This window comes from Microbulbifer sediminum (genome assembly GCF_021729035.1).
In the GTDB taxonomy this organism is placed as follows: Bacteria; Pseudomonadota; Gammaproteobacteria; order Pseudomonadales; family Cellvibrionaceae; genus Microbulbifer; species Microbulbifer sediminum.
Window position 1 is genome coordinate 56,939 of sequence record NZ_JAJSAP010000001.1, and the last position, 115,343, is coordinate 172,281.

The 115,343-nt window shown below is 61.7% G+C and carries 90 protein-coding genes and 1 tRNA gene (2 of these 91 running past the window's edge); 39 read left to right on the forward strand and 52 right to left on the reverse strand.

Annotation, left to right across the window (positions count from 1 at the left end; all coding sequences use genetic code 11):
- Positions 1 to 891, reverse strand: the 5' portion of a protein-coding gene (gene lptF / locus LVD11_RS00265) for an LPS export ABC transporter permease LptF (protein WP_237054772.1). It extends 237 nt beyond the left edge of the window; the window shows 891 of its 1,128 coding nt (coding positions 1-891); it begins with the start codon at positions 889 to 891; its stop codon lies off the left edge, out of view.
- 185 nt (positions 892 to 1,076) lie between these two features.
- Here lptF and LVD11_RS00270 point away from each other — a divergent pair, with 185 nt between their 5' ends.
- The 18 genes from LVD11_RS00270 (at position 1,077) to LVD11_RS00355 (ending at position 23,380) form a co-directional block, all read left to right on the forward strand.
- Positions 1,077 to 2,543 (forward strand): leucyl aminopeptidase, encoded by a 1,467-nt coding sequence (locus LVD11_RS00270; protein WP_237055756.1) that lies wholly within the window; start codon positions 1,077 to 1,079, stop codon positions 2,541 to 2,543.
- A gap of 104 nt (positions 2,544 to 2,647) precedes the next feature.
- A complete protein-coding gene (locus LVD11_RS00275; RefSeq protein ID WP_237054775.1) occupies positions 2,648 to 3,076 on the forward strand; it encodes a DNA polymerase III subunit chi in 429 nt (142 codons plus the stop codon).
- A 21-nt stretch (positions 3,077 to 3,097) separates the two neighbouring features.
- Positions 3,098 to 3,949: a hypothetical protein gene (locus tag LVD11_RS00280; RefSeq protein WP_237054777.1), complete on the forward strand. Its 852-nt coding sequence runs from the start codon at positions 3,098 to 3,100 to the stop codon at positions 3,947 to 3,949.
- A 221-nt stretch (positions 3,950 to 4,170) separates the two neighbouring features.
- Complete coding sequence (locus LVD11_RS00285; RefSeq protein ID WP_237054779.1) at positions 4,171 to 6,942, forward strand: valine--tRNA ligase; 2,772 nt, start codon at positions 4,171 to 4,173, stop codon at positions 6,940 to 6,942.
- Positions 6,943 to 7,665: 723 nt separating this feature from the next.
- The gene (locus LVD11_RS00290; protein ID WP_237054781.1) at positions 7,666 to 8,097 is read left to right on the forward strand and encodes an NADH-quinone oxidoreductase subunit A; all 432 of its coding nucleotides are present in this window, start codon (positions 7,666 to 7,668) and stop codon (positions 8,095 to 8,097) included.
- A gap of 9 nt (positions 8,098 to 8,106) precedes the next feature.
- The gene (locus LVD11_RS00295; protein WP_237054783.1) at positions 8,107 to 8,763 is read left to right on the forward strand and encodes an NADH-quinone oxidoreductase subunit B; all 657 of its coding nucleotides are present in this window, start codon (positions 8,107 to 8,109) and stop codon (positions 8,761 to 8,763) included.
- 89 nt (positions 8,764 to 8,852) lie between these two features.
- On the forward strand, positions 8,853 to 10,658 hold the full coding sequence (nuoC, locus tag LVD11_RS00300; protein WP_237054785.1) for an NADH-quinone oxidoreductase subunit C/D: 1,806 nt from the start codon (positions 8,853 to 8,855) through the stop codon (positions 10,656 to 10,658).
- Between the two features lie 20 nt (positions 10,659 to 10,678).
- Entirely contained in the window at positions 10,679 to 11,245 is a 567-nt protein-coding gene (nuoE, locus tag LVD11_RS00305) for an NADH-quinone oxidoreductase subunit NuoE (RefSeq protein WP_237054787.1), read from the forward strand.
- Positions 11,223 to 12,527 (forward strand): NADH-quinone oxidoreductase subunit NuoF, encoded by a 1,305-nt coding sequence (gene nuoF / locus LVD11_RS00310; protein ID WP_237054789.1) that lies wholly within the window; start codon positions 11,223 to 11,225, stop codon positions 12,525 to 12,527. Before nuoE ends, nuoF begins: the two co-directional genes overlap by 23 nt.
- 24 nt (positions 12,528 to 12,551) lie before the next feature.
- Positions 12,552 to 15,434 (forward strand): NADH-quinone oxidoreductase subunit NuoG, encoded by a 2,883-nt coding sequence (gene nuoG, locus LVD11_RS00315; protein WP_237054791.1) that lies wholly within the window; start codon positions 12,552 to 12,554, stop codon positions 15,432 to 15,434.
- Complete coding sequence (gene nuoH / locus LVD11_RS00320; protein ID WP_237054793.1) at positions 15,431 to 16,387, forward strand: NADH-quinone oxidoreductase subunit NuoH; 957 nt, start codon at positions 15,431 to 15,433, stop codon at positions 16,385 to 16,387. The genes nuoG and nuoH overlap by 4 nt, the downstream gene beginning before the upstream one ends.
- A gap of 49 nt (positions 16,388 to 16,436) precedes the next feature.
- On the forward strand, positions 16,437 to 16,955 hold the full coding sequence (nuoI, locus tag LVD11_RS00325; protein ID WP_237054796.1) for an NADH-quinone oxidoreductase subunit NuoI: 519 nt from the start codon (positions 16,437 to 16,439) through the stop codon (positions 16,953 to 16,955).
- 68 nt (positions 16,956 to 17,023) lie between these two features.
- The gene (gene nuoJ, locus LVD11_RS00330; RefSeq protein ID WP_237054798.1) at positions 17,024 to 17,569 is read left to right on the forward strand and encodes an NADH-quinone oxidoreductase subunit J; all 546 of its coding nucleotides are present in this window, start codon (positions 17,024 to 17,026) and stop codon (positions 17,567 to 17,569) included.
- A complete protein-coding gene (gene nuoK, locus LVD11_RS00335) occupies positions 17,559 to 17,882 on the forward strand; it encodes an NADH-quinone oxidoreductase subunit NuoK (protein ID WP_439651248.1) in 324 nt (107 codons plus the stop codon). Before nuoJ ends, nuoK begins: the two co-directional genes overlap by 11 nt.
- 2 nt (positions 17,883 to 17,884) lie before the next feature.
- Complete coding sequence (nuoL, locus tag LVD11_RS00340) at positions 17,885 to 19,720, forward strand: NADH-quinone oxidoreductase subunit L (RefSeq protein WP_237054800.1); 1,836 nt, start codon at positions 17,885 to 17,887, stop codon at positions 19,718 to 19,720.
- Positions 19,717 to 21,291, forward strand: coding sequence for an NADH-quinone oxidoreductase subunit M (nuoM, locus tag LVD11_RS00345; RefSeq protein WP_237054802.1), 1,575 nt, complete (start codon positions 19,717 to 19,719; stop codon positions 21,289 to 21,291). Before nuoL ends, nuoM begins: the two co-directional genes overlap by 4 nt.
- A complete protein-coding gene (locus tag LVD11_RS00350) occupies positions 21,288 to 22,817 on the forward strand; it encodes an NADH-quinone oxidoreductase subunit N (protein WP_237054804.1) in 1,530 nt (509 codons plus the stop codon). The genes nuoM and LVD11_RS00350 overlap by 4 nt, the downstream gene beginning before the upstream one ends.
- A gap of 104 nt (positions 22,818 to 22,921) precedes the next feature.
- A complete protein-coding gene (locus LVD11_RS00355; RefSeq protein ID WP_237054806.1) occupies positions 22,922 to 23,380 on the forward strand; it encodes a hypothetical protein in 459 nt (152 codons plus the stop codon).
- Positions 23,381 to 23,445: 65 nt separating this feature from the next.
- On the opposite strand, the gene LVD11_RS00360 is transcribed toward LVD11_RS00355, so the two are convergent.
- Positions 23,446 to 25,923: a TonB-dependent receptor plug domain-containing protein gene (locus tag LVD11_RS00360; RefSeq protein WP_237054808.1), complete on the reverse strand. Its 2,478-nt coding sequence runs from the start codon at positions 25,921 to 25,923 to the stop codon at positions 23,446 to 23,448.
- A gap of 369 nt (positions 25,924 to 26,292) precedes the next feature.
- On the opposite strand from LVD11_RS00360, the gene LVD11_RS00365 reads away from it, so the two are divergent.
- The 4 genes from LVD11_RS00365 (at position 26,293) to nagX (ending at position 32,264) form a co-directional block, all read left to right on the forward strand.
- Positions 26,293 to 26,541, forward strand: coding sequence for a hypothetical protein (locus tag LVD11_RS00365; RefSeq protein ID WP_237054810.1), 249 nt, complete (start codon positions 26,293 to 26,295; stop codon positions 26,539 to 26,541).
- A gap of 5 nt (positions 26,542 to 26,546) precedes the next feature.
- A complete protein-coding gene (locus LVD11_RS00370) occupies positions 26,547 to 29,909 on the forward strand; it encodes a chitinase C-terminal domain-containing protein (protein ID WP_237054812.1) in 3,363 nt (1,120 codons plus the stop codon).
- Between the two features lie 274 nt (positions 29,910 to 30,183).
- Positions 30,184 to 31,086, forward strand: coding sequence for a glycoside hydrolase family 16 protein (locus tag LVD11_RS00375; protein ID WP_237054815.1), 903 nt, complete (start codon positions 30,184 to 30,186; stop codon positions 31,084 to 31,086).
- A gap of 80 nt (positions 31,087 to 31,166) precedes the next feature.
- Positions 31,167 to 32,264, forward strand: coding sequence for a transmembrane glucosamine N-acetyltransferase NagX (nagX, locus tag LVD11_RS00380; protein ID WP_237054817.1), 1,098 nt, complete (start codon positions 31,167 to 31,169; stop codon positions 32,262 to 32,264).
- A gap of 103 nt (positions 32,265 to 32,367) precedes the next feature.
- Here the strand turns inward: nagX and LVD11_RS00385 are convergent, their stop codons facing one another.
- The 24 genes from LVD11_RS00385 to trmJ all read right to left on the reverse strand — a co-directional run bounded on the left by LVD11_RS00385 (position 32,368) and on the right by trmJ (position 55,900).
- Complete coding sequence (locus tag LVD11_RS00385; RefSeq protein ID WP_237054819.1) at positions 32,368 to 33,183, reverse strand: MBL fold metallo-hydrolase; 816 nt, start codon at positions 33,181 to 33,183, stop codon at positions 32,368 to 32,370.
- Positions 33,184 to 33,389: 206 nt separating this feature from the next.
- Positions 33,390 to 33,902, reverse strand: a complete 513-nt coding sequence (locus tag LVD11_RS00390; protein ID WP_237054821.1) for a protein disulfide oxidoreductase — start codon at positions 33,900 to 33,902, stop codon at positions 33,390 to 33,392.
- A gap of 34 nt (positions 33,903 to 33,936) precedes the next feature.
- A complete protein-coding gene (locus LVD11_RS00395; protein ID WP_237054823.1) occupies positions 33,937 to 34,563 on the reverse strand; it encodes a thioredoxin family protein in 627 nt (208 codons plus the stop codon).
- Positions 34,560 to 36,668, reverse strand: a complete 2,109-nt coding sequence (locus tag LVD11_RS00400) for a protein-disulfide reductase DsbD family protein (protein ID WP_237054825.1) — start codon at positions 36,666 to 36,668, stop codon at positions 34,560 to 34,562. The genes LVD11_RS00395 and LVD11_RS00400 overlap by 4 nt, the downstream gene beginning before the upstream one ends.
- Before the next feature lie 52 nt (positions 36,669 to 36,720).
- On the reverse strand, positions 36,721 to 37,533 hold the full coding sequence (gene tsaA, locus LVD11_RS00405; protein ID WP_439651257.1) for a tRNA (N6-threonylcarbamoyladenosine(37)-N6)-methyltransferase TrmO: 813 nt from the start codon (positions 37,531 to 37,533) through the stop codon (positions 36,721 to 36,723).
- Positions 37,533 to 38,996, reverse strand: coding sequence for an NAD-dependent succinate-semialdehyde dehydrogenase (locus LVD11_RS00410; RefSeq protein WP_237054829.1), 1,464 nt, complete (start codon positions 38,994 to 38,996; stop codon positions 37,533 to 37,535). The genes tsaA and LVD11_RS00410 overlap by 1 nt, the downstream gene beginning before the upstream one ends.
- Before the next feature lie 75 nt (positions 38,997 to 39,071).
- Entirely contained in the window at positions 39,072 to 40,466 is a 1,395-nt protein-coding gene (gene der / locus LVD11_RS00415) for a ribosome biogenesis GTPase Der (RefSeq protein WP_237054831.1), read from the reverse strand.
- A gap of 131 nt (positions 40,467 to 40,597) precedes the next feature.
- A complete protein-coding gene (gene bamB, locus LVD11_RS00420; RefSeq protein ID WP_237054833.1) occupies positions 40,598 to 41,761 on the reverse strand; it encodes an outer membrane protein assembly factor BamB in 1,164 nt (387 codons plus the stop codon).
- Positions 41,758 to 42,486: a YfgM family protein gene (locus tag LVD11_RS00425; RefSeq protein ID WP_237054835.1), complete on the reverse strand. Its 729-nt coding sequence runs from the start codon at positions 42,484 to 42,486 to the stop codon at positions 41,758 to 41,760. Before LVD11_RS00425 ends, bamB begins: the two co-directional genes overlap by 4 nt.
- 109 nt (positions 42,487 to 42,595) lie before the next feature.
- Positions 42,596 to 43,858 carry a histidine--tRNA ligase gene (hisS, locus tag LVD11_RS00430; RefSeq protein ID WP_237054837.1) on the reverse strand — a complete coding sequence of 421 codons (1,263 nt, stop codon included), beginning with the start codon at positions 43,856 to 43,858 and terminating at the stop codon, positions 42,596 to 42,598.
- 84 nt (positions 43,859 to 43,942) lie between these two features.
- Positions 43,943 to 45,055, reverse strand: a complete 1,113-nt coding sequence (gene ispG / locus LVD11_RS00435) for a flavodoxin-dependent (E)-4-hydroxy-3-methylbut-2-enyl-diphosphate synthase (RefSeq protein ID WP_237054839.1) — start codon at positions 45,053 to 45,055, stop codon at positions 43,943 to 43,945.
- 184 nt (positions 45,056 to 45,239) lie between these two features.
- Complete coding sequence (locus LVD11_RS00440; RefSeq protein WP_237054841.1) at positions 45,240 to 46,397, reverse strand: RodZ domain-containing protein; 1,158 nt, start codon at positions 46,395 to 46,397, stop codon at positions 45,240 to 45,242.
- Positions 46,387 to 47,166: a type IV pilus biogenesis/stability protein PilW gene (pilW, locus tag LVD11_RS00445; protein WP_237054843.1), complete on the reverse strand. Its 780-nt coding sequence runs from the start codon at positions 47,164 to 47,166 to the stop codon at positions 46,387 to 46,389. Before pilW ends, LVD11_RS00440 begins: the two co-directional genes overlap by 11 nt.
- Before the next feature lie 75 nt (positions 47,167 to 47,241).
- On the reverse strand, positions 47,242 to 48,369 hold the full coding sequence (rlmN, locus tag LVD11_RS00450; protein WP_237054845.1) for a dual-specificity RNA methyltransferase RlmN: 1,128 nt from the start codon (positions 48,367 to 48,369) through the stop codon (positions 47,242 to 47,244).
- Between the two features lie 57 nt (positions 48,370 to 48,426).
- Positions 48,427 to 48,855 carry a nucleoside-diphosphate kinase gene (ndk, locus tag LVD11_RS00455; RefSeq protein WP_237054847.1) on the reverse strand — a complete coding sequence of 143 codons (429 nt, stop codon included), beginning with the start codon at positions 48,853 to 48,855 and terminating at the stop codon, positions 48,427 to 48,429.
- Positions 48,856 to 49,075: 220 nt separating this feature from the next.
- Positions 49,076 to 49,270 (reverse strand): Fe-S cluster assembly protein IscX, encoded by a 195-nt coding sequence (gene iscX, locus LVD11_RS00460; protein WP_237054849.1) that lies wholly within the window; start codon positions 49,268 to 49,270, stop codon positions 49,076 to 49,078.
- Between the two features lie 42 nt (positions 49,271 to 49,312).
- Complete coding sequence (gene fdx / locus LVD11_RS00465; RefSeq protein WP_091509122.1) at positions 49,313 to 49,651, reverse strand: ISC system 2Fe-2S type ferredoxin; 339 nt, start codon at positions 49,649 to 49,651, stop codon at positions 49,313 to 49,315.
- Positions 49,652 to 49,736: 85 nt separating this feature from the next.
- Positions 49,737 to 51,614: a Fe-S protein assembly chaperone HscA gene (gene hscA / locus LVD11_RS00470; RefSeq protein ID WP_237054851.1), complete on the reverse strand. Its 1,878-nt coding sequence runs from the start codon at positions 51,612 to 51,614 to the stop codon at positions 49,737 to 49,739.
- A 133-nt stretch (positions 51,615 to 51,747) separates the two neighbouring features.
- Complete coding sequence (gene hscB, locus LVD11_RS00475) at positions 51,748 to 52,278, reverse strand: co-chaperone HscB (protein ID WP_237054854.1); 531 nt, start codon at positions 52,276 to 52,278, stop codon at positions 51,748 to 51,750.
- Positions 52,279 to 52,390: 112 nt separating this feature from the next.
- Entirely contained in the window at positions 52,391 to 52,714 is a 324-nt protein-coding gene (gene iscA, locus LVD11_RS00480; RefSeq protein WP_237054856.1) for an iron-sulfur cluster assembly protein IscA, read from the reverse strand.
- Positions 52,715 to 52,735: 21 nt separating this feature from the next.
- Positions 52,736 to 53,143, reverse strand: a complete 408-nt coding sequence (iscU, locus tag LVD11_RS00485) for a Fe-S cluster assembly scaffold IscU (protein WP_237054858.1) — start codon at positions 53,141 to 53,143, stop codon at positions 52,736 to 52,738.
- A 28-nt stretch (positions 53,144 to 53,171) separates the two neighbouring features.
- On the reverse strand, positions 53,172 to 54,386 hold the full coding sequence (locus LVD11_RS00490) for an IscS subfamily cysteine desulfurase (RefSeq protein WP_237054860.1): 1,215 nt from the start codon (positions 54,384 to 54,386) through the stop codon (positions 53,172 to 53,174).
- Positions 54,387 to 54,465: 79 nt separating this feature from the next.
- On the reverse strand, positions 54,466 to 54,948 hold the full coding sequence (iscR, locus tag LVD11_RS00495; protein WP_237054862.1) for a Fe-S cluster assembly transcriptional regulator IscR: 483 nt from the start codon (positions 54,946 to 54,948) through the stop codon (positions 54,466 to 54,468).
- A 130-nt stretch (positions 54,949 to 55,078) separates the two neighbouring features.
- Entirely contained in the window at positions 55,079 to 55,900 is an 822-nt protein-coding gene (gene trmJ / locus LVD11_RS00500; protein WP_237054864.1) for a tRNA (cytosine(32)/uridine(32)-2'-O)-methyltransferase TrmJ, read from the reverse strand.
- 166 nt (positions 55,901 to 56,066) lie between these two features.
- Between trmJ and LVD11_RS00505 the strand changes: the two genes are divergently transcribed.
- Positions 56,067 to 56,867: an inositol monophosphatase family protein gene (locus tag LVD11_RS00505; RefSeq protein WP_237054866.1), complete on the forward strand. Its 801-nt coding sequence runs from the start codon at positions 56,067 to 56,069 to the stop codon at positions 56,865 to 56,867.
- A gap of 77 nt (positions 56,868 to 56,944) precedes the next feature.
- On the opposite strand, the gene LVD11_RS00510 is transcribed toward LVD11_RS00505, so the two are convergent.
- Together LVD11_RS00510 and LVD11_RS00515 are read right to left on the reverse strand one after the other, a co-directional pair.
- Positions 56,945 to 60,013 (reverse strand): EAL domain-containing protein, encoded by a 3,069-nt coding sequence (locus tag LVD11_RS00510; protein WP_237054868.1) that lies wholly within the window; start codon positions 60,011 to 60,013, stop codon positions 56,945 to 56,947.
- A gap of 54 nt (positions 60,014 to 60,067) precedes the next feature.
- Entirely contained in the window at positions 60,068 to 62,053 is a 1,986-nt protein-coding gene (locus LVD11_RS00515) for an ATP-binding protein (RefSeq protein ID WP_237054870.1), read from the reverse strand.
- A 639-nt stretch (positions 62,054 to 62,692) separates the two neighbouring features.
- On the opposite strand from LVD11_RS00515, the gene LVD11_RS00520 reads away from it, so the two are divergent.
- Positions 62,693 to 63,835: an acyl-CoA desaturase gene (locus LVD11_RS00520; RefSeq protein WP_237054872.1), complete on the forward strand. Its 1,143-nt coding sequence runs from the start codon at positions 62,693 to 62,695 to the stop codon at positions 63,833 to 63,835.
- Positions 63,836 to 63,960: 125 nt separating this feature from the next.
- Here LVD11_RS00520 and LVD11_RS00525 read toward each other — a convergent pair whose 3' ends face one another.
- From LVD11_RS00525 to LVD11_RS00550, 6 genes are all read right to left on the reverse strand, one after another.
- The gene (locus LVD11_RS00525) at positions 63,961 to 64,956 is read right to left on the reverse strand and encodes an alpha-L-glutamate ligase-like protein (protein WP_237054874.1); all 996 of its coding nucleotides are present in this window, start codon (positions 64,954 to 64,956) and stop codon (positions 63,961 to 63,963) included.
- Positions 64,957 to 66,489, reverse strand: coding sequence for an inactive transglutaminase family protein (locus LVD11_RS00530; protein ID WP_237054877.1), 1,533 nt, complete (start codon positions 66,487 to 66,489; stop codon positions 64,957 to 64,959).
- Between the two features lie 72 nt (positions 66,490 to 66,561).
- The gene (locus tag LVD11_RS00535) at positions 66,562 to 67,260 is read right to left on the reverse strand and encodes an ATP-dependent zinc protease family protein (RefSeq protein WP_237054879.1); all 699 of its coding nucleotides are present in this window, start codon (positions 67,258 to 67,260) and stop codon (positions 66,562 to 66,564) included.
- Positions 67,261 to 67,469: 209 nt separating this feature from the next.
- Positions 67,470 to 67,793 (reverse strand): YqcC family protein, encoded by a 324-nt coding sequence (locus LVD11_RS00540; protein ID WP_237054881.1) that lies wholly within the window; start codon positions 67,791 to 67,793, stop codon positions 67,470 to 67,472.
- Between the two features lie 45 nt (positions 67,794 to 67,838).
- Complete coding sequence (dinG, locus tag LVD11_RS00545) at positions 67,839 to 69,977, reverse strand: ATP-dependent DNA helicase DinG (protein WP_237054882.1); 2,139 nt, start codon at positions 69,975 to 69,977, stop codon at positions 67,839 to 67,841.
- A gap of 87 nt (positions 69,978 to 70,064) precedes the next feature.
- The gene (locus tag LVD11_RS00550; RefSeq protein WP_237054883.1) at positions 70,065 to 71,234 is read right to left on the reverse strand and encodes a 1-acyl-sn-glycerol-3-phosphate acyltransferase; all 1,170 of its coding nucleotides are present in this window, start codon (positions 71,232 to 71,234) and stop codon (positions 70,065 to 70,067) included.
- Between the two features lie 297 nt (positions 71,235 to 71,531).
- On the opposite strand from LVD11_RS00550, the gene nhaC reads away from it, so the two are divergent.
- From nhaC to pgi, 3 genes are all read left to right on the forward strand, one after another.
- A complete protein-coding gene (gene nhaC / locus LVD11_RS00555) occupies positions 71,532 to 73,001 on the forward strand; it encodes a Na+/H+ antiporter NhaC (RefSeq protein WP_237054885.1) in 1,470 nt (489 codons plus the stop codon).
- 28 nt (positions 73,002 to 73,029) lie between these two features.
- Complete coding sequence (locus tag LVD11_RS00560) at positions 73,030 to 74,082, forward strand: DUF3549 family protein (RefSeq protein WP_237054888.1); 1,053 nt, start codon at positions 73,030 to 73,032, stop codon at positions 74,080 to 74,082.
- Between the two features lie 963 nt (positions 74,083 to 75,045).
- Positions 75,046 to 76,668: a glucose-6-phosphate isomerase gene (pgi, locus tag LVD11_RS00565; RefSeq protein ID WP_237054890.1), complete on the forward strand. Its 1,623-nt coding sequence runs from the start codon at positions 75,046 to 75,048 to the stop codon at positions 76,666 to 76,668.
- Between the two features lie 39 nt (positions 76,669 to 76,707).
- Here pgi and LVD11_RS00570 read toward each other — a convergent pair whose 3' ends face one another.
- The 5 genes from LVD11_RS00570 to sbcB all read right to left on the reverse strand — a co-directional run bounded on the left by LVD11_RS00570 (position 76,708) and on the right by sbcB (position 82,487).
- Complete coding sequence (locus LVD11_RS00570) at positions 76,708 to 77,334, reverse strand: MarC family protein (protein WP_237054892.1); 627 nt, start codon at positions 77,332 to 77,334, stop codon at positions 76,708 to 76,710.
- 80 nt (positions 77,335 to 77,414) lie between these two features.
- Positions 77,415 to 78,188 (reverse strand): slipin family protein, encoded by a 774-nt coding sequence (locus LVD11_RS00575; protein WP_237054894.1) that lies wholly within the window; start codon positions 78,186 to 78,188, stop codon positions 77,415 to 77,417.
- A gap of 31 nt (positions 78,189 to 78,219) precedes the next feature.
- A complete protein-coding gene (locus tag LVD11_RS00580; RefSeq protein WP_237054896.1) occupies positions 78,220 to 79,674 on the reverse strand; it encodes an NfeD family protein in 1,455 nt (484 codons plus the stop codon).
- 227 nt (positions 79,675 to 79,901) lie between these two features.
- The gene (locus LVD11_RS00585; RefSeq protein ID WP_237054898.1) at positions 79,902 to 80,918 is read right to left on the reverse strand and encodes an aspartate carbamoyltransferase; all 1,017 of its coding nucleotides are present in this window, start codon (positions 80,916 to 80,918) and stop codon (positions 79,902 to 79,904) included.
- 141 nt (positions 80,919 to 81,059) lie between these two features.
- Entirely contained in the window at positions 81,060 to 82,487 is a 1,428-nt protein-coding gene (sbcB, locus tag LVD11_RS00590) for an exodeoxyribonuclease I (protein WP_237054899.1), read from the reverse strand.
- A 180-nt stretch (positions 82,488 to 82,667) separates the two neighbouring features.
- On the opposite strand from sbcB, the gene argS reads away from it, so the two are divergent.
- Positions 82,668 to 84,404: an arginine--tRNA ligase gene (gene argS / locus LVD11_RS00595; RefSeq protein WP_237054901.1), complete on the forward strand. Its 1,737-nt coding sequence runs from the start codon at positions 82,668 to 82,670 to the stop codon at positions 84,402 to 84,404.
- Between the two features lie 102 nt (positions 84,405 to 84,506).
- Positions 84,507 to 85,406, forward strand: coding sequence for a dTDP-4-dehydrorhamnose reductase family protein (locus tag LVD11_RS00600; protein ID WP_237054903.1), 900 nt, complete (start codon positions 84,507 to 84,509; stop codon positions 85,404 to 85,406).
- Between the two features lie 48 nt (positions 85,407 to 85,454).
- Here LVD11_RS00600 and LVD11_RS00605 read toward each other — a convergent pair whose 3' ends face one another.
- Together LVD11_RS00605 and LVD11_RS00610 are read right to left on the reverse strand one after the other, a co-directional pair.
- Positions 85,455 to 85,769, reverse strand: coding sequence for a hypothetical protein (locus LVD11_RS00605; RefSeq protein WP_237054905.1), 315 nt, complete (start codon positions 85,767 to 85,769; stop codon positions 85,455 to 85,457).
- 233 nt (positions 85,770 to 86,002) lie between these two features.
- Positions 86,003 to 87,724 (reverse strand): diguanylate cyclase domain-containing protein, encoded by a 1,722-nt coding sequence (locus LVD11_RS00610; protein ID WP_237054907.1) that lies wholly within the window; start codon positions 87,722 to 87,724, stop codon positions 86,003 to 86,005.
- A 536-nt stretch (positions 87,725 to 88,260) separates the two neighbouring features.
- Here LVD11_RS00610 and gcvP point away from each other — a divergent pair.
- Positions 88,261 to 91,152: an aminomethyl-transferring glycine dehydrogenase gene (gcvP, locus tag LVD11_RS00615; RefSeq protein WP_237054909.1), complete on the forward strand. Its 2,892-nt coding sequence runs from the start codon at positions 88,261 to 88,263 to the stop codon at positions 91,150 to 91,152.
- Positions 91,153 to 91,300: 148 nt separating this feature from the next.
- On the opposite strand, the gene LVD11_RS00620 is transcribed toward gcvP, so the two are convergent.
- The 7 genes from LVD11_RS00620 to LVD11_RS00650 all read right to left on the reverse strand — a co-directional run bounded on the left by LVD11_RS00620 (position 91,301) and on the right by LVD11_RS00650 (position 101,684).
- Complete coding sequence (locus LVD11_RS00620; protein ID WP_237054911.1) at positions 91,301 to 92,035, reverse strand: hypothetical protein; 735 nt, start codon at positions 92,033 to 92,035, stop codon at positions 91,301 to 91,303.
- A gap of 634 nt (positions 92,036 to 92,669) precedes the next feature.
- Entirely contained in the window at positions 92,670 to 93,311 is a 642-nt protein-coding gene (locus LVD11_RS00625; protein WP_237054913.1) for a DUF1294 domain-containing protein, read from the reverse strand.
- A gap of 59 nt (positions 93,312 to 93,370) precedes the next feature.
- Positions 93,371 to 95,929, reverse strand: a complete 2,559-nt coding sequence (hrpB, locus tag LVD11_RS00630) for an ATP-dependent helicase HrpB (protein WP_237054915.1) — start codon at positions 95,927 to 95,929, stop codon at positions 93,371 to 93,373.
- Between the two features lie 82 nt (positions 95,930 to 96,011).
- A complete protein-coding gene (locus tag LVD11_RS00635) occupies positions 96,012 to 98,024 on the reverse strand; it encodes an acyltransferase family protein (protein WP_237054917.1) in 2,013 nt (670 codons plus the stop codon).
- Positions 98,025 to 98,102: 78 nt separating this feature from the next.
- Positions 98,103 to 99,251, reverse strand: coding sequence for a hypothetical protein (locus tag LVD11_RS00640; RefSeq protein WP_237054919.1), 1,149 nt, complete (start codon positions 99,249 to 99,251; stop codon positions 98,103 to 98,105).
- A 149-nt stretch (positions 99,252 to 99,400) separates the two neighbouring features.
- A complete protein-coding gene (gene rhlB, locus LVD11_RS00645) occupies positions 99,401 to 100,978 on the reverse strand; it encodes an ATP-dependent RNA helicase RhlB (RefSeq protein ID WP_237054921.1) in 1,578 nt (525 codons plus the stop codon).
- Between the two features lie 82 nt (positions 100,979 to 101,060).
- A complete protein-coding gene (locus tag LVD11_RS00650) occupies positions 101,061 to 101,684 on the reverse strand; it encodes an HvfX family Cu-binding RiPP maturation protein (protein ID WP_237054923.1) in 624 nt (207 codons plus the stop codon).
- Between the two features lie 92 nt (positions 101,685 to 101,776).
- Between LVD11_RS00650 and LVD11_RS00655 the strand changes: the two genes are divergently transcribed.
- Together LVD11_RS00655 and LVD11_RS00660 are read left to right on the forward strand one after the other, a co-directional pair.
- Positions 101,777 to 103,165 (forward strand): MATE family efflux transporter, encoded by a 1,389-nt coding sequence (locus tag LVD11_RS00655; protein WP_237054925.1) that lies wholly within the window; start codon positions 101,777 to 101,779, stop codon positions 103,163 to 103,165.
- An 87-nt stretch (positions 103,166 to 103,252) separates the two neighbouring features.
- Positions 103,253 to 104,719, forward strand: a complete 1,467-nt coding sequence (locus LVD11_RS00660; RefSeq protein ID WP_237054928.1) for a succinylglutamate desuccinylase/aspartoacylase family protein — start codon at positions 103,253 to 103,255, stop codon at positions 104,717 to 104,719.
- A 34-nt stretch (positions 104,720 to 104,753) separates the two neighbouring features.
- Here the strand turns inward: LVD11_RS00660 and LVD11_RS00665 are convergent, their stop codons facing one another.
- The 4 genes from LVD11_RS00665 to hemA form a co-directional block, all read right to left on the reverse strand.
- The gene (locus LVD11_RS00665) at positions 104,754 to 105,665 is read right to left on the reverse strand and encodes a cation diffusion facilitator family transporter (protein ID WP_237054930.1); all 912 of its coding nucleotides are present in this window, start codon (positions 105,663 to 105,665) and stop codon (positions 104,754 to 104,756) included.
- A 57-nt stretch (positions 105,666 to 105,722) separates the two neighbouring features.
- Complete coding sequence (gene prmC, locus LVD11_RS00670; protein WP_237054932.1) at positions 105,723 to 106,550, reverse strand: peptide chain release factor N(5)-glutamine methyltransferase; 828 nt, start codon at positions 106,548 to 106,550, stop codon at positions 105,723 to 105,725.
- 86 nt (positions 106,551 to 106,636) lie between these two features.
- Positions 106,637 to 107,719, reverse strand: coding sequence for a peptide chain release factor 1 (gene prfA, locus LVD11_RS00675; protein ID WP_237054934.1), 1,083 nt, complete (start codon positions 107,717 to 107,719; stop codon positions 106,637 to 106,639).
- The gene (gene hemA / locus LVD11_RS00680; RefSeq protein ID WP_237054936.1) at positions 107,716 to 109,011 is read right to left on the reverse strand and encodes a glutamyl-tRNA reductase; all 1,296 of its coding nucleotides are present in this window, start codon (positions 109,009 to 109,011) and stop codon (positions 107,716 to 107,718) included. Before hemA ends, prfA begins: the two co-directional genes overlap by 4 nt.
- 264 nt (positions 109,012 to 109,275) lie before the next feature.
- Here hemA and LVD11_RS00685 point away from each other — a divergent pair, with 264 nt between their 5' ends.
- The 7 genes from LVD11_RS00685 to pth form a co-directional block, all read left to right on the forward strand.
- On the forward strand, positions 109,276 to 111,081 hold the full coding sequence (locus LVD11_RS00685) for a tetratricopeptide repeat protein (RefSeq protein ID WP_237054938.1): 1,806 nt from the start codon (positions 109,276 to 109,278) through the stop codon (positions 111,079 to 111,081).
- Positions 111,065 to 111,688, forward strand: a complete 624-nt coding sequence (gene lolB, locus LVD11_RS00690; protein ID WP_237054941.1) for a lipoprotein insertase outer membrane protein LolB — start codon at positions 111,065 to 111,067, stop codon at positions 111,686 to 111,688. The genes LVD11_RS00685 and lolB overlap by 17 nt, the downstream gene beginning before the upstream one ends.
- 74 nt (positions 111,689 to 111,762) lie before the next feature.
- Positions 111,763 to 112,680 (forward strand): 4-(cytidine 5'-diphospho)-2-C-methyl-D-erythritol kinase, encoded by a 918-nt coding sequence (ispE, locus tag LVD11_RS00695; protein ID WP_237054943.1) that lies wholly within the window; start codon positions 111,763 to 111,765, stop codon positions 112,678 to 112,680.
- Positions 112,681 to 112,698: 18 nt separating this feature from the next.
- Positions 112,699 to 112,773: transfer RNA gene (locus tag LVD11_RS00700), tRNA-Gln, on the forward strand.
- A gap of 441 nt (positions 112,774 to 113,214) precedes the next feature.
- Positions 113,215 to 114,147: a ribose-phosphate pyrophosphokinase gene (locus LVD11_RS00705; RefSeq protein WP_255775242.1), complete on the forward strand. Its 933-nt coding sequence runs from the start codon at positions 113,215 to 113,217 to the stop codon at positions 114,145 to 114,147.
- A 213-nt stretch (positions 114,148 to 114,360) separates the two neighbouring features.
- Positions 114,361 to 115,005, forward strand: a complete 645-nt coding sequence (locus LVD11_RS00710; protein WP_237054948.1) for a 50S ribosomal protein L25/general stress protein Ctc — start codon at positions 114,361 to 114,363, stop codon at positions 115,003 to 115,005.
- A 5-nt stretch (positions 115,006 to 115,010) separates the two neighbouring features.
- Positions 115,011 to 115,343: the 5' portion of an aminoacyl-tRNA hydrolase gene (gene pth / locus LVD11_RS00715; protein WP_237054950.1), read on the forward strand. Its footprint extends 276 nt past the window's final position; 333 of the gene's 609 nt are visible here — the first part of the coding sequence; the start codon lies at positions 115,011 to 115,013; its stop codon lies off the right edge, out of view.

Consider the following 115,343-nt stretch of genomic DNA (forward strand, 5'->3'; position numbering starts at 1 on the left):
GGTACGACTCAGGGGGACCGCCAGAACTGCCACCACCAGGACCAGCACCGGCAGGCTGAAACGCCAGTGCAGGTTGGCCCGCTCCTCCGGCTTATCACTGCGCCACAGGTCCAGGGTGGCAGCGCTTTCGATACGGTCGCTCTCGCGCTCACGAAGGCGGGGCATTTCCAGTAGGGTCTCGTAGCTGGAAAACTTCATCAGCCGATAGTCGCGCTGCCCCGGCACCCCTTCGTAGCGGTAGCCGTCGCGCAGTACCAGGTAGCGTAACCCGGTCTCCGGGTCGATCTGCTGCACCCCCTCACGGGCAAGGATCACCACCTGGTAATCGGATTCTGTCTGCGCCCTGGCTGAGCCCAGCTCGGCCAGGAATACCTCGTTCATGGTGGAGCGATCATCGCTCAGTGAGTCGGCATAGTAGACCGCCCTGCCCCCTTCTGTGGCAACAAACTTACGCGGCACCAGGTGATCGAACTCGTTGCGGGACTTGTCGGCAGTGAGCAGGCCGGAGGAACGCTCCAGCCCGGTGGGCGTCAGGTACAGGCTCATGGAGGCCACCACCAGCGCCACCAGCAACGCCGGGGCCAGGGTATAGGTGAGCAGGCGCCGCTCGCTGAACCCGCAGGCGTGCAGCACCGTCATTTCACTCTCGATATACAGTCGCCCGTAGGCGAGCAGGATGCCGAGGAAGAACCCCATCGGCAGCAGGACTTCGAGGAAACCCGGCAGGCGGTAGCCCATCACCGGGAAAAGGATACCGGCGGACAGGTCCCCGGCGGCCGCTTCCGCCAGGTACTTTACAAAGCGACCACTCATCACCATCAGCAGCAGAACAGCGCTGACTGCCAGCGTGGCAAAAAGCAGCTCGCGGCAGAGATAGCGGAAAATAATCACAGGGCGAATGGTTTCCTTGGTAACAGCAGTGCGTACGGCCGGACAAAATTTAAACAAGTGCCAAACCCAGTTAAGCATTACGAGCGCTACCGGGTTAAACTTGAGCGGCGCATTATCACCAAAATCGCAAGCAATGTCTCGGTTCGGGGACATTGATCCAGTTTTCAGTAAAAAGGAAAGGAATGATGCAGTTCACCGCCAAGGTCTCTGATATCACCAAGCAGCGCAGCGCCTGCGCAATTCTCGCCGCAGACAGCAAGAACCGGCTGACCGCCAGCGGCAGCAGTCTCGATGGTGAGACCGGTGGTTTTATCGGCCGGATCCTCAAGCGCGGGGACCTCGACAGCAAGCCCGGCAGCACCCTGCTGCTCACTCCGGGAGAAGGCAAGGCGGACCGGGTCCTGCTGGTGCGCACCGGCGACGGCGTGCTGGACCAGGCGAAATTCCGCAAAATCGCGCGCACCAGTGCCGAGGCCGTCAAGGGTTTCAAGGATGCCACCAGCTATCTCACCGAAGTAGAAGTTACCGACGCCGATATCGGCTGGCAGGCTCAACAACTGGCACTGGCCGCAGGGCTGGCTGCCTATAAGTTCACCCGCTGCCTGAGTGAGGCCAAGCCCAATCCGCTGGCCAAGTTCCAGGTCCACGCGCCGGACCGCAAGGCGCTGAAAGCAGCGCAGCAGGGCGTGGCCCTCGGTGGTGCGCAGGCTTCCGGCAGCAACGTCGCGCGGGAACTCGGCAACCTGCCGGGCAACATCTGTACACCAATGTACCTGGCCGGCCAGGCAAAAGAGCTGGCGAAAAAACACACAAAAATCACCACTAGTGTTGTTGATGCCAAGAAGATGCAGTCACTGGGCATGGGTGCATTCATGAGCGTCGCCAAGGGCAGTGATGAGCCACCGGCCCTGATCGCCATGAACTACAAAGGTGGCAAGGCCAGCGACAAGCCCGTGGTGCTGGTGGGCAAAGGCATCACTTTCGATACCGGCGGCATCAGCCTCAAGCCCGGCATGGCCATGGATGAAATGAAGTTCGACATGTGTGGCGCGGCAAGTGTGTTCGGCGTAATGAATGCCCTTGCGGAACTGCAGCCGGCAATCAACGTGGTGGGCCTGGTAGCCGCGGCAGAGAATATGCCCAGCGGCCGCGCCAGCAAGCCCGGCGACGTGGTTACCTCCATGTCCGGCAAGACCATCGAGATCCTCAATACCGACGCCGAGGGACGCCTGGTACTGTGCGATGCGCTGACCTATGCGGCCAAGTTCAAGCCCGACGTGGTCATCGACATCGCCACCCTGACCGGTGCCTGTGTCATCGCCCTGGGCAACCATGCCACTGGCCTGTATGCCAACAAGGAGGAGCTGGCAGACGCCCTGGTCGCCGCCGGCGAGCGGGCTGGCGATCGTGCCTGGCAGATGCCCCTGTGGGATGAGTACCAGTCGGCGCTGGATTCCAACTTCGCCGACATGCAGAATATTGGCGGCCGCGAGGCCGGCTCGGTCACCGCCGCCTGTTTCCTGTCCCGTTTCGCCGAGGATTACACCTGGGCGCACCTGGATATCGCCGGCAGTGCCTGGAACTCCGGCGCCAGCAAAGGAGCCACCGGTCGCCCGGTGCCACTGCTGCTGGAATACCTGCTGGGCAAATAAGACCTCGCCGGGCCTGGCCCGGCGATATTCGATCAGGGCACCCGACGCCGGGGCCCTTTATCCACCAATAGCCCCTGGTCCCAGAACCCGATCACCGGAAAGCAATGACCCGTATCGATTTTTATGTCCTCTCCTCAGACCAGCCCCACCAGGGCGATGTCTTTGCGTGCCGCCTGGCAGAAAAGGCCTTCAGGGCCGGCATGCGGGTCCTGCTGGCCGTCGATGACCGCACCCGGGCCGGGCAACTGGACGAGCTGCTCTGGACCTTCCGTGAAGACAGCTTCCTGCCCCACGCCCCGCAGGCCGGTGAGCAGCATGCCGCGGTGGAGATCAATTGCGGTGAGGACCCGGGCCTTCACCACGGACTGCTGATCAACCTGTGCACAGAAATCCCCGCCTGGTTCAGCCGCTTCGAGCGCCTGGCGGAAATCGTGGTGCAGCAGCCGGAATCACTCGCACGCTCACGATCCCGATTCAGTCACTTTCGCGACCGGGGATATCCGTTACAATCCCACCGTATCGGCAGCAACTAACCACAGCAACAGCGCCACACCATGTCCGGTCGAAAGAACAAAAACAGGCAGCGCGGGCAGCGGCATCAGCAGCAGCGCAGGCAAGCCGGCTCCGGTGAGCCTAGGGAACTGCTGGACGAGCTGAACTCGATCCGCGACCTGCTGGGCAGCGAAGAGCTCGGCGATATCCCGCTGCTTGACCAGGTGGCGGAACCGCCTCCCAGTGCTCCGCCGGCCTCCCCCGACCGGCCGGGACCCTCCCGCCCCCGGCTGCAGCCCCTGGAAGACGCCGACCTGCCCACACTGTTCTCCCCCGAGGACGAGGATCCTGTGGAAGAGGAGCTGGCGGCCGACCCTGTCGCGCCGCCACCGGCAGCACCCGGAATCTCGACCGAGCTCAGCGCCGCCGAGCGGGCCCTGTTGCGCCCCCTCGAGGCATTGCCCGGAGAAATGGGAGCCCACCCGGCCAGGGCCGGATCAACGGGCGGCGAGCAGCAACAGGAATTGTTCGGTGACCCCGATTCCGACACCGCCGGAATGGAAAACCCCTTTCTGCCCGCGCACATCCGTGCCCGCCTGACCGGGGGGCGGGTACCCCGCTCGCAAGAGACCGAGACCATGCCGGGCCCGGCCGCGGATGCCCCCTCTCCGGAAGCTGACAGCCCAATCAGCGCCGGGGACCCCGACGGACCCGCGGACCTGGAGGTCGAGCAAAGTGAGGCAGCTACCGGGGATGCTGTACCGGCGCCCGGACCAGGGAATGAGCGCCCCTCCAGGGCAATGCAGCGCCAGCAGCTGATCGAAAAGCTGGTGGCCCGCCAGCTGCCGGAACTGGAACGCCAGTTGCGTGCACGTATCGAGGTCATGGTCGACGAGCTGATGCGCCGGCGCTGACTGCCGCAGCTGGCCATCGCCCCTCCCGGGCCCACACCACCCCCTTCCCGCCATTTTCCACAATCGGGGCCGCCCATAACTTTGCCGGCCCCCGCCCCGGCGGTATAATTCCCGCCTTTTTGGCGCCGCGTCTACGTCTGCCACAATAATCACCGGGAACGGGTGTTTCCCGGCCCGGCACCGGCGCCCGCCGTCAGTCAACAGAAGGTTTCCCCTCGCGCATGGACAAGACATACCAGCCCAACGCCATCGAACAGCAGTGGTACCAGACTTGGGAGGAGAACGGCTACTTCAAGCCCTCCGGCGACACCAGCGCCGATCCCTACTGCATCATGATCCCGCCGCCCAATGTCACCGGCAGCCTGCACATGGGCCATGGCTTCCAGGAATCCATCATGGATGCTCTGATCCGCTATCACCGCATGCAGGGCGACAACACCCTCTGGCAGGTGGGCACCGACCATGCCGGCATCGCCACCCAGATGGTCGTGGAGCGCCTGCTGGCAGCAGAGGGCAAGGATCGCCACGAGCTGGGCCGTGACAAGTTCATCGAGAAGGTGTGGGAATGGAAGGAGCAGTCTGGCGGCAACATCACCCGCCAGTTGCGCCGCCTGGGCGCCAGCCCTGACTGGTCGCGCGAACGCTTCACCATGGACGATGGCTTCTACAAGGCAGTGCAGGAAGTGTTCGTTCGCCTGTACGAGGACGACCTCATCTACCGTGGCAAGCGCCTGGTGAACTGGGACCCTAAGCTGCACACCGCAATTTCCGACCTCGAAGTGCTCAACGAGGAGGAGCAGGGTCACCTGTGGCACTTCCGCTACCCGCTGGCAGACGGATCCGGCCACCTGGTGGTTGCCACCACCCGCCCCGAAACCATGCTGGGCGATACTGCGGTGGCGGTACACCCGGAGGACGAGCGCTACCAGCACCTGATTGGCAAAAGTATCAAACTGCCCCTGGCGAATCGAGAAATCCCGATCATCGGCGACGACTATGTCGACCGCGAGTTCGGTACCGGCTGCGTGAAGATTACCCCGGCCCATGATTTCAATGACTACGAGATGGGCCAGCGCCATAACCTCGAGATGATCAACATTCTCGATGCGGACGCCAATCTCAACGACAATGTGCCGGAAGGATATCGCGGCATGGAACGCTTCGCGGCACGCCACCAGGTGGTAGACGACCTGGATGAGCTGGGCCTGCTGGAAAAAGTGGAGCCGCACACGCTGAAAGTGCCGCGCGGCGACCGTTCCGGCGTGGTGATCGAACCCTGGCTCACCGACCAGTGGTATGTGCGCACCCAGCCCCTGGCCGATGAGGCCATCAAGGCAGTGGAAGACAACCGTGTCAACTTTGTCCCTAAAAATTACGAGAACATGTATTTTTCGTGGATGCGGGACATTCAGGACTGGTGCATTTCCCGCCAACTGTGGTGGGGTCACCGTATCCCGGCCTGGTATGACAACGACGGCAACGTCTACGTGGGCCGCAATGAAAAGGAGGTTCGTGAAAAGCACGAGCTGGGCGATATCGAGTTGCGCCAGGATGACGACGTGCTCGACACCTGGTTCTCCTCCGGCCTGTGGACTTTCGGCACACTGGGCTGGCCTGAGGACACCGAGGAGTTGAAAACCTTCCACCCCACCTCGGTACTGGTAACCGGCTTTGACATCATCTTCTTCTGGGTAGCCCGGATGATGATGCTGACCCTCTATTTCAAAAAGGAGGTCCCTTTCCATACCGTGTATGTACACGGCCTGGTGCGGGACAGCCACGGCCAGAAGATGTCCAAGTCCAAGGGTAATGTGCTTGACCCCATCGACCTGATCGACGGCATCGACCTGGAAAGCCTGGTGCAGAAACGTACTACCGGCATGATGCAGCCACACCTGCGCGACAAAATCGAGAAGCAGACCCGCAAGGAATTCCCGGAGGGTATCGCCGCTTACGGTACCGACGCGCTGCGTTACACCTACTATTCCCTGGCCTCCACCGGCCGCGACATCAAGTTTGATGTGGGCCGTATCGAGGGCTTCCGGAACTTCTGCAACAAGATCTGGAACGCATCCCGTTATGTGTTGCAGAACTGCGAAGGCTATGACTGCGGCCAGGACAACAGCGGTGACTTTGAACTGTCACTGGCCGATCGCTGGATCATTTCGCAGCTGCAGCGCACCGAGCGGACCGTGCGCGAGGCACTGGATGCCTACCGGCTCGACCTTGCGTCCCAGGCGCTGTATGACTTCACCTGGGGCGAATACTGCAGCTGGTACCTGGAGCTGTCGAAGCCGGTGCTCTGGGACGATTCCGCTTCCGGGGCGGTGAAGAAAGGCACGCGCCGCACACTGATCCGTGTGTTGGAGACCATCCTGCGCCTCGCGCACCCGCTGATGCCGTTTATCACTGAGGAAATCTGGCAGCGGGTGAAGGGCCTGGCGGGCAAAAGCGGCGAAACCATCATGCTCCAGCCCTACCCCGAAGCGGATGAAAACCGTATCGACAGTGAGGCTGAAGCGGCCATCGCTGCCCTCAAGCAGGTAATCGAGGGTGTGCGCAATATCCGCGGCGAGATGAATATCTCCCCGGCCAAGAAAGTCCCGCTCATCCTCCGCGGCGGTACGGAGGCGGACCGGGAACGCCTGGACAGGGCCCATGCACTCCTGTCAAAGCTGGCCAGCCTGGAATCCATCAGCTGGATCAATACTGGCGAGGCGGCACCGGCATCCGCCACCGCCCTGGCCGGCGACATCGAGCTGCTTGTCCCCATGGCGGGCCTGATTGATGTGGCAGCGGAGAGCGCACGCCTGCAAAAGGAAATCGACAAGCTTGTGAAGGAACTCCAGCGCGTTGAGGGCAAACTGAACAATCCCAAGTTTGTCGACAAGGCTCCGGCAGCTGTGGTCGACAAGGAGCGCGGCAAGCTTGAGGAAATGCAGGGCGCACGCCGGCGCCTGGAGCAACAGCTTGAGGAAATCAGCAAGCTCTGACCCACACCAGAATAACGGCGCCACCTGGCGCCGTTTTCTTTTCTGCCGGTCTCCTTCCCCTACCGACGCATCCAGGAACCTGCTGGTCATGTTCCGTTGTAGCCCAGCGCTGCCCCGCCCGGTCCGGCCCGGCCCGGCCCGGCACCTGACAATTACCTTTTTTCCGGTCGGAACATATTTCCTGTAACGCCCTGCAGGAACAGGGTAGCCATCGTCTTTTTTCTTTCCCGCACCCCGGACCCGGAAACCGGCTGCGTGCCGTCGGCAACGATGTAATATCACCGCCAACAGAGGGCCACGAATAGCGTACTTGCGCGCATTGCCTGAGATGGATACCGGCTCATTTGATCGCTCTTGTAAGGCCGGAGTTGGTACGGGGAAATTCAGGGATTGGGCGAGGGGGCGAGAGATGTCACCTAAATTTACAGAATACAAATGTATAAGAAACAAAAACCTGATAATCAATCGTTCCAGCCATTTACTGGCGCTCTTCCTCTCCAGCATTTATATAACTGGCAGCGCTGAAAAAAAACGGCGACGACTGGCGCCGTATCAGTTGGAGACCCCGGAAACAAACAATAATGGGCCCCGGAATCCGGCACCGAATTGCCGCACGCAGCGTACTTTTCCACTTGTCTCCGAGGTTGCGCAGTAGTCACCAGGTGGTTTCAGCGATGAACCGCGGGCGAGTTTGTGCCCGCACGAGTAACGGGGAGAATTCAGTTGAACCCTGCAGAGCAGACCGACCCACAAATCTGGACACTATTCGTTTACGGCCTGGCCGTTGTTGCCCTGATCGGCGTCATGCTCGGTCTTTCCCATGTCCTCGGGCAGAGACGCCGGGACAACGCCACCGACGAGCCCTATGAATCCGGTATCGTCTCTCAGGGCAGCGCGCGCCTGCGTATTTCCGTGTCCTACTACATGGTTGCCATCCTTTTCATCGTGTTCGACCTGGAAGCCATTTACCTGTTCAGCTGGGCCATCGCCTTCCGGGAAACCGGTATTACCGGTTTTATCGAAGCTGCGATATTCATCCTGATCCTTGCCGTGGGCCTGCTATACCTCTGGCGACTGGGCGCACTGGACTGGGGCGGTAAACAACTGAGCCTCCAGCAGCGGGAACTACCGGAAGAGCCCACAACCAACGGCTGAGGAAAGGCTATGCGTTGGAAGCTGACCCAAGCACAACAGAACAGTGACCTGATCGCCGCGGATACCGGCCGTACCGAGAGCGAGCTGCTGTCAGAGGAGATCAACAGAAATGTTCTCCTCACCCGCCTTGAGGACCTGGTGGCCTGGGGCCGCGCCAACTCCCTGTGGCCATTTAATTTCGGACTCTCCTGCTGTTATGTGGAGATGGCCACAGCCTTTACCAGCCGCCACGATATTTCCCGCTTTGGTTCCGAGGTGATCCGTGCAACTCCGCGCCAGGCCGACCTGATCGTGATATCCGGTACCGTGTTCATCAAGATGGCACCGGTAATCCAGCGCCTTTACGAGCAGATGATGGAACCCCGCTGGGTAATTTCCATGGGCTCCTGTGCCAACTCCGGCGGCATGTACGACATTTACAGTGTCGTGCAGGGTGTCGACCGCTTCCTTCCGGTGGACGTCTATGTGCCCGGCTGCCCACCGCGGCCGGAAGCACTGATGCAGGGGCTGACACTGTTGCAGGAATCCATCAAGACACAGCGGCGCTCGGTCAGCTGGCTGATTGATGAACAGGGACCGCGCCCCGCCCCAAGGCCCAGCCAGCGGGATATCCATCGCGAAGAGCGCATGCGCGCGGAAAAGCTGAGGTCACCGGATACCGTCTGAACCGCCTGCAGCGCCACCGGGTTCAACTGGTCGGGGAAAGAAGCTCCTTGCCACGAGGGCACGGAAAACGATAACAACAGAGAGACCGTATGGACGGCGTAATAGCAAAAAGCGTTCACCGGGCCAGCCCTTATCGGGAGGCGGCGAAGGCATTTGTCGCCGACCTGGAGCGTGAACACCGCCTGCACAGCTATTGGCTGCAACCGGACTGCCCCGACCTGCCCACACTCTGGGTGGGCCAGGAAAACCTGTTACCGTTCCTGCGTTTCCTGAAGCAGGAAATCTCCCGCCCCTTCAGTATGCTCTACGATCTCAGCGCGATCGACGAGCGCCAGCGCCGCCATCGCGGTGACGGTGGAAGCCGGCAGCCGGAAAGTGATTTCACCGTCGTCTACCACCTGCTCTCTTTCTCTCGTGACCTGTTTATCCGGGTAAAGCTCGCACTACCCGAATCGCGGCTGTCCGCCCCGTCGGTTTCATCAATCTGGGCCAATGCCAACTGGTATGAACGCGAGGCCTGGGACCTGTTCGGGATTGAGTTTGCCGGCCACCCCAACCTGCGGCGCATCATGATGCCGCAAACCTGGGAAGGGCATCCATTGCGCAAGGACCACCACGCGCGAGCCACCGAAGTGGAACCCTTTGCCCTGTCTGCAGAGAAGCAGCGCCGTGAGCAGGAAGCGTTGCTTTTCAAGCCCGAGGAGTGGGGCATGGCCCGGGCCAGCGACAGTTCAGAATTCATGTTCCTTAACCTCGGGCCCAACCACCCGAGCGTTCACGGTGTTTTCCGCGTGGCCCTGCAACTCGATGGGGAAAAGATCATCGATGCGGTACCGGATATCGGTTACCACCACCGCGGTGCCGAGAAAATGGCCGAGCGCCAGGCGTGGCATACCTATGTTCCCTATACCGACCGCATCGACTACCTCGGCGGGGTGATGAATAACCTGCCCTATGTGCTGGCACTGGAGCAGCTCGCCGGTATCGAGGTCCCGCCACGGGCGCAGGTAATACGGGTGATGATGTGCGAACTGTTCCGCATCGCCAGTCACCTGGTGTTCTACGGCACCTTTGCCCAGGACGTTGGGCAGATGTCCCCGGTGTTCTACATGTTTGTCGATCGGGAAAAGCTGTTTGGCATCGTCGAGGCGATCACCGGTGGACGCATGCACCCCGCCTGGTTCCGCATCGGCGGCGTGGCCCAGGACCTGCCCGAGGGCTGGGACAAAATGATCCGCGAGTTTCTCGATTACATGCCCGCCCGCCTGCGCGAGTATGACGGCATGGTGATCGACAACAAGCTGTTGCAGAAGCGCACCCGGGGTATCGGCGTCTATGACCGCGCAGAGGCATTGGAATGGGGCATTACCGGTCCGGGACTGCGTGCCACAGGATACGAGTGGGACCTGCGCAAGCAGCGGCCCTACTGCGGCTATGACCAGTTTGAATTCGACATCCCCACCTTCGACGGCGGTGACTGCTTCGACCGTTGCCGCGTGCGCGTGGAGGAGATACGCCAGAGCCTGCGCATCATCCGGCAGTGCCTCGACAACATGCCCGGCGGCGCCTACAAGTCCGATCACCGGCTCACCACGCCGCCGGTCAAGGGGCGGACCATGCAGGATATCGAGACCCTGATCCAGCATTTTGTGAATAACAGCTGGGGCCCGGTGATGCCGGTCGGGGAAACCTGCTTCCCGGTGGAAGCCACCAAGGGGATTAACAGTTACCAGATTATCAGCGACGGTGGCACCAATGCCTACCGTACGAGAATAAGAACGCCCTCGTTTCCGCACCTGCAGATGATTCCGCTGATATCCCGTGGGCTGCTGGTAGCGGACCTGATTGCCATTATCGCCAGCATCGATTTTGTGATGGCGGATGTCGATCGTTAGCGACCGGTAGAGGAAACACCATGTCGAGCACCATCGCAGCGGACACAATTGAAGTAATGGAGCAACAAGATACCGACCCTCGCTCTGCAGGGCGCAGCCTTACCGCAGAAGAAAAGCGTGATATCGATCGCGAGTTCTCTCATTACGAGGACCGGGACTCGGTGGCCCTTGAGGCCCTGCGGGTGGTACAGAAGCACCGCGGCTGGATTTCCGACGACACCCTGTACGCAATCGCAGATTACCTCGCGGTCTCCCCTACGCAACTGGAGAGTATTGCCACCTGCTACCAGTTGATATTTCGGCAACCGGTGGGCAAAGAAGTGATTTTCCTCTGCAAAAGTTCCAGCTGCTGGATCATGGGGTGTGAAAAACTACAACGGCACCTGGAAGAACAACTCGGCATCCGCCCGGGGCAAACGACTCCGGACGGGATCTTTACCCTGCTGGAAACACCCTGCCTCGGCGATTGCGACAAGGCCCCGGTAATGATGGTGGGTGAGGAGATGCACCGCCACATGTCCGCTGACAAGCTGGACGAGTTCATCCTGGAAAAGAAAAAACACCATGCTGACCAATCCGCTGACTAAGAATATCGGCACCGAGGGGATCGCCACCACGCTCGAGCGCTATCTCGAGAACGGTGGTTATCGAGGCTGGCGCAAGGCATTGCAGATGTCGCCGGACGATATCATCAAGACGGTCCAGGATGCCGGGGTCCGGGGGCGCGGTGGTGCCGGTTTCAATACCGGGCTGAAATGGAGCTTTGTTCCCCGCGACGAAAAAGCCCCACCGACCCGCTACCTAGTGTGCAATGCCGATGAGATGGAACCGGGTACCTTCAAGGACCGGCTGTTGATGGAGAACGACCCTCACCTGCTGTTGGAGGGCATGGCCATTGCCGCCTTCGCCATCGGTGCCCGCCGGGCGTATATATTTATCCGCGGTGAATACCACCTGGCTGCTGCTCGCCTGGAGACGGCGATAGAAGAAGCGCGCGCGAGGAAGCTTGTTGGTACAGAGATTACGAGTACGGACTTCCAGCTGGAATTTCACGTCCATCGCAGTGCCGGCAACTACATCTGCGGTGAGGAAACTGCCCTGATCAACGCCCTGGAGGGCCAGCGTGCGATACCCCGTGCCAAACCCCCGTTTCCCCAGGTAAGCGGCCTGTGGGGGAAACCTACGGTGGTGAACAATGTCGAGACGCTCTGCAATATCCCCCACCTGATCGAACTGGGCGTGGACTGGTACAAAGGCCTGGGGCGCGGCGAGGATGGCGGCACCAAGATCTTCGGGGCCAGTGGCCGGGTGAAAAATCCTGGTGCCTGGGAGCTGCCGATGGGCACACCAATCCGGGAAATCATCGAGCAGCACGCCGGTGGTATGCAGGACGGGCTCAAGCTGCGTGGATTCCTGCCAGGTGGGGGCTCGACAGATTTCCTCGGCCCCGACCAGCTGGACCTGCCCATGGACTACGATACCGTGGGCAAGGCAGGCAGCCGCATGGGCACCGGGACAATCACCGTGCTTGATGATCAGACCTGCCCGGTGGGGCTGGTGCTCAACCTGACCCGCTTCTTTGCCCGCGAGTCCTGCGGCTGGTGCACGCCGTGCCGGGATGGACTGCCCTGGGCGGTCAAGCTACTGGCGCGGATCGAGTGCGGTGAAGCGCAGCCCGAAGACCTGGAACTGCTACGGGAGCAGGCGCAGAGAATGGGCCCGGGCAATACCTTCTGTGCGCTGGCACCCGGCGCTGCGGCACCGATCCTGAGCGCACTGAAGCTCTTTGAGCAGGACTTTAATGACCATATTAGCCGCGGCTGCTGCCCCTACGACCTGGAGCGGCAAAACATTCCGCTGGCCGTGTAGGCCCAAACCGGGGAACTGCAATCCATGCCAACCATAACCATAGACGGCAGGCAGTATGAGGTGGAAGAGGGCCAGAACCTGCTGGCCAGTTGCCTGTCACTGGGGCTGAACCTGCCTTATTTCTGCTGGCACCCGGCCATGGGGTCGGTCGGCGCCTGCCGCCAGTGCGCGATCATCGAGTACAAGGATAGCGATGATGCGCAGGGCAAGCTGGTGATGGGCTGTATGACGCAGGTTCGCGACGGCGGAATCTACAGTCTCGACGCCGAGCCGGCACGGGAATTCCGCGGCGCAGTCATCGAGGACCTGATGACCAACCACCCCCACGACTGCCCCGTCTGTGAGGAGGGGGGAGAATGTCACCTGCAGGACATGACCGAGATGTCCGGGCATACGTATCGGCGCTTTCGCGGCCTGAAGCGTACCCATCGCAACCAGTACCTGGGCCCATTCATCAACCACGAAATGAACCGTTGCATAGCCTGTTACCGCTGTGTGCGCTTTTACCGGGATTATGCCGGCGGCGATGACCTGGAGGCGCTTGGACGCAATAACCAGGTCTATTTCGGGCGCCAGTGTGACGGTAAACTGGAAAGCGGCTTCAGTGGCAACCTGGTCGAAGTGTGCCCCACCGGTGTTTTTACCGACCAGACCTTCAGTCGCCACTTCGTGCGCAAGTGGGACCTGCAGACAGCGCCGTCGGTATGTGAACACTGCGGTGTGGGCTGTAATACCGCGCCCGGGGCCCGCATGGATTTCAGCGGTCGCGATGAGAACCTGCGGCGGGTCGTCAACCTCTACAACCGCGACACCAACGGTTACTTTATCTGTGATCGCGGGCGCTTTGGCTACGAGTATGCCAACAGCGACCTCCGGATCAAGAACGTGCTGATCGCCCGCCGCGAACAGGTCATCGAATCCACCGGCAGGCGCAATGACAAGCTGCACCGGGAAATAGAACCGCCGGCGGCCCTGGAGCACCTGGCCACAGTCATCACCGACAGCCAGCGAGGACGTCGCCGCCTGGTCGGTATCGGTTCACCGCGCACCTCGCTGGAAAACAATTTTGCCCTGCGCCAGCTGGTGGGACCCGGTAATTTCTTTGCCGGCCTGAGCGCCCGAGACCTGGAATTGCTGCATACCCTGGACCACATCCAGCGTGACCCGAGAATCTCCATTCCGACCATCCCCGAGATCGAGGACGCCGACGTAATACTGGTACTCGATGAGGATATCGGCCGCACTGCACCACGGGTCGCACTCGCCCTGCGCCAGGCTGCGCGCAACAACCAGCGCGATCACGCACGGCAACTCGAGATTCCGCTGTGGCAGGACGCCTGCGTGCGGCAGTTGCGCGGTGAAAACAACCCGATCTTTGTGCTCGCCTCGAGCGCGCCCGCATCGCTGGAGGATATCGCCCGTGCACAGCGCCTGGCATCGCCCGCCGCAATCGTAAGCTTTGCCGAACAACTTGCGGCGCGAATCAGCGCCACTGACCAACCCACAACCACAGACGGGGTAGATAGCAGTAGTACACCGCTTCCGGACGCACTGGAGCACCTGCTTGAGGAGGTGGCGGAGACCCTGCTCTCGGCCAGGCGCCCTCTGGTCATTTCCGGCTGTGGCAGCCAGGAACCGGATATCCTGGCCGCGGCCGGGCAAGTAGCGGCGGCGCTTGCCGACAGGCACGGGGCCCCCTGTGCCACTTACCTCACCTGCCCGGAAACCAACAGCCTCGGGCTGGCACAGTTCTTCGGGCCCGGCGAGGGTGGCCTGGAACAATTACTGGAGGAACTGCGCCAGCGCGACTCCGTGGATCCGCCGGTAACGCTGTTGCTACTGGAGAACGACCTCTACCGGCGCCTGCCGGCCGCGGACGTGGAGTCGCTGTTCGACCGCGCTGCAGAAGTCGTACTGTTCGACTCACTACTGCAACCCTGCAGCCGTCGCGCCGACCTGGTATTCCCCGCCTCCGCCACGCCCGAATCCCAGGGAACCCTGGTCAATAGCTCGGGCATGTTGCAACGCCACTATATGGTCTACGAGGGCAGTGGCTATATCCAGGAGAGCTGGCGCTGGTTGGTGGACGCGGTCAATGATCCGGCCTGCAGCGATGTGGGGATGGACAGTCCTGCCGCGCTGTTGCGCCAATGGAAGCACTGCCACGACGTCACCGCGGCGATTGCCGCTGCAGTGTCGTGTTTCCGGGACCTGCCGGAGACCGGCCCCGACGAGAATTTCCGCATCGAGGGTATGAAGCTCGCCCGGCAGAGCCATCGCGCCAGCGGCCGAACCGCCAACCGCGCCCACTGGCAGGTCGCCGAACAGGCGCCACTGACAGACCCCGACTCCCCCTTCAGTTTCACCATGGAGGGCGTGCAGTACGCGGGCGCCACGCCGCTGCAGGCCAATATCTGGTCGCCGGGCTGGAACTCCAACCAGGCCATCCACAAGTTCCAGCAGGGTGTCGGCGGGCCGCGCCGGGGGCGCGAACCTATCCCACGCCTGCGGCGTGAGCCGACAGCTATACCGGTGCTGCTGGCGAAACAAAGGGCTGGACAAAAGCCCGGCCAATTCTGTCTGGTCCCCACGTGGCAACTGTTCGGCTCAGGGGAATTGAGCAATTACAGCGATGCCATTGCCGGGCTTGCCGATGGCCCCTGTGCACAACTCAATACCGCGGATGCCGGCGCGCTGGGCCTGGAACCGGGCGGGCGATTGCAGCTGCGCATGTCCGGTGCCGAGATCACCCTGCCCGCGTCAGTCTCGGACCGTATCGCCCCGGGGGTAATCGGCATCCCGGTGGGATTGCGGGCGGCACCGGACCTGGGTGCCATGCTACCAGCAGCGGCTGAAATCGTGCGCATCGAAAACCCTGAGCCGGTCGAACCGGGAGAGAGCCTATGAGCACCACTGTCTGGGTTTCGCTGGCAAATATCTTCGGAGTGCTGGGCGCAGCGGTATTACTCGCTGCATTGCTGACCTGGGGCGAACGGCGCCTGCTGGGGTTCTGGCAGGACCGTCCGGGCCCCAATCGGGTGGGCCCGTTCGGACTGTTCCAGGTCGTGGCGGATATGATCAAGCTTTTTTTCAAGGAGGATTTCATTCCGCGTTTCGCCGACCGGCCGGTGTTTATCCTCGCCCCCACGATCGTCATGGCGTCGATGCTGCTGGGCTTCGCCGTCATTCCCGTAGCGCCAATGGTGGGCGTGATCGACCTGAATGTCGGCCTGTTGTTCTTCCTGGCCATGTCTTCGATGGCGGTCTACAGCGTGATCCTGGGCGCCTACGCCTCCAACAACAAGTATGCCCTGTTGGGTGGGTTGCGGGCGGCGGCGCAGACAGTTTCCTATGAAGTGTTTATGGGCCTCTCCCTGATGGGCGTGGTGATGATGGCGGGCAGTTTCAACCTGCGTGAGATCGTGCTGGCCCAGCAGGGTGGCTGGTTTATCCTGCCCCAGGCCATTGGTTTCCTCGTGTTCTTTATCGCCGGTATCGCCGAGAGCCATCGCCTGCCATTCGACCTGCCCGAGGCCGAGCACGAACTGACGGCAGGTTTCCACACCGAGTACTCCAGCATGAAGTTCGGCATGTTTTTCGTGGGGGAATACCTTTCGGTAATCCTGATTTCCGCGCTGGTCACTACCCTGTTCCTGGGTGGGTGGCTCGGTCCGTGGCTGCCACCAGTTGTCTGGTTCTTCCTCAAGACCGGCTTCCTGGTCATGATTTTTGTCCTTCTGCGTGCCGCCATACCGCGGCCGCGCTACGACCAGTTGATGCAGTTCGGCTGGAAAATCATGCTGCCACTGGCACTGGCAAACCTGCTGGCTACCGGGGGGGTATTGCTATGGCTCGGATAATTCACCGCCGAGACACTCTGCCGCAGGGCGCGAAAAGGAGGCAAGAGCGATGATTGCAAGTCAATTGCGCAGTATGTGGCTGGTTTTCCGTCACCTGTTCAGTCGCAATGCCACTGTCGAATACCCGGATGAAAAGCCCTACCTGGCTCCGCGCTACCGGGGGCGGATTGTTCTCACCCGGGATCCGGACGGTGACGAGCGCTGCGTAGCTTGTAACCTCTGCGCCGTCGCCTGCCCGCCGGACTGCATCTCACTGCAGAAGACCGAGGACGAGGACGGACGCTGGCGACCAGAGTATTTCCGCATCAATTTTTCCCGCTGCATCATGTGCGGGCTCTGCGAAGATGCCTGTCCCACTTACGCGATCCAGCTGACGCCGGATTTCGAGATGTGCGAGTACGACCGCCAGAATATGGTTTATGAGAAAGAGGACCTGCTGATCAGCGGGCCGGGCAAGTATCACGATTACAGCTTTTATCGCGTCGCGGGCATGTCAATTTCCGGCAAGGACAAGGGCGAGGCTGTCAATGAGGCAGAGCCCGTCGATGTGCGCAGCCTCAACCTTTGATAGCCGCTGCCAGGGCTTCCCACAGGGGAAGACCGAAAAGGATAACAACCTGAACCGAGGGAAAAGGCATGTATCCAGTCTATTTTTACCTCACTGCCGCAGTTGCCGTCGTCGCTACGGCAATGGTGATTTTCAGCCGCAATGCGGTCCACGCGCTGCTGCACCTGATCGTTTCCCTCCTCGCGGTGGCAGTGATTTTTTTCCAGCTGGGCGCACCACTGGCGGCGGCACTGGAGGTCATTGTCTATGCCGGCGCAATCATGGTGCTGATGGTGTTTGTCATCATGATGCTCAACCAGGGCGATGCGGCCGTGGCACAGGAGAGCACCTGGCTTCAGCCCGGAAGCTGGGTGGGTCCCGGCATACTGTCGGGCATCCTGCTGGTCCAGCTGGTGCTGATGCTGATGCTGGCCGGCCAGGGTACTGCTGCGAATGGAGCCGGGACCGCCGAAATCAGCTATGTAGGCGCGAGGGAGGTGGGTATATCACTGTTCAGCCGCTACCTGCTGGCGGTAGAGCTGGCCTCCATGCTGTTGCTGGCCGGGCTGGTCGGAGCCTTCCACCTGGCGCGGCAAAAACCCACCGCGGACATGGGGGCGAGCCATGATGAGTGAAACACTTTCCCAGGGCGGCATGTACCACGGCCTGGCACTGGCGGCCATCCTGTTCTGCCTGGGCCTGGCCGGGATGCTGGTGCGGCGCAATATCCTGTTCATGCTGATGTGCATCGAAATCTGTACTAACGCCGCTGCACTGGCATTTGTGGTGGCCGGGGCGCACTGGGGAACCACAGACGGCCAGGTCATGTTCATCTTTGTGATAACCCTGGCAGCAGCCGAAGTCGCCATCGCCCTCTCGCTGGTGTTGCAACTCTATCGTCGCCGGCACACGGTGGATATCGACCAACTTAACTGGATGCGGGGTTAGCCATGAAAGATGCCATCGGCCTGATCCCGCTGTTTCCCCTGCTGGGCTTCCTGGCACTGGCACTGGCTCCGCTGGTCTCCCGGCGGGAGATCCCGGGGGCACTCGTTGCCAGTATTGGCGTCGGCAGTGTGGCGATCGCCGCACTGCTGTCACTGGCGCTGCTGTTTGCGGTATTTATCGGTAACCCGGACGCGAGTGTGCAGGTGGCAGGCTGGAGCTGGATGGCCACCGGTGGGCTCTCACTGGGATTTAACTTCCATGTGGACTGGCTCACCCAGGTCATGCTGCTTGTGATTACCGGCGTGGGCTTCCTGATCCATCTTTACTCAGTGGGCTATATGCGCGGCGACGCCGGTTACCGGCGCTATTTCGCCTACCTGAACCTGTTTGTATGCGCCATGCTGCTGCTGGTATTGGCCGACAACCTGGTGTTGCTCTACCTCGGCTGGGAGGGCGTGGGCCTGTGCAGCTACCTGCTGATTGGCTTCTGGTACCGTAACCCGGAAAACGGTGCGGCAGCGCGCAAGGCATTTATCGTTACCCGCGTTGGTGATACGGCCATGGCGCTTGGTCTGTTCCTGCTGTTCCGGGAGTTTGTCACCCTGGATATCGCCAGCCTGAATGCTGCAGCCGCTGGCGCGGCCGATAATAATCTGCTGACGCTGGCGGCCCTGCTGTTACTCGGGGGCGCCGTGGGCAAGTCCGCACAATTGCCGCTGCAGACCTGGTTACCGGATGCCATGGCGGGCCCAACCCCGGTCAGTGCGCTGATCCATGCTGCCACCATGGTCACCGCCGGGGTTTACCTGGTTGCCCGTATGCACCCCCTGTTCGCGGTATCCGATACCGCTATGATGGCTGTGGGCTGGGTCGGCGCACTGACATTGCTGATTGCCGGCTTCAGCGCACTGGTCCAGACCGATATCAAGCGGGTGCTCGCTTATTCCACCATCAGCCAGATCGGCTATATGTTCCTCGCCCTCGGTGTGGGGGCCTGGTCCGGGGCTATCTTCCACCTGATGACACACGCCTTCTTCAAGGCCCTGCTATTCCTCGCCGCCGGCTCGGTGATTCTCAGCCTGCACCATGAACAGGATATTTCCGCCATGGGCGGACTGCGCCGGAAGATTCCGCTGACTTTTGCCTGCTTCGCTGTCGGCAGCGCCTGCCTCGCCGCACTGCCATTTACCTCCGGTTTCTACAGCAAGGACCAGATCCTCCTGCAGGCATGGGAGGCTTCCGGCGGTTTCAACCTGTTGTGGCTGGCGGGAACCATTGGGGCGCTGCTGACCGGTATCTACAGTTTCCGGCTGTTATTCCTGGTCTTCTTTGGCGACGAAGGCAGGGCCTCCGCCCATTGCGGGGATGCCAACACCCCCGTCATGAGTGTACCGCTGGTTGTACTGGCGCTGCTGGCGCTCGGCGGCGGCCTGCTGGCACCGCCACTGCAGGATATCTTCCCGGCAGCGGAAGGCGGGCATCCGTCGATATTCATTGAAGCCATCGCCATAGCCATGCCGCTACTGGGCATCATGGTGGCCTGGACTTTGTTCTCCCGCGGCCAGCGCGCACAGGAACCGATCACTCCGGTGGAGCGCTTCCTGTTCCGCGGCTGGGGATTCGACTGGCTTTACAACCGGTTGCTGGTCCAACCACTGGTATCCGTGGCGCGCATCAACCGCAATGACATCGTCGATGCCGCCTACCGCGGCTCCGCTGCCCTCAGCCGCCAGTTACACCTTCTTGCAAGCCAGACCCAGAATGGCCTGGTGCGCTGGTACATGGCTTCCCTGGTGGGCGGATCCATCCTGTTCCTCGCAATCCTGGTGGCGCTATGACTCTCGCAGCAATCATTGCGGTACTTTTTTTCGGTGGCATAGTGGCCTGGCTGGCGGAGCGATTCCGCCCAGGCGCCAGCCGCTGGCTGACACTGGCGAGCCTGGTTGTCGGCCTCGTGTTGCTGGTACAGCTGTGGGGCGGCGCGACACCCGGCACCGCTCACCAATGGTGGCACAGCCTAGAGGTGGCCTGGATCCCCAGGTTTGGGATCAGTTTTTTCCTGGCGGTGGACGGGCTGGGTTTCCTGATGCTGGCCCTGACCCTGCTGATGGGGCTGTTCGGACTGGTGATCACCTGGAGTGATATCCGCTTTCGCCGTGGCTTCTTTTATTTCAATTACCTGTGGACCCTGGCCGGCGTGGTCGGGGTCTTCACCGCACTGGACCTGTTCCTGTTCTTCTTTTTCTGGGAAGTCATGTTGATTCCCATGCTGATGCTGATCGCCGTGTGGGGACACGAAGAACGCATCTTCGCCGCAATCAAGTTCTTTATTTTTACCCAGGCAAGCAGCCTGTTGATGCTGATCGCGATTGTCGCACTCGTCTACATCCATTTTAACGCCAGTGGCCAGGTGACCTTCAATTACCAGGACCTCCTCGGTGCGCAGCTCCCATCGACCAGTGCCTGGTGGCTGATGCTCGGTTTCTTTATCGCTTTCGCGGTCAAGCTGCCCGCTGTCCCGCTGCATACATGGCTGCCGGATGCCCACACCCAGGCGCCCACCGCCGGCAGTATCCTGCTGGCCGCCATCCTGTTGAAAACGGGCGCCTACGGGTTGCTCCGCTTTACCCTGCCGCTGTTTCCCGAGGCTTCGGTCCAGTTCGCCCCCGTCGCCATGGCGATCGGTGCCATCAGCGTGGTTTACGGTGCGATACTGGCTTTCGCCCAGCGGGATATGAAACGCCTGGTGGCCTATTCCAGTGTGAGCCATATGGGGTTCGTGCTGCTGGGCCTCTATGCGTTGAATACCGTCGCCATCCAGGGGGCAGTCATGCAGATGGTGGCCCATGGCCTCAGCACTGCTGCCCTGTTTGCGATTGTGGGTGCGCTGCAACACCGCTTGCACACTCGCAACATGGAGCAGATGGGAGGCCTGTGGACCGAGCTGCCCCGACTGTCCGCCATTGCCCTCTTCTTCGCCGTGGCATCGCTGGGACTGCCGGGGCTGGGTAACTTCGTCGCCGAATTCCTGGTGCTGCTGGGCAGCTTCGGCGTGGACCACTGGACCACTGCTTTCGCGGCCCTGGGCATGGTCGGTGCCGCGCTCTATGCGCTGGCAATGATGCAGCGGGCCTTCTTCGGCGAGTCCCGCCGCACCACCTCGGCCGCAGACCAGAAGGCTCTTATTGACCTGAACCTGCGCGAGACACTGGCAATGCTGGTGCTGGCAGTTTTCCTGGTCTTCCTGGGGCTGCGGCCACAGCCGGTTTTCGACACTGCGGCACCGGCCATCGCCCGCTCCCTGGCCCCGGTCACCGCGAGGGAAGCTGCCGTCACGAACAGCAGCACCACCCGCCCGGCTACCGCCGCCAACTGGCCTGCTGCCAAGCACAAAGGTGAAACACCATGACCAGAGAGGAACTCTTCGCCATCCTGCCGCTGCTGGTGCTGACCGCAGGTATCGTCCTGCTGATGCTACAGGTGTCCTTTCGCCGGGGTCACCGCGCAGCACTGGTGACGACGGTGGCGATACTGGCAGCAACACTCTGGGCCTGCTTCTCGGTCGGTACCGCGCTGCCGGCCAGCGGTATCCTTGCCGTAACCAGCCTGTTCAGCATCGACCACACGGCACTTTTTTTCTGTGTACTGATGGTAATGGCGGCCCTGGCAGTGGCAATCCTGGCGTTCCATCACCTGGAGTCACGGGGTGCCAGCCACGCTGCGGGGAGCTTTCCGGAAGAATTTTACATCCTGCTGTTGCTGGTAATACTGGGCGCCTGCTGCCTGGTCTGCGCCAGTCACTTCGCCAGCCTGTTCCTGTCCCTGGAATTGATGGGACTGGCCCTGTACCCATTGCTGGGGTTTGCAGTCATCGGCGACGAATCGCCGCAACGGGACCAGCTGCTGTCGCTGGAATCGGCAATGAAATACCTGTTGCTGTCGGCGCTGTCCACTGCCCTCAGCCTGTTTGGCATCGCGCTGGTATTTGCCGCCAGCGGGGCGCTCGATTTCAGTGCCGCGGCCGCGGCACTGCGGGAAGCCGGCCCCAACGGAGGGATCCTTACCGGCGGACTGACCCTGCTACTCATCGGCGTAGCCTTCAAGTTGTCCCTGGTGCCCTTCCATATCTGGACCCCGGACGTTTACCAGGGGGCGCCCACACCGGTAACAGCCCTGATCGCGACGGTCAGCAAGGGCGCCGTCGTGGCACTGATCCTGAGGTTCTTCACCCAGGTCGACCTGTTTTCACTGCCTATCCTGTCCACCATGCTGGCAGTGATGGCCGCAGCAAGCATGCTGGTAGGCAACCTGCTGGCACTACAACAGGGTAATGTAAAGCGCCTGCTTGCCTACTCATCCATCGCCCACGTCGGTTACCTCATAGTGGCCTTCCTGATCGGTGCCAGCGCCTTTGGCCAGGAGGCCGTGATTTATTACCTGGTGGCATATGTACTCACTACGACCGGGGCCTTTGCCGTGGCCAGCCTGGTGGCCGACGCCGCACAGCCTTCGATCCCGGGTGGGCCCCAGCCAATCGGTAACGCAGGTGAAGACCCGTTCCAGGTAGAGTTCTACCGCGGACTGTTCTGGCGCTCGCCGGGGCTCGCCTGCTGCTTTGGCCTGATGCTACTGTCACTGGCCGGAATTCCCCTGACCATCGGCTTTATTGGAAAATTTTATGTGTTTGCGGCCGGTGTGCAGGGACAGATGTGGCTACTGTTAGCGACAGTAGTCATCGGCAGCGCGCTCGGTCTCTACTATTACCTGCGCCTGTTACTGGTCATGTTGCAGCGGGACGCTGAATCCCGGGATGTGCAGCCCGCGGCCATCCAGGTAGCAGTGTCGGGGCAACTGCTGGTGGTTAGCCTGACCGCGATCCTTCTTCTATTCGGCATTTTTCCCCAGCTCTTGATCAACTGGATAAATGCACTATAAAGGTACATGAGGAGAAAGGTTTAGGGGGCTAGTCGACTGGGAAAGTCAGATGCAGCCTATTGCCGTTAACCGATAACAATACCAAGATCTATAAAGGCGAGCCTATGAAAACATTCAAGCAGGCGTACGAAGTACTCAAGGACGCCGAGAAATTCCACCTCGACATGGCCGATCTCTACCGCAGTATGCTGGAGAAAGCCGAGGACAACCGCACCCAACTGCTGCTGAAGCATATGCTCGAACACGAGCAGCGCATGGCAAGAAACCTGGCCAATTACGGCGAAGTCGCCAAGCAAAAAGTAATGAAAACCTGGCTACAGTACACGCATGAGGAATCGGCAAGGGACTTTATCAAGAACCTCAACCTGAGCGACCCACCCGATATTCGCGAGATCAACAACCTCGGGCGTGAAGTGGACCGCTATTTTTCCGACCTGTATCAGGCTGTCTACGGGGCCATTGAGTCTGCGGAAGTCAAAGAGGTATTTGAGGACCTGAAGCAGATCCAGGACAAGGAACGCATCACATTATCTATGGCCACGAATTCACTCTGGGATATGTAATTTCCCTCAGCAACTGTAAAAAAACCCGCTGCGAACAGCGGGTTTTTTGTGCCTACCACCTGTGATCAGAATTCATAGCGGGTGCGAAGGTAGTAGAATCCGCCCTCAAATCCAAATGGCGAGAACTGACTGTACTGGTTACCGACACCACCTGCCGCCCCGGGGTTCTCCTCGGGATACTGGTCCAACAGGTTCTGCGCTCCCAGAATGACAGAAGCCTGGTCGGTAAATGCATAGGAAACCTCCGCATCCACCAGCACTTCGCCACTATAAACCTGCCCATCCTCCGAATCGAACCAGTCATCATAGGAACTGACTCGCCCAAGGAAACCCCAGCTGCCGACCGCGGTACTACTGGACAGGGTCCAGCGGCTCTCCGGCAGGCCCTCCTCCAGCTCCCGGATGCGAGTGGCATCGATCGTCTCCGGAGAGAACTTATCCACCTCTGTCTGGGTCTGGTTATACGCGAGGCTGATATCGGTGTTGTCGCCGATCATATCGGTGCTGTATGTCGCCACAATATCAACACCGGTGGTTGTGGTGTCGAAGTCATTGGTAAAAAAGCGGAAGTTCTGCAGGTTGGCGGCACTGGTCACACCGGAAGCCACCAGGCTATCCACTTCGGCCTCCGTCAGCGAATACAGCTGGGACGGTGCAATACGATCCTCAACTTCAATATTGAAATAGTCCACTGTGATATCGATCGCTCCAACGGTAAAGACCGCACCCAGGGTCCAGTTGGTAGACTTCTCCGGGTCCAGTGGCTCACCACCGCGCAACAACGCCACCGGGTTGGTGGAGGGGATAGTGCCGTTGTTCACCAGGTCATTCAGGGCCAGGTCAAACTCGGTGGAAACATTGAACGCGTTTGACTGCCCCGGGGTGGGGGCGCGGAAACCGGTGCTCCAGGAGCCGCGCAGGGCAAAGCTGTCCGTGATATCAACGTTGGTCGCCAGCTTCCCGTTAGTAGTGGTACCGAAATCCTCGAAGTCCTCGACCCGCAGGGCCAGGCCCAGCAACCAGCCCTCGGTAACATCTGCCTCCAGGTCCACATACGTCGCATAGTTGGAGCGACTCCACTGCCCGCCGGCCAGGGGGCCAAAGCCAGGGAACCCATTGGATGCGGCGCTGAATCCCTGCGATGCCAGCGGGCCGATTTCATAAGAAGCCTGGTCACCTGTGGTGATCTCAAATGTCTCATCGCGCCATTCGAAACCGGTGGCCACACTCAGCTCGGAGGCCAGCCCCACGTCGTAACCCTTGACGAAATCCACATTAAAGTTTTTTTCCAGCTGGGTGTAGGCACCCGGGTTGAATGCTGTCGGGGTCTGGGGCCCGAGAGAGGCATTCACCGTATTGTAGATAAAGAAATCCACATCATTGTAACCAAGGCCGGCACTAATATCGTACGCCCAGCCATTGGCCATCTCACCACGGACACCGGTGACACCGGCCAGATCGGTCACCTCGCCACCGAAGCGCGGGGTGAAGCCACCGGGGAAGATCTCCTGGAAGGAGAAGCACTCGGCACTGGCCAGCGCATCGGCATGGCTGAAGCCGGCACAGTTGTCCAGGCCATTGCTGGGATCCAGGTCACCGATCAACGGGTCAGCGCCATTGGCGAAGACCGCGCTGCGGGTCTCAGGGTTGCGGAAATAGAAGCCGCCATCGACAGTCTTGGTGCCGTAATTACCGAACGCGTAGAACTCCTTGCCACCACCCAGCTCGACTCCCATGTTGACCACGGTCTTCAGGTCATCGCTGATTTCCGGACGCCCCCAAACCTGTGCAGGATCAACCACCGCTGTATTGCCGGCGGCAATAAGCGCGGCAGCGTCATCACGCTGGACACTGCGATCAGTATCCTCCTGGGCACCGAACTCGAAACTCACATTGGCAAAGCCCTGGGAGGTAAATGGCATACCGTAATTGCCGGATACGGTGTACTGGCGGCCGTCGCCCTCATAGAACTGGCCAGCCTTGACCTCGACGCTACCCCCGTCGGGGGAGTCCTTGAGTTCAAAGTTGATCACACCGGCAATCGCATCGGAACCGTACTGGGCCGCCGCGCCATCCCTCAGTACTTCCACCTGCTGCAGCGCGATGGCCGGGATCTGTGAGATGTCCGGGCCCTGGGCGCCATCGGAAACACCGTTGCCCAGCCAGGCAATGACGGCCGCCCGGTGACGTCGTTTACCGTTTACCAGTACCAGGGTGTGGTCGGGAGCCAGTCCTCGCAGGTTGGCCGGGCGCACCAGGCTGGCGGCATCGCTGATGGGCTGGGTATTGACGTTGTAGGAAGGGACCACGTTGCGCAGGAGCGAGTTCAGGTCGGTATCACCCTGCTTCATGAAATCGTCGCCACTGATGATATCAATAGGGACCGCCGAGTCGGTCGCGGTGCGACCCTCAACACGCGTGCCGATGGTAATTACCTCCTCCATCACCCGTGTGTCCGTATCCTGGGCGAATACTGGGCTGCTGGCGGCGGCAATGGCTGCTGCCAGCAGAGTCGGTGTACTCAGGTTTGTGGTCTTATTCATAGGAGCTTCCGTAAGTTATTGTTGTGAACGATGCGCACGGGCGCATCGTGCCAGAGTCGACCGATAGCAAATGCAAAAAGCGTGACAATTTTTGCAATCCCGTTCTCCCGATACTTCCACTGAGAATGCTTTCCGCTCTCTGCTCCCATCGGCTTTATCCCGGTACAACTTTGTCAGTTGATCCCATTCCATAGGGACCAGATACATACCCGTCCGGTAATGCCTGTCTCTCTTAAACCTCCTGGTCCAACTATTGAAAATTCCGGGGCACAGCGGGCCGTTGGCGCCGTAGCCCGGTCTCGCGACCGGGCCAGGTTCCAGGATTGGCAACACCTGCCACGCGCCGACTTGGGGCACCGGACCAAACGCTTGGCTTGGGGTGCCTACGAATCGATCATTGTATTGACCAACCGCTCGTATCTGGCCCACCCCAATGTGACCCGTATCCCAAAAACCTCCATGAGGCGGCAGAATCCGCAACTGTTGCGCTTTTGTGACGGTTCACCGTTGCCAGCCGCAGTGCCGGTTGCTATTTTGACAGCGGTGTCATTTGGCGGCAGCGGCATCGACCGTTCGGTGATTCATTGGAAGATCGATAAAAATAAGACCTCAAGGTGAAAATCATGCACAAGCCAATCGCGCTCGGCGCCCTCACCGTCGCCTTGCTCGGGACGGGACAGGTCCATGCCCTGGACTGTACCAGCCTGCCCTACTGGAATACTGACACCGCCTATGTGGGCGGCGACCAGGTCCAGCACAACGCCAGTGCCTACGAGGCCAAGTGGTGGACCCGCAACCAGGATCCCGAGCTGTTTTCTGGCGAATACCAGGAGTGGTCCCTGCTCGGAACCTGTGACGGCACCTCAGATCCCCTGCCTGTAGGCTCAATAACCGCGCCGGCGACCGGTACTGTCTTCAGCGAAAATGACAGCGTTATCATTTCTGTGGCTACCAGCGATGACCAGCAGGCGGCCCAGGTAGACTTCTACGTGGATGGCAGCCTGGTGGCATCGGATACCAGCGCCCCCTATTCCACCACCTGGTCTGCGGTGGCTGGCTCCCCGGTTATCAGCGCCCGTATCCAGGACAAAAGCGGTCAGGAGGTTCTCACCGACGATGTTGTCATCACGGTCGAGAGCGGCCCCCAACCACCCTCGGTCAGCCTGAGTGAGCCTCTGGACGGCGGCAGCTATACCACCGGCGACAGCGTCACCATTGCCGCCTCGGCCTCAGACAGTGATGGTTCCATCAGCGCTGTGGAGTTCTTCATCGATGGCAACAGCATCGGCAGCGACACCAGCGCCCCGTTTGCTACCAGCTGGATCGCCACTGCCGGCAGCCACTCTATTATGGCTACCGCCACCGACAATGATGGCCAATCCAGCGACTCGGCACCGGTAACCATCAGCGCAGCCGATGTGGACAACAAGCCCAGCGTCACGCTGGACTCGCCCGCCGCGGGCAGTACCTTTGATGAAGGGGTGACGGTTAACCTGGCCGCTAGCGCCAGTGACACCGAGGGTGACGTTACCCGGGTGGAATTCTTTGTCGCCGGGCAGGAGGTGGGTGAGGACAGCAACGCTCCCTTCGCGGTGGACTGGACCGCGGTTGCCGGCAACTCCCCGGTCTATGCCCGGGCCTACGACAGTGCCGGCCAGTGGACCGACTCCGCTCCGGTCTCCATTACCGTCAATAGCGAGCCGGTGGCTTCCGGGCATCCCTGCCGTCCCGATGGGCTCTTCACCACCCCGGGCACCGCACCGGACTACTGTGATATCTACACCACCACCGGCCACGAAGCCATGGGGAGCGATCATCCACGCCGGATCATCGGTTACTTCACCAGCTGGCGTAACGGTGCGAACGGGCAGCCCAGCTACCTGGTGGACGATATTCCGTGGGACAAGATCACCCATATCAACTATGCGTTCGCCCACATTGATGACTCTAACCGGGTATCCGTCGGTAATACCTCCAGCCCGGACAACCCCGCCACCGGTATGACCTGGCCGGGCATCGATGGTGCGGAAATGGATCCGGAGTTTGCCTACCAGGGCCATTTCAACCTGCTCGGCAAGTTCAAGAAACAGTACCCGCAGGTAAAAACCCTGATCTCCGTCGGCGGCTGGGCGGAGACCGGTGGCTATTTCAACGAATTCGGCGATCGGGTGGACAACGGTGGTTTCTATACCATGACCACCAATGCGGACGGCACCATCAATCATGCCGGCATCGACACCTTTGCCAACTCGGCGGTGGAATTTATCCGCGAGTATGGCTTCGACGGCGTGGATATCGATTACGAGTATCCCACCTCCATGAACGACGCCGGCAACCCCCTGGATTTCGGTGTGGCCAACCCCCTGCGCGGATCACTGATGAAGTCCTACGTGGAGTTGATGCGTGTACTCAGGCAGAAGCTGGATATTGCCGGGGAACAGGACGACACCCACTACCTGCTCACAATCGCTTCGCCCTCGTCCGGCTACCTGCTGCGCGGTATGGAAACCATGCCGATCACCCAGTACCTGGACTACGTCAACATCATGACTTATGACCTGCACGGGGCCTGGAACGAGTACGTGGGCCACAATTCAGCGCTGTTCGATAACGGCAATGACCCGGAACTGGCTGCGGCCAGTGTTTACAGCACTTCGCAGTATGGCGGTATCGGCTACCTGAATATCGACTGGGCGGTGAAATACTTCCGCGGTTCCATGTCGCCGGGTCGGATCAATATCGGTATCCCCTACTACACCCGCGGCTGGCAGGGTGTCACCGGCGGCGACAGTGGCCTTGGTGGGACGGCGGCGCTGCCCGACCAGACACAATGCCCCGAGGGAACCGGTGGAGCCGCCGATTGCGGTGACGGCGCACTGGGCATAGACAACCTCTGGCACGACCTCGACGAGAACGGCAACGAGATGGGCGCCGGCTCCAACCCCATGTGGCATGCCAGGAACCTCGAGAACGGTATCGCCGGCAGCTACCTGGACGACTACGGCCTGGACCCCGCCACTAATCCGGCAGACGCGCTGATGGGCACCTATGTGCGCAATTATGACAGTGTGTCCGAGGCCCCCTGGCTGTGGAACGACACCAAGGATGTATTTCTCTCCACCGAGGACGAGGAATCCATGGCGGCCAAGGTGCAGTACGTGATCGACCAGGGTGTCGGCGGGATCATGTTCTGGGAGCTGGCCGGTGACTATGACTGGAATGCGGCCACTGGCGAGTACTATATGGGCGACACCCTCACCACGCTCGCCTACGACCGCTTTGCCAGTGCCGCGCCCTACCGGGAACTGCGCAGCGATCGTCCGCTGCCCGCGGAAGCACTGGATATCGCCATGGAAGTCACCGGCTTCAAGCTCGGTGACCAGAATTACCCCCTCAACCCGTCACTGGTTATCACCAATAACACTGGCGGAACCCTTCCCGGTGGCACCGTGATCGAATTCGATATGCCCACGGCGACCTCCAACGTCATCACCGACCAGAGTGGTGCCGGGCTGGAAGTGATTGAGGACGGCACCAATACCGGCGGCGGTAACGTGGGCGGGCTGGAAAACGAATTCCACCGTGTGCGTTTCTCGCTGCCCAGCTGGCAGAGCCTGGCCGATGGTGAGAGCTGGGAGCTCACCCTGAACTATTACCTGCCGGTATCCGGGCCCCAGGCGTACACCGCGACGGTCAACGGCACTACCTACGCACTGGCCTTCGAGTACCCGGACCTGCCGCTGGGCACTGTCAGTAGCGGTGGCAGTGACGGTAGTGGTGACGGCAGCAGTAACGGTGACAGCTGCGTAGACAGCGGCGTGGATACCAGCGGGCTGGTGACCTACCCGGACTGGCCGGATGGTGACCACGCCAATAGCAGTGACCGGATCATTCATAACGACAATGTTTACGAGGCAAACTGGTGGACCAATTCCGGACCCGGCACGGCGGATGGCAGCTGGACTTACCTCTGTAACTTGAACTGATTGACAAACGGCGGCTCGCCGCCCCAATAAAGAGCCGCGCGGCAAGTTCGGTCACAGGGGAGCCCGGCATATTGCGAACGCGAACTGTGACATAACTTCCCCAATGGCCCACTGATATTCTCTCTGTGGTTGTTGTATAGGACTTATCTCCTATCTTTGCCCCGGCCCGCCGGGGCTTTTTTCATCAGCTCCCTGTTACCGGTACAGGTCGACCGGGATGGCCCCGAAAATCCGAGAGAAAGCGATCAATAAAGCGGAAGGAAACAGAATAAAGATGAGACTGCGCTATCTTCCTCTAGTCACCCTGCTGGCAGCATGTGCTCCGGAGCATTCCTGGGAGCCCGGAATCCTTTTCGACGATTTCAGTTACGACACCGTCGGCAGCCTGCTCGAAAATGGCTGGCGTTTCCGTAGACAGCCCGGTCACCCGGGCGTAGATGGCGCCCATTGGTCCGGCGATGGAATCTCGTTCTTTGCCGATCCGGAAAACACGGAGAATACCCTGCTACGTATGACCTCCTACACCGATGGCACTGGCGAAAACACGAGGCACACCCAATTCTGCCACCAGCGTAAATATCGCGAGGGTACTTACGCTGCCAGGGTTTTCTTCCGTGATGAGCCAACCAGCGGCCCGGATGGAGACCAGATTATCGAGACCTTCTACACCATCAGCCCACTCGAAGCTCCCATGGACCCGGATTACAGTGAAATGGATTTCGAGTACCTGGCCAACGGTGGTTGGGGTGAGGAGGACCACGGCCTGTTCGCCACCAGCTGGGAGACCTTCAAGCTGAATCCCTTCACCAAGGACAATGAATACACCATAAAGCAGGGCAGTTTTGCCGGCTGGCACACGCTGGTATTGCAGGTGGCGGATGAGCGCGTGCGCTATTTCGTCGATGGGGAACAATTCGCAGAGCACAGCGGGCACGTGTACCCGGAAGAGCCCATGTCAGTCAACTTCAATCTCTGGTTCACCCAGGAGGGTCTGATCGATTCCAGTGAATGGCGGGTTTACCAGCAGGATGTGGATTGGGTCTACCATGTCACTGATCGGGCTCTGAGCCCTGCAGAAGTGGAGCAGGCAGTGGCAGAGCTGCGCACACAGCAGGTTGCCTATAAAGATACCGTACCACCGCGGACACCGGAGCTGGAATCCCCCTGCGGCCTATAAAGTTTCTAGCACACCCTTGAAGGATTCGCGGCCATGGGCCGCTCCTACAGAAGAATGAAGCAACTATTCAAGCAGTACCCATGACAACCAAAAAACAACGCCTCGCCTCGGTGGATGCCCTGCGGGGATTCGATATGTTCTGGATTATCGGTGGCGAGGCCCTGTTCCTGCCACTGCTGGCCATCACCGGCTGGTCGCTGTTCGCTTTCGGTGATGCCCAGATGCAGCACTCCCAGTGGCACGGCTTTACCTTTTATGACCTGGTCTTTCCCCTGTTTATCTTCCTGTCCGGCGTCACGTTAGGGTTGGCCGGGAAGTCCCTGCGGGGGCAACCGATGCACGAGCGCCGCCCGGTATATCGCAAGGCCTTCAAGCGACTGGTGGTACTGGTGGCCATGGGGATTATCTATAACCACGGCTGGGGCACCGGTATTCCCGCAGATCCGGGGGAAATCCGTTACGCCAGTGTGCTGGCCCGGATCGGCTTTGCCTGGTTTTTTGCCGCCATGATCGTCTGGCACTGTACTGCCCGGAACCAATACATTATGGCCACGGCCATACTGCTGGGTTACTGGCTGTTGCAGGCTCTCTTCGGCTCCATGACCCCGGAGGGTTCCATCAATGCACGGATCGACCAGTGTTGCCTGCCCGGGATTACTTACCAGAACCGCGCCTATGATCCCGAGGGCCTGCTATCGACAATCCCGGCCGTGGTCAATGCCCTCGGCGGTGTGTTCGCCGGGCAATGGCTGAAAACACACGCCGGCAATCACCGCCGGATACTGCAGGGGCTCATGGCTGGTGGCTTTGTATTACTTCTGGGTGGCAGTCTCTGGCACTGGGTGTACCCGGTAAACAAGGAACTCTGGACCGGCTCCTTCGTGCTCATCACCGTTGGCTGCAGCCTGTTACTGCTGGCAACCTTTTACCTGCTGGTGGATGTTATAGGATGGCACGCATTTACCGTCTTTTTTTCCGTAATTGGTATGAATGCCATCCTGGTCTACCTGGGCACCAGCCTGGTGAACTGGGGGTACACCAGCGAGGGCTTGTTTGGTGGTATTGCCAGAGTGCTGCCAGAGGCATGGGGAGCCCTGGTCATCGCCACTGGTGTGATCCTGCTGCAGTGGCTGGTCCTGCGGTGGCTCTACAAGCGGGCCATTTTTATCAGCCCGTAGGCAAAACCGACCGCACCGTTGGCGGTGCGGCTAGCGAATATCCAGGATTCAAAGCGATGGGCAGGCTCTGGAAATGGATCAGGCCTGTCCCGACTTGCAGTGATTAACGGTACTGTCCCAGGTCCACCTCAAGCGAAGAGGCTATCAGGTTGCGCTTGCTGAAATTGTAGCGACTGATAATTCCCACCAGGTCTTCCTTGCCCAGCAACTCGCGGGTAATGGCATCGAGCGTCAACCCTTTTGCCTGCAACTGCTGTGCATCCGCAGCCAGGTCAAGAAGGTATTGGTATTTTTCCCGCAATCGCTGCCTGCCGTTTTCCACCACACCGCGATGCGGGCAGAGAATCACATCGAATTCCCGCGCCAGAACATGGTGAATGCTGGCCAGCAAAGTAGGGATATGCTCGTCACTGCGCAACAATTTCAGGTAGTTCGCAATATAGAGGTCGGCACTGAAGAGCCAGCCACGCTCGGGCAACAGGTAACAGACCATGTCCCTGGCGTGACCCGGCGTATATAACGTTTCTGCCGTCTCACCATTGATAGAGATATTGTCCGGCAGCTCGCGGGCCTGTACCCGACCCGCCGCCCCCCAGAACAGCTTCTGGATTGGCGGGATACGGAAACCACGCTGCAGGATTTCCACCGTCGGCCCTGGTGCCAGCGGCTGCACGCCGGTAAGCTGCTGGATCGCGCCGGCATTGCCACTGTGGTCCTCATGGTGGTGGGTAAGCAGTAGCTGCTCCAGCGGCCGCTGGCGGATAAAGGGCCGTACATGGCGCCACTGGTTACTGGGGCCGGTATCGATCACGGTGCCGCCCAGCCGGTACACCACAAAGGTGGTATTCACCCCCAGGTTGAAACGCCCCACGCGAATGGCATCGAGATCGCAATAGCGGAAACTGTCTCTGACGGACACCGGGCACCCTTTCCTGCTTCTAAGTCTTTTTACCAGCCACTCCCAAATGACCTCAACAGGGCAAGTGAATTCGGAGCCAGGCCAGCGCGGCGACCTCCATTCTGGACGCCAATGCACATGCCCGGAAGTGCCGATCCCGCTAACCGCATTGACAATTCCTGGTGCGAGACGCGAAACGTTACATGACGTTCACAAGGTCCATTGCCCTAGTCAGTCATCGCCAGGCGCCACTGTAAGCCCCATTTGGTGGTAGTGCCGGATGTCACCCAGGCCACCTCGCCGCGGCTGTCGACAATCACGATGGTGGGTGTGACGCGCACCCCCCATGCGGCGCTGATTGCGCCAGAGGGATCATTGATGGTGGGAAACTGCAGGTCATTTTCCCGCAGGTAGTCGGAGACCGTTTCCGCGGAGCCAGACTGCAATGCCACGGTGATTACCCGGTGTTCACCGGCCAGGTCGGCGATGGCCGGCGACACGACACGGCAATAGCCGCACCAGGTGGCCCAGAAATACACCAGCACCGGGCCATCGGAGGCCATCTGCTGCAGGTCGAGCACCTGCCCGCCAATGGATTGCCCCACCAGGGGCGGCGCCTGCTCCCGGGGAATATCGCGCTGCTGGTAGAGACCGACTGCGGACACCGCAAGTACCGCCAGCAACGCAAATCCCGCCAGGCTGCGAAAGGCTGTAGCAATCCGGGTGAAAGCGCCCTTCACAAGCTGCACACCAAAATTATCAAAGCCGGGCCCTTCAGTACTTCACCGAGCAGCCGTAGGCGCGGGAAGAAGCAACCTCGATCCCCTCTCCCTTCATCGAGGCATCGAGTGCCGCAGCCACAAAATTCTTCGATTGCGGGATCACGGCCGGGTTTGCGGAGTCGTTGTCGTCAATGGCCCCGGCATAAACCACTTCGCCCTCGGGATTGATGATAAACATATGTGGTGTGGTCTTGGCGCCATAGGCACGGCCCATGCTGCCGTCACTGTCCAGCACGAAGGGGGCGGAGGCATTGAGGTTGTGGTTCTCTGCCACCTCCAGTGCCGCCGCGGGCTCCAGGTACCCCTGCTTTCCCCTGGCCGAGGAAATCACCGTAAGCCACTTGATATCCTCACTGGTGTACTTTTTCTGCAGGGCCTGCATATTGCCACTGCCATAGTGCTTGCGGACATAGGGGCAGTCCTTGTTGAACCACTCGATCACCAGCCATTCGCCTTTATAGTCCGCCAGGGAATGCTTGGCGCCACTGGCATCCACTTCGGAAAAATCCGGTGCTTTCTCGCCCGGTACGGCTACTGCCAGGGCCAATGCCGGGGCCGCCAGGAACATCGACAACAGTGCCTTGCCAAACGTCTTACCCCCAATGCGCTTACCGTTCATGGTGTGTCGTTCTCTTTGGTTTGGGTCAGTGATCCCCCGTTATTGAAGAGCGCCGTGATCATTCGCTCCTGCAGGATCTGTGGTAACAGCTCCGGCTCGCTGGCGCCGGGGGTATACCAGGCGTAGACCGGCACAGAATTGCGCCCCAGCTCACCCAGTGCCGCGGTGATTTCCGGATCGTGGTTGGTCCAGTCGGCGCGCACCAGCAGCACATCATTGGTGCGGAACAGCTCCATAACAGTTTCCGACTCCAGTACCAGCTTCTTGTTCACCTGGCAGGTAATACACCAGGCGGCGGTATAGTCGATAAACACCGGGCGGTTGTCGGCACGCGCCGCCTCGATGGCTGCACGATCATAGGGCTGCCATTCGCTCCCGGCGAGTTCCGGCGTGGCGTGCTGCGGGGCCCGCAGGGCCGCGAAGGCGACGATTGTGGCCACGGCAAATATTGCATAGCCGGCGAACCGTCCGGTGCCCGGGCCGAACAATGTGAAACGCCGCCCCAGCCACAGGGCAAAAACCACCGCCACCAGCAGCAGCGAGCCGATCAGCCAGCCGCTGTCACCCATTAGCCGTCCCAGGACCCAGAGCAGCCAGATCACCGTGAGGTAGAGCGGGAAAGCCAGGAACTGTCGCAACGTATCCATCCACGGGCCGGGTCCCGGCAGGCGCTTCAACAACGCAGGACTGGCACAGAGCAGCAGGAACGGTGCCGCCAGCCCGGCACCCAGGCCGAGGAAGATTGCCATGGCGGACACAGCTGGCAGCACCGACGCGGCGCCCAGCGCCGCTCCCATAAAGGGCCCGGTGCAGGGCGCAGCGACGAATACCGCCAGCACTCCGGTGGCAAAGGAGCCCCCACGGGTACTCCCGGCCAGGTCCATCAGCCGGTGACCAAATTCAAGCACGCCGCTGAATGACAGCGCCATCAGCCAGAACAGCAGGATCAGGCCCAGTACCACCGTCGGGGACTGCAACTGGAAGCCCCAGCCAATTGCGGCGCCTCCGGCGCGCAGTGCCAGCAGCAGGGCCCCCAGGGCGGCGAATGTCACCATCACGCCGGCACTGTACAGCAGTCCCTCGCGCAGCCGGTGGGGCGCACCGGCGCCGGCATTCACCAGCCCAAACAGCTTGATGGACAGCACCGGGAAAACACACGGCATCAGGTTCAGGATTACACCACCGGCAAATGCCGCCAGCACTAACAGCCACAGGGCCTGTGGCGGGGCCGCGGGCACCGGGGCCCCCACCGGCACACGGTTAAACTGCCAGGCGCGCTTACCGTCCGCGACCACGAAGCCGGTCGCCTCCGGCAGCGGGGCACCGGGAACCCGATCAAAACGGTAGTGCACCCGGTTGCCATCGGCCTCCACCTGAGGCGCCCGGGCGGCCAACAACCCACCGTCCAGGGGGAACACAGCCGGTGGCCGCGCCTCCCCGCCACGGGTATCGCGCAGTGTCAGCTGAAGCCCACCCGCGGGTAACTCGGCCAGTCGCTCCGCGCGCCAGGGGCTGAGGGCGGCGTTGGCGGGGACCCGGTCCAGGAACCGTTCGCGCAAGGCCAGATCCCGCTCGTCCCATTGCGCGTATTCCGCCACCGGCCGATCCAGGGTCATGGAACCGAAACCGGGAATGCAATCGATTTTGCACACCAGCCATTCGAGGTCCGCACGGAGATCCACACGCCCAGCGTCCGCGACGGGCGTCACTTCAAAGAGATAGGCTACATCGCCCGCATAGCCGAGGTTGGTGAGGTGTTCAATGGGGAGCCGGACCGGGAAGGGCCACTGGATCGGGCCGAGAGTCGCACGCTCGGAGCGGGTATCGAAGCGCGGTGCGGCGCCGGAGTCCCCGGCATTGCGCCAGTAGACATGCCACTCGGGGTCCACTTCAAAGTAGAAACCGATGGTAGTGGTCTCACCGGCGGCGAAGGTATCGGGCGCCAGCCAGCGCACGCGTACGTGATCGCCACTGGCGGTATCCTGGGCGAACGCGGGGGAAGCGATTGCTGACAGGGCAACCGATACAAGAATTATTGCGATACTGCGCAGGAATCGCACGGGCGACGCTCTCCCGATCGACGGACCGCTTAACGCGGATTTCATGGGTTTTACCTACGGCAACCCCATTGAAATGGATTGGCCCAAGAGCTGCAAGTCAGCTGTCGCCACCGGGCTCCAGGGCAAGCACTTCAATCTTCCCTTCCCCCGAGTAGCGCCAGCGCAGGTCAAAGCCACACAATTTCATTCCGTAGATGCGATCCGGTTCCGGTTTCTGGTAAGCCGGTTTGGGATCCTGCGCCAGCACCTGCCGAATCAGCAGTGGCAGGTCGGTACCCCAGCCATCGCGGTAATCACTGGCTACCTGGAGAACCTCCCGGGGAATATCCACCGTCACCGGAGCGGGGGCATCACCGGCAAAGGCGCTCTGTGCCTCTACCAGTGCATCGGCATAGGGAATGTAGGGCTTGATATCCAGTATCGGGGTACCGTCCACCAGGTCGGCACCGCCGACGATCAACTCCACTTTCGGCGAGGTACGCACTTCCAGCAGCCGCACCACCGACAGGCCGATATTATTCGGGCGAAACGGCGAGCGAGTGGCGAGTACACCGAGTTTTTTGTTGCCCCCCAGGCGCGGCGGGCGCACCTTGGCCGACCATTGCCCGGCGGCCTGGTGGAACTGGAATACCACCCAGATATGGGTGTTCTCCTCCAGCCCTGCCACGGCATCGGGAGTGTTTAAGGGCGGCAACAGCTCGATGGCCGCACGGCTGGCATCAGCCAGCAGGGGCTGGCGTGGCACACCGAATTTCTCGCCGAAACAGGAGTGGACAGTGGCGATGGGATTGAGCTGGATGGACGCGTCGATTGCGGTATTCCCTTGCAGTCGGCTACCGTCGGCTCCCCTGCCCCATCCGCACGGATTGAATCCACCCGCGGAACAGGGACAGGGGAATGCCTGGATGATTACTGGTCAATGCCGCCCATGCACAGGTACTTGATCTCGATATAGTCATCAATACCGTACTTGGAGCCCTCGCGGCCCATACCGGACTCCTTGACGCCACCGAAGGGGGCCATCTCGTTGGAGATAATCCCCTCATTGATGCCTACCATGCCGTATTCAAGCCCTTCACTGACACGCCAGATGCGGCCGATGTCGCGGGAGTAGAAGTAGGAGGCGAGGCCGAACTCGGTGTCGTTGGCGAGCCTGATTGCTTCTTCCTCGGTGGAGAACTTGAACAGGGGCGCCACCGGACCGAAGATCTCTTCCTTAAACAGCTCCATTTTATCGTTGGCGCCGGTAAGCACGGTGGGGGCGTAGAAGCAGGCGCCCATCTCACTGGGGCCGCCCTCGACAACTGCCTGGGCACCCTTCGCAGTGGCATCCTCCACCAGGGCCTGGACATCCTTGACCGCCTTGGGATTGATCATCGGGCCAACGTCCACGCCATCTTGCGTACCATCGCCCATTTTCAGGGCCTGCACGGCGGCGGCAAACTTTTCCGCGAAGGCATCGTAGACGCCTTCCTGCACAAATATCCGGTTGGCGCACACGCAGGTCTGGCCGGCGTTGCGGTATTTGCAGATGATGGCACCCTTGACCGCAGCATCCAGGTCGGCGTCGTCAAAGACGATAAAGGGCGCGTTGCCGCCGAGCTCCATGGACGTTTTCTTGATGGTCTCCGCGCACTGCGCCTGCAGTTTCTTGCCCACGGCGGTGGATCCGGTAAAGGTGAACTTACGCACCAGCGGATTGGATGTCATTTCCGCGCCGATTTCCCGCGAGCTCTTGCCCACAACCACATTGAATACGCCCGCCGGCACGCCGGCCTCTTCCGCCAACGCGGCCAGGGCCAGGGCAGACAGCGGTGTTTCCGACGCAGGCTTGGCCACAAACGGGCATCCGGCCGCCAGCGCCGGGGCCATCTTGCGGGCGATCATGGCACTGGGGAAATTCCATGGGGTAACGGAAGCGGTCACACCGACGGACTGCTTGATCACCACGATACGCTTGTCATTCGCGGGCGGGGCGATAACGTCGCCATAGATCCGCTTGGCCTCCTCCGAGAACCACTCCAGGTAATTGGCGCCGTAGATGATTTCAGTCCGGGCTTCGGCCAGTGGTTTACCCTGCTCGGTCGTAAGGATCAGGGCCAAGTCGTCAACGTTCTCGAGAATCAGGTCGTACCAGCGTCGCAGGACTTTTGCCCGCTCCTTGACGGTGGCATCGCGCCAGGATGGCCATGCATCACTCGCCGCCTCGATCGCACGACGTGTTTCCGCCGCACCGCAATCCGCGATACTGGCGACAACCTCGCCATTGGCCGGGTTGGTGACGTCGAGCGTCGAGCCGGAATCGGCATCGATCCACTCACCGCCCACGTAGGACTTCTTGCGTAACAGTGCGGGGTTTTTCAGCTCCAGCATGGCGTTCTCCTTTTCGATTGCCCTGTCCGTGAATACACCTGCGGCCGAGGGGCGTAAATTCAACCGCGTCGCGGCCTATTTTTTCTTCTTCACAAACTTCATCAGGCGCCGCTTTTTGGCTTTCTGTCGGTCGGACAGTTTGTTTTTCTTGCCGGCGTAGGGATTTTCGCCGGTGCGGAACTCGATCTTGACCGGCGTGCCGTGCAGCTCGAGCGCCTTGCGGAAAGTCTTCTCGAGGTAGCGCACGTAATGCGACGGCACGTGCTCGGTCTGATTACCGTGAACCACGATCACCGGCGGATTCATACCACCAGCGTGGGCATAGCGTAACTTGATCCGGTGGCCATGCACCAGCGGCGGTTGGTGCTCACTCACCGCCCACTGCAGGATCCTGGTCAGGTGGTTGGTGGACAGCTTGTCAGTGGCAGACTGGTAAGCGGCTTCAATGGATTCGTAAAGGTGACCCACCCCGGTGCCGTGCAGGGCGGAGATGAAGTGGATGTCGGCGAAATCCACAAAGCGCAGGCGCCGCTCCAGCTCCGTCTTCACGAAGTCCCGGTGGTCCGGGTCCAGCCCGTCCCACTTGTTAAGGGCCACCACCAGTGCCCGCCCGGCCTGGATCACGCTGCCCATCAGGTGCAGGTCCTGGTCCACCAGGCCCTCGCGGGCGTCCACTACCAGCACCACCACATTGGCGTCTTCCACTGCCTGCAGTGTCTTGACGATGGAGAACTTCTCCACCGATTCCCTGATGTTCTTGCGGCGGCGGATCCCCGCGGTATCGATCAGGGTGTAGGACTTGTCGTCACGCTCATAGTTGATATAAACGCTATCCCGCGTCGTGCCCGGTTGGTCGTACACCACCACACGGTCCTCACCCAGCAACCGATTGACCAGGGTGGACTTGCCCACGTTCGGACGCCCGACGATGGCAATCTTGATGCCCTTCGCCTCATCCTCCTCTTCCGGCCCCTGCGGCACAGGCAGGCCCTCCACCACCCGCTCCATCAGGCTGCGCACGCCACGTCCGTGCGTGGCCGTGGTGGGGAAGAGCTCGCCGATACCCAGTTCGTAGAACGGCGCCAGAGCGATATCCGGATTGACACCGTCGACCTTGTTGGCCACCAGCAACGTCGGCTTGGACCGGGTGCGGAGCTGCTCGGCAATCATCTCGTCTGCGGGCGTCAGGCCCGCACGGCAGTCGACCAGGAACAGCACAAAATCGGCCTCCTCAATGGCCTGCAGGGACTGCTCGGCCATTGCGGCATCGATGCCCTCTTCGTCACCACTGATGCCGCCGGTGTCGACCAGGATCATTTTCCTGCCTTCGAATTCGGCTTCACCGTATTTGCGGTCACGGGTAAGGCCGGCATAGTTCGCCACCAGCGCATCTCTGCTTTTGGTAAGGCGATTAAAAAGGGTGGATTTGCCCACGTTGGGGCGCCCGACCAGGGCGATTACTGGCAGCATACTGATTCCGGCTTCAGCCTGATATGAAAATGCAAACGCCCGCGGGTCGCGGGCGAAGATTGGTTCGCCTGCGCGCAGGCTCGTTAATGTTCTGAGCAAATGACCGGGCGCAAACCCGCTCCCTGCTGCCCCTAGCGGCGCTCCAGGCGCAGTGCCACCAGCTCGCCGCCATCGGAGAGGGCGAACAGCAGGTCGCCATCCACCACCAGCGGGATACGCACGGCATCGCCGTCGATCGCCTCACGCCCAATCAGCTCACCGGTACTGGGCTCCAGCACATGCAGGTAACCCTCCAGGTCACCCACCACTACGGTGTCGCCGAAATACGCGGGGCCGCTCAGTTCGCGCCGCAGCAGCTTGTCGTTACCCCATGCAATCTGCCCATTGCCCACATTGTAGGCGTAGACACTGCCGGAGGCATCGCTCAAGTATACATTGCCGGCCCCCACGTCAACGCTGTGGTAAGTAGAGGCGTCGCGCGCCCACAGGCCGCGGCCATCCTGGCGCGACAGGGCCACTACGCGGCCCTGGTAGCTGGCCGCAAACACCAGGTCGCCCCGCACCAGCGGCGAGCCATCGATATCCACCACACGGTCCAGCTCGGCGGAGCCCTGCGGGATTGCCACCCGTTGCTCCCAGCGTGGGATACCGTCACGGGCATCCAGGGCAATCATCTTGCCGTTGTCCAGGCCCGCATACACCAGGCCGCCGGAAATTACCGGGGCCGCAGTGCCCCGCAGGGTCAATACGGGCAGCGACGTAGTGTGCTGCCAGAGTTCATCACCACTGCCGGCATCCAGGCCGTAAAGCTTGCCGTCTACAGTCTGTAGCACCACAGAACCGGATCCGACCGCAGGGGCTGCCACCACTTCACCAGAGAGCTGGCGCTCCCATACGGTGGAGCCGTCGTTGAGGCTCAGGGCCACCACACGTCCCCGGTAATCGGAAACCACTGCCAGCCCCAGGCCCACGCCCACTCCACCGCTCAGCGGCACATCGAGGTCGGTCTCCCAGAGCCGGTCACCGGTTTCCCGGGTGAAGGCGCTCACCTCGCCATCACTGCTGGCGGCCACGATCCGGCCATCGCCAATGGCCGGCCTCAGCATGGCATAGCGCTTGACGTCGATATCACCGATATTACGCGACCATACTTCCCGCAGTTCCACTGTTTCATTGAATTCAGTGAGCTCGAGCGGGTCGGTGTCCTCTTGCTCTTCATTTGAGGCACAGGCGGCCAGTGCCGCAGCCAGTGCCACCGCGACTGCGCGGTTTAGTGCGCGGGAAAGGTGTCTCATTGCTCGTCACTCTCCTGTGCCGGCTGGGTTTCTGTCTCTTCCGGTACTGCCTCGCCAGTGCCTGACGTCTCTGAGGCGCCAATGCTTTCCGCCTTGAGGCGCAGCAACTGGGCGCTGCTCGCTTGTTCCGGCAGCAAACTGGCCAGTGCCTCCTCATAGGCGGCCTTCGCTGCCGGCTCGTCGCCCTGTTGCAACAGGATGTCACCACGGGTCTCGGCGTAAAGCGCGGCAAACGCCTCGGGCACCTTGCCTTCGACCAGTTTCATCGCTTCGTCCGGCTTGCCGCGTGCGGCCTTGACCGCCGCCAGGCGACGCTTGGCGACAAATTCGAGAGATGACTCAGATGTATTATCAAGCACCCACTGCAGCTGCTTTTCTGCCTCTTCCAGGTCATTTCCCTGGGCAGCAACAGCAGCCAGGTGCAGGGCCGCCTGGGACGCGTATACACGGCTGCCAAATTCGTCCTTCAGCTGCCGCCCGAGGCTCTTGGCCGTGGTCAGCTGCTTGTTATCCGGCTCGCCCTCGTTGGCCGTGGCAGCCTGTAAAAAGCCCTGATACAGGTTGGATGCTTCCTCGGCGGATGTGCGCTCGCTGGTCTGCCAGAACTGGTAACCGAAATACCCTGCCAGGGCCAGTACCACGCCGGTGACGACACCCTTGCCGTTCTCTGCCCACCAGCGTTTCAGCGATTCTATTTGTTCTTCTTCGGTAATATGGTCAGCCATGGGGTAACTCGTCTTTCCTGTGATTGTTTGAGACTTCCGGCAGGAGCGCCCGGTGTCGGCGCTCGCAATTCGCTCGCAGCCGGGAACCACTCCTGCTCGATTCTGTTATTCAGCCCTGCAACACCGCAGCCAGTTCATCAACGGCCACTGTCTGTTGGGGGGCATCGGCGCGCAGGAACTTGACTGTGACCTGCCCGGCCGCTGCCTCGTCCTCACCGATAATGAGGGCGTAATCCGCATTGCTACGATCCGCTTTTTTCATCTGGCTTTTGAAGCTGCCGCCGCCACAGTGTGTCTGCAGGCGCAGCCACGGCAAGCTGTCGCGAACCTGCTCAGCCACTGCCAGAGCGGCCGATTGTACATCACCCACCGCAACCAGGTAGGCGTCCACCTGCTGTTCCAGGGCTTCAGGCAGTACCTGCAGTGTCTGCAGCAACAAGACCAGGCGCTCCACACCCAGGCCAAAGCCTACCGCGGGGGTGGACTTGCCACCCATTTGCTCAACCAGCCCGTCGTAGCGCCCACCGGCGCAGACCGTACCCTGGGCGCCCAGGCTGTCGGTAACCCACTCGAACACGGTCTTGCCATAGTAATCCAGGCCACGGACCAGCCTGGGGTTTATCTCATACGCGACACCGGCGGCATCCAGCATACTGCGCAAGCTGCCAAAGTGCGCTGCAGATTCCTCGTCAAGGAAGTCCAGTAGACACGGGGCATCGGCCAGCAGTTCCTGCGTCTGGGCATTCTTGCTGTCCAGGATCCGCAGCGGGTTGCGCTCCAGGCGACGCTGGCTGTCTTCATCGAGCTGCTCGCGGTGGCGGTTCAGGTAAGCCACCAGCGCCTCCCGGTAAGCGGCGCGGCTTTCACTGTTGCCCAGTGAGTTCAGCTGCAGCTGTACGTGGTCGGCAATACCCAGCTGGCGCCACAGGCGCGCGGTCATGATCAGGATCTCGGCATCGATATCCGGGCCCTCGATACCGAACACCTCGACACCGAACTGGTGGAACTGCCTCAGTCGACCTTTCTGCGGGCGTTCGTAGCGGAACATGGGGCCGAAATACCACAGGCGCTGCGGCGTCGTCAGCAAGTTGTTCTGGATCGCCGCGCGGACCGTGCCGGCGGTGCCCTCCGGACGCAGGGTGACGCTGTCACCGCTCTTGTCATCAAAGGTGTACATTTCCTTCTCGACAATGTCGGTGGCCTCCCCGACCGCGCGACTGAAAAGCTGGGTCACTTCCAGCAGGGGCGTGCGGATCTCGCTATAGCCGTAGCGCCCGAAAAGTTCGCTCAGGGTGGCTTCCACGTACTGCCAGGTGGGCGAGTCCCCCGGCAAAAGGTCATTCATGCCGCGAATTGCGCGAAGCTGTTTCAACGGTATTCCTTAACTGATTATCTCGAGTTTATATTTCCCGCCTGCCGGGTCTTTTAACGGTCGCACCTGCAGGCTGCCGGGCTGTCAGGACCTGGCGATAATATCCGCATCGCGCGCTTCCTTGGCCGCTGCTTTCTCGCGGATCAGGCGCTCCAGGTCGTCCACCAGGCTGTGATTCTTGAACTTGCGATCGGGCTGCCCATCCACGTAAATGGCATGGCTCGGCGTGCCGCCGGTGAGGCCGATATCGGCTTCCTTGGCTTCTCCGGGCCCGTTGACGATACAGCCGATCACCGCAACGTCGAGCGGCGTGGTGACGTCTTCGAGGCGCGTCTCCAGCTCGTTCATGGTCTTCACTACGTCGAAATTCTGGCGCGAGCAGCTCGGACAGGCGATAAAGTTGATCCCCTTGGAGCGCAGGCGCAGGCTCTTGAGCAGGTCCCAGCCGACCTTCACCTCTTCTACCGGATCCGCCGCCAGGGACACCCGCAGTGTATCGCCGATGCCATCCAACAACAGCGCCCCCAGGCCGATGGCCGATTTTACCGTACCGGATCGCAGGCCACCGGCCTCGGTAATCCCCAGGTGCAGGGGCTGCTCAATCTGCTGGGCCAGCTTGCGGTAGGCTGCCGTGGCCATAAAAATATCTGATGCCTTGACGCTGACCTTGAAGTCCTGGAAGTCGAGGCTGTCAAGGATGTCCACATGGCGCAGGGCGGATTCCACCAGCGCGTCCGGGGTGGGTTCGCCATATTTTTTCTGCAGATCCTTTTCCAGCGACCCGGCATTGACGCCAATCCGAATCGGGATACCAAGGTCTCGTGCCTTGTCCACCACCGCCCGAATGCGCTTTTCCCGGCCAATGTTACCCGGGTTGATACGCAGGCAATCCACGCCCAGGTCAGCGACCCGCAGGGCAATGCGGTAGTCGAAGTGGATATCCGCCACTAGCGGTACCCCGGCCTGCTTCTTGATCTCGCCGAAAGCTTCAGCGGCATCCATGCTGGGCACGGACACACGGACAATATCGGCACCGGCCTGTTCGAGCCGCCGGATCTGTTCGACCGTGGCATCGACGTCGCAGGTATCTGTATTGGTCATGCTCTGTACGGAAATCGGCGCTCCGCCACCGACGGGCACATTGCCGACCATGATCTGGCGCGAGACGCGGCGGACAATAGGTGACTCGAATTGCATAGGGCTGACCTGGCAGTTTCGCAGAGTGAAAATCAGAGGGGGGAATTATAGGGCCTGTTCACCGTAAATTCGATGGCAGTGACTGGAGCAGTCACGGTGGGCTACGAAGCCCTCGGGCTCAGCCCGGACAGGCCCCTGCATGGCGCAATCCTGCCAGGATTGCGCCATGCAGGCAGGATAGGAACTAGTCGCCGACTGTGATCCGGCGGGTACGGCGGTTACCAAGGGGGTCACTGTTAACCAGTTCGCCCTCAAAGCGCACTTCGGTGGCCGCGGCGTTGCCCAACATCAGCCGAAACGGCGGCTCACCGCGAAGATCCACTTCGGAACCGGCGGGCTGCAACTTGGCCACCAATACACTGCCCTTGCCATCTTTCACCTCAACCCAGGCTTCCTCGGCGAAGCTGAGCTGCAGGCGCGCCTGCTCTGCTGCAGCTTCGGCAGCCGCTGCCGCTGCGGCCTCGGTCGCGGAGGCTGGGGAGGTTTCATTCACGCTATCCCCGGCCGCTTCATCAGTGGCGGGTGACGCAGCTACCGCCACAGCCGGCTCAGGAGCGGCCTCCTCAGCGGGTGCGGTGGATTGGGGCTCCGGCGCCCGCCCCACAGCCGCAGCCGTCGGGGCATCGACTCCTGCCTGACCAGCACCGTCGGGTGCATCCGTATCCACGGTATCCGCACTGGCCGCCACTGCCACAGCAGAGGAACTGTCGGCGCCTGCACCGATATCGCCGGAAGACTCCTCAACCAGCTCGTCTTCGACCGCGACCTGGCCTGCAGCAGTAGCACCCCTCTCCTCAGCCGGTCCGGCGGGAGCCGCAAGGTCTTCCACGGATTCCGACTCAGCAGCGGTTTCAGCGGCAGAACCGGTCACCCCGGCTGAAACGACGGCCGGCGGTGTAAAATCGCGACCGTTCATCCACCAGAACACACCGGCCACCGCGATAAGTGGCAACAGTGCCAGGCCCGGCAATTTGCTCCGGCCGCCTGGCTCGGCCACCGAGTCCCGCTGCACATGATCGAGGATCGCGCGGCTTTCTTCCTCTTCTCCGCAGTAACCGGAGTAGGCTTTCAGGATCGGGGCCTCATCGACATTGAGCTCTTTGGCGATGTTACGGATGTAGCCCTTGATATACAGGGCTGCCGGCAGGCGATCGTAATCATCGTTCTCGAGGAGGGAAAGCTTGTCGCCGATAAAGCACATGCGCTCGGAGAGCTCGGCGCGTGTGAGCCCAGCGGCCTCGCGGGCGCGGCGAATCAGGGTACCCGGCGTATCCCCCGACACCTGCTGGGTGCCGCTGGATTCTTCGGTCTTTTGATCAGCTTCGAACTGGTTAACCGTCATTGGCCTTCATCTTCTGGTATTTGAGCGTTTCCGCCGAATAGGGATAGAGGTTTTTCAGGGCAAGGGCGTAACTGCGTTCCTTGTCTCGGTTGCCGAATATCTTCTCCAGGCGAATGCCCAACCACAGGGACTGGGGTATCTGCCGGTTTTCCGCACTGTAGCGATCCAGGTAGTGCTTTGCCTCTGTATAGGCACCGGCGTCAAACTTGAGTTCCGCCAGCTCCAGTAACGCCTGGGGCAAGTCGTCATCCAGGGCCAGCGCACGGCGGTAGGCCTTCTCAGCCTCCTCGTCCCGGCCAAGCTCCCGCGCACAGCGCCCAAGGTTTGCCAGGGCATAGGAGCGACGTCGATAGGTAAGATCCTCGGAGGCGATGCGAAATTGCTCCAGGGCCTCCTGGTAACGTTCCTGCTGGTAGAGGAACACCCCGTAGTTGGTGTGCGCCATGGAGAAATCGTCACCGTAACGCAATGCCTTGCGGAAGTGCTCCTCGGCCACCTCGAACTCCTGGTCGGCCTGGTAGAGCAGCGCCATACCGTGATGGGCGCGGGGATCACGGCGCCCGAGGTCCAGCGCCTTGTTGAAGTGATAGCGAGCCAGCTCCCGGTTTTCCCCGGTCTGCAGGTAGCGCAAGCCCAGCTGGACATGGGTCTTCAGAGCCTTGTCCAGGTTGACCTCGCCCTGATCAGGCATGCCAGTGGTTACACAGCCACTGAGCCAGACACTGAGGATCACCCCCGCCAGCGGCAGGGAAAAGAGTTTCGACAACACAACATCACCTGTAGTTTTTATAGTCTTTGCGCCGGGGACCGGCTGCTGCCCTTTACAGGGACCGGCCGTACCCCCTCAACCCACGATGCGCACCGGTTGTGCTGCATTCCGGTAGCGCTCGGCGCGCCGCGTGCGATCGTTGACCGTCCCGGCCAGCTGGCCGCAGGCCGCCGCGATATCGTCTCCACGGGTTGTGCGCACAGTTACGGTAAAGCCTTTGTCGAGCAAAATCTGCTGAAAGCGTCGCAAAGCGTTGTTGCTCACGCGCTGGTAGTCCGAAAGCTCAAACGGGTTAAAGGGTATCAGATTTATCTTGACCGGCACATCGCGCAGAAGCTCCGCCAGCTGCTGGGCATGCTCGGGGCGGTCATTCACCTCCCGCATCAGCGTGTACTCGATGGTCATCTTCCGGTGGGTGTCCGGCATGCGTTCGATATAGCGCTTGGCGCTGTCCAACAGCATGGCGATCGGGTACTTCCTGTTGATCGGCACCAGTTCGTTGCGCAGCTCATCATTGGGCGCATGCAGGGAGATCGCCAGGCTCACGTCAGTCACGTCTGCCAGCTTATCCAGGGCGGGCACTACACCCGAGGTGCTCAGGGTGACGCGACGCTTGGAGATACCGTAGGCATTGTCCTCCATCATCAGGTTCATCGCATCCACCACATTGTCAAAGTTGAGCAGGGGTTCCCCCATGCCCATCATGACGACATTGGTCACCTTACGGGGCCCCCTGGGCTGCAGCTGGCCGAAAGATTTACAGGCAATCCAGACCTGGGCGATGATCTCCGCCGCACTCAGGTCCCGGTTGAAGCCCTGCTTGCCCGTGGCACAGAAGCTGCAGTCAAGGGAACAACCCACCTGGCTGGAAACACACAGGGTGCCGCGCTCACCGTCGGGAATGTAAACGGTCTCTATGGCACTGCCGCCGTCTACCTTGATCAGCCACTTGCGGGTACCGTCCGCAGAGTCCCACTGGCCCAGCACTTCTGGTGCGCGAATCTCCGCCACCTCGGCCAGCTTCTCGCGCAGGGCCTTGCTGACATTGGTCATCAGGGAAAAGTCGTCCACACCGCTCTGGTGAATCCACTTCAGCACCTGCACCGCACGGAAGCGCTTCTCGCCCAGCGACTCAAAGAACGCGGTCAGCTTATCGACCGAGAGGCCGAGCAGATTCACTTTTTCGGTTTGTGCCTGGGTCATGGATTCACCTCGGGGAGTGGATTGCGCCGGCCTGGGCAGGCCGGCGCGAGTGCGGCCTTATGCGCGCGGGCAGATTTCTTCGTCGGCGAAGAAATAGCTGACCTCGCGGGCGGCCGACTCGGTGGAGTCGGAACCGTGTACGGCGTTGGCGTCAATGCTGTTGGCAAAATCGGCACGGATGGTGCCAGCCTCGGCTTCCTGCGGGTTGGTGGCACCCATCAGGTCGCGGTTGGCCATAACGGCATTTTCACCCTCAAGTACCTGCACCACGACGGGGCCTGAAGTCATGAAGTCCACCAGGTCCTTGAAGAACGGGCGCTCCTTGTGCTCGGCGTAGAAGCCCTCGGCCTTTTCACGGCTCAGGTGCAGCATTTTCATGGCGACGATACGCAGACCGGCCTTTTCGAAACGACTTTCGATTTCACCGATAACATTCTTTGCTACCGCGTCCGGCTTGATGATGGAAAGAGTGCGCTCCAGGGCCATGTTTTTCTCCAATTGACAGTTTTTAAAAGCAAAAAGAGCAACCGCGGTCGCTCTTCCTTGAATTCCTTGCAGTCACGACCGGGTAACACACCCGGCCGCCGGCGCCGCGACTCATTGGTCCGGCAAAGCCGGCCACCTGATCGCGGCGGGCGGATTATACGCACAACTGCATGAAGTTTGTACTATTTCCGCGGCCCCTTGGTGGTCGCTGACAGACGGGTCAGTCGGCCTCTTCAATCCAGGCCGCCTGGATGGCCTCCAGGATCTTCTCACCACAACGGGCCGGGTCATCGTCAAATCCCGGCAGCTCAATCACCCAATTGCGCAAGTCGACAAAGTTCACCCGCAGGGGGTCCACCTCCGGGTGTGCCTCGACCAGCTCAATGGCGATGTCGTTGATATCCGTCCACCTCATGCGTGCGCCTCCGCTGCTGCGTCAAAGTCGCTGACTTTCTGGTCAGTGCTTTTCCGATACCTGGTTAATCGTGTATTTGGGAATTTCGACCACCAGGTCCTCATCGTCGACGATGGCCTGGCAGGACAGTCGTGACTCCGGCTCCAGGCCCCAGGCCTTGTCCAGAAGGTCTTCCTCAAGTTCATCCGGCTCCCCCAGGGAGTCAAAGCCCTCACGCACAATGACATGGCAGGTGGTACAGGCGCAGGATTTCTCGCAGGCATGCTCGATTTCCACGCCGTTGGCCAGCGCCGCATCGCAGACACTGACACCACTCTCCACTTCCACAACCTTGCCTTCCGGGCAGATCTCCTCGTGGGGCAAAAATACGATTTTCGGCATAGTTCGCTAACTCGCTATGGTCTCAATTCCGGACGATAACGCCCGGCCAGCCTGGCACGGTTACCCGCCACCCGGCGAAAAAATGTTATTGGTCGAACTCATCCAGCGTGTGACCCTGCATGGCGCGCTTGATGGACGCATCCATTCGCCGTGCCGCAAAAGGCCCGGAGACATCATTCAGGGTTTCGATCCGCCGGCGGATCTCATCGGCATCACCGCCATTATGGGCCAGTCGCAGCGCCTCCATGGCCTTCTCGAGCTCATTCAGCTCGCCCTCATCCAGAAGCTCGGCACCATTTTCCTGCAACGCCACAAGCAACGCCTCGAGCGTACGCTCTGCCTCTACCCGGGCCTCCCGGACCGCGCGGGCCGCGACATCCTCTTCCGCGTGCGTGTAGGAATCCTGCAACATCCGCGTGATATCGGCATCCTCAAGCCCGTAGGACGGCTTGACGGTGATATCGGCGCTCACACCGCTGCTTTTCTCCATCGCGGTAACTGACAGCAGCCCGTCGGCGTCCACTTGGAAAGTGACCCGGATGTGGGCCGCGCCCGCGGTCATCGGTGGGATGCCACGTAGCTCGAAGCGAGCCAGGGAACGGCAGTCCTGCACCAGCTCCCGCTCACCCTGCACCACATGGATGGCCATGGCTGTCTGCCCATCCTTGAAGGTGGTGAATTCCTGCGCCTTGGCCACGGGGATGGTGGTATTGCGGGCAATGAGCTTTTCCGTCAGGCCGCCCATGGTCTCGATGCCCAGCGACAGCGGAATCACATCCAACAAGAGCAGGTCATCGCTGGACTTGTTGCCCACCAGCACATCGGCCTGCAGCGCTGCACCGATTGCCACCACCTGGTCCGGATCGATGTCGGCATGGGGCGCGCGGCCGAAAAATGACTCAACCCGCTCCCGCACTCGCAGGGTGCGGGTGGAACCACCCACCAGCACCACTTCCTTTACCTCTTCCGCGGCCACACCTGCGTCGCGCAGGGCGCGCTTGCAGGCGCGCAACGTCTTATCGATCATCGGGTCGAGCAGCGCTGCCATGCCCTCGCGGTCGAGAACCCCGTGCCAGTCACCGTACTCGACTGCCACCGATTCCCTTTCTGCCAGCGCCTCCTTGGCGACACAGGCACGATCGAGCAGCGCGCGCTGGGCAATCACGTCGTGATCCGTGCCCAACCCTGCCTGGTCCGCGATCCAACCGGCGATGGCACGGTCGAAGTCGTCGCCACCCAGGGCGGAATCGCCGCCAGTGGAAAGTACCTCGAATACGCCACGGGACAGGCGCAGGATGGAAATGTCAAAGGTGCCGCCACCCAGGTCATAAACCGCAATGACACCTTCCTCACCCTGGTCGAGGCCATAGGCCACGGCCGCGGCTGTGGGTTCATTCAGGAGCCGCAGCACATGCAAGCCCGCCAGTTGCGCGGCGTCCTTGGTGGCCTGCCGTTGTGCATCATCAAAGTAGGCAGGTACGGTAATCACGGCACCGTCGAGCTCTCCACCCAGGGCCGCTCTGCCCCGCTCCGCCAGCACTTTAAGGATCTCAGCCGACACCTGGACCGGATTCACCGGGCCCGAATCAGTCTCGATCGCCACCATACCGCCCTTGGTCGCCTCATCTGCGGACTGCACGAAACGGTACGGCAACTGCTCGCCGAAGCTCTTAACATCGCCGATTCCCCGCCCCATGAAACGCTTGATCGACAGCATTGTGTTGTAAGGGTCAGCCCCCGCGCGCTCCCGTGCGGCAGCACCAACGGTCACCGCCCCATCCGCGCTGTAATGGACCGCAGACGGCAGGATGACACTGTCGCCCTCCGCCTCGATCGCTTCGGCACTGCCGCTACGCACTGTCGCAACCAGTGAATTGGTCGTACCCAGGTCGATACCCACGGCGCGCTTGCGCTGGTGGGGCTCGGGAGTCTGTCCGGGCTCGGATATCTGCAGTAATGCCATCTGCTAACTCATTCTCGCTTTCGGTGACTTCATTCGTGCATGCCCTGTATCAAGCCGGGCGGTCAACAGGCGCTTCCCGCACCCCGCCGGGCGCAGCCGTGCACTTGTCGTCGATCTTGTGGGATCCGCAGGATCAATAATCCCCCAGCAGATCCTCTTCCAGCTCTTCCACCTGGTGCTGCAATTTCCGCAGGAACTGCAATTTGAGCAGGGAGTCTTTGGCCCGTTCCAGCTCCCCACCAGCAAACAGTTGCGCGAATTTCTCCTGCTCGGCGGAAAAGAGTCCGGAAGTCTCAGCCTCCAGCGCCTCCAGCGCGGCACCGGGGTCCGACTCACTGCGCACCTCCTCGAGCCGCTCCCGCAGCATCATCTGCTGCATCAGGAACTCGGCATCTGCAGTGGTCTGCTCGGGACTGATTTCGACGCCGGCCAGCTCCAGCAGGTAACCGGCCCGCGCGACTGGCTCACGCAGCGTGTTATACGCTTCGTTGATCCGGGCGGCATACTGCAGGGCCAGCCGCTGCTCGCGGTCGGACCGCGCAGCATACTTGTCCGGGTGAAACTCCCGCTGCAGTTCGCGATAACGCCCCGCCAGGGCCTCGCGATCCACACTGAAGCCCGGTTTCAGGCCAAAAATCTCGAAATAATTACGCTGCTCACTCATCGAATTCCCGGTCCCCGCTGTGACGGCCCGGATGGCTCACGCATCACCCGGCCCTATAAAAAAGGCCGGCGTGCAGTGACGCACCCGGCCCATCAACCCGGCAACGCCAGGCTCACACGTGAAAACTCTCGCCGCAGCCGCACTCGTTCTTCACATTGGGGTTTGAGAAGGCAAAGCCCTCGTTCAATCCTTCCTTGACGAAGTCGAGTTCGGTACCGTCCAGATACACGAGGCTTTTGGGATCCACGATCAGCTTCACCCCCTCGTGATCAAACACTTCATCCTCGGCATTGGCCTCATCCACGAACTCGAGTACGTACTGCATCCCGGAGCAGCCAGCGGTCCTGACACCCACGCGGATGCCAATGCCCTTGCCGCGGTTGGCGAGCTGGCGCTCGATATGCGCCCGCGCCGCCTCTGTCATGGTAATTGCCATATAGTAAAGTCGCCTTACTGCTTAGCTGGCCGCGCTCTCGTTCACCTTGCTAGTGCGCTTCTCACGAATATCGCGCACTGCGGCCTTGATTGCATCCTCGGCCAGTACGGAACAGTGAATTTTCACCGGCGGCAACGCCAGCTCTTCAGCAATAGCAGTATTTTTGATCTGCTCCGCTTCATCGATGCTCTTGCCCTTCACCCACTCAGTCAGCAGTGAGCTGGAGGCGATGGCTGAACCGCAGCCGTAGGTCTTGAACTTGGCATCCTCGATAATGCCCTGATCATTCACCTGGATCTGCAGGCGCATCACGTCGCCACAGGCAGGGGCGCCGACCATACCGGTCCCCACGTTGTCGGATTTGTCGTCCATACGGCCGACATTGCGCGGGTGCTCGTAGTGATCGATAACTTTGTCGCTATAGGCCATGGCTATTCTCCTGAATCATTCACGTGCGTTAATGGGCGGCCCATTCAATGGAATTGAGGTCGATACCGTCTTTGTACATATCCCACAGTGGTGACAGCTCACGCAGCTTCTCCACCGCCTTGCGAACCTCGGCGGCCGCATTGTCCACGTCCTGCTCGCTGGTAAAGCGACCAAAGCTGAAGCGCAGGGAACTGTGGGCCAGCTCGTCATTCACACCCAGCGCACGCAGTACATAACTCGGCTCGAGGCTCGCTGAGGTACAGGCCGAACCGGAGGAGATCGCCAAGTCCTTCAGGGACATAATCAGGCTCTCACCCTCTACAAAGGCGAAACTGACATTCAGGTTGCCGGGTACGCGCTTCTCAAAGGAGCCGTTGACATGGACTTCCTCCATATCCTTGATCGCATCCCAGAAGCGGTTGCGCAGCATCACCAGGCGCTCGTTCTCAGCCGCCATCTCTTCTTTGGCAATCCGAAACGCCTCCCCCATACCCACAATCTGGTGGGTGGGCAGGGTACCCGAACGCATACCGCGTTCATGGCCACCACCGTGGATCTGCGCCTCGATCCGCACCCGCGGCTTGCGGCGTACGTAGAGGGCACCAATACCCTTGGGGCCATAAATCTTGTGGCCGGAGAAAGACATCAGGTCGACTTTCATCTCCGCCAGGTCGATCGGCAGCTTACCGGCGCTCTGCGCGGCATCCACGTGGAAAATCACCTTCCGCGTCCGGCAGATCTCACCGATTGCGGCGATATCATTGATCACGCCGATCTCGTTGTTGACGTGCATCAGGCTCACCAGAATGGTGTCCTCCCGCAGCGCCTCCTCAACCTGCTCCGGGTAGACGATGCCGTCCGGATGCGGATTCAAATAGGTAACCTCAAACCCCTCGCGCTCCAGCTGTCGGCAGGCATCCAGCACAGCTTTATGCTCGATCTTGGAGGTAATAATGTGCTTGCCGCGCCCCTGGTAAAAGTGTGCCGCACCCTTGATGGCGAGGTTGTCAGACTCGGTGGCACCGCTGGTCCAGACAATTTCGCGCGGGTCCGCATTCACCAGGTCGGCAACATGGCGACGCGCTTCCTCCACAGCCTCTTCCGCTTTCCAGCCGAACAGGTGAGAGCGCGAGGCCGGGTTACCAAAGTTACCCTCCATCGTCAGCTGCTCCGCCATCTTGGCAGCGACCCTCGGGTCCACCGGGCAGGTAGCAGCGTAGTCCAGGTAAATGGGAAGCTTCATATTCAATTCTCTCCGCGCACTGGGTCTGTCGATTCGCGTGTGCTCTCGGGTTTACATCCGGGCGCCCGCCAGCCTGCTGTCACTGCAGGCTGCCGATAACCGCCACTTTCTCTTCCGGCGCCGCCTCACGCATATCCTGGCGCCGCGCCACTTCCTGCACTTCGGCCCGCGCCACCAGGTTGGTGAGGCTGATACCACTCAGGAAGCTGTGAATCTGTTCACTCAGGTCACACCACAGATAGTGGGTGAGACACTGCTCTCCGCCGGCGCAGTCGCTGTTGCCACCACAGCTGGTGGCATCCACTGACTCGTTGACCGCATCAACGATCTGCGCCACATATATATCGTCTCCGGCCCGGGCCAGGCGATAGCCGCCTCCGGGGCCGCGCACGCTGGACACCAACCCCGACTGGCGCAACCGGGAGAATAGCTGTTCAAGGTATGACAGGGAGATACCCTGGCGCTTGGATATATCTGCCAGGCTGATCGGGCCGCGATCGGCGTGCAACGCCAGATCCAGCATCGCTGTGACCGCGTAACGGCCTTTGGTTGTCAAACGCATGTCAGCTCCCGACTGATCCATTGCCCTTTCGACGGGGCGCGAGTATGGAATAACCAACTAACTCAGTCAAGTATATAACCACTCAGTCCAGTCGGGTATTGGGCAATGAGCGGGCCCGCCGGATCTCGTACTAGCTCGACGGGGAATCGTCTCCCGACTTACTGTCCGGGCGCCCTTTGCCACCCGTGCGGTAAATATAGTTCTGGATTGCTGTCAGCATGCCGCGCAGGATTCCCAACTCCATATCATCGGGACGGACGCGACTGAACAGACGGCGCAGACGGGTCATGGTCTGGCGGGGGTTATCAGGGTCGATAAAGCCGAGCTCCCCGAGCGACTGCTGCAGGTGCTCGAAATAGAGCTCCATATCGCTCGCCTTGGCCGGCGGCCGATCCCAGTCGGAATAGCTCAATGCCCCGCCCCGCTCTGCCTCCAGGGCGGCCACACGTGCCTCGTAGGCCAGGACCTGCACCGCCGTGGCCAGGTTCAGGGAGCTATACTCGGGATTGGCGGGAATGTGCACATGGAAGTTACAGGCCTGCAGCTCCTCATTGGTGAGCCCGCGGTCCTCGCGCCCGAAAACCAGCGCAACCGGGTGAGTGGCGGCCTCCACCACAGCCCGCTCGCCACACTCCCGGGGCGTGAGCAACGGCCAGGGGATACGCCGCTCCCGGGCGCTGGTGGCAACCACCAGGCCACAGTCGGCCACAGCCTCCTCCAGGGTGTCGACCACCACCGCTGTCTCCAGCAGGTCCGCCGCACCCGCGGCGCGCCAGATGGCATTGGCAGCGGGAAACTCCCGCGGTGCCACCAGGTACAACTGCTTCAAACCCATGTTCTTGAGGGCTCGGGCGGCACCGCCGATATTACCCGGGTGGGCACTATTCACCAGCACCACGCGTATGTTGTCGAGGGCACTGGGAGCGGCAGTATCGTTGGGGGACTTGGCCATACTGAAGAAATAATCCGGGCTGTTGCGGGCGCGCGAGTGTAGCAAATCTGGCCAAGAATCCCTACAATCCGCCGCGGCCGGCCAGCCCGGCCCCGGAGACTTCGTGACTCAAAAGTCATGCATCTCCCGCTTTTTAACCTCCCCAACCACTTAGTGCGGACAAGTTATGGAACCCATGCTGAATATTGCCCTGCGCGCAGCGCGCAAGGCCGGAGAACTGATCGAGCGCGCCTGGGAGCGCGACGTGACCAAGTTCGAGGAAAAAGGGCGCAATGATTTCGTCACTGAAGTGGACCGCGCCAGTGAGCAGGAAATCATCTACCACCTTCGTAAGGCCTACCCCCGGCACAGTATCCGCGCCGAAGAGAGCGGCTTTCATGAGGGTGCCGAGCCAGACTACGAGTGGATTATTGATCCGCTGGATGGCACTACCAATTTTATTCACGGCATCCCGCAATTTGCGGTTTCCATCGCCTGCCGCTACCGCGGCCGCATCGAGCACGCTGTGGTGCTGGACCCAATCAAGCGCGAGGAATTCACTGCCAGCCGCGGTCGCGGTGCAGCACTGAATGGACGCCGAATCCGGGTCACCAACCGCCAGAACCTGCGCGGCGCCCTGATCGGTACCGGTATTCCCTTTAACGGTCCGGCGTTCGACAATATCGACCCTTACCTGGCCGCCCTCAAGGAAATTGCCGGACAGACTTCCGGTATCCGCCGCCCCGGCGCGGCCGCGCTGGACCTGGCCTATGTGGCGGCGGGCCGGTTTGACGGATTCTGGGAAATGTACCTGAACACCTGGGATATCGCCGCGGGTTCACTGCTGGTCAAGGAGGCCGGGGGCCTGATCAGCGACTTCCGCGGTGGTGAGAATTACCTGGACAGCGGTCACCTGGTCTGTGCCAGCCCCAAGGTCTTCAAGCCGCTGCTGCAGATTGTGGGGCGCCACCTCGGCCAGGTCCGCTGACCTGCCGATCACACCCCGGGCCTTACTGCTGGCCCGGGAACCCCACGCCCCGGAGGCAACCTGCACCCGGGGCAGCCTCAGGCAGTTTCCGTCTCGCGCCCTCCCTTTCCGGCTTTCCCGGGCTGCCAATCGAACAGGAATTCCGTTAGCGACTGCGGGCGACCCACATGGTATCCCTGCACCAGGTTCACCCCCAGTGCGGCCATCCGCCGCAGCGTCGGCTCGTCCTCCACATATTCAGCCACAGTACGGGCACCAAGGCGCTGGGCTATCTGGTGAATGGACTCGACGATAATCAGGTCAACGAAGTTTTCCTCCACCTGGCGGACAAAGCTGCCATCGATTTTGATGTAGTCAATCGTGAAGGACTTGAGGTAACCAAAGGAGCTTAAACCGTTGCCAAAATCGTCAAGCGCGATGCGACAACCCAGCTTGCGCAGCTCAGCGACAAAGCGGCTGGCACCGGCCATATGACTTATGATGGCGGTTTCGGTAATCTCAAAACTGATCCTGTTCCGGGGCACGGGCGTCCGCTCCAGGACCTCGAGCAGGTAGAATTGGAAACCCTCGTCACCGAGGGCATCGGCGGAGATATTGAGGGCAAAATTTAAGCCGGCAGAAGCAATTGCCTCCGCGTTTTTCACCAGGGTCTCGTCCACAACCCAGCGATCGATCGCCAGCATCAGGCCGTAGCGCTCTGCCGCGGGCACGAAAGAATCCGGCATCAGCAGGTGCCCCGTATCGTCCTGCATTCTCAACAGAAACTCATAGTGGCTGATGCGATCGGTATCCGAGGCTTCCGCAATAGGCTGCATGTCCAGGTAAAACCGCCCACGATCAATTGCGTCACGAATCACCGAGGCCATCAGGATCTCCCGGTGCTGGTCGGCTGCGGCACTCTCGCCCAGGCCGTAGGTCATGACGGAGCCACGCCTCGTCCGCTTGGCCGAAAAACAGGCCACGTCAGCCTGGCTGAGCAGGTCGCCGAGGTGATAATTGCGACTGTTGATCTCGGTAATACCGGCACTGGCTCCCACATCATAGACGCGGTTGTTCCAGGGGAACCTGAGGGCAGTGATCTGGTCGAGCAGGGCTTCGCAGCGCTGTCGCGCCCGCTCGCGGTCACAGTACCTCAGTAAGAGTCCGAATTCGTCCCCTCCCAACCGGGCGACACTATCTGACTTCTGCAGACAGGAACGTAAACAACGGCTGATTTCCCGCAACAACTCATCCCCGGCCATATGACCGGCACTATCGTTTACCAGCTTGAAGCGATCGAGATCCAGATATACAAGCGCGTGACAGGCATTGCCCTCGGTCACTTCCAGGGTTGCCTCCTGCAGGGCGCGCTTGAAGGCATCCCGATTGGGAAGGCCGGTCAGGTCGTCGTGGGAAGCCTTGTAACTCAACTGTCGGATCAGCTCCCGTTGCTCGCTCACGTCCTGAATCACCAGGACCGCGCCCAGGAGGTCTCCGTCGTGTTTCCGCAGCGGTGATACTGACCAGGTGATGTCGTACCGGTGCCCTGACAGGCTCATCAGGGTAGATTCCCCACTCCCGAATACGACCCTGGACTGCTCCATGCATTGCGCCAGGGAGGTGGCGATATTGCGGCCCTGGTCATCACCATCGATCTGGCAGACAGTGTCCAGCGGCCTACCCTGCGCATCCTGGTTCAGCCAGCCGGTCAGGTTCTCGGCCATTGGGTTCAGGTAATTGATTCGTAACTCTGCATCTGTGGATATCACGGCATCGGTGATGGAGGCCAACGTGACCTGCAGGCGCTCCTTCGTTTCAACCAGCACTCTTTCGCTGCGCTTTCGCCAGTCAATATCCTCTACCTGGGCCAGGATATACAGCGCCTGCCCGCGGATATTGCGCGCCACCGAAGCCCGCAGCTCACCCCATACGGGGTGCCCCTCACGATGCAGGTAACGCTTCTCCAGGCAGAATGGCTGACTGCCATCCAGGACAAACCTCTCCAGCAACCCCCGACTGCGCTCCAGGTCATCCCGGTGGGTGAGATCAAGCACGTTCCTTCCGAGCAAGTCCGCCTCCCGATAGCCGAGAAATTCACAGAAGCTCCGGTTCACCTGGCGGATTTCTCCCTCCAGAGAGACCAGCAGAATACCGATTCGGGAATTCTCCACCGCCTGGCGAAAGCTGCTCTCCACCTCCACCGCGCGGGCGCTCCGCCGTCGTTCGATATTGGTATATACCGAGACCAGATAGGCGGGCGTTACCGCTGCAAAGGTGGCCAGTACCAGGCTGAACTGGGGAAAGTCATCGCCCGGTGCTGCCGGCAACGGCCAGGCTGATGCCCCTGTCAACTGGATCGCCATGGCAATTGTCACTGTGCAGATCACCACCAGGCTGGCAAACAGGTTCAGGACAGTGGCGGCCCAGACCAGGGCCAGGGAGACAAACACAAAGGGGTAGGCCTTGTACTCAAGCAGGGTCACGCTCAATGCGGTGACGGCAACACTGACCAGGGTAAACTGCCCCCACCAACCCCAGCCAGCGGCGCTGCGCCTGGTGCGCGCAATCGCGTCCCTGGATAGCAACAGGATCGGCAAAAGGATCAGGATTCCCATGGCATCCGCTGCATACCAGAAGGGGAAGATCTCAACAAAGGTCGCCCCTGTATTTTGCGCCACAAAATAGGAACCGATGCCCGCACTGGAGAGCGGCGGTACGATCGCTGACAGGAACACAAAGCGCAGCCATCGCTGGACGCCATCGAAATAATCGTGTCCGGGGAAAAAGCGGCGAAGCAGGGTGGCGGCAACCATAATCTCAGCCAGGCTCGCCAGGGTGTACTCAAATGCAGAGAGCCACTCCAGGCCAAGCCAGAGGCCAGCGAAGAATGAGGCGCAAAAGAAGCTGGCAAACAGTACCGGCCAGTGCCGCGGGGGGCGCCGGTAGAAGTAAGCAATTGCTACGGAATCTGCCAACCACAAAAAGGCAGCGCCATCCTCTGCACTCAGCGTTTTTTTACAGAAAACGACTAGTGCCGCACTGAGCAATGCAAGTGCCAGCGCACTCTCCCACAGTGGCGCAACCTGTGCATCTCTGTTCAGTCGGTCGTCAGCGTGACGTGATGACGAAAACAATAGTTTCCAGCCCCTACTCTTGACAGCCCTCACCGGGAACTGCGTTCAGATCGTTAGAATTTCCAGCGAATCCCCACAAAAACCAGCTCAGGATGATAGCTGTCGCTTCAGTTGCCGCGATAGCTGCACCAGGTCAAAAGCCGCTGGCAGGAAATCCTGGCCACTACCATCGCCCGACGCCCCTACCCGGATAAACGCGATATTGGCAGTCAGGGGGTCATCCCTGAGGATCGCCCGCATATCATCCGCGGACATTCCCGGCATACCGGAATCAAATAGAACCACATCAATGCTTCGGGTCCGAGCCATGAAAATGGCCTCAACCGCATCTGCTGCGCCGACCAGCTGCACCTGGGAGGAGTCGACCAGTAGATTACGCAACCGCTCCAGCTCCGAAGGGCGATTGTCCACCAGCATCAACTGGCACGGGGGTAGCTGTGTCGCGGTGTGGGTGTGGGCAGGCATCTGTATAACCTCAGGTGCCGCATCAATCAGCGGAAAATCAACCCAGAAAATCGACCCCTGATCCTCGTGGCTGTCAAAGTCGATACGCCCACCCATGGCCTCAGTAAGGCGCTTGGCAATTGCAAGTCCCACCCCGGTGCCTTCTATTTGCCCGCGCTCCGCCCCAAGCCGGTTGAATGGCTCGAACACCTCGGCGCGACGGTTCTCGGCAATACCTTTGCCGGTATCCAGGATACTCAGCCGCAACCACCCATCCGCCAGTGGGGAGAAGTTGATGACAACCCTGCCATTTTCCCGGTTGTACTTGACCGCATTACCGGCCAGGTTCAGGACTACCTGCTTGAAACGAACCGGGTCTGCACAGATGTATGCCGACTCCCAGCCCAACGGTTCGAAAATCAGGCTCACCTTGCGCGTTTCCGCCAGCGGCTCCAGCAAGCGTTTACAGTCCTCTACCAAAGCGGCCGGCTTGATAGGTTCCATGGATGGCGCGAGGCGCTGGCTGTCAATACGGGCCAGCTCCAGTACGTCACCCACCAGGTGCAACAGGTGCTGCCCTGCGCGACGGATTTCTCCGAGGCGCTGGCGCTGGTCGGGGTTGAGACTCATTTCCAGCTCGACCATCTGGCTGTAACCCAGGATTGCGTTCAGTGGTGTCCGGAGCTCGTGGCTGAGACTGAGCAACAGCTCCGCCCGCACCGCGCTCTCCTTGCGCTTGCTCTCCAGCTCGCGCTCGAGGCGCAGCTGTGCCTCCCGATAACCGGTGACGTCCTGGGCCAGTCCCAATACCCGCACCGGCTTGCCCTCGCTGTTCGTTTGTAGCTGGCCGCGACAACGCACCCAGATTACGCCACCGTCGCGGTGCCAGAGCCGGTACTCCACATCCAGGGGTAACTGTTCGGTGACGTGATCCCGGAACGCCTGTTCGGCGCGGGCCAGGTCTTCCGGCAGGATTCGCGATTTCCAGAGTTTCAGGGCGCTGCGGGCATCAGTATCTGCGTGGTCGCAGTCGTACCCCAACATGGTCCAGCAGGCCCGGTCCATAACCACTTCATCCGCCTGCAGGTCCCAATCCCACAACCCATCACCCACCGCGGCCAGGGTCCAGAACGCCCGCTCCCCCTGCACATAAGATTGCTCCCGCATCGCCAGGAGATCGGTCAAATCGGCACAACCACCAATAATGATCGCGCCGTCACCGGTACTGCCGGAAGCATCCGCAACGCTGCGCCCCCACCAGCGCAACCAGAGCTGCCGTCCGTCACGGGCGAATACGCGCACGGTGATATCGAATGCGCCCCCCCTTCGCACTAACCGACGCCGGGCGGCACGCAGTTTCTCGCGGTCGCCGCTGTGAACGGGGGTGAGTTCCTCGCCGCCCCACAAACTGTCGAGGGCTGCAGCACGATCCTGATCGAACAGCGCCCAGATATCACCGAACGCGCTGCCGTGACCAGTACCGGGGTGCCACTCCCAAAGCCCACAGTCCACATCCCGCAGGAGTTGGCGCATATGCATAATCTGGCGCCGCACCAGTCCCGGCGGTACGCTGGGGTCTGCACCACGGGGGAACAGCTGCAGGGGAAAATCGGTCACTTCGACGGACATGGCTACGGGCACATCGCAGTTTGTTATTCGGGCTTTACCGGAAGTGAATCACTTATCCGTCTTGAAGGAAAGCCTGGTCGGGGATCAACTCGATAAGCGGCAGCGCCCGGAGATGTTGCCCGAGGCAAAAAAAGGCCCCGCAATGCGGGGCCTGAATCAGCGATGATGAGAGAAAACGGGAAGTCACGCAGTAAGAGCTTTGCCATAAACCCCGTGATGGTTTCCCGCAGCGAGGGCCTCTCGGCCGCTCGCAATCTGGTTAATGCAACCCCTATGCCAACTTTTCATTTTCGGTGGTATAGCGCGTCCGCCTACAAAAACGGGGGGTGATCGGCCTATCCCCATCCCTGCTAACCCTGAATGACGAAGGTTTTGTCCTCAGAGGACGGTGTTTTGAACCAATTCAGCCCCAGAATTGAGGCTAACGCACCAAAATCAGGCACTGATGACCCGATACCTGCCACAATTCGCAAACCGTCCTCCAGGGACGTGCCATGCAACCCCGGATCGGGTAGCATCGAGCCAGCAGCGACACCTTTGCAACGCCTGGCATATATATTTAAGCATCGCCCGGCGCTATGCAGTGATTGATGCATCAGGGTGTCCGGCTGGATGTAGCGTACAATGTAAGGTTGTTCTATGAATGCAGTATCCGAGGCCCCGCGCGTCTGGGTCACCACTATCCTTTTCGCCACCACTGCCCTCGCGGCCCTGATCCTGGTACCGCTTTACGGGCTTCTGGTCGGCTATCACTGGTACCAGTGGCTCGCGTTCGCCGTTTACGGTGCCCTGTGCGGGCTGTCCATCACGGCCGGCTACCATCGCCTGTGGTCGCACCGCACCTATGAGGCGCACTGGTCCCTGCGCCTGCTGTTCGCCCTGTTCGGCGCCGCCGCACTGCAAAACAGCGTACTGGTATGGGGTTCCAGTCACCGCCGTCATCACCGGCATGTCGATGACAACGACCAGGATCCCTACTCTGCCCGACGCGGTTTCTGGTTTTCCCACATCGGCTGGATGTTGCGCGACTACCCCAGCGGCCGCGAGAATTTCGAGAACGCCAAGGATCTGCAGCGCGACAAGATCGTCATGTGGCAGCACAACCACTACATTGCCATCACGCTGGCGATGAACGTGGGCCTGACCTTCCTGCTTGGCTGGGTCACGGGGGACATTATCGGCATGATGTTGCTGGCGGGAATCCTGCGGATTGTCGTCAATCACCACACGACTTTCTTCATCAATTCCCTTGCGCACATGTGGGGACGCCGCCCCTATACCGACGAAAATACCGCGCGGGACAACGACCTGCTGGCATTTTTCACCTTTGGCGAGGGCTACCACAACTACCACCACATCTTCCAGACGGATTACCGCAATGGCATTCGCTGGTACCACTGGGATCCCACCAAGTGGCTGATCCGCTCGGCAAGCTGGCTTGGCCTGGCGCGCAACCTGAAGACGGTGTCCGATATACGCATCCAGCGCGCCATGCTCACCATGCAGTTCAAGCGAGCCGAACAGAAACTGCAGGGATCCACCCATAAGGAAAGCTGGCGCGAGCTGTTGGAAAAGGAAGCCCAGGAGTTTTCCGCCGCACTGGGCGAATGGAAGGAACTGCAGTCGCGCCGCTATGAAAACGCCCGCGAACGCCTGCTGGCCAGGTGGGAGAGCGCTGCGATTCGTACCCGTGTCAAAGAGCTGGAGTACAGCCTCAAGATGCAGCGCAAACGGCTCCAAATTATGATGGAACAGTTCCACCTTTGTCCTGCCACCGCCTGACACGGTAGCAGCCGCGCACAAAAAAGGGCGATCTCCGGATCGCCCTTTTTTATTGCCGTCTGATGCCAAGGTGCATCGGGCCCCTCCCGCCATCAACGGCTGGCCCAGCCCCGACCGGTCACGATTCAGGACGCGGCAAACTGTTGCACCGAATAGGCAACCCGCTCTTCCACGTTGCGCTCGAGCCCCTCAAGGTCCATTTGCTCAATCACCCGCAGCCGGCTGCGCAGCCCAACACCGTTCGCAATCTGGATCGCCAGCCCGGGGCGCGCATTGGCTTCCAGCAGGAGCGGTCCGCGTTTCCGGTCCAGGACGATATCACAACCGAGGTAACCGAGGCCGGTCATTTCGTAACAGCTGGAAGCCAGCCGCAACAGGTCCCGCCATCCCGGCACCTGCAACTTGCCAAAGGGCATCTCTGTATCCGGGTGCTGCTTGATACGCAGCCCATTTTGTACCGCATGGCAACTGCGTCCGGTGGCCAGGTCAATCCCCACCCCGACGGCACCCTGGTGCAGGTTTGCCTTGCCGTCAGAAGCGTGCGTTGAGCAGCGCAGCATGGCCATCACCGGGAAGCCGCGAAACACGATAACGCGGATATCCGGCACACCCTCGAAAGAGTAATTATCGAAAACCGGGTCGAAATCCACCAGCGCCTCGATCATCACCCGGTCCGGTTTGCCGCCCAGGCTGTAGAGGCCACTGTGGATGTTACTGACGTGGCGCAGGATATCCATCGCCGTTACCCTGGCGCCGGAGGGTTTTATGTACTCATCGCCCTCGCGCCCCACGATGACCAGGATCCCCTTGCCCCCGGAGCCCCGCGCCGGCTTGATCACAAACTGCCACAGCGGCTCGATCACTTCCATCACCCGGGCGCGGCTCGGCTGGGTCTCGAAAGCTGCAATCAGCTCTGGCACCGCAATTCCCGCCCGGCGGGCCGCCCGCTTGGTGTTGAGCTTGTCGTCGACAATTGGGTACAGGTGACGGTCGTTATACCGCGCAATATAGTTCACGTTACGGGCATTCATCCCCAGCACCCCCATCTTCCGCAATGCGGACGGGGAAACCAGGCCACCGCGCAACTTGGCGCCGATCCGGGAGAGGGAGATAGTGTTCATTTACCGCACCAGCTGCCGGAAGCGCATCAGTTCACCGAGACGGAAACCGGTGTAATTGCCGACAATCAGGATCAGGCTGAGCAACACCAGCAGTAACTCCGGGAAATTAAAGGTCCAGTGCTCGATATAGCGGTTGGTCATTACCCAGAAAGCCAGGACCGCCACCAGCAGGCTGCCGCCGGCCTGCACCACCACTTCGTAGGGGCCGTCCTCTTCCCAGACAATGGACATCCGCTCGATGGTCCAGGCCAGGATGATCATCGGGAAGAAGGTCACGGTCAGGGCCTGTTCGATGCCCAGCTTGTAGCTGACGACACTGATCGCCGCCATCAATATCACCACCGTCACCACGACGGCGGCGATCCTCGCCACAAGTAACAGGTTGAGCCTGCTGAGGTAAAACCGGACCCAGAGTCCCAGCACCAGGATCAGCACGAAAATCGCCAGGCCGGTCAACAGCCGGGTTTCAATAAAGGCGATGGCCAGCAGGACCGGCATAAAGGTACCGGAAGTACGTATACCCACAAACACCCGCAACAGGACCACCACCAGGGCCCCCACAGGTACCAGCAGGATCAGCTTGAAGATACTCTGCTGTTCGATCGGCAGGCTGTAGATAGAGAAATCCACCAGCGCTTCTTTTTCATTGCTGGTACTGAGCATCGCCACTTCGCGGGCGGGAACATCGTTGGCAATGACCGAGAAGGTCACGCGCGAATCACTGCCGCCCTCGACATCCAGCAGGCTCTTTCCACCCCGCTGCCAGATAAAGAAGTTCTTCGGCACGCCCGGTGATCCACTGCGAGGCTCAAAGACGACCCAACGTTTTCCGTCAAAGACTTCCAGCAGGTCCTCGGGGTCCAGCCGGCGACGGTCGTCCTCCAGGTAAAGACCACGGATCCGGTGCGCGGGGATCTCCGCAGCCGACAGCATCAGCAGGGCCACATCCACCAGGGAGCGGTCCTTGTAGTAACCGAAAATCAGGTTGCGGTCCTGGTTGCGCGTATCCCCGAGGGAGGTCAGCAACTGGGTGGTAAACGTCTCCGTATCCGAGGAGCGCTCCCGGGCAGACTCCACCATGGAGTAAATGGCCTGGCGTACCGCCTCCTGCTCCCGCGCCCCAAGGAAAGGCTTGTCCACCTCGGTACTCAGGTCCAGGGGCTGCTCCAGTGCCGCACCGGGCGTCTGGTGCACATCCAGCTGGTAGAAGAGCGATTGGCTGCCGCTGGCGTCACGCCGGGACCAGACCGCACGATATTCGTCGTTGTCACGAATGACATTGAACCCGAAACCCGAGGAGCTGAAGGTTTCCCCCAGCACTTCCATGTTGCGCTGTTCACGCGGCAGGGTGAGAGAGGCCTTGACCGGGCCGCCATCGGCGTTGAAACGCACCTTCGCCTCAATGGTCCAGACAGTGCGGTACTCTCCCGGCAGGAGCGGGAAACCCAGTTCGCGGTTCTTGTAAATGGTGAGAGCCGCGCCCATCAGCGCGAATAATGCAGCGAGAATATATACCTGAGCGCGTGGCGACATCCGCCAATCCCCATATTTCATGATTGGGCGGCGCCGGGACGGGCGCGGCTGCCGCCAAAATGCTAGCCAGTATTACTTTGAGACGGGAAGCCTGGGCTCGCCCTGTACTTCGCGCCTGCTGACATCAACGACAGCGGCATCCTTGAGGAAATTGCGCCCCACCAGTAGCCGGTAATCCATCCCGTTGCGCTCAGCCAGGTTAACCTCAACCATGTGGGTGACTTCGCCGACAGTCAGGCTCATGTTAACGATCGGGCGGCGCTGGCTACCAAAACCAGGGCGTTCCACACGCACGTGGCGCTTGATTGGCAGCTCCACGGTCACAGGTTCATCATCTCCCGGTGCTGCGAGCTGGAACCGGACCCAGTCCTTGCCATCTCGCTCGAAAGGCTTGAGCTCTTTCACACTCAGGGAAGAGGTAGGAGCGCCGGTGTCAATCAGGGCCTTGAGGGTCACGCCACCGGGCTCGATAGCCACGACCTCCACATCTCCCAGAACCAGCTTGTCCTTGGCAACCGGCACTTCGACTACTTTCTCGTAGGTCCGTTCGATTACCCGCTCCACGACTTTGACTTCCGGCTCCGCGCACACCACTTCCTGGGGCTCCGGGCACTGGGCAGCGGCATCCAACGCCGGACCGGTCTCTTCAGAGCGCTGCTCAGGGATGGCCGTACCGGGCTCTTCAGACCAGGGGCCGCGCAGCGTGAAGGACTCGCATCCCACGATTAATTGTGAGGCCAGCAACAGACATAAAATGGGAAAAAACCGCATTTTTGCTTACTACCTTAGGGCCTTTCGGCCAACCTGTGCGACGATCGCAATTTCCTGTCCCTGTTTCTTATTCGGCCGGAGAATCCATGTCCGGCTTGGTATAAACGAAACATACTACCGCATCCAGCCCTTAACTGAACAGATTAGCGCCCGCGTTCGCACCCAGGTTGTGACGTGTACCTGCCCGCAGCCGGCGCCGTCCGGGGCACTCAGCCCCGCTCCAGGCGCGCATCCATCTCTGCCAGCAGCGCGATCAGGCGTCCACCATCGTCGCGTCCACGGAAGAACTCCTCGGCGATGGGCGCCGTGCCGCATTTCTCCGGCAGAGGGCCACCGGCCTCCACCAACCCGGCCATACGCGGGATAAAAATGAATTGCAGCCACTGCGGCAGGGTCAGGGTGTCCACACAGAACGGCTGGCTGCTGGCCAGGGCCTCCGCCGGTGGCGCCTCAGCCTGCCAGAGCCCCAGTCGCCGCAACTCGGCCTCCAGCTGCAATAACTGGTCCGCGACTTCCACGTGAATATTGCTCATAGGGGACTCCGTCTGTTCAGTTATGTTCAATCGACCACCGGGTTTCTAGTGAATATCGCGGCGGAAAGGCGGCAGGGAATCCAGCATCGCGCGGCCGTAGCGACGTGTGACGATACGCCGGTCCAGCAGGGTGACAGTTCCCTCATCCCGCTCGGTGCGCAACAGGCGGCCGCAGGCCTGCACCAGCCTGACTGCCGCATCGGGAACGGTAATCTGCATGAATGGATTGCCACCACGGGCCTCCACCCACTCCGCCAGCGCCGCCTCAATGGGGGCATCGGGCACAGCGAAAGGCAGTTTGGCAATCACCACGTGGCGGCAGTAGTCGCCCGGCAGGTCGAGCCCCTCGGCAAAGCTGGCGAGCCCGAACAGCACGCTGGCCCCACCACCATCGATCGTCTCGCGATGAATCTCCAGCAGCTGCTGGCGCGAGCGCTGGCCCTGCATCTGGATGCGGTTGCGCCAGGTGCCCGGCAGCGACTCGTAGACTGTCTCCATCTGGCGACGGGACGAAAACAGCACCAGCGCACCCCCTCTGTCACCGAGCAATTCCGGCAAGGTATCGATGACCGCATCCGTATGCTGGTCGGCATTACCTGCATCCACGGCGCTCGCCGGCACCTGCAGCGTTGCGCGGGAGAAATCGAACGGGCTGGGCACCACTTCATAGGTGGCATTGTCAGGTGTGCCGGCGCGCATCCGGAAACGGTCGAAGCGCCCCAGCGCAGTCAGGGTGGCAGAGGTCAGCACCGCGCCGTAGCAGCGCCGCCAGAGGCTGTACTCGAGTGTCTTGCCCGCCAGAATCGGCGAGCTGCAGACCTCGAAATCGAACGAGCCGCCCCAGTCCACCAGCGTCACCCAACGCGCCTGGGGCAGCGCACCCTCGGCATCCGGGCGGGAGTAGTTGGCCCACAATTGCAGGTTGGCCTCGGCGCGCCCGTACCAGCTCCCCAGGAGCGGATACCAGCGCTCCAGGTCCACTGCAGGCACCGGGCTGTGCGGATCCTCCAACAGCTTCTGGGCGGCCTGCAGCATCTTGCCCAGCACCGCCTCCAGTTCGTCGAAGTCGTCGCGCAGGGTTTCCGCCAGCCGCATCAGCGACTCCGGTACCACCCCGCCCTCAAAACGGTGCTTGACTGTATTGCCGCGCTCGTCCTCGAACTCGCAGGTCTCCTCGAGCAGCGGCCACATCTGTTCCAGCGACTGTTTGGCCGAGGTCAGCAACCCCGGCAATTCTTCACCACAGCGATCCAGTTCGGCACCATCACCAATTTCACCCAGCATCTGGCCGAGATTCTTGTTGGCCTGGTCCAGCCAGCCGGTGGAGGCCCCGACCCGGCTGTGATGGGAGAAGTGGTTGAGCGCCTTGTCCGGCAGGTGGTGTGCCTCATCGAGCACGTAGATGGTTTCTTCCGGCGGCGGCAGTATGGCACCGCCCCCCAGCGCCAGGTCGGCCAGCAGCAGATCGTGATTGGCAACGATCACCTGAGTCTTGCCCAGGTTTTCACGGGCGCGGAAGAAGCTACAGTTGCCCACGTGCGGGCAGCGCCGTCCACTGCACTGGCGATGGTCGGTGGTTACACGGCTCCAGTCGGCCACCTCGATGGTATCCGGCCAGTTGTCCCGGTCCCCGTCCCACCGGCCGCTGGCCAGGCTCTCCGCCATTTCCTGATACAGCTTTACCCCGGTCTCATCGACCCGGGGCAGCTCGTCCTCATAGAGCCCCATACTGGTGCCCACCCCACTGCCGCTGTACTCTGCCAGCAACTGGTCGAGCTTGCTCAGGCACAGGTAGCGGCCGCGGCCCTTGGCAAGGCTGAAATCGAACTGCAGGCCGCTGTGACGGGCCACCTCCGGCAGGTCCTTGTGGATAATCTGCTCCTGCAGAGCAACAGTCGCGGTCGAGATAACCAGCTTCTTGTCCTGGGCCCGGGCCTGCGGGATAGCCGCCAGCAGGTAGGCGACCGTCTTGCCGGTACCGGTGCCGGCCTCTACCACGCAGATATGCTCACCGTCAGTCTTGCCGCTGTCCCGCTCACCAGTGGCATCCTGCTCGATACCCCCCAGGGTGCGGGCGATGGCCGCCACCATCAGCTTTTGCCCGTAACGGGCGCGAAGCTCGCGCCCGGCCAGGAACTCGCTATAGGCAGTCTGGATGACCTGTTTGTCTTCTTTGCTTAACACAGTGTGGGGGAACCGACAGCTGGTGGATGGTCAGAAAGCGGCATTATCGCGCAAGCAATCGCCGCACTCCACCACCGCAGCAACGGTTCACAGGTAGGCAAGCTTTGACACCACCGGGTTGGCGTAGCCACGGATCGCGCGCTCGCGCCAGCGCTCGTCGATGCGCTGCATGCGGGCCTCGAACTTCTGCCGGGTCTCAGTGTATTCGTCCGGGCTCCAGGGCCGGGCCGGCCAGGACACCGGCAAATCCGGCACCTCGCCGTAGATCATCTGGTAGGCGATGAGGTTGGTGGGATGCAGGACATAGTTGCCGATCACCTGGCGATCGATCTCCTCGGCAAGGGCGCCAACATCGTGGTATTCACCCTCGATCGGCGTGCCGAACGCAGCGTGCACATGCCCCTTCTGGCCCACAACCCCCTTGGCAATGGAGTTCAGGTCCTCGTGCCTGGCCTTGCGGTAACCTTCCGGGTGCTCGGCGAAATACAGCTCACGCGCCTTCTGCCTGTCGCAGGGGTCCCATTCGTAAGAGATGGCCAGCGGCACGATATGCAGCTTGCGCCAGAAGTCGGCAAACGGGGTTTCCCGGTCCTTGGTCATGGCAAACATGGCCGCCAGTGCCGGGTTGGTGCGATCCAGGCCGTCTTTGGCCCGCCCGGACCGCTGTGCGATCCAGACATGCTCATTCTCATTGACCACCGAGTGATAGATGTAGTTGGACAGCTTGGTCGCTGACTCAAGCTTCTCGCGGCGGTTGCTGGCCTTGCGTTTCACGGTGAAGCACTTGTTGAGCTTCATGATATCGGTGGCGAACTGCTTCGTCAGCAGGTTGTCGCCGATAGCAATCCGGGCTGTTTCGTGTCCCTCCTTGTACATGGAGAGAATGGACAGCGCAGGATCCATGGCAATATCGCGATGATTACTGACAAACAGGCAGGCGCGATCCTTGGGCAGGGTATCCAGGCCCGAAATGGTCAACCCGTCGCTGGTACGGTTCACGACCATATCCAGGTACTTGGCCACCACCTCCTGCACACCGCGCACATCCCGCGCCTTGCGGAACTCGAAGCGGAGGAACTGGCGCACCAGCCACGCGATCGGGCCCTCAAGCTTCGCCAGCTTCGGCACCAGGAAGTGTGCCGCCGCATGGGACATCTCGGGGTCGTTGATCAGGCGCTTGAGGGCGTCGCGCACCTCGTCGTCGCGGTAGGGGCGAATATCCTCAAACTGCGAGGGATCCAACTCACTTGCTCTCATGAAATCACTACCTGCCATCTGCTGCCACCGGGTGCCGGTGCGCTCGGGCTCATTCTTATTGATGCCAGACCGGCCCGCGAGCCGGTCGGGTACGGTCTTTCCGGAACCCACTACAGTCCGGCCGGCGCAGAACATACCGGAAGCGCCGCCGAACTGCCAGCACCGGCCGCGACCGGCCGGTGTGGACAGCTCGCACCGGAGCCGTGAGAATAGAGTGCTTCGCGCCGGCCGGCGCCCGACAACGATAATGAGAATGGCCACTGAAAAGGCCCGTGAAGCAGATTTAGGAGCCCAACCTTGACCGAGTCCAGTTCCTCCGCAACCAAGCAGCCCAGCCTGCTGGATGCCCTGATACCGTTACTGATCCTGATCGCATTGCTGTCACTGTCAGTGTTCTTTTACGGCGCAGACTCCTCCTACGGTCCCAACCAGATTGCCCTGCTGCTGTGTGCCGGCATCGCCGCCCTGATGGGGATGAAGAATGGCCATAGCTGGGACGATATGGAAGGCGGCATGCTACATGGCATCGGCCTGGTGTTTGGCGCCATCCTGATTCTGTTAGCGGTGGGCGCCCTGATTGGGAGCTGGATCCTCGCGGGCACCGTGCCCTCGATGATCTATTACGGCGTGCAGATACTGTCTCCGCAGTGGTTCTATGCCGCCTCCTGCATTATCTGTGCAATTGTGGGCCTGAGTATCGGTTCCAGCTGGACCACTGCCGGCACCCTGGGTGTGGCCCTGATGGGTATTGCCGGCGCACTGGGCCTGTCTCCGGCGATAACCGCCGGTGCGGTGATCTCCGGCGCCTACTTCGGCGACAAGATGTCGCCCCTTTCAGATACCACCAATGTGGCGGCGGCAGTGACGTCCAATGACCTGTTCCTGCATATCCGCAACATGCTCTGGACCACCATGCCCGCCTTTATCATCGCGCTGGTGGTTTTCTCCATCATCGGCCTGCGCGTCGATGCCTCAGGGGCCTCGGCAGAGGATATCGAGCTGCTGCTGGGTGCCCTGCAAGAGGAATTTAATATATCCCTGGTCAGCATGCTTCCCCTGGCCCTGTTGCTGTTTATGGCCTGGCGCAAGGTGCCCGCCTACCCGACCCTGATCATCGGGGCCCTGGTGGGTTGCGTGATCGCCCTGATCTTCGAGCCTGAAACCGCCCGCCGTCTGGGCGGTGAGGGCCCGCTGGCGGCGTTAAAGGGTGCCTGGTACAGCCTGTTTGATGGCTACAAGTCCAGCTCCAGTAACGAGGATGTGGCCGCCCTGCTCTCCAAGGGCGGCATGAGCAGCATGCTCAACACCATCTGGCTGATCATTTCCGCCATGGCCTTCGGCGGCGCCATGGAGCGCGCCGGGTTCCTGGAGCGGATCGTCAACTGGACCCTGTCGCGGGTGAAGACCGTGGGCGGACTGGTAACATCCACCGTACTTACCTGTTTCGGCATGAACGCGGCGGCGGGTGACCAGTACATGGCTATCATTATTCCCGGGCGGATGTTCCGCGAGGCTTTTGCAGAAAAGGGCCTGCACGGGCTCAACCTCTCCCGTACCCTGGAGGACTCCGGCACAATCACCTCGGTACTGATTCCCTGGAATACCTGCGGAGCCTACATGAGCGCCACCCTGGGTATCGCCACTTTCACCTACGCACCGTTCGCCCTGTTCAATATCCTGTGCCCGCTGCTGGCGATTGCCTACGGCTGGACACACTTCAAGCAATTGCCACTGGACGCAACGCCAACGGCGCAAACCGCGAAATAATTGCCACTTTGGCCATGGAAAAACCGGGATGACCGACAGCAACGTACCTGGCACCCTTAGCGACCTGATCACCCAGGCCCGTTTCAAGCTCCGCTGGTTCGACCTGGGCCGGCGGGTCCGCTCCGTGCCCGGGAATGCCGCCGAGGCATTCGAGGCGGGCGACGCTCCCTGGCCCCACCCGTATTTACGCGAGGCCTGGGCCGGGCTACTGCTGTGGCCAGAGGAAGGTGGCGAGCCGGCAGTATGGTTCCTGCGCCTGCCCCTCGACGAGCAGGGCAAACTGCAACTGGCGGCCAGGGATAATTTCCTGGCACTGCTGAACCGCAAACTCACCGGGGGAGAGGACCGGGACGCGGGCGAGCAACTGGGCAACGTACTGGCGGAGAGCGGCCTGGTCTATTCGCCCCCCCCGGAACGCCAGGCCACGTTCCATGCCCGGGCGGCCCGGCTACTCCAGCGTCCCGCCAGCGCCCACTACCAGAGTGCCCTGTCTTATTTACGCGCCCCTGACTCCAGAGCCTGGAACCACCTGGGCCTGCAGGGGATCGCCGACGTCAGCGCGCGCTGGGAAGAACACGGGCAACTGCTCGGTGAGGCCATGGCACGGGTAGCGGCACCGGTATTCGTGAGTCTCTGCCAGTGCCTGGAAAGTGAAGCTATCGACCACCGGCTCGCCGCAGCCATTGCCCGGCGGGCTGACGCTGAACTGCAGCGCCAGCAACCGGAAGCAGCCATCCTGGCCGCGGCCGTGCGCGGGCTGTCCTTTTCCCGGGCCCGGGGCCTGCGACATGAATTCCTCGAGCGCCTGTTGCGCAGTGACAAGGCACGGGCCGGAGAAACCCTGGCCGCCGTGGGCAGCCGCTGCCCGCATGACCTGGAGGATCCCGGGCTGGCAGCCCTGTGGGTAACCGCGCTCGCCGACAGCCAGAAACAGGAAACCTTCAACCTGCTGCTGGCCGACCTGATGTTTCTCCCGGCAACGCGGGCAGCACTGCTGGAGGCACTGCGCTCACCGGACCGATCCGAGTCACTGGCGCGGGCCTTCGGCGCCTTTCTCCACGGCCCGGAACCAACACATTGAACAGGACTTCCCCCTGTCGGCAGGCCACGCCTGGCATCCGCATCCCATCCCAGAATCAATCGTTACCAGCGGGTCGGCTAAGGTTAACCGCATAATGTGAGGCGCACCGTGGTGTGCGGACCATGGCAGTTTCGTGTGCAGCCGCTTCTCCCGCAACTTTCCAAGCACATTTCTGGGTAAGCACTCTCATTACAACAACAGGTTCGGCGCAGAAAACCGCTTCGCGCCATCAAGCAGAAAAGTTTTTAACGGTGTTGAAAAAAAATTTCGCGCGCCCTGCAATAGCTTGCGCCAGCAAATGGCAGGAAAGCCTTTAAATATAGGTATTTTTCAGCGCCAAACTGGCGTCCTGTTTATCCTGAGTTGACGAGTGGCAGCTATTTTTCCCGCCCGCCTATTACACTCCAAAGGGCGGCTCTTTGTAGAACATCATTTTACAAAGCAGACCAAACAGGTGACGTTTTATTGGCTATGCTAATGGCTGACATCAACGGAAAGGAGTAAGGGGATGAATTTCACTCCAGCCAAGTACCTAATGGGAATTATCAGTGCACTGGTTTTGGCGGGCTGCTGTGCGGCACCTGCGCCACCGGCATCCTGCCCTCCAGGCTCTGAACAAATCCCGCTCTCAATGGCTTGCCCGGCGGATGCCGATTGTTGGATGGCTTCCGACAATGTGCGCTGCATGAAAGTGGTCAAGTAAGACTACTTTCGGCAAACTTAGCAATGCCGCTTTTCGAAGCGGCATTTGCTTTTTCTGGCCCTGCCCTCCCCCCATAACAGCTGGATTGATCGCTTCACCTTCGCAGCCGTCACCAGGTACTGGCTGTGCCCTTCATTTAGCGCTAGCATTGACGCGAAAAATTCCGTCGCAGTGCCGGTAATTGTCGTTGGCGGGTCGCCATTGACGGCTTACTCCACTGCAGGGGAAACAGCAATAAAGTCCAGTAATCCGGGGATAACATGACAGCCGAAACCGTGACGGCCAGCCGCTCCGCCGCCATCGACCAGTTGCAATCTCACCAGCGTGAACAGAAATGGTCATTGCGGAGACTGTTTGAAACCAATCCCGGGCGAGCCGAACAACTCAGTTGCAGCGCCGCGGGGGTTTACCTGGATTACAGCAAGAACCACCTGCAGGACCAGACCTTGCGACAACTGCTGGAGTACGCCGAGCTGTGCGGGCTCGAGAAACAAATCAAGGCGCTGCTGTCGGGCGCCAACATTAACAATACCGAGCATCGCCCCGCGCTGCATACCGCCTTGCGTTTCCAGGGAGCCCCCTCCAACGAACATGAACGGGCAGTGGCCGATTGCCGCGAACAGATGCGAAGCTTTACCCGACGCGTGCACAGCGGAGCCTGGACAGGCTTCAGTGGCCAGCCTATCCGTCACGTGGTCAATATCGGTATCGGCGGCTCCGACCTGGGCCCGCGCATGGTGGTCGAGGCCCTGCGCCCGTGGCAGAGGGAAAGCCTCAAGGTGCATTTTGTCGCCAATATCGATGGTGCCGACCTGAGCGATACACTCGCCAGCCTGCCGGCGGAAAACACCCTGTTCATCGTTGCATCGAAGTCCTTTTCCACCCTGGAAACCCGGGAGAATGCCCTGGCGGCCCGCCAGTGGGTGTTGGATGCCGGCTGCGACGAGCAGCAGCTGGCACAGCATTTTGTCGCCGTGAGTAGCAATATCGTCGCAGCCCAGGACTTCGGCATTGCGGCGGAGAACATCTTTCCCATGTGGAACTGGGTCGGCGGCCGCTACTCGCTCTGGTCGGCCATCGGGCTGCCCATTGCACTGGCCTGTGGCTACGAAACCTATGAGGCCCTGCTGGACGGCGGGCACGCGATGGACCGACACTTTGCCACTGCCCCCCTGTCGGACAACCTGCCGGTACTGATGGCGCTGATTCAGTTCTGGTACCGGCAGTGCTGGGGTACCGGTAGTCAGGTGGTCCTGCCCTATGCACAACGACTGGCCAAGTTCCCCGCCTGGCTGCAACAGCTGGATATGGAAAGCCTGGGCAAGCGGGTAGACCGGGACGGGCATCCCCTGCACTATCCCAGCGGCAGCGTGATCTGGGGCACCGAGGGCAGTAATGGCCAGCATTCCTTCCACCAGCTACTGCACCAGGGTACCGATATCATCCCGGCGGACTTCATCGCCATCCGGGAGCCGACATCCGGCCTGGTGGAGCAGCACCGCTGGCTGCTTTCCTGCTGTATCAGCCAGAGCCAGGCACTGCTCCGGGGTAAGAGCCTGCACGAGGCCCGACAGGAACTGGAGGACCAGGGCTACACCCATCGCGAGGCACATGCCCTGGCACCGCACAAGGTGATTCCCGGCAATCGCCCCAGCAATACCCTGGTGGTGGAAAAGCTCGACCCATATCACCTGGGCGCCCTGCTGGCACTCTACGAGCACAAGGTCTTTGTCGGCGGCTGCCTGCTGGGGATCAACCCGTTCGACCAGTGGGGAGTGGAACTTGGTAAGCTGCTCGGCAATGCAGTGCACGAGGCGGCAGGGGGCGGTTCAACCGAGGGCTGGGATGGATCCAGCAAAAAGCTACTGGAACTGCTGTTCTAGGGGACCTCGCTGCAGGTCCACAGCCCTTGCGGTGGTGGTTCAGGCCATCAGCTCCCACCATCGCTCGACCCCCTTGAGAATCATATCCACACCAAATGAACCGGTGAACAGGGCAGTCGCCCTGCCCGCCACCTCGATATACTTGCGCACGTACCGCTCGTGGCGCGTCTGCACCCAGTCGTAAAGCATTTTCAACAGGATTAGGGCTGCCAGCGCCACGGCCAGGGCAAGGGTTATCGCCACCGTCCCACCCGCGGCACCCAGGCGGCTGCCCGCCAGCACAGCAGCACTGATGGTACCGGGACCGACGACAAACGGCATGGCAATGGCCCCTGCGACTTCATGCGAGTGCAGGTTGATACTCTGCATCGGGCTTCCCACTCCCAGGGTCAGCCGTATTCCCACAATCAGGAAAATAATACCGCCAAAAATCATAAAGGCGAGAAAGCGGACCTGCAGTACCCGGTCAAATATTTTTTCGCCAAACCAGGCAAACGCCAGGAAGACTGCCAGGCTGATCAGGAATGCCCGCAACAGCAGACTGGAGAACATCCTCAGGTCCAGCCCGCGGATCAGGTCGAGCAGGTAAACACTGAGGACAAATGGATTCAGCAGTACCAGCAGCAGCAGGAAAGTATTACTGAACTGTAGGAAATCCAGATCCACCCGGTTACCTCCGCCGTACCCTGTTATGCCTGCGGCCCTCAGCAGCGCCGAATTGAGCTGCTGCTGTCAGGCCGGCCGGGCTATGATTCCGCCTTCTGCTGCCCCGTCATCATGTTTTTCATCAGCGGCTGGATCAGGTCCATCGGCAATGGGAAAACGATGGTGGAATTATGTTCACCGGCAATATCGATGAGGGTCTGCATATAACGCAGGGTAATCGCGTTGGGATTGCGTGACAGCTGGTCCGCTGCCTCGGTCAGCTTCTGGGCCGCCTGGGCCTCACCCTCGGCGTGGATAACCTTGGCCCGGCGCGAGCGCTCGGCTTCCGCCTGACGGGCAATAGCACGAATCATGCTCTCATCCAGGTCGATATGCTTGATCTCTACATTGGTCACCTTGACGCCCCAGGCGTCGGTCTGCTCGTCAAGGATCTTCTGGATATCCACATTGAGCTTGTCCCGTTCCGACAGCATCTCATCGAGCTCGTGCTTGCCGAGAACAGAGCGCAGCGTGGTCTGGGAGAGCTGGCTGACCGCCTCGTGGTAATTTTCCACATTGATGATTGCGGACTGGGGATCGATCACGCGGTAGTAAACCACTGCGTTCACCTTGACCGACACGTTGTCGCGGCTGATTACATCCTGGGTCGGGACATCCATCACCACCGTACGCAGGTCGACCCGCTCCATGGTCTGGATCACCGGAATGATGATGATCAGGCCCGGTCCCTTGACCGCCTGGAAACGGCCGAGAAAAAACACCACGGCGCGCTCGTACTCGCGGAGGATGCGGATGGCATACATCAGGATCAATACCACCGCGGCAATCAGCAACCCCATGAAATAACTGACCATTCTGGACTCCTGTCTCTATCGCGTTGTTATGCTATTCCGGCCGGACCCGCAGCCGCAGACCGTGCTGCTCGGTAATGACCACACGCTGGCCAGCGATCACGGTTGTGTCACTCTCCGCCTGCCAGATCTCACCACCCACATGCACCAGGATGTCATTCCCCTGCACCTCGGCCACGGTGGCCTCACGCCCCACCAGCGCCTCGTCGCTGGCAACCCGGGGTTTGCGCAGGCTGCGCCCCACCGCCATCAGCAAACCGAGCAGCATGAGGCCGCTCACCCCGGCGATTGCCCCGATCAGTTTGCGTGACACCTGCATCCCCGGGACATCTGTATCGATCAACATGACGGAGCCAATCACCAGAGCGATGACACCGCCGATACCCAGGGCCCCGAAACTTGGCATAAAGAACTCTGCCACGATCAACAGCGCCCCCAGGATGATAAGCGCCAGGCCGGCATAATTGATCGGCAGCACCTGCAGGGCGTAAAACGCGAGCAGGAGGCAGATCAACCCGACAATCCCCGGCACCAGGGCACCGGGGTTGTAGCCCTCGAAAATCAGCCCGTAAATCCCCACCAGCAGCAGTATGTAGGCCACCTGCGGATTGGTGATAAGGGCGAGCAACTTATTACGCCAGTCGGGCTCGTAAGCCTCTACACGGACATTTTCGATATTCTCGTCAATGGTGACCTCGCCCGCCTCCAGCTTGACCTTGCGTCCGCCCAGCTGCCGCAAAAGGTCTTGCGTATCTGTCGCCACGATATCCACCACATTCTGTTCCAGGGCCTCGCCAGCAGTGAGGGTTGCGGCCTCGCGCACCGCCTTCTCGGCCCAGTCGGCATTGCGGCCATGGCGGTTGGCCAATCCACGGATATAGGCCACCGAGTCATTGATGACCTTGCGCTCCATGGCGCTACCGGGCTTCGGCGCTTCCCCTTCCTTTTTCTCCGCCCCCGGATCCTGCTTCCCGGTATCGTCACTGTCACCACTGGAGGCCCCGTCACTCCCCTGTGGTTGCTGGCCCGGCTGCGGTTGCCCGGGCGCCCCCCCCATCTGTACCGGCGTCGCCGCCCCCAGGGTGGTGGCCGGCGTCATGGCGGCGATATGGCTGGCGTAGAGGATGTAGGTGCCGGCGCTGGCGGCTCGCGCACCGGAGGGGTGAACATAGGTCGCCACGGGTATCGGGGATGCGAGGATTGACTTGATGATGTCCCGCGTGGCGGCATCGAGGCCGCCAGGGGTATCCATGCGAATCAGGAAAAGCTGGGCACCGTTTTCCAGCGCCTCATCCATGGCGCGGGTGAGGTAGTCAGTGGTAGCGGGACCAATGGCGCCATCGATGGCAAAGCGGGCCACATGGGGCCCCTTAACAAACTCCTCCACCTCTTGCTGGCCTGCAGCCAGGGGCGTGGATAAGGCAAAAAACAACAGTAACAGCGCCCGCAGGGGCACTCCGGACAAACCTCCTGATAACCGCTTCAGCATGGCATCGATCCTGGATGCGAGAGTTGTTATACCTGCAGGTTAACAGAAATATCGGCCCGCCGTCGCCCGCCATGTCCGCCCTGCCGTTCAGCCGGGGGAACGGGGAAGCACTGCGTCCGGCGGCACCGGTAACGGTCCAGGGAAGTGAAAATCGCGTGTGCGGGGAATACACCGTCGGCAACCGGCGGGCGTCATGTAACGCCTGCCGGGTACCGGGTAGCACGCAGTCAGATGGGGCTGCGGCGGCTGTGCCAGCGTACCGGGCGGGAGTACTTGTCCACATCCCCCTCAACACCCAGCAGCATGGCAAACAGGGCCATGCGCACCAGCAGGCCGTTGTCGGTCTGGCGGAAAATTGCCAGGCTGGGGTGTTCGTTGAGATCCGTATCCAGCTCGTTGGCCTCGGCGCGGGAATCCCGCGGCAACGGGTGCATGATGACGGTGTTGGGCTCGCAGTGACGGGTAAAGATTTCCCGGTTCAGGCGGAAGCGGCCGCGGTACAGGTTCGCTTCCTCCTGGGAGGCAAAGCGCTCTTCCTGGATTCGCGTGGAGTAGACGATATCCACGTGCCCGATCGACTCCTCCAGCTGGTCAGTGACCGTCACCTGGTGGCCGGCAGCGCGCAGCTGCTCCACCACCGCCTCCGGCATGGCCAGTTCCGGCGGGGAGATAAACGTCAGCTGGACCTTGTCGAACAGGCACAGCAGTTTGCACAGGGAGTGCACCGTGCGGCCGTGCTTGAGGTCGCCGATCATGGCGATACGGAAATCGTCGAGGGTACGCCCCTTGCCCGCCAGCTCCTTGCGGATGGTGTACAGGTCCAGCAGCGCCTGGGTGGGGTGCTCATTGTCGCCATCGCCGCCGTTGACCACCGGCACCCGGCTGGCAGCGGCGAACTCTGCCACCGACCCGGCCTGCGGGTGACGCATGCAGATGATATCGCTATAGCCGGACAGAACCCGCGCCGTGTCGTACAGGGATTCGCCCTTGGCCATGGCACTGGCGGTGATTCCCACCGTTTCCCGTACCATCCCCCCCAGCAGGTTAAAGGCCGCGCCGAAGCTGAGGCGGGTGCGGGTGCTAGGCTCCAGGAACATATTGCCGAGGATGGCCCCTTCCAGTACGCGGGTAACCTTCTCCCGCCGCGCAAAGGGGCCCATGCTGTCAGCCACGGTGAAAATGCGGTCGATATCCGCCCGCTCGAACTGGCTCACAGAGAGGATATTGGCTCCGATAAAGTCCATTGTTACTCCAATTGCTGCGCCTCTTGGGCGCGAGTCTTTACCGGGGGCGTATTCTAGCCGCGCGGCGCGCCCGAGAATAGCCGCCGGGGGTAATAGCGGGTATTAAACCACCTGCCCGCGGGCGGGACCGGTTGCGGTCCGTCAGGTCAGCAGGCCATCCCCCCACGCCTCCAGCTGGTCGAGCAGCCCGGCACGATCCGGGAACTGCTGGCGCAACGCGGCGATCTCCTCAAAATATGCTTCCAGAGTGATGCTGGCGCCTGCATCCGGGTCAGTCAGCCTGCGGTAACGCCATTCCTCCCAGCGCTGCTGCTCGTCGGCGGACAGCGTTTCGGGGAAATTCCTTGCCCGCAGCCGGAAAAGCAGCTCTGGCATGCGGCCATCGGCAAACGGTACCTGGCCGGCGAGGGCCTCGGGCCCACGCTCCGCGAGAGCCCGGTGAAGCTCCCGGCAGAGGTCGCGGTCACCATCGTCGAGGAAACCGTCGTAGAGGCTCGCCTCCACATCGCGGCGCGGGAATTCGCTGTCCAGGTATACCCGGTGGAGCTTGTCCGCCAGGTCGGCGTCCTTTAACCGGTGCCAGTTGGCCTCACAGGCCGCCTTGTCCAGGCCCAGCTCGGCAGCGCGACGGTCGTCGAGCATATTGGGGGGCGCCAGGACCGGGCAGCGGTTGAGGTGTACCAGCTTGAGGCCTGCCGGCAACTCTCCCTCGCCCAGGCTGTCACGCCCCGTGTACAGGCGCTCGCGGAGGGCATCTGCGTCCAGTTCCAGAATCGGCCCGGGGTCCATGGCCAGGTTCGCGACAATAATGGCGTTGCGATTGACCGGGTGGCTCGCCAGCGGCAGTACATAGGTAATGTGGCCCTGGCTGGCAGGGACCTTCCCGGACACGTGCAGCAGCGGCTTGCGCGACCGCAGGTCGACCAGCTTTGCCGCCTCCTGCTTGCGGCGCAGGCGGAATACATAATCGTACAGCCGGGGCTGGCGCTCGCGCACCAGGCGCGCCATGTCGATGGTGGCGCGCACATCCGACAGGGCGTCGTGGGCGCCCTCGTGGGCAATGCCATTGGCGGCAGTCAGTTCCTCCAGCCGGAAGGACGGCGCCCCGTCTTCGCGCCGGGGCCACTCGATCCCCTCCGGACGCAGGGCATAGGCAAGTCGCACCATATCGATGATATCCCAGCGGCTGTTGCCACTGCGCCATTCGCGTTCATAGGGATCCAGCAGGTTGCGATAGAGGGTGTGGCGCGTGACTTCGTCGTCGAAGCGCAGGCTGTTGTATCCCACGCCACATGTGCCCGGCGCGCCCAGTTCCGCCAGGATCCGCCGGATAAAGTCGATTTCCGGCACACCTTCCGCCAGCGCCCGCTGCGGACTGATTCCCGTCACCAGGCTCGCCATGGGTTGGGGCAGGCAGTCACTGGCGGGCCGGCAATAGAGCATCAGCGGCTCACCGACGACATTCAGTTCCTCGTCGGTACGGATTCCCGCAAACTGTGATGGCTTGTCTGCGCCGGGATCGGTACCCCAGGTCTCGTAGTCATGCCAGTAGAGTGTGTTCTTGCTCACCAGTCCCCCCTTGCTCTCGCCATATCATACCATCAGCCGCATGGGCGCCGGCACCGTGGCCGGAACCGCTACCATTAGGGCAGCGCCGCCAGGACGGCGACGGGGTCCAGTTGCAAAGCCGGCCCCGCCCATTAAAATCGCGCGTTTCCCTACAATACACAGCAGAAGTCCAATCGCCCTATGAATATTCGCCAGCTCCTCTCCGATAAAGTCCAGGCCGCCATGCTGGCCGCCGGCATTCCCGCCGAATGCGGCCCGGTGGTGGCGCAGGCCAAGAAAGCCGGATTCGGCGACTACCAGGCCAATGGCGCCATGGCCGCTGCCAAGCGCATGGGCACCAATCCGCGGGAGCTGGCCAGCCAGATTGTCGAACAGCTGGACCGCGGCGACATGATCGCCAGGGCCGAAGTGGCCGGCCCCGGCTTTATCAACCTGCACCTGAGTGAAAAGTGGCTGGCCGACAACCTGGCCACAGCCGGTAGTGACCCTCGATTGAATATCGCGCCGGTGGAGAAGCCTCAGAACGTGGTGATCGACTACTCCCACCCCAACCTGGCGAAAGAAATGCACGTCGGTCACCTGCGGTCCACAATCATCGGCGATGCCCTCGCTCGACTGCTGGAATTCCAGGGCCACAGGGTTATCCGCCAGAATCACATGGGAGACTGGGGCACCCAGTTCGGCATGCTGCTGGCACACCTGGCCGACAAGCTGGAAAACAATGATGCCGAGGTCGCGCTGGCAGACCTGGAAACCTTTTACCGCGAGGCCAAGGTACGCTTTGACGAGGAAGAGGGCTTTGACGACCGCGCGCGCGAGTATGTGGTGCGCCTGCAGGGTGGCGACGCGGACTGCCTGAAGCTGTGGCAACAGTTCATCGATATTTCCATCAGCCACAGCGAGGAAATCTATGACAAGCTGAATGTCACCCTCAAGCGCAGCGACGTTTACGGCGAGAGCCAGTACAACGAGGACCTGCCGGTACTGGTCCAGGAGCTGCTGGACCGGGGCATTGCCGTGAAAGACCAGGGTGCGGTTGTGGTCTTCCTGCAGGAGATGGCCGACAAGGAAGGCAACCCCAGCCCCATGATCATCCAGAAAAAGGGTGGCGGTTACCTCTACTCCACCACCGACCTGGCTGCGATTCGCTACCGCGCCGGCAAACTGGCGGCCGACCGTATCCTGTACGTGGTGGACGCACGCCAGTCCCTGCACCTGCAGCAGGCTTTCACCGCTGCACGCAAGGCCGGGTTCGTGGATGACTCCGTGACACTGGAGCACTGTGCGTTCGGCACCATGATGGGTGACGACGGCAAGCCGTTTAAAACCCGTACCGGCGGTACGGTAAAACTCGCGGCACTGCTGGATGAGGCAGTGGAGCGTGCGCAAAAGCTGGTGGCGGACAAGAACCCGGAACTGGCCCCGCAGGAATGCGCCGAGATAGGCCGCGCTGTCGGCATCGGAGCGGTCAAGTACGCCGACCTGAGCAAGACGCGGACCAACGACTATGTCTTCAACTGGGATGCCATGCTCAGCTTCGAGGGGAACACCGCGCCCTACCTGCAATACGCCTATACCCGTGTACGCAGTATTTTCCGTCGCGCCGGGGTCGAGCCGGGGTCACTCACCGGGGATATCCTCCTGGAGACCCCAGAAGAGCGCGCGCTGGCAGTCAAGCTGAACCAGTTCGGCGAGATACTTGACCAGGTGGCCCGGGACACCTTCCCACACGTGCTGTGCGGATACCTCTACGACCTGGCCAGCGCCTACATGGCCTTTTACGAGGCCTGCCCGGTGCTGAAGGATGGGGTACCCGAGGCGCAGCGCAACAGCCGCCTGCAGCTGTGCCACCTGGTTGCCCGCACCATCGCCCGCGGCCTGGACCTTCTGGGTATCGAGGTCCTGGAAAAGATGTAGTGCTTCACGGGCGGGGCCCCGCTCCCGCCCGGATCGCTTCGCACTCCTTGCCAGACCCGCACTCTGTGCGGACTTAAAGCATCTCGCGACAGGTCCAACTGCATGAAAATTCTTGTGACCGGCGCCACCGGCCTGCTGGGCCGGAGCGTATACCGGCAACTGGCAGGCAACCGGGACTGGGAGGTGACGGGTACAGCCCACAGCCGCCGCGGTCCGGGGTTGCTGTCCCTGGACCTCGCCTGCCCATCGCAGGTGCTCGCTGTGCTGGAGGACCTCCGTCCGGATGTAGTGATCCACTGTGCGGCCGAGCGCTGGCCGGACCGCTGTGCAAGACAGCCCGACACTGCCTGGGCCCTGAACGTGGATGCCACTGCACACTTGGCACGTTCGTGCAGCCACCTCGGTACGCAGCTGGTGTATATCTCCACCGACTATGTGTTCGATGGTACTGCCCCGCCCTATCGCGTCGACGACCCACCGGCCCCGATCAATTTCTATGGCCGCAGCAAGCGCGCCGGCGAAGAGGCAGTACTCGCGCATCGCGGGCACTGGATACTGCGACTGCCGCTGTTATTCGGGCCGGTAGAACAAACGCGGGAATCGGGGGTGACGGCACTGCTGGACACTATCGTCGAGCGCACACCAATAGCCCTTGATGACTGGGCCACGCGCTACCCGACCAGTGTGGAAGAGGTCGCCACCGTGCTGGAGCGGTGCCTGCTGCACGGGCACGGACTGCACTCATTCTCGGGCATTTACCACTGGAGTGGGGATACCGCCTGTACCCGCTTCGAGCTGGCGATGATGATCGCGGATATCCTGCAACTGGATGGGAGCCACATCAGTGCCGAGAGCACCCCGCGGTTCGCGGAGCCGCGCCCGCAAAACTGCCAGCTGGACAAGTCTCGCCTGCTGGAACTGGGCATTCGCGGTGACGCCCCCCTGTCACAGCAACTGGATCGTACACTGCGACCGCTACTGCACAGCGCCGGGAAAAATTAGCCCCGGAACCCCATATGTGTCGCTGGACAAAATACTGGAGAGGATCTGTCAGAACAGTTGCGCCGGAGTCCTGAAGTCAGGCGCCGGCAGGGGCTGGGGATCAGGATCCGGCTGGAGGACAACCGGGTAGGCTGGTGCAGCGGCTTCACTGTCGAGTGCCTGGCGCAGCAATTCCTGCGCATTGGCCAGCTGGCCGTCCTGCATGATCCAGAGTTCCGAGTACCAGGCTACCGGCCCGGACTCCTCCTGCGGGACATCCACCGCTGCCTGCTGGGTAAGGGCCCGGATACCGGATTTCTCCAGTAGGGTGTAGAGGTGATTCACCAGCAGCTGGTCGCTGGCGAGATAAATCCTGCATGCCATTGTTCACGTTCCGTCGATATTCTCGCTGCCCACCGGTCACTGGCAGGGCGTCATATTTATGTTTGGGCCATCCCCGCGGAGCAGGAATTCACTGTGCGCTTACATAAAACATAGACGAAGAGGGAATATGGCGCGACGGGCGTTAGGGGAGAATGGTGCCAACTGGCGCCGGAAAACACTCCCGGGCAGCACGGTGGCCACGGGCAGCCCGGATTAGCAGGGCAGTATGCTATTCAGGCCTTATTATCATTGCCGGCAATCGCTGTCGCCACCCGTCCGCGCCGACGCCCGGTAGACAGGTGCTCAATACACGCGAGTTCCTCGGAATAAAGCTGGTAATTGTTCTTGCCACGGTACTTTGCATGGTACATGGCCACATCCGCCCGCTGCAGGATGGCCTCGAGCGTCTGCCCATGCTCGGGAATGGCAACGATACCGATACTGAGCGTCACCCGCAGCACCTGGTCGCCAATCTTTACCGGCTGCGCCACCACTCCCAGCAACTTCTCGGCCAGCACCCGACAGGCATCATCACCCTCTGCAGACGGCACGAACACACAGAATTCATCACCTCCCAGGCGGGCCACCATGTCGCCCTGGCGCACATTACTCACCAGTCGCTGGGCCAGGACTCGCAGCAGGTCGTCACCACGCTGGTGCCCCAGTGAATCGTTGACTCGCTTGAAGTCGTCCAGGTCAATAAAGAAAACATAACCGGTGGATTCCAGGTGCGAATCGCTGTGCAGGTACTGCTCCAGCCTGTCGACGATGGCATGGCGATTGGCGAGGCCGGTAAGCGTATCGTGCATGGCGATATGCTCCAGTTCGGCAGTATTCTGCGCCACAATTTCCTTCATGACTTCCAGCTGGTCGCATACCGCAAGCCCGGTGTAATCCAGCACATCAATTTCATCGAAATGGGACCGCGGCTTGCGCACCGGGCGGATCAGCTGTCGCGCCTGTTCGAAATTGCCGTCGCTGAGCAATGGCAGCGCCTCGGCCAGGCGCCGCAGCCGGAAAATCGGTCGCCATAGCATTCCCACCAGGGCGGCAATAAATGTGGCCGATCCCAGGGCTGCGAACCAGAACAGGAGTTTCAGCGAGTCTTCGATATGGCGCACCTGTGCGGTGACATCGTCAATGATGACAAACTGTGCCCCACTGGCATTGCCCTCCTGCAACGGGAAGGTCCGGACATCGTAGCTGGCGGAGCCGTAATCGTAACTGCCGGAAAACCGCAGCTCCGGCATGTGTTCCTCCTGTGCCGCCACCTCCCGCAACAGCGGCATCAGCCTCCCTCTCGAGGTCAGGGCAATGACAGATCGGCCCCATCCGCCGAGGTAGGCATCCGCCCGCCTCTCACTGTCGACCAGGGCCGAGGACAGGATGCCGATATCGGAACCGGTAATCTGGCGGAAGGCCAATAACTCATCTGCAAGGGAGCGGTCCACCTGCAATACGTAGTCCTCTGACAGGTCCCCGGCAGTGATGCCCATCACCAGGCTCTGCACGCAGGTCGCGGCACAGTAGACCGTCTCGCGGGTCTCCCCACTGACGATGACATCGCGCACCTGCTCCGGCGTCAGGCGCCGGGTGGCGGCACCCCACACCCGCGGCGGTCGCTGATCAGCGCTGTAGAGCTTGAGCGATTCCAGCCCCCAGCTATCGCGCAGGTATTCCCACTGCTGGTCAAACAGCTTGTGCAGGATATCGGAATTGGGGGCGAGTCCGCCGCGCCACAGCACGAACAGGTCGGTGAGCTGGTTGAGGTCTTCCCGGGATTGCTTCAGTAGACCGGAAATCTGGTACTGGTAGGTGAGATAACGGCTCTGGCGATTCTTTTCCAGCAGGGACTCGAGGCTGCGGTGGTCCAATAGTATAAAAAAGAGACACATGGCGATGACCAGTGCCAGGGAACACACGCCGACCTTGACCCGCAGACTGTGTAATTGCATCTCCTTCGCAACTCCCGCCTCTGCCTCAGTATTGATTATTGGGGGCCCGGTGCCCCCGCCGGTCAATCCACAACCGGTCATTTATTCTCTGTTACGGCCTTCGCTGCCGAAAACCTCCTGCAGGGAGCCGGATGCCGGCGTCCCCCACACTTCCAAGTATGATCGACGTCCCGCCCCGCCTATCCCCGGGATCCGGCCAGGGCAGTTAAAAATACCGCCAATCCAGGCAATTCTGGATTTAAATCACAAAATCCTGCGCAAAATAGCACGGACAGCGCTGCGGATCCGCAGATTGCCGGGCAGGCCGGCGATTGCTAAGATGCGCGCGGCTCACGAGGCCCACAAGCGCCCAGAGCAGCAGGCTGCCACTCCCCGTGGCACCGCGGCCATCCGCCGCGCAGCGATCCCGCGCCGTACCCACAACAGGGGTGCGCAATTGGCGCACGGGCCGCTCTGCTATTTTTTAAACCGGTGCCAGACCCCGCCGGCGGGCGCTATTCCAGCGACCTATCCCTGCGATACAGGAAACGACGTTTATGACCCAGCCATCTCTGCTGCAGTTGGAACAACACGACGCCTTCATTCACCGCCATATCGGCCCCGACGAGGCGCAGATCAAAGAGATGCTGGAAACGCTCGGCGTGGCCAGCCTGGATGAACTGATCGAGAAAACGGTCCCGGCCTCAATTCGCAAACAGGACGAACTGGCCCTGGACGATGCGGTCAACGAGGAAGAGGCGCTGGCTGAGCTGCGCGCGCTGGCCCAGCGGAATAAAATTTACCGCACTTTCATCGGCATGGGCTACCACGACACGATTACACCCAATGTCATCCTGCGCAATGTGCTGGAGAACCCGGGCTGGTACACCGCCTACACCCCCTACCAGCCAGAGATCGCCCAGGGCCGGCTGGAAGGCCTGCTGAACTTCCAGCAGATGATCATGGACCTCACCGGTATGGAACTGGCCAACGCCTCCATGCTGGATGAGGGCACCGCTGCCGCCGAGGCCATGGCCATGTGCAAGCGCCAGGCCAAGCGCAACAAGTCCAATGTTTTCTTCGTGGACGCAGACTGCCACCCGCAGACCATCGCGGTGGTAAAGACCCGCGCCGAACACTTCGGTTTCGAGGTCGTGGTGGGTAATCCCGAACAGGACCTGCCGCCCGAGCTTTTCGGTGCTCTGCTCCAGTACCCGGGCTCCACCGGCGTGGTCCGCGACCTGACAGATATTATTTCCAGGGTACACGAGGCCAACGGCCTGGTAACCGTTGCCGCCGACCTGATGAGTCTGGTGGCCCTCAGGGCCCCGGGCGAGATGGGTGCCGACGTAGTGGTGGGCTGCAACCAGCGCTTCGGTATTCCCATGGGCTACGGCGGCCCGCACGCGGGTTTCTTCGCCTTCCGTGAGGCCTACAAGCGCTCCGCGCCCGGCCGCATCATTGGCGTCTCCGTCGACAGCAAGGGCAAGCGCGCCCTGCGCATGGCCATGCAGACCCGCGAACAGCATATCCGTCGCGAGAAAGCGAACTCGAATATCTGTACCTCCCAGGTACTGCTGGCAGTGATGAGCGCCTTCTACGCCGTCTATCACGGCCCCGACGGCCTGAGGACCATTGCCGCTCGTATCCAGCGCCTGGCGGACATCCTCGCCACAGGCCTGAAAAAACAGGGCTTCAACCTGACCCATGAGAGCTGGTTCGACACCCTCACCGTGACTGTTGGCGACCAGCGTGATGCCATTTACCAGCGAGCACTGGATGCGGACATCAACCTGCGCAAGGTCGGCCAGGACGCTCTGGGGATCAGCCTGCACGAGACCGCCAGCCTTACCGATGTGTCCGACATCCTGCAGGCCTTCACCGGTGGCGAGCACGGCCTGGACCTGCACGAACTCGACAATGAGATCGCCGCCAAGGGCCCCCTGGGTATTCCCGCAGCCCTGGTTCGCGATAGCGAGTTCCTGACCCACCCGGTCTTCAATACCTACCACTCCGAAACGGAGATGCTGCGTTACCTGAAGATGCTGGAGTCCAAGGACATCGCCCTGAACCACTCCATGATTCCCCTCGGCTCCTGCACCATGAAGCTGAACGCTACCGCGGAGATGATCCCGGTGACCTGGCCGGAGTTCGGCAAGCTCCACCCGTTTGCCCCCGCCGACCAGGCCCGGGGCTACGCCGAGATGTTCCGTCAGCTGCAGCAGATGCTCGCCGCCTGTACCGGCTACGACGCCGTCAGCCTGCAGCCCAATGCCGGCTCCCAGGGCGAGTATGCCGGCCTGGTGGCAATCAAGAAGTATTTCGAGGCGAAGGGCGAGACCCAGCGCGACATCTGCCTGATCCCCGCCTCCGCCCATGGCACCAACCCGGCTTCTGCCATGATGGTGAGCATGAAGGTGGTGGTGGTTGCCTGCGACAGCAAGGGCAATGTGGACATGGATGACCTCAGGGCCAAGGTGGAAGAGCACGGCGACCGTATCGCCGCGCTGATGGTCACCTACCCGTCCACCCACGGCGTGTTCGAGGAGGGCATCCGCGAGGTCTGCGAGCTGATCCACAGCGCCGGCGGTCAGGTCTATATTGACGGCGCCAACATGAACGCGCTGATCGGTGTCGCCGCACCGGGCAAATTCGGCGGAGATGTGTCGCACCTGAACCTGCACAAGACGTTCTGTATTCCCCACGGTGGCGGCGGCCCCGGCATGGGCCCGATTGCCGTGGGTGAGCACCTGAAGCCTTACCTGGCGGGCCACCCGGTGAGCGAGGTACCCGAGACCGATCCGGCCAATGGCACCATTTCCGCGGCACCCTGGGGCTCCGCCAGCATCCTGCCGATCAGCTGGATGTATATCCGCATGATGGGCAAGAGCGGCATGAAGCGCGCCACCGAGGTAGCCATCCTCAATGCCAACTACGTGGCCAAGCGACTGAGCGAGCACTACTCCCTGCTGTATACCGGCACTAACGGCTTTATTGCCCACGAGTGCCTGGTAGACCTGCGGCCACTGAAGGAGTCTGCAGGCATCACCGAGGAAGATATTGCCAAGCGCCTGATGGATTTCGGTTTCCACGCGCCCACCATGTCTTTCCCGGTTGCCGGCACCCTGATGATCGAGCCCACCGAGAGTGAATCCCGTGAGGAACTGGACCGCTTTGTCACCGCCATGGCCACCATTCGCCAGGAAGTGGAAGATGTAGCCAATGGCAAGTACAGCGCGGAGGACAACCCGCTGCACAACGCCCCGCACACCCTCGAGGATGTGATGGTGGACGAGTGGGCCCACGGCTATTCCCGCGATGTGGCCGGCCGCCCGGCGGCGTGGCTGAAAGGGCACAAGGTGTGGCCGGCATCCAACCGGATCGACAATGTCTATGGCGACCGCAACCTGATCTGCTCCTGCCCGCCGGTAGAGAGTTATATGGACTGACCCCGGTAAGCAAGGGAATCGAAAATGGCGAGCTGAACAGCTCGCCATTTTTATATCCGTATCCTCACCTGTGAATCACCGGCCCACATGACCTGCGTAGCCGGTTGCATCGCCCGCTTAACCTCTGGACCGAGTCGCAAGCCCGGCGCTAGTACACCAGCGCACTCAGCTTTGCACGGAAACTGCAGGCATACGGCAGCGGATATAACCCTTCGGGCTCAAGCTCGACAAAATAATCCCGGACCTCCCTGCCATTACTGGTTCCGCCGCGCTGGTAGCGCAGGTAGCGAAACAGGTATTTTTGCTGCCCATCATACACCGCGACCGACGCGGCGGTTTCCTGCTCCCAGCGCAGCCCTCTCTCGGGGTTCTCGCCGCTCGATAGCGCCCGCAGTTCAAGCTCGCCACCGCCCTGGAAGTTGAACAGGTAGCGACGTTCGCAGTCGGTGCTCTTGAGCTCAAAATCCGTAATGGAAAACTCAACCTCCTCATACCCGGGCGCATCCCACGCGACCTGCTGCGTGTCGGCATCGACCAGGTAGAGTCCCATATTGCCCTCGGTGTAATGATGGCCGCCGACTTCCGCAGGGTAGGCGCCATTGAGGAAAAAACCGCTATTCGCAACCGCTTCAGTCACTCTGGCAACCTCCCTTTCGGAAAGCCGGTCCGGCCGGTATACCAGGATACTGCCGAGCAATGCCGCCGGGTGCCGGTTGTCGCGGGGAACGACTTCAAAACCAGCCGATTCCAGGGATTCAGTGACCCGGATCAACCTGTCTTCGCTCAGGTATTTGGTGTGCAGGTGAATCTTTGTCGGCGTACACCCGGCCAGCACCGTAATCAATGCAAGAAGTTTAGGGGCGGTGTATCTGGGAAGGCGCATGGCATCCTCCGGGTTTGTTCTTTTTTATCAGGTTGGCAACAGCACTCTACAAGCTGCCCCTTAAACCAGCTCAGCCGGTACTCACAGGTAACTCAGCCACCAGTCCCCACGTCGCGCCTTCACCTCCGCGAGCCAGCGACAGAATGGATTCAGTAGTGCGACAACCGCCGGACAGCTTGCCGGAGGGACATGGGGTTTCCCTGCGAAGAGTGCGAATGGCGGGCGAAGAAGTAGTCGGGACCGGTCTGGCCGAGACCTTCCCGGGCACACCGCGCGGGGGATGACAAGTCGCGAACGCGGTCCAGGCCCACGATGACCAGCACTGGGCCGCGGGCAAAGCCCACCGGTACCTGTCTCCCTCCCCGGGGTACCTGCCACTTCTACCGCGCGGCGGGCGGGGACAGGGTCAATAGAGGCTAATGGGGAGGCAGGGGATTGCATGGCAAGTACCCGCTCTTGTTGGTATTGGTATTGGTATTGTTATTGGCTTTCGGATACTTCCTGCTGGTCACGAGCAGCGCAGCCACGCCAGACTTACAGCTGCAAGCAAAAACGAATCGCAGCCAGAGTGCAAGCACCGGCTATCACACGCCATTACACTCATCCGGTTGCACCCAGCCGGGACGCCCCGCCTTCAGCCAGTGACAGACTCGAGTGCACGCCACACTTCCCACACTTGCGCCAACGCCGCGCTGCCGGATGGCGACAACAGCCATGCCAACGCCGCCAGATTGCCGAGCACGGTCAGCCAGAAGAGAACCCGGAATGAAACCTTGGATGTCTTGTGCCGGAACATTTCACGGGCCACGAGCGCGCCGGTCCAGCCGCCAGCGAGTGACAACAGGTGTAGGGTGTTTTCCGGTGTGCGCCAGTGGCCGTTACGAGCTGCCGACTTGTCTTTCGCGTAAAGCGCAAATGTCAGCAGGCCGAGGGCCACAAACCAGAATGGCACCAGCGGGGGAAGCTTGCCCGCAAACACCAGGGCGGACAACACGACGTAAAAAACCAGGCACAGGAGAACCGTGCGACCGGGCCGCCCGCCCGCAGTAACGGGCCGGCGGTGCCCGCGGCGGGGGCGCACCCGGACTGCACGGGGCCTGCCCCGGCTGTCGGCGGAAATCGTGAAGTCCACCGGCAGCCCCTTCTGTGGCCGGCGATGCTGCCGGCTGAAGTCGCGAATATGCAGGAACAACTGCCTGCCGCCGGCGGACGGTTCGATAAAGCCGTAACCCCGCGAGTCATCCCAGCTGACAATGGTGCCCGTACCCCTGTTCATCACCCGCACTTCCCTCCTGTGGCTGGCCCGCCCCCCGTTTGAACCGGAAGGTAACCGGGTCACATACGTTTTTTGGTTTTGTTTGTGGCCTGTGCGCTGAGCGGGTCATCGGGCCAGTAGTGCTTCTGGTAACGGATGCGTAATTCTTTTTTTACTTCCGCGTAGGTATTTTCCCAGAAGCTGGCCAGGTCGCGGGTGACCTGTACCGGCCGTTGCGCCGGGGACAGCAGGTGAATCATCAGCGGAAACCGGCTTTTAAGGATTGCCGGAGTCTTTGCCAGCCCGAACATTTCCTGCAGACGCACGGCCAGCACCGGGATATCCCCATCGTAATCGATTGCAATCCGCGAGCCACTGGGCACAGCAACATGCGTGGGCGCAAGCTCGCCAACCTGCTGCAGGTCCGGCCAGTCCAGCTGGCCCTGCAAGATCCCATAAAGGTCCAGCCCGGACAATTGCTCCAGGCTGCGTATCCCTACCAGGTGTGGTAACAGCCAGTCTTCCAGGCTATCCAGCAGGCTGCTGTCATCCCACCGGGGCAGGGCCAGGCCTGCCAGCAGATCAGCATGATTTTCAATCTGGCCGCGGAGGAATTCCACCCGTGCGCGAAGCCCATTCGCCTCGCGAGTCCAGGGCAGCAGCCCCAGCCCCTTCTGCCGGACCACGTCAAGCAATGCACGGCTGAGTGCGTCCGGAGAAATATTTTCAGCCGGTTTTTCCTCCAGCACAATCCGGCCGAGACAGGTACGCACGCTGGCAACGGCCCGGCCCGCCTTGTCGTCCCAGCGGACCTGCTCATCCTGCTTGACCAGGTGGGGGAAGTATTCCGGCAGCAGCTCACCGGGGATCTGCGCAGCCAGCAGGATACGCGCGTCGCGCCCCTGCCCGTCCAGCTGCGCCACTACCAGGTAATTGGCTACAGCCAGTTCATCATCCTGGGAGAAGTGCGCCCCGCGGCCACTCGCCAGCAGGAACCGGCGGTCCCGGTCATGGCGATTGCGGGCAATGCGATCCGGGTATGCCAGCGCCAGCAACAGCCCGGTACGGTCGGCCGGATCGATGGATACCCCCCCCGTCCCCGCAGCGGATCCCACCATTCGGGCAAGCTGTGACTCCCAGGTCCTGGCCTGCTGCCGGATTCTTTGGACAGCACCGCGATCCACAGTTCCGCCCGCTTTGCCGCCCTCCAGTAACCACTCCATGCGCCGATGCAGGTCCCGGTCCAGGCGCCGGTCGCCGCGAAAGATATCCCGTTCAGACAGCAGCGCGGCGAGCAGGCAGGCCTCCCGCTGCATGTTCCAGTCGCGGCTGTGCAGCATCATATGGGCAAGCCGCGGGTGGGTCCCCAGTTCCAGCATGGCGGCGCCATGCGGGGTAATGCGCAATTCGGTGTCGAGAGCCTCCAGCCGCTGCAACAGGTCGCGGGCCTGGGCCAGCGGCCCCGGCGGTGGCAGGTCGAGCCAATGTAACTCGTCCGGGTCGCACACCCCCCATTGCGCCAACTCCAGCACCAGCGGCGCCAGGTCGCTGTTCAGGATCTCCGGGGTGTTCTTGGCCGGCAGGCCCTGGTGTCGGGACTCGCTCCACAGTCGCAGGCAGGTACCCGGTCCCAGGCGACCGGCCCGGCCACGGCGCTGGGTGGCGGACGCACGGGAAATGGTGGTGGTTTCCAGGCGATTCATGCCCGTATTGGGATCGAAACGGGACTCCCGCATCAGGCCGGAATCCACCACCAGCGAGATACCCTCGATCGTGAGGCTTGTTTCCGCCACATTGGTGGCCAGCACTATCTTGCGACGCCCTTCCGGCGCGGGAGCGATGGCTGCGTCCTGCTGTTCCCGCCCCAGGTCCCCATAAAGAGGGGCAATATCGACACCACTGAAGGCTTCATCCCCTGCCCTCTCTGCCAGCAGCGCCTCCACCCTGCGGATCTCGCCCACGCCAGGCAGGAAGGCCAGCAGGCTGCCGCTGCTCTCGGCAAGCAGTTCGCTGATCTTGCGGGCCATCAGTGCCGGCAGCTGGCGCCGCTCTTCCACCACTTCACGGGGAGCCAGGTAGCGTATCTCTACCGGGTAACTACGCCCCTCGCTGCTCACCACCGGTGCATTGCCGAGTAGCTGTGCCACGCCCGCCGCATCCAGGGTCGCCGACATTACCAGCAGTTTCAGGTCATCGCGCAGGACTTCCTGGGATTGCAGGCAAAGGGCCAGCGACAGATCCGCCTGCAGGCTGCGCTCGTGGAATTCGTCGAAGATGACCAGTGCCGTCCCCGCCAGCTCCGGGTCCGACTGTAGCAGGCGGGTGAAAATACCCTCAGTGACAACCAGGATCCGCGTGCCGGCACCGGCACGTCGCTCACCCCGCACCTGGTAGCCCACGGTCTGTCCTACCGATTCCCCGAGCAGGGAGGCCATGCGCCGCGCCGCCGTTCTTGCAGCCAGTCGGCGGGGTTCCAGCATGATGATATTGCGGCCCGCGAGCCACTCACAGCCCAGCAGGGCCAGGGGGACAGCAGTGGTCTTGCCGGCGCCGGGAGGCGCCTGCAAAACAACATTGTTGTGGCCTGCCAGCGCCGCGAGGAGATCCGGCAGGGCTGCATTGATGGGTAACTCCAACATGAGCGCGATTATATCGGCTTTAGGACCCGCAGGGGCCCGGGATTGGATCCTGGAAGAGGAGGCTGGTGTATCCCCCCCAGGCTCAGCCCCGGCTCGGGCGCTCGTGCAGTGCCAGGTCAAGCAATCCCGGAACCAGTTTGCGTGCGCCGTAGGTACTGAGGTGGTCATCGTCGCGATAGAGTGGCACCCCGCGCTCCTGAATCTGGCAATCGGATGTACACAGCTCCGGAACGGGACTGACATGCTCCGCCCCCAATTCCTCGGCAATGGTGTCGATAATAAGATTGGCACGCCGGTTGCGACGCTCGACTTCTTCCCGCGTGGGTGCACGCTCCAGCGACGTGCCGATAAATTCCGCGTTGATCACCGCCAGGGGCACGGAAAAGCCCACTTCCGGCACGCCCTTCACAATCAGCACCCGCCGCCCGGTGGCCCGGATACGCCGCACGGTGTCGGCGAGACTCTTGCGTACCACCGCTGCGTTACCGGCCTGATCGCTGTCGCCATCACCTTCCCGGGCATCGCCCGAACGCTCCAGTACTGCATTGTCACCGCCCTCCCCCGGCGCCGGTGTGCCCTCGACAGCCTGTGCCCAGCGCGCCACCAGGATGACCGTACCCAGGTCGTCACGGGCCTCGAGAAATTCCATCACCTGCTGATTAAACCGGTCGCAGCGGTGGGACCTGCCCTTGTCCGCCCGCACCACCCCGAGGAGTGGCGGGCAGGCAGACTTGACCGCCGCCAGGCCGGTCAAGCTTCGCTCCCGTACCCAAAGGTCAAATCCCGGCAGGAAGGCCCCCGCATGGGAGTCCCCCCAGATCAGCACATCCGCAGCATCCCCTGCCATCTTGTCCCCAAAACGGCATAAGCCCTCCCCGGGAAGCCGGCCCATGCAGCGCTCCTGCCGGGGAGTCCGCTCCACCGCTTCGGTATATACCGCCAACAGGTCCGCTGGCAGCCGGCCAGGAAAGCCCTTGCCACTGTTAATGGTTACAGCGGCCAACACCAATACCAGGGCCGCAGCACCGGCCGCACGGCCGATCGCCCGGCGCGAGTCCCAGCGTCCACCACGGCGGCGGAACGGCTTTTCAACCCAGCGCCAGCTCAGGTATGCCAGGATCGCAGCCAGGCCCACCGCCAGCAACGCGGACAGCAGCGGCAATTCCGCGCCGCCGAGGGCAAAGCGCGTGAAGACCAGTACCGGCCAGTGCCACAGGTAGAGTGAATAGGACACCAGTCCCACGCCAACAAATACTGGCAGCGACAGGAGACGGGCTGCCAACACTCGCTGTTGGCCCCCGGCCCAGATCAGCGCCACCGCTCCACCGCAGGGAAGCAATGCCGCAAGCCCGGGAAATGGCGTCGCCTCGTCATAGGCAACGACACTGTAGGCGATGGCGGCCAGCCCGGCAGCAGCCGCCAGTTCCAGCACGACTCGGCGCCGGCAGTGGGGTATGGCTCCCATGGCGAGCAGGGCACCCAGGCCCAGCTCCCAGATACGCGTGGGGGTCAGGAAGTAATTCGCAAATGGCAGGGCCTGGGTCGCCCAGGCAGAGGCACCGAGCGAGGCGAACGACAGTCCCGCAACAACAGCCAGTATCCGGCCGTTCCGCCGCGCCAACAGGCACAGCAACAGGGGGAAGAAAACATAGAATTGTTCCTCTACCGCCAGCGACCAGGTGTGGAGCAGGGGCTCCCACTCTGCCGAGGCACCGAAGTAATCGCCGCTGTTACGCCAGAACCAGATGTTGGAGGCAAACAGTATTGTTGACAGCAGCGATCTGGCGTATCCCTCCAGCAGGTCGGGCGGTAACACGAACCAGCTGGCCAGCGTGCAGGCAGTAAGCATGGCGAACAATGCAGGCAGGATTCGCCGCGCACGGCGCTCGTAAAAGTTGGCCAGGGAAAAACTGCCCTGGCGAATTTCCCGCACCAGGATGCCGGTAATGAGGTAACCGGAGATCACGAAAAATACATCGACCCCCACATAACCGCCGGAAAAGCCCGGCAGGCCCGCATGGGCAAAAACCACGGGCAACACCGCAAGCGCCCGCAGCCCGTCAATATCGCGGCGGTAACCACTGTTCACTGTCATCGTTAACCAGGTTGATTATCGTTTTCCCGGATCCCCACGCGGATCCCCCGATGCAGTCCCTGCGGTCGCCGCCGGTATTTACCGGCCGCTATGCTTTTTCCTCTTCAACCGTCGCCACCAGGGGTTCCTGGCCGGCGCGATACGGGCGGTATGGGCCAGGCACTCCATGGCCCCATACAGTTCGCCTATGACTCTGGTGGCCAGCCCCGGGGTTCCAGCCAGTGACCGGAGGCAATCTGCCAGCAGCGCGTCCCTCAGCCCCTGCGGATTCTGCAGCCCCGCGGCAAAGAGGTCTGCCGACCACTGCGCAAGATCAGCACAGGAGAGGTGATCATTACCGACCTCCGGATAGGAAGAGAAATCGTCGCTGAACGCCAACCCCGAAGCGTGGCGAAGGTAATGGTCGTTAAGCTGGCGATTCGACTCCGAAAACGCCAGGAAAAAAGCCCGGGCATTGTCACGGGCGGGAGCCACGCGGGAATCGTCACCACGCATTCCCGGCTTCAGCCGGCGAATATCGTCAGGCGCCACCCCCAACTCGATCAGCTTGTGGGTGAGCAGGAACTCACGTCGCCCCACCCCCTCATTCACCCGCAAGGGTGGAATCTCGGCACCATTACTGACCAGGCCCATAAAGTCGGTGACAATATCCCCACCGCATAGGCGGCCGGGCTCAAACTCCCGCACCTCCAGTGCTTCCTCCCCGAAGCATGCTTCCCATTGCTGCAGCTTGGCGAAATAGTCGTAGTAGGTCCGCACTGGAGCGTTCAGGGGAGGCAGCGCTCCCTCATCATGGCCAAGCAGCTTGCTGGAGGAGCTGCGCCCACGCTCACAGCCGCGCGCGCCCTGCTGCTTGAATGAGCGGGCGTGCAGGTCCTGGCGTCGCAGGTAGGCAATTACTACGGTGCGGTCGAAGAGTTCCGCACAGATGTCCCGCACCTGCCGGATGTCCGCGCCCCGGTACAGGAAAGATAGATGCTCGGCCGAGACAATCACTGTGTCGCCGCGACTGGACGCCAGCAACTGCCGGAAGCGGTCATTGAGGTGAAACTCCAGTCCCTCTTCCCGGGCCTCCACTTCGATGGCTCCCGATGAATTGCCTTTCTTGCCCAGGGCGACAAACTCAACGCCAGCATCCAGTAACGGGGCCCGGTGCCGATGCAGGGCCAGCTGCAGTGAACTGGAGCCGGTCTTGTGAAAACCGATATGAAGATAGAGGGTACGCATTATTTTTCTAGTGGCAGTGAAGGGGCAATCGTGCCAGTCAGTCACCGGCATTACCCATTATCCATCATCAACAAAAAAAGGCCGGCATCATACCGGCCTTGGGGTTCCCGGCGATTCACCTCGACGGTGCTGCCGGAATACCTCGGTTATCAGCGGCGCGGCCCGCGGCCACCCCCGCCACGTCGGCCACCGCGCCCATCGCGGGAGCCCCGGCTGTCACCACCGCTGCTGCGCTTCACTTTTACCTTTGGCGGTTCCTCCAGCAGTTCCAGCGGCGGCTGTTCACAGTTGAGCTTCTGCCCCAGCAGCGCCTCAATCGGTTCCAGGCGCATGGCATCATCCTCACACGCGAAGCTGATCGAGGTACCGGTCTTGCCCGCGCGGCCGGTACGGCCGATCCGGTGAACGTAATCCTCCGGCTCTTCCGGCAGGGTGAAGTTGACCACGTGGCTGATGCCGTCGATATGAATACCCCGACCGGCCACATCGGTGGCCACCAGCACCTTGGTCTTGCCGGACTTGAAGTCCTCCAGCGTGCGCACGCGCTTGTTCTGCGCCACTTCACCGGATAACAGGCCCGCCCTGAAGCCGTGGGCCTCAAGGTTCTCGTGCAGGCGCCGGCACTGGTCGCGGCGGTTGGCAAACACGATCAGGCTCTCAACCTCATCGCTCTGCAGGATGTTGTACAGCAGGGTGTACTTTTCCTCGCTGGCCGCCAGGTAAACGCGCTGATCCACCGAATCCGTGGCAACCCGCTCTGGTTCGATTTCCACCACCACCGGCTCTTCGGTCCACTGCTCCACCAGCGAATCCACTTCCGGGGTAAAGGTCGCGGAGAAGAACATGGTCTGGCGATGGGTCTTGCGGGGTGTCTGGCGCACGATCCGGCGGACCTGGGGGATAAAGCCCATATCCAGCATACGGTCCGCCTCATCGATTACCAGGATCTCCACCTGGTCGAGATAGCAATCGCGGTTGCTGGCGAAATCCAGCAGGCGACCCGGGGTCGCCACCAGGATATCCACGAAGCGCTCGTTCAGGTTGCGCTGCTGCTTGGCGTAGTCCATGCCGCCGACCAGGGTGTGGATTTCCAGGTCCGTGTACTTGCACAGGGCCTTGGCGTCGTCGGCGATCTGCATCACCAGCTCCCGGGTCGGGGCAATGATCAGCGCGCGCGCCTCGCCGGCATAACGCTCGCCCTCGAACGGGTGCTTGAGCAGGTCGTCGATGATGGTGATCAGGAAGGCCGCGGTCTTGCCGGTTCCGGTCTGCGCCTTGCCCACCAGGTCGTGGCCGTTGAGCGTATGCGGCAGGGAGCGGCCCTGGATCGGCGAGCAGTACTGGAATCCCAGGTCATGGATCCCGTGCATCAGGTCGAGAGGCAGGTCCAGGTCGTGGAAACGCACCTTGCCCTCTTCCTCCGGCACCTGGAACTGGTCCAGGGACCACTTGGTCACCGGCTGCGCCTTGCGGCTTTTTCCCTTGCCGCCCCGCAACTTACCGTCACCACCATCCGGGGATTTCGCCCGGTCCCTGTCCCCGGCGGGACGCCGGGATTCGCGGGACTCGGTGGTCCGCTCGCGCTTGCCACTGTCGCCGGCACTCTGCTGGCTGCGGGCGCGCTTGTCGGAATCACCGCGCTGGCGGCTGGTGTCCGGGCCGCTGTCAGTATCGTTATTGGCACCTGCGGCATCGGCAGATGAACGGCGAAACAACTTTCCTATCAAGTGAAATACTCGCTTAAACGGTCAAATAATCGGCGAGTATATCATCTATAGGCGTACACTACCCCCCGCAGCGTTTTCGGGGTCATTCGCCGCCTACACGGCGCCGGCAGAGCCAGTAATCGAGGCTCACGAAGCGCCCGCCGCCGGAGCCCAGCAGGGCCAGCAACATGACAAAGTAAGTGGCAGCAAACTCGATCCCGTTCTTCAGTACCGTGAAGTTGCCGGCCTCGGTCAGCCAGCCGTAATTGCCGTGCGCCTTGAGCAGCTCCACCGCCTTCTCCTTCCGCACCAAGGCCTCTTCAATCAAGTCCTCCCGCCACTCCCAGGGCATGGTAAGGGTCTGCTCGGGAAGTGCGTGCCAGCCGTACTGCCAGTGTGCGGTAACCGCCGCCACGACCATGACCACCATCAGTGGAATGGCCACCAGGCGCACTCCAAGCCCCAGCAGTAGCGCAATGCCCCCCAGCAACTCGGTCAACGCGGCCATCCACGCCAGCAACATTGGCGCCGGCAGGCCCAGCCCCCAGTCCGGGTTGCCGAACCAGGCGGCCACATCGCCAATATGCCCCAGCTTGTTCATCCCGGCCAGGATAAAGACAGGGGCAAGGAACAGGCGCAGGGCCAGTGGACCCAGCCAGTCAGCAGTGCGCGCCAGACGCACAAAGCCAGCGTACAGGCGATTGAACCAGCCTGATGAGGCCTCCATAATTGCTCCCTCTTCCAGGATTATTTGCGCTTGGTCGGTCGCCAGGCCCAACTCTTACACACCGGATTAAGGTAGCCCAGCGGCGCTCTGCCATGTTCAAGATTTACAAACGGGCCACCGCCACCGAATTCTCCCGCATCACCACCCTGGGTGGCCCCCTGGTGGTCAGTAACCTGGCGGTTATCAGCATGGGGGTCACCGATACCATCGTGGCCGGGCGCGCGGGGGAAGTGGACCTCGCGGGACTGGCTCTGGGCTCCAGCATCTGGGCAGTCTGTGCCGTGACCCTGATGGGGCTGTTGGCCGCGGTTTCACCCGTCGTGGCCCACCTGCGCGGCGGCCGCAATGAGGCCGGCGCGGCAGCGGAGTTGCAACAGGCATTCTGGATCGCCCTGGCGGGCGGGCTGGTGGTGGTGGCAGCCCTGCTGGCTGTGCCCTGGTGGAGCCACTGGATCGATACCGAGGAGCCGGTGCGCAGGGTGATGCAGCACTACCTGCTGGCACTCGCCACCTCCACCCTGCCGTTCGCACTGGGCACGGCACTGCGTGGCTATTGCGAGGGCATGGCCCAGGTCCGGGCGGTCATGCGTATCTACCTGGCGGCAGCGGTGCTGAATATCCCCCTGGATATGGCGCTGGTTTTTGGCTGGGGACCACTGCCCGCATTGGGCGGTGCCGGCTGTGGCTGGGCCACCGGCCTGGTGAGCTGGGCAATCGCTCTGGCGCTGTTCTGGCATGCCAACAATGACCCGGCCTATCGCGCACTCGACCTGCGCTTTGCCCTGCCGCGGCCCCACTGGCCCACCCTGCGCCACCAGCTGGCCCTGGGCCTGCCGATCTGTATCGGTGCCGGCAGCGAAGTCACCTTCTTTGCCAGCCTCACGGTGTTGCTGGCTCCGTACGGCGCCACGATCGTGGCCGCCCACCAGATCGGCATGAATATCGGTTCTATTTTCTACCTGGTCGCCCTGGCGCTGGCCCAGGCACTGAGTATTCGCGTGGCGCAGCTGTTGGGACAGGGGCGCCCGAAACGGGCGCGCTTCACCAGTACCGTGGGGGTCTCCGGCGGCCTCCTGTACGCCCTGGCCACTGGTGTGGTGCTGATCGTGCTCCGCCACCCGTTTGTATCCCTCTACACCAGTGAAGTGGATATCATCGCCATAGCCACCAACCTGCTGCTACTGTGCGCCGCCTTCCAGCTGGTGGATGTGGCCCAGGCGATGGCCTGGGGGGCATTACGTGGCTATAAAGATACCCGGGTGCCGATGTATATGCAGATACTCTCCTACTGGCTGGTGGGCCTGACCAGCGCCCGGTGGCTGGGTGAGAGCTTCTGGGGTGTATACGGCTACTGGGCCGGTATCTGTATCGGTCTCGGGGTGGCCTCGGTATTGCTCGGTGCCCGTCTCTGGCGCACCAGCGGCCGGGCGATTGATCGCGGGAAGCGCCTGGATATTTCGCCAAGTGGCGCGCAAACCTGAGGGAACGCTTTCGCTATACTCGCGCTCCAAATTTGGCAGGGGTCGCTTACCCCTGCCACAAACACAACCATTGACCGGAGTTTCTGCATGCCCCTGCGCTCGAGAATGCGCCATTCCCGCCACGCCGTTTTCCTGGCTACCGCCCTGGCATCATCCCTCGCCCTCGCACTGACCGAGGACCCGGACGATCCCCAGGAGCCGCCCCTGCCCAAGGCTCAAAACCTGAAGCTGGACGAGCCCACGACCGAGGAGCCCCTTAACAAGCCGACGGAAAAAGAACCCGGAAAAGGGCCGGACTCGCAGGAAGCGCCCGCTGCCGGGGCCGCCTCCCCATCGGCTGAGCCGGCAGACACCGGCGACAAGGCCATAGAAACTGAAACAGAGGAGCCCGAAACCGCCAAGCCGCTGCGACTGCTGGGGTCCGAGGTGCCGCCGGCTACAGCCACCCGTCTCGCCTGGTCCCCAAGCCAGCACTTCGAGGGTGTCTACAGCAATACCGCGGTGCTGGTCGTGAACGGTGCCAACCCCGGCCCCACCCTGTGCCTGACCGCAGCCGTCCATGGCGATGAGCTGAACGGTATCGAGACCGTCCGCCGGGTGCTGTACAACCTGGAGCCGGCCAGTCTCAGCGGTGCCGTAATCGGGGTCCCTATCGTGAATCTGCAGGGTTTTCACCGCGGCTCCCGTTACCTGACCGACCGCCGCGATTTGAACCGCCACTTTCCCGGCAACCCCGACGGATCATCCGCATCCCGCATTGCCCACTCCTTCTTCAACGAAGTGATCCAGCACTGTGACGCGGTGGTGGATCTCCACACCGGTTCCTTTTACCGCACCAACCTGCCCCAGCTGCGCGGTGACCTGAGGAATCCCAAGGTGGTGAAAATGACCAAGGGCTTCGGTTCCACCGTGGTGCTGCACAGTGACGGCGCCGAGGGCACGCTGCGCCGGGCGGCCGTGAAAGCCGGCATCCCCACCGTCACCCTCGAGGCCGGCGCTCCCATGGTGCTGGATGAGACCTCGGTGAGCCACAGCGTAAAAGGTATCCGTACGCTGCTGAACCAACTGGGCATGGTGAACAAGTTCCGCCTGTGGGGGGATCCCGAGCCGGTGTACTACAACTCCACCTGGCAGCGCGCCACCACCGGCGGCATTATTTTCAGCGAGGTGGAACTCGGTGAGGCAGTCAGCAAAGGCGACCTGCTGGGCACCATCACCAACCCCATCACCAATGTGCGCACGGAAATCCGCTCCGAGCATAACGGGCGGATACTCGGCATGGCATTGAACCAGGTGGTGCAGCCCGGCTTTGCCGCCTACCACATCGGCATCCAGGCACCGCAGGAGCAGATCAGCCCACCGGAGGAAGTGACCGCAGTCGCGGCCGAGAAGACTGCTGCCGGGTTGGACTCCAGCCAGCAGGAAACCGCAACCCAGCCCGCGGATGAATCCGCCGGGGAAAAGACACTGGAGGAGGAGTCCGCCGACCCGGGCCCGGTATCCGAGGATATGGCCAAGCCTCAGGCGGTGAGCCCGGAGGGCGAGGACGACTGACAGACCATGCGTGAACCGGCGAAGTGCCCCGCAATCACTCGCGGGGCTGGCCGGAGACCCGATCGACCACGTGGATATGATGCTCACCCAGCGGCTCCGGCTGCAGGGTGATATGGTCGATATCAAAGCGCCGGATAAGCATTTCCCGCAATCTTTCCAGTACCCCGGGCCAGGCCTGCAGGTCATCCACCACGATATGCGCCGACAGTGACACCGTGCGCGAGTCCAGGCGCCAGATATGCAGGTCGTGTACCGAACGCACTCCCTCAACCGTCACCAGGGCCTTGCCCACTACCGGCAGGCTTAGCTCCCGCGGCACCCGCTCCATCAGCACATCGACGGAATCCCGCAGCAGGCGCAGGCTGGAAACCAGGATCAGCGCACAGATCAGCAGGGATAGCAGGGGATCAATCGGCGTCCAGCCGGTGAAATGAATCACAGCCCCCGCCACCAGCGCCGCCACCGACCCCAGCAGGTCGCCCATCACGTGCAGCAGGGCACCGCGGATATTCAGGGTCTGCTCGCCTCGGTGCAGTATCCAGGCCACCACCAGGTTCACCACCAGGCCGATGGCGGCGATCAGCATCACCATGCCACCCTCCACCGGCTGTGGCGCGCGCAGGCGATCGATGGCCGCCAGCGCGATGGCAATAATGATCACCAGCATGAACACCGCGTTGGCCACAGCTGCCAGCACCTCGGCGCGTCCCCAACCATAGGACAGCTGCCGGTCCGCCGGCTTCTTCGCCAGCAGTGCCGCCACTGCGCCCAGAGCCAGGGCCAGGGCATCGGTGGCCATATGCCCGGCATCACCCAGCAAAGCCAGTGACCCGGACAGCCAGCCCCCCACCGCTTCCACCAGGGCGAAAGCAAAAGTGACCACCAGCCCCCAGATCAGGGGACGCAGGTGGCCGCTGCCGTGATGATGATGTGCATGTTCATGCATGGCCAATACTTCCTTGCCTGGCTTCAGTGTCGATCGAACTGGGGGCAGGCCGGCGGGCTATTTCCGCCCCACGGTGAGCCTCCCCCGTCCGCTGTAGTCGTCGCGGCTGGATACTTCTCGCAGTCCCGCCGCGGTAAATATTCTGCGCGCCTCGGCCGCCTGTTGCCAGCCGTGTTCCACCACCAGCCAGCCACCGGCCTCCAGGTAGGCCCCACAGCCCGTGGCGATGCGCTCGATGTCGGCGAGTCCGGCCCGTTCCGCCACCAGCGCCGAGCGTGGCTCGAAACGCACATCGCCCCGCTCCAGGTGCGGGTCGGCGGCGTCAATGTAGGGGGGATTGCTAACGACCAGGCCAAATTGCCGGGGGGGGATTGCACTGAACCAGTCGCTCTGCAGCAACTCGACATTCCCGAGCCCCAGTGCCCGCCGGTTCTCCTCCGCCAGCGTCAAAGCCTCGGCAGATTTGTCCACGGCCAGCAGGTGCCAGCCCGGACGCTCACTGGCCAGGGCCAGCGCGATGGCGCCGCTGCCGGTACCCAGGTCGAGCACCTGCAGGTGCTCCCGGGGGCAGAGCTCCAGCGCGGTTTCCACCAGTAGTTCCGTCTCCGGGCGCGGGATCAGGGTGGAGGCGTCGACCTTCAGGTCAAGCGACCAGAACTCGCGCCGGCCGATGATATGGGCCACTGGCTCCCCGGCCGCCCGGCGCACCAACAGCTCGTCCAACTGTCGCTGCTCACCCGGTGCCAGCTGATGCTCCGGCCAGGTGTAGAGCCAGGTCCGGCTCCTGCCCAGCACATGCGCGAGCAGGACCTCGATATCCAGTCGCGCACTGTCACTGTGTTCCAGCTCACCGCTGCGGGCGAGATTCTGCTTGATGGTGGCCATGGCCCCCTCTTCCTTAGTGCTGACGTCACGCGTGTTGGAGGCGGCGGTTACAAGACATACACAACCCGGCCGCCGCGCGGATGGCTTTACTGCGCCAGCGCCGCCAGCTGATCAGCCTGGTGCTCGGTGCGCAAGGGCTCAATCACCTCTGCCAGGCCACCTTGCATGATTTCGTCAAGCTTGTAGAGCGTCAGCCCGATGCGATGGTCGGTCACGCGCCCCTGCGGGAAGTTATAGGTGCGGATGCGCTCGGAACGATCGCCACTGCCCACCAGGTTGCGCCGTGCGTCGGAGATCTCCCGCGCGGCGGCCGCCTCCTGCTCGCTGCTCAGCCGTGCCTGCAGCAGGGCCATGGCCTTGGCGCGATTCTTGTGCTGTGAACGCTCGTCCTGGCACTCCACCACAATGCCAGTGGGGATATGGGTCAGGCGCACTGCGGAATCGGTCTTGTTGACGTGCTGGCCACCGGCACCGGAAGCCCGGTAGGTATCAACGCGCAGGTCGGCCTTGTTGATCTCTATCGCATCCTGCTCATCCGGCTCGGGCATTACCGCCACAGTGCAGGCCGAGGTGTGGATACGCCCCTGTGACTCAGTCTCCGGTACTCGCTGTACCCGGTGGGCACCGGACTCGAACTTGAGCCGGGCATAGACATCCTCGCCGCTGACGCGGGTGATGATTTCCTTGTAGCCGCCGTGCTCACCGGGATTGTCACTGACAATCTCGATACGCCAGCCCTGCTTTTCCGCGTAGCGTGAGTACATGCGGAAAAGGTCACCGGAGAATATCGCCGCCTCGTCACCACCGGTGCCAGCGCGGATTTCCAGGAAGACATTCTTGCGGTCATTGGGGTCGCGCGGCAGCAGCAATGCCTGCAGCTCGCGCTCCAGTGGCTCCAGCTGGGCCTCGCCCTCGCGCAGTTCCTCCTGGGCCATCTCGCGCATTTCGGCATCGCTCTCGTCGAGCATTTCCCGCGCCGCCGCCATGTCCTCCTGCAGCTGCCGGTAGCGGCTGTAACACTGCACCACCTCTTCCAGTTCGGAGAACTCGCGCGAGAGGTCGCGGAACTGTGCCTGGTCGCTGATAATTTCGGCATCGCCAAGCAGGGCGGAAACCTCCTCGTGGCGCTCCACAAGGTTTTCCAGTTTATTCAGTAACGAGTCTTTCATCCGTCCTTCTTGGTGCTTTCCAGTTTGCCGCCCGGCGGCTCCGACGTGGCCGGGGTCTCCAGGCCGATGATTTCCCGCGCAATCCGCAGGCGCTGGGGATCCCCCTCGGCCGCGCGCTTCAGGTTCACCGTGGGGGCATGGATCAGTTTGTTGGTCAGGGAACGCGCCAGCTGCTGCATCAGGCGGCGCGGATCGCCGCCCTTGTCCAGCTGCTGTAGTACCTTGTCCAGTTCCGCGTCGCCGATTTCCTGTGCTTTCTGGCGATAGGAGCGGATAGTCTCCACCGCACCCCGCGAGCGATATTGGCGCATGAATTCCGCCGCCGCCTGCTCGACAATTTCGTGAGCGGCGCGGGCAGCCTGCTCACGCGAGCGGCGCCCTTCGTCAATCACACCGCGCAGGTCGTCGACCGTGTACAGGTAGACATCATCCAGCTGTTCCACCTGCGGCTCGATATCGCGCGGTACCGCGATATCGACCATGAATACCGGCCGGTGCCGGCGCTTTTTCAGGGCTGTCTCCACCGCGCCCTTGCCGAGGATCGGCAGCTGGCTGGCGGTGGAACTGATCACGATATCTGCGCGCGGCAGATGCTCGGGGATATCAGCCAGCAGGATCGCCTCGGCACCCAGGTTCTCGGCCAGCTGCTGGGCCCGGTCCAGCGTGCGGTTGGCGACAACCAGCTGGCTTATCCCCTGCTCCAGCAGGTGACGGGCCACCAGTTCGATGGTCTCGCCGGCACCGACCAGCAGTGCAGTCTGGCGCGAGAGGTCCGTAAAGATGCGGGAGGCCAGGGACACGGCGGCGTATGCCACGGACACCGGGTTCTCGCCGATCGCGGTTTCCGTACGCACCCGCTTTGCCACTGCGAACACCTGCTGGAAGACACTGTGCAGCAGGCTACTGACACTGCCTGACTCCCGCGCCACGGCGTAGGCCGACTTGATCTGCCCGAGGATCTGCGGCTCACCCAGTACCAGGGAGTCCAGCCCACACGCCACTCGCATCATGTGGCGCACGGCATCCTCTCCGGTGTAGCGATAACTACAGCCGAGCAGCTGTTCCAGCGCCACGCCGTGGTACGCCGCCAGCCATGCCAGCAGTTGGTCGGGATCCGTGTCCGCGTAGATTTCCGTGCGGTTGCAGGTGGAAAGGATGGCCAGCTCCGGGCAGTCGAGCGCGGCGCGCGCCTCTTCCAGTGCCGCCGGCATCACTTGCGGGGCAAAAGCCACCCGCTCGCGCACCTCGATTGGAGCACTGTCGTGATTGATACCCAGGGCAAGGATCGGCATAAATTCTCGCTGGCAATGAACAAGTGGGGCCGCCCGACTGTCTCAGTCCACAGTCGTACCGACCCCGGTCGCAACGGCTGTCAGGGTGGCGCATTTTCAGGCCCCGCAGCCCGCCTTGCAAGCGCCGGGGCTCCTTCCACTGCCCGGGATGGCGGCGGAAGCAAAGCCCGAAGGGCCATTCGGGACTAGAATTATACGGCTACCGACACACGGATCACGCTTTCCGCGCCCGTCCCGGCGCGGCGCCAACGTATGGATACCCCTATGCCCGCACCTCGGCTCTCCCCCAACCACCGGATTCGACCGCTGTCCCGACACCCACTGGCCTGCGTACTGGCCGCGTCGTGCCTGTTGGCAGCCTGCGCCCAGGGACCCCAGCAGACAGCGGAAAATCCGGCCGGAGAGGCAGCCAGCGCCAATGCCACCCCCGCAGCCCCTGCCCCGGAGCCGGTGGAGGCCCGCGCCTTCCCCATCGAAACCTTTTACACACTGCTGGTCGCAGAAGTGGCAGGCAATCGCGAACAGTATGATGTTGCCCTGGCCAATTACTACCACCAGGCCGCACACACCCGCGATGCCGGCATCGCAGCGCGGGCCACGCGCATCGCCCGTTTCCTCAACGCCCGCCGGGCGGCACTGGAATCTGCCCGACTGTGGGCCGAACTGGAGCCAGATAATGCCGAGGCCCAACTGGCTGTTACCGCAGAACTGACCCTCGCCGGGCAACTGGACACCGCGCTGGAGCATGCGGAGCTGGCCCTCGCCCTGGGCGGCGATGCGCCACTGCAGTCCCTGGCCGCCACCGCGGTATCGAACCGGCAGCTGACCGAGTCGGTCCAGCCGACCTTCCGGCGCCTATCGGAGGAGTACCCGGACAATCCCGAGGCCGCCCTGGCCCACGCCATGACGCTGCGCGCGACAGAAAATTACGAACAGGCCCTGGCCATCGTGCGGCGGGTCCAGGAGCGCCACCCGGACCTGCTCGACCCTCCCCTGCTGGAATCCCACCTGCTGGTGGACCAGGGGAAGGAGGCGGAAGCCCTTGCCATGCTGGAGAAGCTGGTGAGTCTCTACCCGCAGGAGAGCCGGTTGCGCCTGCAGTACGCGCGACTGCTGGTGAGCGAGGACCTGGAGCGGGCGCAAAAGCAGTTCACCGAGCTGGTGCGGCAGCGCCCCCGGGACGGCAACCTGATCCTCTCACTGGCGCTGATCCGCTTTGAGACCAAGGACCTGGCAGCGGCCAAGCCCCTGTTCGAACGACTGCTGGAATTGCAGGAGCACGAATCCGCCGCGCACTTTTACCTCGGAGGCATCGCCGAGGAGGAGCAGCACTTTGAGCAGGCGGTGGCCCACTACCGCCAGGTCGGCCCCGGCAACGACTATCTCAACGCCATCAAGCGCGGCACCGAGCTGCTGGCAACCAACGGTCTCTCCAGCGACAACCGGGACTGGTTCGCCGAGCTGCGCCAGCGCCACCCGGACCAGGCCGAGCATTTTTACCTGGTGGAGGTGGACCTGCTGCGCCGCCACGACCGCCCGGAAGAGGCCCTGCAATTGCTCAACCTGGCTGTCCAGGACCACGGCGACAGCGGTCGACTGCTGTATACCCAGGCCCTGGTCAATGAACAGCTGGGCAATGCGACTGAATTCGAGCAGGGGATGCGCAAACTGATTGCACGCGACCCCGATAACGCCACGCTCCTCAACGCCTTGGGATACAAGCTGACGGACTATGACGACCGCCTGGACGAGGCCCGGGAACTGGTCGAGAAGGCGCTGGAGCTGCGTCCGGACGACCCGGCCATTATCGACAGCATGGGCTGGGTGGAGTACCGTCAGGGTAATCACGCCGAGGCCGTCAAGTACCTGGAGCAGGCTCTGGAGAAACTGCCCGACCACGAGATCGCCGCCCACCTGGGCGAGGTACTCTGGATGCAGGGCAATCGCGAACAGGCAGTAAAAGTCTGGGAGCGCGGCCTCGAGATCAACCCGGAGAGCAAGATCATCCCGGCTGCGATGGAGCGGCTGCGGATCAGAGAAGCCATGGAGCAGCATGTTTCGGATAGCTGACAGGGGGCAATTCCCTTTCCCACACCTCGCCACCGTACTGGTGGCACTGCTGCTGGGCGCCTGCGCCGGACAGCAGGGAACCGGCCTCCCGGTACCTGGTACCGGCAGCCAGCCGGTTGAGCAACTGCAGAGTTTCACCATCGCCGGCAAGCTGGGGGTACGCTCCCCCACGGACAACGGCAGCGCCAATATCAACTGGCAACAGCAGTCAGACAGCAACTACCGCATTCACCTGAGCGGCCCCCTGGGGGCCGGCGCCACGGTGATCACGGGTAACCCGGGGAGTGTCAGCCTGAAACGGGGCAGCGAACCGCCCATGCGCGCCTCGAACCCGGCCCAGCTCACCCAGCAGATGCTGGGGTGGCCCCTCCCGGTACGAGAGATGTTTTACTGGGTCCGGGGACTGCCGGCACCGGGCGGCTCGGCCGGCGAGAAGCGTGATACCGCGGGCCAGCTACAAGCCCTCCAGCAGGCCGGCTGGCAGCTGGAGTTCAGTGATTACCAGCGGGTTGGGCGCTACACACTGCCCACCCGTATCAAGGCCCGCACCAACCAGGCCGCGGGACCGGTGAAAGTAACCCTGGTCATCAAGGAGTGGCAGACCTGACTCCCGGCGCATGCGCCGTGGTTCGGGAGGCGCTATGATTGCGCCTTTTACCACACAGGCATTGCCCGCTCCTTATGCCCCAGGAAGAGTCACAGATCACCCGGCCGCCGGCAGACCTGGTACTACCGGCTCCCGCCAAGCTTAACCTGCTGCTGCGTATCCTCGGCCGCAGGAGCGACGGTTACCACCAGCTACAGACCCTGTTCCAGCTCCTGGATTTCGGCGATGAACTGGCTTTCACCCGCACGAAAGACAATGACATCACGCTGTCATCCGATGGTGGCGACGCCGGCAACATCCCCCTTGAGGACAACCTGATCTTCCGGGCGGGGCTGCTGTTACGCGAACATTGCGGCGCCAGTAACGGCGTACATATCCACCTCCACAAGCGCCTGCCGCTTGGCGGTGGCATTGGCGGCGGCAGCAGTGATGCAGCGACCACCCTGCTGGGGCTCAACCACCTCTGGGGATGTGGGCTCTCCATCGACACCCTGGCGGACCTGGGGCAGCAACTCGGCGCCGATGTGCCCGTCTTTGTCCGCGGCCACACTGCCTGGGCCGAGGGTGTGGGAGAAGAGCTGGTCCCCGTACACACGGAAACCCGGCACTATGTTGTGGTAATACCGGGCTGTTCCGTCAGTACCGCAGCGGTTTTCCGGCACCCCCGTTTGACAAGAGATTCCGCCGCAATTACATTACCGCACCTTCGCGACAGGCGGCTTGACGGTCACTGGCTGGAAAGACATTCCGGCAACGATTGCCAGCCCCTGGTTGAAGAGCTCTATCCCGAGGTGCGCGCGGCCAGAGAGTGGCTGCAGCAGTTTGCCAGTGCGCAACTGACGGGCACCGGGGCCTGCGTTTTCGCAGCGTTCGAGGATGCCGGTAAGGCACAACGGGTACTGGGCCAATTACCGGCCGGATGGCTAGGCTTTGCCGCGACAGGGGTGAATACCTCCCCTGTCCACGAGCAACTCGCGAAGGTGACCAGCTGATTGACGGTCGCGAACCACTGGGGCGTAGCCAAGCGGTAAGGCAGCGGGTTTTGATCCCGTCATGCGTAGGTTCGAATCCTACCGCCCCAGCCATATTTTCCGATTCGCACGCAGCGGATCGAAGCTCCGGAATTCGACAGGTTCGAGCCGACTAACTTGCGAAGCAAGTTTGGGCGCCGGAGTAGAAGTAAACGGACGGCGGGGCGAAGCCCCGAGCACGAACGAGTCCACGGGCAGGGCCGCCGGAAACCAGCGAGCCGACAGGCGAAGCTAATCCTACCGCCCCAGCCACTGTTCAGCTTCAGCGGAAACGTCTGTGTTTTCGCTGGACAATGACAGGCTTGCCAGACTGGCCTGTAAGCGGTACCCCCCGGTGCCGTGCGGAACTGATGTTCAAATTCCCCCGCGGCGCCTGTGCCGCCACAGCATAAAGGTGACGCTACTGCGCGCTACAAGCTTTCACAATCGCAGGCATCTAAACTTCAACCACATCAACAATCATCGGATCAAAAGGTACACGCAGTGGCTGACTTAATGGTCTTTACCGGCAATGCCAACCCGGAACTGGCGCAGAAAATTGTCGACCAGATGGCAATCCCCCTCGGCGAGGCCGTGGTGAAACGCTTTTCGGATGGCGAAATTGCGGTGGAAATCACCGATAACGTACGGGGCCGCGACGTTTTCGTAGTCCAGTCCACCTGCCAGCCCACCAACCGCAACCTGATGGAACTGATCCTGCTGGTGGACGCCCTGCGCCGCGCTTCCGCCGGCCGTATCACCGCGGTGGTGCCCTACTTCGGCTACGCCCGGCAGGACCGCCGCGTGCGGTCCCAGCGCGTCCCCATCTCTGCCAAGGTCGTGGCAGACATGATGGTCAGCGTCGGTATCGACCGGGTTCTGACCGTGGACCTGCACGCCGAGCAGATCCAGGGCTTCTTCGACGTACCTGTAGACAACGTCTACGGCTCGTCTGTGCTGCTGGATGATATCGAGCGCCAGAAGTACGAAGACCTGGCAGTGGTCTCTCCGGACATTGGCGGCGTCGTGCGCGCCCGGGCGGTGGCCAAAAGCCTCGACTGCGACCTGGCGATCATCGACAAGCGCCGCCCCGCAGCCAACGTCGCCGAGGTGATGAACATCATTGGTGAAATCAACGGCCGCACCTGCCTGCTGGTGGACGACATGGTGGATACTGCCGGCACCCTGTGCAATGCCGCCAATGCCCTGAAAGAGCACGGCGCCAAGAAAGTGGTGGCCTACTGCACCCATCCGGTCCTCTCCGGGGCGGCAATCGACAACCTGAACAACTCGGTGCTGGATGAGCTGGTGGTCACGGATTCCATCCCCCTGGGCGACAAGATGCAGCGGGCCCCCAAGATTCGCCAGCTCACCCTGTCCGCCATGCTGGCCGAGTCCGTGCGCCGCATCAGCAATGAGGAATCCCTGTCAGCCATGTTCCGCTCCTGACGGGACCGTATCCCGGCGATCCCGGGATACTGACAAACAAGGGGGCACCGCTACTGGCGCTGCCGCGGCGATTCCCTTAGAATACGCGCCCGCCCGGCCATGGCCGGGCGTTTACTATTGGGCCCAACCGTATTGATTGCGGGCCCATCTTTTAGCAATGCCAGGGCGGTCCGGTCGCAGGTCGCTCTGGACAGACAACCAGAGGTCTAACCCATGTCTGATTTCATCCTGAACGCCAACGTCCGCAGCGACGAAGGGAAAGGTGCGAGCCGCCGCCTGCGTCGCGAGGAAGGTCGTGTACCCGCCATCGTTTACGGCGGCAAGGCCAAGCCCGCCTCCATCTCCATCCTGGCCCGCGAAATGTGGAAGGCCCTGGAGAGCGAGTCCTTCTTCTCCTCCGTCCTGACCCTGGATATCGAAGGCAAGAAAGAGACCGTGATCCTGCGTGACCTGCAGCGTCACCCGGCCCAGCAGATCCTGCTGCACGCCGACTTCCAGCGCGTATCCGCCAACACCAAGGTTCACCTGAAAGTGCCGCTGCACTTCCTGAACGAAGACACCTGCAAGGGCGTCAAGGCGGGCGGTATCGTCTCCCACACCCTGACCGAGCTGGACATCAGCGCGCCGGCTTCCAAACTGCCGGAGTTCATCGAAGTGGACCTGGCGGACCTGGAACTGGACGGTACCATCCACATCTCCGACATCAAACTGCCGGCCGGCGTCGAGTCTGTGGACCTGAGCCACGGCGAAGACCACGACCTGGTAGTTGCTTCTGTGCACAAGCCCCGCGGCGCTGTTGAAGCTGAAGCCGAAGAAGGCGAAGGCGAAGCGGCCGAAGGCGAAAGCGGCGAAGAGTAAGCGCTTTGTCGAAGGCACCGGACACGCCCATCCAGTTGATCGTGGGGCTCGGCAACCCGGGTCCCGAGTACGACCGGACGCGCCACAACGCCGGTGCCGACTATGTCACCGAGCTGGCACGCCGCTACGGCGTCCAGCTCGCGCAGGACAGCAAGTACCACGGCCTCTCCGGCCGGGTACGTATCGGTGGGCAGGATATTCGCCTGCTGATTCCCACCACATATATGAATCGCAGCGGCCAGTCAGTAGGCCCGCTGGCGAACTTTTTCAAGATTCCCCCGCAAGCCATCCTGGTCGCTCATGACGAGCTGGACCTGCCACCGGGCACCGCTCGCCTG

Bases quoted from the DNA above. Each gene is read 5' to 3' on its own strand.
- trmJ (WP_237054864.1), bottom strand. From the start codon at position 55,900: ATGGCCAAGTCCCCCAACGATACTGCCGCTCCCAGTGCCCTCGACAAC.
- LVD11_RS00650 (WP_237054923.1), bottom strand. From the start codon at position 101,684: ATGGAGGCCTCATCAGGCTGGTTCAATCGCCTGTACGCTGGCTTTGTG.
- hrpB (WP_237054915.1), bottom strand. From the start codon at position 95,929: ATGTTGGAGTTACCCATCAATGCAGCCCTGCCGGATCTCCTCGCGGCG.
- LVD11_RS00705 (WP_255775242.1), top strand. From the start codon at position 113,215: ATGGTCTTTACCGGCAATGCCAACCCGGAACTGGCGCAGAAAATTGTC.
- LVD11_RS00530 (WP_237054877.1), bottom strand. From the start codon at position 66,489: ATGTCGCCACGCGCTCAGGTATATATTCTCGCTGCATTATTCGCGCTG.
- LVD11_RS00685 (WP_237054938.1), top strand. From the start codon at position 109,276: ATGCCCGCACCTCGGCTCTCCCCCAACCACCGGATTCGACCGCTGTCC.
- fdx (WP_091509122.1), bottom strand. From the start codon at position 49,651: ATGCCGAAAATCGTATTTTTGCCCCACGAGGAGATCTGCCCGGAAGGC.
- LVD11_RS00620 (WP_237054911.1), bottom strand. From the start codon at position 92,035: ATGCGCCTTCCCAGATACACCGCCCCTAAACTTCTTGCATTGATTACG.
- LVD11_RS00585 (WP_237054898.1), bottom strand. From the start codon at position 80,918: ATGGACTTTATCGGAGCCAATATCCTCTCTGTGAGCCAGTTCGAGCGG.
- nuoC (WP_237054785.1), top strand. From the start codon at position 8,853: ATGGACGGCGTAATAGCAAAAAGCGTTCACCGGGCCAGCCCTTATCGG.
- LVD11_RS00425 (WP_237054835.1), bottom strand. From the start codon at position 42,486: ATGGCTGACCATATTACCGAAGAAGAACAAATAGAATCGCTGAAACGC.
- ispG (WP_237054839.1), bottom strand. From the start codon at position 45,055: ATGCAATTCGAGTCACCTATTGTCCGCCGCGTCTCGCGCCAGATCATG.
- der (WP_237054831.1), bottom strand. From the start codon at position 40,466: ATGCTGCCAGTAATCGCCCTGGTCGGGCGCCCCAACGTGGGCAAATCC.
- iscA (WP_237054856.1), bottom strand. From the start codon at position 52,714: ATGGCAATTACCATGACAGAGGCGGCGCGGGCGCATATCGAGCGCCAG.
- LVD11_RS00515 (WP_237054870.1), bottom strand. From the start codon at position 62,053: ATGTCCGTCGAAGTGACCGATTTTCCCCTGCAGCTGTTCCCCCGTGGT.
- lolB (WP_237054941.1), top strand. From the start codon at position 111,065: ATGTTTCGGATAGCTGACAGGGGGCAATTCCCTTTCCCACACCTCGCC.
- LVD11_RS00295 (WP_237054783.1), top strand. From the start codon at position 8,107: ATGCGTTGGAAGCTGACCCAAGCACAACAGAACAGTGACCTGATCGCC.
- LVD11_RS00655 (WP_237054925.1), top strand. From the start codon at position 101,777: ATGTTCAAGATTTACAAACGGGCCACCGCCACCGAATTCTCCCGCATC.
- nuoE (WP_237054787.1), top strand. From the start codon at position 10,679: ATGTCGAGCACCATCGCAGCGGACACAATTGAAGTAATGGAGCAACAA.
- LVD11_RS00665 (WP_237054930.1), bottom strand. From the start codon at position 105,665: ATGCATGAACATGCACATCATCATCACGGCAGCGGCCACCTGCGTCCC.
- LVD11_RS00370 (WP_237054812.1), top strand. From the start codon at position 26,547: ATGCACAAGCCAATCGCGCTCGGCGCCCTCACCGTCGCCTTGCTCGGG.
- LVD11_RS00350 (WP_237054804.1), top strand. From the start codon at position 21,288: ATGACCAGAGAGGAACTCTTCGCCATCCTGCCGCTGCTGGTGCTGACC.
- LVD11_RS00270 (WP_237055756.1), top strand. From the start codon at position 1,077: ATGCAGTTCACCGCCAAGGTCTCTGATATCACCAAGCAGCGCAGCGCC.
- iscU (WP_237054858.1), bottom strand. From the start codon at position 53,143: ATGGCCTATAGCGACAAAGTTATCGATCACTACGAGCACCCGCGCAAT.
- LVD11_RS00440 (WP_237054841.1), bottom strand. From the start codon at position 46,397: ATGACGGTTAACCAGTTCGAAGCTGATCAAAAGACCGAAGAATCCAGC.
- iscR (WP_237054862.1), bottom strand. From the start codon at position 54,948: ATGCGTTTGACAACCAAAGGCCGTTACGCGGTCACAGCGATGCTGGAT.
- hscA (WP_237054851.1), bottom strand. From the start codon at position 51,614: ATGGCATTACTGCAGATATCCGAGCCCGGACAGACTCCCGAGCCCCAC.
- pgi (WP_237054890.1), top strand. From the start codon at position 75,046: ATGACAGCCGAAACCGTGACGGCCAGCCGCTCCGCCGCCATCGACCAG.
- LVD11_RS00550 (WP_237054883.1), bottom strand. From the start codon at position 71,234: ATGAGAGCAAGTGAGTTGGATCCCTCGCAGTTTGAGGATATTCGCCCC.
- LVD11_RS00275 (WP_237054775.1), top strand. From the start codon at position 2,648: ATGACCCGTATCGATTTTTATGTCCTCTCCTCAGACCAGCCCCACCAG.
- LVD11_RS00580 (WP_237054896.1), bottom strand. From the start codon at position 79,674: ATGCTGAAGCGGTTATCAGGAGGTTTGTCCGGAGTGCCCCTGCGGGCG.
- LVD11_RS00490 (WP_237054860.1), bottom strand. From the start codon at position 54,386: ATGAAGCTTCCCATTTACCTGGACTACGCTGCTACCTGCCCGGTGGAC.
- LVD11_RS00540 (WP_237054881.1), bottom strand. From the start codon at position 67,793: ATGAGCAATATTCACGTGGAAGTCGCGGACCAGTTATTGCAGCTGGAG.
- LVD11_RS00605 (WP_237054905.1), bottom strand. From the start codon at position 85,769: ATGGCATGCAGGATTTATCTCGCCAGCGACCAGCTGCTGGTGAATCAC.
- LVD11_RS00600 (WP_237054903.1), top strand. From the start codon at position 84,507: ATGAAAATTCTTGTGACCGGCGCCACCGGCCTGCTGGGCCGGAGCGTA.
- LVD11_RS00280 (WP_237054777.1), top strand. From the start codon at position 3,098: ATGTCCGGTCGAAAGAACAAAAACAGGCAGCGCGGGCAGCGGCATCAG.
- ispE (WP_237054943.1), top strand. From the start codon at position 111,763: ATGCCCCAGGAAGAGTCACAGATCACCCGGCCGCCGGCAGACCTGGTA.
- LVD11_RS00410 (WP_237054829.1), bottom strand. From the start codon at position 38,996: ATGCTGGAGCTGAAAAACCCCGCACTGTTACGCAAGAAGTCCTACGTG.
- nuoK (WP_439651248.1), top strand. From the start codon at position 17,559: ATGATGAGTGAAACACTTTCCCAGGGCGGCATGTACCACGGCCTGGCA.
- nuoI (WP_237054796.1), top strand. From the start codon at position 16,437: ATGATTGCAAGTCAATTGCGCAGTATGTGGCTGGTTTTCCGTCACCTG.
- LVD11_RS00395 (WP_237054823.1), bottom strand. From the start codon at position 34,563: ATGAACGGTAAGCGCATTGGGGGTAAGACGTTTGGCAAGGCACTGTTG.
- hscB (WP_237054854.1), bottom strand. From the start codon at position 52,278: ATGAGTGAGCAGCGTAATTATTTCGAGATTTTTGGCCTGAAACCGGGC.
- nuoJ (WP_237054798.1), top strand. From the start codon at position 17,024: ATGTATCCAGTCTATTTTTACCTCACTGCCGCAGTTGCCGTCGTCGCT.
- LVD11_RS00575 (WP_237054894.1), bottom strand. From the start codon at position 78,188: ATGGTCAGTTATTTCATGGGGTTGCTGATTGCCGCGGTGGTATTGATC.
- prmC (WP_237054932.1), bottom strand. From the start codon at position 106,550: ATGGCCACCATCAAGCAGAATCTCGCCCGCAGCGGTGAGCTGGAACAC.
- nuoL (WP_237054800.1), top strand. From the start codon at position 17,885: ATGAAAGATGCCATCGGCCTGATCCCGCTGTTTCCCCTGCTGGGCTTC.
- LVD11_RS00625 (WP_237054913.1), bottom strand. From the start codon at position 93,311: ATGAACAGGGGTACGGGCACCATTGTCAGCTGGGATGACTCGCGGGGT.
- LVD11_RS00640 (WP_237054919.1), bottom strand. From the start codon at position 99,251: ATGCGTACCCTCTATCTTCATATCGGTTTTCACAAGACCGGCTCCAGT.
- LVD11_RS00660 (WP_237054928.1), top strand. From the start codon at position 103,253: ATGCCCCTGCGCTCGAGAATGCGCCATTCCCGCCACGCCGTTTTCCTG.
- LVD11_RS00505 (WP_237054866.1), top strand. From the start codon at position 56,067: ATGGAACCCATGCTGAATATTGCCCTGCGCGCAGCGCGCAAGGCCGGA.
- LVD11_RS00710 (WP_237054948.1), top strand. From the start codon at position 114,361: ATGTCTGATTTCATCCTGAACGCCAACGTCCGCAGCGACGAAGGGAAA.
- nuoH (WP_237054793.1), top strand. From the start codon at position 15,431: ATGAGCACCACTGTCTGGGTTTCGCTGGCAAATATCTTCGGAGTGCTG.
- hemA (WP_237054936.1), bottom strand. From the start codon at position 109,011: ATGCCGATCCTTGCCCTGGGTATCAATCACGACAGTGCTCCAATCGAG.
- LVD11_RS00285 (WP_237054779.1), top strand. From the start codon at position 4,171: ATGGACAAGACATACCAGCCCAACGCCATCGAACAGCAGTGGTACCAG.
- nuoM (WP_237054802.1), top strand. From the start codon at position 19,717: ATGACTCTCGCAGCAATCATTGCGGTACTTTTTTTCGGTGGCATAGTG.
- gcvP (WP_237054909.1), top strand. From the start codon at position 88,261: ATGACCCAGCCATCTCTGCTGCAGTTGGAACAACACGACGCCTTCATT.
- prfA (WP_237054934.1), bottom strand. From the start codon at position 107,719: ATGAAAGACTCGTTACTGAATAAACTGGAAAACCTTGTGGAGCGCCAC.
- nagX (WP_237054817.1), top strand. From the start codon at position 31,167: ATGACAACCAAAAAACAACGCCTCGCCTCGGTGGATGCCCTGCGGGGA.
- LVD11_RS00560 (WP_237054888.1), top strand. From the start codon at position 73,030: ATGACCGACAGCAACGTACCTGGCACCCTTAGCGACCTGATCACCCAG.
- nuoG (WP_237054791.1), top strand. From the start codon at position 12,552: ATGCCAACCATAACCATAGACGGCAGGCAGTATGAGGTGGAAGAGGGC.
- LVD11_RS00375 (WP_237054815.1), top strand. From the start codon at position 30,184: ATGAGACTGCGCTATCTTCCTCTAGTCACCCTGCTGGCAGCATGTGCT.
- iscX (WP_237054849.1), bottom strand. From the start codon at position 49,270: ATGAGGTGGACGGATATCAACGACATCGCCATTGAGCTGGTCGAGGCA.
- argS (WP_237054901.1), top strand. From the start codon at position 82,668: ATGAATATTCGCCAGCTCCTCTCCGATAAAGTCCAGGCCGCCATGCTG.
- bamB (WP_237054833.1), bottom strand. From the start codon at position 41,761: ATGAGACACCTTTCCCGCGCACTAAACCGCGCAGTCGCGGTGGCACTG.
- rlmN (WP_237054845.1), bottom strand. From the start codon at position 48,369: ATGACCCAGGCACAAACCGAAAAAGTGAATCTGCTCGGCCTCTCGGTC.
- ndk (WP_237054847.1), bottom strand. From the start codon at position 48,855: ATGGCCCTGGAGCGCACTCTTTCCATCATCAAGCCGGACGCGGTAGCA.
- LVD11_RS00360 (WP_237054808.1), bottom strand. From the start codon at position 25,923: ATGAATAAGACCACAAACCTGAGTACACCGACTCTGCTGGCAGCAGCC.
- LVD11_RS00355 (WP_237054806.1), top strand. From the start codon at position 22,922: ATGAAAACATTCAAGCAGGCGTACGAAGTACTCAAGGACGCCGAGAAA.
- LVD11_RS00520 (WP_237054872.1), top strand. From the start codon at position 62,693: ATGAATGCAGTATCCGAGGCCCCGCGCGTCTGGGTCACCACTATCCTT.
- LVD11_RS00535 (WP_237054879.1), bottom strand. From the start codon at position 67,260: ATGCGGTTTTTTCCCATTTTATGTCTGTTGCTGGCCTCACAATTAATC.
- LVD11_RS00525 (WP_237054874.1), bottom strand. From the start codon at position 64,956: ATGAACACTATCTCCCTCTCCCGGATCGGCGCCAAGTTGCGCGGTGGC.
- LVD11_RS00400 (WP_237054825.1), bottom strand. From the start codon at position 36,668: ATGAAATCCGCGTTAAGCGGTCCGTCGATCGGGAGAGCGTCGCCCGTG.
- LVD11_RS00635 (WP_237054917.1), bottom strand. From the start codon at position 98,024: ATGACAGTGAACAGTGGTTACCGCCGCGATATTGACGGGCTGCGGGCG.
- LVD11_RS00610 (WP_237054907.1), bottom strand. From the start codon at position 87,724: ATGCAATTACACAGTCTGCGGGTCAAGGTCGGCGTGTGTTCCCTGGCA.
- nuoF (WP_237054789.1), top strand. From the start codon at position 11,223: ATGCTGACCAATCCGCTGACTAAGAATATCGGCACCGAGGGGATCGCC.